The organism is Spirilliplanes yamanashiensis, from assembly GCF_016863475.1.
GTDB classification, from domain to species: domain Bacteria; phylum Actinomycetota; class Actinomycetes; order Mycobacteriales; family Micromonosporaceae; genus Spirilliplanes; species Spirilliplanes yamanashiensis.
Genome location: NZ_BOOY01000030.1, coordinates 115173 through 211662, shown reverse-complemented (window position 1 = coordinate 211662; position 96490 = coordinate 115173). Strand labels below are relative to the sequence as shown.

Below are 96490 nucleotides of genomic sequence, written 5' to 3'. Positions count from 1 at the left end.
CCCCAGCCGAACAGCTTGTCGAGGAACGCCCAGAGGAAGATCCAGCCGAGCGCGAGGCGCAGCCCGGCGAGGGTGTAGTCGACGGCCTTCTGCCGGGTGCTCTCGCTCGCGGGCGGCAGGATGGTCTCGGCGATGGTGTGGTGGGTGGTCCGGGGGCTCATCGTCGCGGTCATGACGTTCACGTCCTTCCGATGTCTCAGTGACACCTCGATTCCACCCTGCGCCGGGCGGCGGGGTCAGGGCCGCCGGTCCCGCTCCGGCAGGGACCTTGGACACCAGCGCGGCGGGACGTCGGGCCGTCGGGCAGCATCGGGCCACGACCGGACGGCCCTCCGGCGGGTGCCACAGGGCCGTCCGTCGTCGCGCACTCAACCGACCGCCGCGGGCGGGCGGGCCTCCGCCGCCGTGGGCGGTCCCGGGGCGGGGGGCGGCGGGGCCGGCGTGTGCCGGCGGCCCAGTCCGGTCGCTCCCAGGTAGATCAGCACGAACGCGAGGACGGCCAGGGCGGTCGCCCCGCCGGCCAGCCCCCAGCCGAGCGGCGCGAGGTCCGGCACACGCATGGCGACGCGCGTGGTCGCGGTGACGCCGGGCGAACCGTCGACGTTGGCCAGGACGACGGCGTAGGTGCCCGCGGTGCCGGCCCAGTCGAGCTCGACGGTGCCCGCTCCGGACGCCTGGGCGATCCAGAACCGCTGGTCCGCCGGTGCGCTCACCGGCCGCAGCGCCCCGTCCGCCCGGTCGTACCGGGCGCCGTCCTCGGAGTAGACCTGCACGAGCTGGTCGTGCGCTGTGCCGTTCAGCCACGTGTCCACGTCGCGTTGCCGGGCCACGCCGAGGAACAGCCCGGCGCCGGCGTCGCCGGTCGCGGTGACGCGTACGGCGCCGATGGTCCGCAGGTCACCGGTCCACAGGTCGCCGGGCTGCACGCCCTCGACCGTGACGGCCGCGGTCGGCGACGCGACGTTCAGGGTGGGGCTGGTCAGCGTGCCGGTCGCGTCCCGTTCGCCGTTCAGCGTCAGGACGGCCGCACCGGCGGCGCCCAGGCCGACGGAGGTGAAGACCAGCAGGACCCCCGTCACCACGGCGACGACCGCGGCGGCGCGGTTCGGCGAGCCGGCCGTCGCCGGGGCCGTGCCGCCCGGCGGGGCGGTGCGTGGCACCGGATCCGGGTCGTCGGGTTCGGCCGGGCCCTGATCCAGCCGGAACGGCGGGTACCGGTCGGTGAGCAGCGCGACGTAGGCGACCGTCCGCAGGGTCCAGCGGCCCACGCCGACGAGCAGGTCGTGCAGGCCGGTCAGCCGCCGGCCGGTGAACAGCAGGCCGAGCCCCACCACGAGCACCGCGGCGCCGATGACGCTCAGCGAGGCGACGGTCCGCACCGCGCCGTCCCCGTCGTCGATCTCCCAGCCGGCGGCGCCGTTGAGCGCGCCCAGGATCACCAGGTGGGGGATGGCCAGCAGCCACGCCACGAGAGGCAGCCAGCGGCGCGGGCGGGGCGGCCCGTCGATCGTCAGCCCGGCCGGGTAGTCCGGCACCTCGGCCAGCGTGAAGGGCGGGTACCGGTCCGTGCCGAGCACCTGGTAGCCGTAGTAGCCGACCCGCCAGCTCCACCGCAGAACCCCCACGTTGAACTGGAAGACCGGCTCGGGGTACCGGCCGGTGAACAGCACGGCGACGTAGGCGACGAGGGTGAGGACGACGAACGCCACCCCCAGGAACGCCAGCACGACGTAGTGCGGGATGAGCAGCAGCCATTTGACGAGCCAGAGCCACCTGCTCGGGGTTTCGTCCGGTCGCGCGCGGACCCGGATCGTGAGAGTGCTCATGACACCTCCTCGAGTCATCTGCACCGAGCACACGCCTGCCGGTCAGGCGGCGGCAGAGGCGAATTGCCCGACCCGCGGGGACCTCCGCCGCCGCGGGCGGTTCTCCTCGGCGGCGAACGTGCGTAGGCTTCGCATATGGCCGACGAGTCTGGCTGGGCCGTCCCGTCGATGCCGTTCTCGCCGTTGTCCCGGGTGCGGCTGGACGAGCTGCTGCACGAGCTGCTCGACCGCGTCGGTGAGGTCTCGGCGAGCCGGGAGCGGCTGCGCGCCCTGCTGGACGCCGTGGTGGGCATCGGCACCGACCTCGACCTGCACAGCACCCTGGAGCGGATCGTCGCCGCCGCGTGCCGGCTCACCGACGCCCGCTACGGCGCGCTGGGCATCGTCGGCGCCGACCGGACGCTGACGGACTTCATCACGCACGGGCTGAGCGCCGAGAACCACGACCTCATCGGCGCCCTGCCGCACGGCCACGGCGTGCTGGGCCTGCTCATCGAGGACCCGCGGCCGATCCGGCTGCCGGACATCACGGCCCACCCCCGGGCGTACGGCTTCCCGCCGCACCACCCGCCGATGCACAGCTTCCTCGGCGTCCCGGTGCGCATCCGCGACCAGGTGTTCGGCAACCTATACCTGGCCGAGAAGGAGGGCGGCGGGCAGTTCACCGACGACGACGAGGAGCTGATGCGGGCGCTGTCGGTGGCGGCGGGCGCCGCCATCGAGAACGCCCGGTTGTACGAGCAGATGCGCCGCCGGCAGCGGTGGCTGGAGGCGGCCGGCGAGATCACCGGCGTGCTGCTGGGCGAGATCAACCGGGCCACCGCCCTGCGGCTGGTCGCCGAGCGGGCGCGCGAGGTCGCCGGCGCCGACATGACGCTGGTGCTCATCGGCGCCGCGGAGACCGGGCTCGTCGTCGAGGTCGCCGCCGGCAACGCGCCGGCCGGGCTGGTGGGGACGACGGTCGACGCCACGTCGGGGGACATCGCGGACGTGTTGCGTTCGCGCCACCTGACGGTCGTGGAGGACCTCGGCAAGGACGCCGAGTGGGCGGTGTCCATGCACACCGGCGGCGCCCTGCTCGTGCCGCTGGCCTCCGACGGCGAGTCGCTCGGCGTCCTGGCCGTGGTGTACCGGCCGGGCGACGCCGTCGCGGCCGACGCGCCGGACGTCGCCATGGTCGAGACGTTCGCCGGGCAGGCCGCACTCGCCCTCGAGCGGGCCCGGGCGCAGGAGGAGCGGGAGCTGTTCGCGGTGCTCGGCGACCGGGAGCGCATCGCTCGCGACCTGCACGATCTCGTGATCCAGCGGCTGTTCGCCGCCGGCATGCAGCTGCAGGGCCTCAACTCGCACGGCATCCGGCAACAGGCCCGGGAGCGCATCGACTCGGTGGTGGACCACCTCGACGCCACGATCCGCGACATCCGTGGCACCATCTTCGAGCTGCGCACGCCGGTCGGCGGGGGGCTCCGCGCGGAGCTGCGGGCGCTGGTCGACGAGGCCCGCGGCCCGCTCGGCCTCCGGCCGCAGCTCACCATCGTCGGCCCGATCGACAGCGCGGTCCCCGATCCCGTCCGGCCGGCGATCGTCGCGGTGCTGCGGGAGGCCCTGTCCAACGTCGCCCGGCATGCCCGGGCGAGCGCCGTCTCGGTGGACGTGCGCGCCGACGCCGGCCGGGTGATCCTCCGGGTGGCCGACGACGGGGTCGGCGTCGACAGCCGGATGCGGAGCATCGGCGGCATCCGCAATCTGCAGCGGCGGGCCGAGCAGGCGGGCGGCGAGTGCCGCCTCACCCCGGCCGAGCCGCACGGCACGATCGTGACCTGGTCGGTCCCGCTCTGACGGCCAGCGGCCACCGAGGTCACGGCCAGGTCGGGCCGATCGGCCCTACGCCGGGGCGGCGGCCGCGCGCGACAGTCGGATGATGTCCACGATCGTTTTCCCCGACCGGGCGGCCAGTGCCCGGCACGCCCGCGCCGAGCAGTGCCTGGCGCGCGCGGCCGCCGCCGCGGCCAAGGCGCCCGTGGTGGGCGGCGCGCGCCCGTGGTGCTGGCAGCTGGCCGGTGACACGGCGGTCCTGTCCCTCGTCACCCGCGGCCGGGCGGCCGGCACGTCCCGCTTCGCCCAGGACGTCGTCGACTGCGGCTCCGGCCTGCAGCATGCCCTGACGGTGCTCGCCGGCACGGGCGCCGAGGTCGCGCTCGACCTCTTCCCGGACGCCACCCGGCCCGACCTGATCGCCTCCCTGCGCATCACCGGATTCGGCGTGGCCACCCCCGCCGCCGTCCGTGCCCACCGCGCGGTCTCGCTGCACACGCACCCGGCGGCGCTACCCGGGCGGGCGACGGTCCCCGGTCCGGTGTGGGCATCGTTGCAGCGGATCGCCACGACCATCGGCGCCCGCCTGAGCGTCCCCGGCACCCGCACCGGCGACGCGCTGGTCGAGCCGATCGATGACACCCCGGCGGGCTGGCTGAACGCCGGCCGCGCGCTGTCGGCCATGGCCCTCGCGCCCTCGATGGATCGCCTCATCCTGGCGCCGGTGCGGCGTGCCCCGTCCGACACGGGCGCGGCCTTCACCATCCGCCTGGCCGTGCCGGCGGACGGGACCGCCCCGGCCGCCCCGTGACCGGGCCCGCCGTGGAGGCCGACGACCTCGCGGTGTCCTCCGGCACGGTGACCGCCCTCGACGGCCTGCACCTGCGGGTGGCCGCCGGGAGCCTGTTCGGGCTGCTCGGGCCGAACGGCGCCGGCAAGACCACCCTGGTGCGGGTGCTGGCGACGCTGTTGCGGCCGGACCGCGGCGCCGCCCGGGTGATGGGGCACGACGTCGTGCGCGACCCGCTCGCCGTGCGCCTGTCGATCGGCCTCGCCGGGCAGTTCGCCGCGGTCGACGAGGAGCTGACCGGGCAGGAGAACCTGGAGATGGTCGGCCGGCTGTACCGGCTGCCGGTCGCCGAGGCGCGCCGCCGGGCGCGCGACGTCCTCGAGCGTTTCGAGCTGACGGACGCGGCGCGCCGGCGCGTCGGCACCTACTCCGGTGGCATGCGGCGGCGGCTCGACCTCGCGGCCAGCCTCACCGGGCGGCCGGCCGTCCTGCTGCTCGACGAGCCGACCACCGGGCTGGACCCGCGGTCGCGGCAGGAGCTGTGGGCGATCCTCGACGAGCTCCGCGACGCCGGCACCACCGTCCTGCTCACCACGCAGTACCTGGAGGAGGCCGACCGGCTCGCCCAGCGCATCGCCGTCATCGACGCCGGCCGGGTCATCGCCGAGGGCACCCCGGCCGAGCTGAAGGCGGGCATCGGCACCGACGTGCTGCGCATCCGGCTGCACGAGCCGGCCGCGCTGGACGCCGCCGGGCCGCTGCTGTCCGACCTCGCCGCCGCCGGCACCGGCGTCGCCGCGGACCGCCCCGCCGGGGAGCTGACCGTGCGGGTGTCCCGCCCCGACGCCGCGCCCGAGGCCCTGCGCCGGCTCGACGCCCGCGGCCTGCGGGTGGCCGCCATCCAGCTCACCCAGCCCAGCCTCGACGACGTGTTCCTGTCCCTGACCGGCCACACCGCCACCGACACCACGGCCGCCACCGACGACGCTGGCGCCGCGGTTCCCGCCGAGGAGTCGCGGTGACCGCCCGCGTCGGCATCCGCACCCGCGCCGGGCGCCGGCGGCTCTCCCGCGGCGCGGTGCTGCTCGACAGCCAGGTGATGGCGGCCCGCTGCTGTTCCGCTACGTCTTCGGCGGCGCCATCGACACCGGTCCGGTCTCCTACGTCAACTTCCTCATGCCCGGCATCATCGTGCAGACCGCCATCTTCGGCGCCCTCGTCACCGGCCTGGGCCTGACGGAGGACCTGCGCGCCGGGGTGGTGGACCGGCTGCGCTCCCTGCCGATGGCGCGCTCGGCGGTCCTCGTCGGCCGCACCGCCGCCGACCTGGTCATGAACGTCTTCACGCTGATCATCATGACGGCCGTCGGCCTGCTGGTGGGCTTCCGCCCGTCCCAGCCCGCCTGGCAGCTCGCCGCCGCGTTCCTGCTCGTGCTGGGCTTCTCGTACGTGTTCTCCTGGATCAGCGCGTGGGTCGGCCTGTCGGTGCGCAACCCCGAGACGGCGCAGTCGGCCGGGTTCATCTGGGTGTTCCCGCTGACGTTCGCCTCCTCGGCGTTCGTCCCGACCGCCACGATGCCGGGCCCGGTCCGCGCCTTCGCCGAGGTCAACCCGGTCACCCTGGTCGTCGACGCGGTCCGCGGCCTCACCGTGGGCGGACCGTCGCCGGCCGCACCGGCCCTGCAGTCGCTCGCCTGGCTCGCCGCCCTCATGGTGGTGTTCGTGCCGCTGGCCGTCCGGGCGTTCCGCCGCGCCTGATCACCGGCCGGGGGCCGCTCCGGGCCGCGCCCAGCCGGGCGGTTCGTCCGGCGGGAACACCACGGCGACGGTGTCCGCCGAATATCTCAGGGTCGTCCCCGCCGGATCCGCGTCGCCGAGCACGACGTGGATCGGGTCGCCCGCGCCGTAGTCGACGGCGTCGAAGGCGTCGTGGCGCCAGGGCGGCCGCGTCCACTCGGCCTCGCCGACGATGCGACGGGGCCCCCGATGGCCGGGCGCCCGCTCGTGTCGTTCGTAGTCGATGGTGGCGTAGCCGACCCGGGCGATGACGAGACCGGCCAGGTCCTGGGCGCGCCGCTGGAACGCGTCGCGGTCCTCGGCCGTCCGGGCGAACGACAGCATGCCGGCCGGGCGCGCTTTATGCGGATAGTCGCACGGTGACAGTGCTCTGCCTGTTGTGCCGGATTTCATGATCCCTGGGGTTTCGCGACGAGATATCCGGCGCTCCGTCCGATCCGGCGACGCTTGCCCGGGGACAAACTTGTCTGTGTGTCACCGCACGGTGACGCGTAGAGGGGGCCGGGCATGGCTGGGAACTCCGCGGATTCGGGTCGGTCGGTGACGAGCAAGGTCATCGCGATTCTCTCGGCATTCGGACACGGTGGCGCGTTCTCGCTGACCGAGCTCGCCCGCCTGACCGGAATGCCGGTCTCCACGGCGCACCGGCTGACCAATGAACTGGTGTCGTGCGGCATGCTCGAACGGCCGACCGACGGATTCTTCCGGGTGGGTGGGGAGCTGCGCAGCATCGCCGGGTACGCCCGGCAGGTGCCGCCCAGTTTCCACGACCGGGCCCGGCGGGTCATGGACGACCTGGCCGCGGCGACCGGGCGGTGCGCCGTGCGGCTGGGGATGCTGGAGAACCTGCGGCTCAACTACCTGGAGAAGCTGCCGGGGGACGGGCCGGTCGCGATCGGGCTGGAGTCCGGCAGGCTGCCCCTGCACGCGACCGCCATGGGGCGGGTGCTGCTGGCGTTCGCGCCGGCGGCCGTGGTCTCCGCGCTGGTGGGCCAGGGGTTGCCCGCGTACACGCCGTACACGTGCACGTCGCCCGCCGATCTCCGGCACGCCCTGGCGGTGACCCGGCTGACCCGGGTGGCGGTGTGCCGGCACGAGTACGACCTGTACACGTCCCTGGTGGCGGTGCCGGTCTTCGACATCGGCGGGCGCATCGTGGCCGCGCTCGAGGTGTGCGTCAGCGGCGGGACCGACCTGCGGATGGTGCAGCCGCCGCTCGTCGTGGCCGGGCGCACCCTCACCCGCGACCTGCAGATCGGCGCCGGGCACAACCAGCTGACGATCGACGGGCGCCGGCGGCTGAACCTGGCGCCGCCGAAGGAGCGGCCGCAGGGCTGACGGCGCGGGCTCAGGCGTCCGCGAGCGCGGCGGCCAGCGCCTTGACGACGTCTTCCTGCTGACCGGCGGTGAGGTGCGGGTGCATCGGCAGCGACAGGATCTCCGCGGCCGCCGCCTCGGCGTGCGGGAAGGCGCCCCGCCGGTGGCCCAGGCCGGCGAACGCCGGCGTCAGGTGCACCGGCACCGGGTAGTGGATGCCGGTGGCGATGCCCGCCGACAGCAGCCGGCGGCGGACGTGGTCGCGGCGCCCGCCCGGGACGCGCACCACGTACAGGTGCCAGACGTGGGTGTTGCCCGGCGCGACGGTGGGGCGGCGCACGCCGAGCCCGTCCAGCAGCGCGTCGTAGCGGGCGGCGGCGGCCTGCCGGGCCAGGTTCCAGCTGCGCAGCCGGGTGAGCTTGGTCCGCAGCACCACCGCCTGGAGGGCGTCGAGCCGGCTGTTGCACCCGGCGACCTCGTGCACGTACGGGGTGCGGCTGCCGTGGCTGGCCATGACGCGGACGCGGTCGGCCACCTCCGGGTCGGCGGTCACGACCGCGCCGGCGTCGCCGTAGGCGCCCAGGTTCTTGCCGGGGTAGAAGCTGGTCGTGGCGACGCCGGACGCGCCGGCCTGGCGCCCGAACCGGGTGGCCCCGTGCGACTGGGCGGCGTCCTCGACGATCGGCACGCCGGCCGGGACGAGCCGCTCCACCGCGGCCGGCTGGCCGTACAGGTGCACCGGCACGACGGCCGCGGTGGCGGGCGTGACGGCGGCGAGGGCGGCGTCGGTGTCGATCAGGTGGGTGGCCGGGTCGCAGTCCACCAGCACCGGCCGGGCGCCGCTGCGGGCGACGGCCTCGGCGGTGGCGATGAAGGTGTTCGCCGGCAGGATCACCTCACGCCCGGGCCCCACGCCGAGCGCCCGGAGCGCCAGTTCCAGGGCGTCGGTGCCGTTGCCGACGCCGACGCAGTGCGGCGCGCCGCAGAACCGCGCGTACTCCCGCTCGAAGGCGCGGACCTCCGCCCCGCCCACGTACACCGCGTCGGACATGACGCGGTCGAAGCCGGCCGCCACCTCGGCGGCGATCTCGGCGTGCGCCGACCGGAGATCCACCAGCGGAATGTCCAACGCCATCGCCCCCGCACGTCGCGCCATCGTGTCGTCCGGGTTCCGATGATCGATGACGGCCCGGCCCCGGCGGAAGCGGTGCTTCCGCTGGGCGGAACGTGCCTGGCAACGGCCGCACGCGCGCCCGACGCTGCCAGCGACGGCGTCGAGCACCGGCGCGCGACATCGTGGCCCGAGGGGGAACGCATGAGCGTCCAGGCAGCCGCCCGCTCCCTGCAGGACCCGCGGTGGTCGTCCTTCGTGGCCGGTCACCCCGCCGCGCTGCCGTTCCACCACCCGTCCTGGGCCGCTGCGATCGCCGCCTGCTACGGCTTCCGCGCGTTCGCCCTCACCGTCGACCGGCCCGACGGCGCCATCGTGGCCGGCCTGCCCGTGATCGAGGTGCGGCGCCGCCGCGAACCGCCCAGGTGGGTGTCGCTGCCGTTCACCGACACCTGCCCGCCGCTGGTCACCGGCGCACCCGGCGCGGCGCTGGCGCAGCAGCTCGACGCCGCCCGCCGGGCGGCCGGCATCAGCCGGCTCGAGGTGCGCGGCGAGCTGTCCGGACCGGCCGTGCATCCGAACGGCACGTACCTCACGCACGAGCTGCCGCTGACCGGCAGCGAGCGGGAGATCTTCGCCCGCCTGCACGCCAACCAGGTGCGCCGCAACATCCGCCGCGCCGAGCGGGCCGGGGTGACGGTCCGCATCGGCACCGCGGAGCAGGACCTCACCGGCGTGTTCTACCGGCTGCACACCCGCACCCGGCGCCGGCTGGGCGTCGCCGTGCAGCCGCTGCGCTACTTCCGCGCGCTCTGGCGGCACGTGCTGCAACCGGGGCACGGCGCCGTGCTGATCGCCGAGCACGACGGTGCGCCGGTGGCGGCCGCCGTGTTCCTCACCTCCGCCGGCACCTGCGTCTACAAGTACGGTGCGTCCGACGAGCGGCACTGGGAGGTCCGCCCGAACCACATGCTGTTCTGGCAGGCCATCCGCTGGGCGCGCGAGCGCGGCTGCCGGACCCTCGACTTCGGCCGGACCGACGTCGAGGACCGGGGGCTGTGGGAGTTCAAGGCGCGGTGGGGCACCGACGTGCGCGAACTGACGTACCACCTGATCGCCGAGGACCCGCCCGCCGCCGGCCGCGGCGGCATGCACCCCGGCGTCCGCTCGATCATCCGGCACGGGCCGCAGGTCGTGCCCCGCGTGCTGGGCGAGCTCCTCTACCGCCGCTACGCCTGACGACGGGACACGGCCATGCGGTACGGGATCATCGCCGACGTCCACGCCAACGCCTACGCGCTGCGCACCGCCCTCGACCGGCTCACCGCGGCCGGCGTGGACGCGCTGCTCTGCGCCGGCGACGTCGTCGGCTACGGCGCCCAGCCGGACGAGTGCGTCGCGCTGATCGCCGAGCGCGACGCGCACTGCGTGGCGGGCAACCATGAACTGCTCGTGCTGGGCCGGCTCGACCCGGGGCGCGCCGGCCGGCTGGCCCGCGAGACGACACCGTGGACCCGCGCGGCGCTGAGCCCGGACGCCCGCGCCTACCTCGCCGCGCTGCCGCGCGTCGTCCAGCTGCCCGGCCTGACCCTCGCGCACGGCGCCCCGGCGGACCCCACCACGTACGTCCGGGAGCCCGCGCAGGCGCGCCGCGAACTCGCGGAGCTGCGCCGCACCGGCACGCCCACCGGGACGCTGGTGCTCGGGCACACCCACCGGCCGTGGCTGTTCGGCGCCGCCACCGGCACCGTGCCCGCCCCGCCGGGCGACCCGGTCGCGCTGCCGCCGGACGACCTGACGCTGGTCAACCCGGGCAGCGTCGGGCAGTCCCGGCAGGCCGAGCGGGACCCACTGGCCCGGTTCGCCCTGCTCGACGTCGGCCGGCGCCGGGTGCGGTTCTTCGCCGAGCCGTACGACGTGCCGGCCGCCGTCGCCGCCCTGCGCCGGCACGGGCTCCCGCGCGCCTGCCTGCACGTGCCGCCCGGGCCCTGGCGGGCCGTTCCCCGGCGCGCCGCCACCCTGCTCCGCGGCGCCGGCCGCGCCGTCCGGGCGGCCCGGGCCGCCCGGGCCGTCCGCGGGTGACCGGCGATGGGTGACCGGGCCCCGGCGGCCGTCGTTCTCGGCGGCGGCGTGAACCTCATCGAGGTGGTGCGCTCGCTGGCCCTCGCCGGTGTGCCCACCGCCACCGTCGCCCCCGCGCACGACGCGGCCCGCCTGTCGCGGCACGCCACCGCCGTGCTCACCGTCGAGTGGAGCGACCCGGCGGCGGTGGCCGGCGAGGGCGAGCTGGTCGACCGGCTGCTGCGGTGGGCGCGCACCCAGCCGGCGCCGCCGCCGATGCTGTTCACGTCCGACGAGGCGCTGCTGTTCGTCAGCCGGCACCGCGACGCGCTGGCCGCCGGGTTCCGCCTCGCCCTCGCCGATGCCGCCTGCGTGCGGGCGACGGTCGACAAGACCCTGTTCGCCCCGCTGGCGGAGCGGCTCGGGCTGCCCGTGCCGGCCACCCGGATCGCCGCCGCGCCCAGCGGCGACCTGCCGGCCGACATGACCACGCTGGGCTACCCGCTGATCGTCAAGCCGCACCGGCGGGACCGCGCCTGGCACCGGGCGGCGCAGACCCGGCAGAAGGCCACCCTCGTCGGGGACGAGGACGAGCTGGCGCGGCTGTGGCACCGGCTGGCCACGTTCGGGGCCCCGGTGATCCTCCAGGCGTCCGTGACGGGGCCGGAGGACCGGCTGGAGAGCTACCACGTGTACGTCGACGACCGGGGCGAGATCGCCGCGGAGTTCACCGGGCGCAAGATCCGCACCCTGCCCGCGGCGTACGGCCACACCACCGCGCTGGTCGTCACGGACACGCCGGACGTGCTGGTGTGCGGCCGGCGGGTGGTGCGCGCCCTCGGCCTGCGCGGGGTGGCCAAGGTGGACTTCAAGCGGGCCCCCGACGGCAAGCTGTTCATGCTGGAGGTCAACCCGCGCTTCCACCTGTGGCACCACCCGGGCGCGCGGGCCGGGGTCAACATCCCCGCCGTCGTGTACGCGGACCTGACCGGCCGCCCGCGCCCGCCGTCGCCGGACGTGCGGGCCGGCGTGCGGTGGGTGCACCCCCTCGACGTGGTCGCGGCGCGCGCGCAGGGCATCGCGCCGTGGCGGTGGGCGCGGTGGGCCCGCGGGTGCGAGGCCAAGGCGTTCTGGGCGTGGAGCGACCCGCTGCCGCTGGTCAGTGCGGTGGCGGCGCGGCTGCCCGGGCGTCGCTGACGTCGCTGACCCGGCGGCGCTGCCGGGGGACTCGCCGGGGGACCGACCGGGCGGGCGGGGCGGTCAGCAGCCGGTCGACGGTGCCGGTGTAGACCTCGCGCTGCCGGGACCACTGGAACCCGGCGGCGACCTCGCGGGCCCGCCGCGCCATGGCCGCCCCCCGCTCCGGGTCGCCGTGCAGCAGCCGCAGGGCGCGGGCCAGGTCGGCCGCGTCGCCCGACTCGAACAGCGCCACGCAGTCCGGGCCCAGCGTCTGCTCCACCGACCGGGTGCGCGAGGACAGCACCGGCTTGCCCATGGCGATGAAGTCGAACATCTTGCCCGCGAGCGAGACGTCGCGGAACGCGTCGCGGCGCATCGCCACGATGCCGGCGTCGGCCGCGGCGATGCCCGCCACGAGCTCCCCGATCGGCACGAAACCGCCGCTGAACCACACCCGGCCGGCCACGCCCAGGCGGGCGGCCAGCTCCCGCAGCCGGGGCAGGTCCGAGCCGTCGCCGTAGATCCGCAGCCGCAGGCCCGGCAGCTCGTCGCGCAGCAGCGCCACCGCCTCGATGACGGTGTCCAGCCCGTAGTGCGCCTCCACCGTGCCGTGCGACACCAGCGTGAACGACCCGTCGGCCGGCCGGGCCGCATCCGACGCCGGCGCCGGGCGGAACGTGTCCTCGTCCGCGCCGTCCATCACCACGGCCACCTTGCCGGGGTCGGCGCCGCGGCCGACGAAGACCTCGCGCATCTGCGCGGTGGGCGTGATCACGGCGTCGGCGAAGCGGATGCTGCGCTGCTCCAGCCGCCCGATCAGCCGCACCAGCGGGTGGCCGGCGTCCACGCCGAACTTGGTGGCGAAGAACTCCGGCATGCACTCCTGTAGGTCGAGCAGCACCCGGGCGCCGAACAGCCGCGGCACGGCGGCGGCGAAGACGAGCACGTCGGGCAGGGAGTGCACCTGGATCAGCCGGTACCGGCGGCGCACGTGCAGCGCCGTCACCAGCGCCGACGCCATCGCGAAGAAGGCGGCGTACTCGCCGGCGTAGCGCAGGCCGCGCCGGCCCCGGCTGTGCCGCAGCGGCAGCCGCCACACCGTCACGCCGGGGCGCCGCTCGACGCGCGGCTGCCCGGCGTCGCGCAGGCAGATGACGTCGACCCGGTGGCCCGCCGCGACGAGCGCGGCGATGTCGCGGGCCACGCGGCTGTCCTGCGGGACGTAGTGCTCACGAACGACGCAGGTCTCCGGCATGCCGGGATGCTAGCGACGCGGGCGGGCGGGCTCCGCCGCGTTCTTCCACTGGGTGAAAGACGGCATGGGCGGCGGCAGCGGGGCTCGTAGCTTCACCCCGGATGCCTCAGGCCCGCCGCGGGCCGCAAGGATCGGTGGTTGCAGTGCTACGAGCAGGATTCGCCGGATGGCGGCGCAGAGTGTGGCTCTCCGCGTGGATCACCGCCGTGGTGGGGACCGGCGCCGTGCTGAGCGTGGCCGGCGCCGGCCGGGTGGACCTCCCGGGCCTGCCGGGCGCGGTGCCGGGCAACGGCGCGGCGCTGCGGCCGCCGCTGCCACCGGGCTCGGCCACCCCGACCGCGGACCCCACCGCGGACCCCACCACGGACCCCACCACGGACCCCACCACGGACCCCAGCACGGACCCCAGCGGTGAGCCCACCCCGGAACCGACCCCCGAGCCCACCCTCGTCCCGCCCTTCACCACCCTGCCGCCCGGCAGCGCCCTGCCCGACGACGCGGCGTGTGCCCGCGCGGTGACCGCGGCCGCGGAGACCGTGCCCGGCAACGCCCCGTACAACGCCGCGCCGGGGACCATCCGGCTGCCCGCGACGTTCTTCGACGACGGCAGCCACGACCCGCGCGCCAACACGCAGATCGCCGGCCGGGTGACCGGGTCGTTCACCGGCACCACCCGGCAGATCCTGCAGTGGGCCGCCTGCAAGTGGGGCCTGGACGAGGAGATCGTCCGGGCGCAGGCGCGGACCGAGTCGTCGTGGCGGCAGACGATGCAGGGGGACTGGACCGCGAACCCGGCCCACTGCGCGCCGGGGCACGGGATCGGGGTGGACGGCGTGCCCGGCCGCTGCCCGGAGAGCTGGGGCATCCTGCAGGTACGCTACCGCTTCTTCAGCGGCGCGTTCCCGGACGCGATCCGGTCGACGGCGTTCAACGCCGACACGGCGTACGCGGTCTGGCGGGCCTGCTACGAGGGGTACGAGTGGTGGCTGGCCGACTACGAGGCGCCCGGCCACACCTACGCGCCCGGCGACGCCTGGGGCTGCCTCGGCCGCTGGTACTCCGGCCGGTGGCACGACGCGCTGGCGGAGCGGTACATCGCCACCGTGCGGGCCGTCGTCGCCGATCCGCCCGCGCGGCGGTGACCGGGCGACCCGGCGGCGGGCCGGTCTTCCGCGCGACGGTCCGGCCGCTGCTCGTCCTCGGCCGGTGGCTGCTGGTCGAGATCCAGGAGCGGCGGTACGGCATCCGGACGTCGGGGGAGGTGGAGCTGGCGGACCTGGGGCTGGCCGCCGCCGACCGCCGGTCGTACAAGCCGTCGCCGTGGCTCGGGCTGCGCCGGGCGCTGCCGCGGCGGTCGGTGTCGCCGGACGACGTGTTCATCGACATCGGCTCCGGGCGGGGCCGGGTCGTCTTCCAGGCCGCCCGGTTCTATGCGTTCCGCCGGGTGATCGGGGTGGAGCTGTCGCCGCAGCTGCACGCCGAGGCGGTCGCCAACATCGAGCGGAACCGGGCGTCGCTGCGGTGCGCCGAGGTCCGGCTGTACTGCGGCGACGTCCTCGACGTGCCGATCCCGGACGACGTGACCGTCGCCTACCTGTACAACCCGTTCGCCGGGGCGGTCTTCGCGACGGTCGCCGGCCGGCTGCTCGCGTCGGTGGACCGCCGGCCGCGCCGGCTGCGCATCGTCTACGCCAACCCGGTGGAACACGACCTGCTGATGGCCACCGGGCGCGTCCGTCTCACCGGGCGGGTGCGGGCCCTGCGCCCCGGCCGGGAGTGGGCCGCGTCGGCGTCCGTCCACGTCTACGACGTGACGCCGGCCGGGTCGGCCGCCGTCACGGGGCCGGCCTGACGCCGTCCGGGCCGGGCCGCACCCGCGGGCGCGGGGCGCGGCCCACCGCCCGCAGCCACGGCACCCGGCCCACGGCCGGCGCCGGCCGGGGGACCCGGCCGGCGGGGGCTCCGGTCGGGACGGCGACCGCCAGCGCCAGCAGCGCGAACATCAGGTCCGCCGCGCCGCGCATCGTGATGTGCGGGTCGAACGTCATCAGCACGAACACCGCCACCAGGCTGGCCAGCGAGGCCGTCGCCGCCACGCCCACCGCGTCGCCGCGGCCGCGCGCGATCGACGCCGTCGCCTGCACCGCCACCCACATGAACCACAGGAACGCGGCGAACAGCGGGACGCCGCCGGTCCACAACAGCCAGGTGTGGCCGCTCTCGATGTAGACCTCGTGGCCCCACGGGGTGTCGACCTGGATCCGGGCGCCGGGCCGGACCCCGAACGTCCAGGTGCGGTCGGCGAGCAGGTCGGGCCAGACGTAGCGGCGCAGGTGCTCGTACCGCACGTACCAGCTCTGCGGCACGCCGGTCGACACCTGGCGCTGCGCGAGCCGCTGCTGGATGACCGGCCACAGCAGGACGGCGCCCACCAGGACCGCCGGGCCGAGGACGACGAGCAGGCGCCGCACCTGACCGGTGCGCACCGCGACGACGGTGACGCAGACCGCCAGCCCGATCACGGCGGAGACCTGGCCCGAGCCCAGGGTGCCGAGGGCGAACAGCGCGGTCAGGGCCAGCAGCCGCCCGCGATGCCGGCGGGCGTGCACGAGCAGCCCGAGGCAGATGGCGACGTGGAACGCCATGACGTCACCGACCGAGATGGACGACCCGAGCGTGGCGGACCCGCGGCCCGCGGCCAGCCCCGTGGCGTCCTCCGGCGGGAACAGCCGGACCAGCAGGTCGGGTACGCCCGCCAGGTTCAGCGACTGGAGGATGGCCACCACCGCCAGCACGGCGGCGCCCGCGATGGACACGCGCAGCGCCCGGCCCACCTCGCGCTCGGTGCGCACGCTGATCCGTACCAGCACGTACAGGGCGTAGAACTTCCACAGCGCCGAGGCGTAGAGCAGGTCCTCCTGGGTGGGCGCCACACCGCGGGCCACCATCCACAGCAGCGGCAGGACGGAGCCGGCGCACGCCATGAGCAGCAGCGCCGCATCGATCCGGCCGGGGCGGAACGGCAGGGCGCGGGTGGTGCGCAGCTGGACCAGGGTGCGCAGGGCGACGCCCGTGCCGACGACCAGCGTGAGCGCCTCGTGCGGCCGCAGCAGCGGCACGACCATGCCGCGGGGGAAGCCGGCGGTCAGCGGGGTGGCGAGCAGGACGAGGTAGGCGGCGGCGGGCGGGTGGAGGTACGCGACGCCGGCCAGCGCGGCGGCGGCGAGCGCCGCCGCCAGCAGCGGCGGCGGGACGACGGCCGCGACCGGCGCCACCGCGACCGCCAGGGCGCCGACGAGCGCGGCCCCGGCCAGGACCTGCCGGTCGGACCACCGGGCCGCCGGCTCGACCGCGGGGTTCACGGCCGCCCGCCGGCCGGCACGCCCGCCGCCCGGCGCGCCGCCGGTCGCAGGCTCTGGCCGAGCAGCGCCAGCTCCGGCGAGCGCCACCACCGCTGCAGCAGCAGGTACACCGCGGCGCCGGTGCCGGCGGCGGCGACCATGGCCAGCTGACCGGTCAGCGGCCCGGGCAGGACCGCGTACAGGCCCTCGCCGACCGCGTACGCGGGTACCGCCATGAGCGCCGCGGCCCCGGCGGTGCGCAGCAGCGGCCGGCCGAGGGGCGCGTCGCCGCCGGGCAGCGCCCTGCTCAGCCGCGCGGCCAGCCAGGCGCCGCCGGCGATGTCCGCCGCCGAGATGGTCAGGCCGAGCGCCAGCAGCGCCACCGTGCCGGCGTCGAGGTGGAAGGCCAGCAGCATGCCGCCCGCGACGACGGTGGCCCGCAGGATCGCCGCCAGCAGCGGCGACCGGGCGTCGTGCCGGGCGTAGCAGCCCTGGATGCCGAGCAGCAGCGCCCCCAGTCCCACCACGCCGGGCGCGAGCGCGGCGATCGAGACGGCGACCAGGCCCTGGGCGGACGGGGCGGCCATCTGCCCGAACGTCACGGCGCGGGCGAGCGGGTCGTGCAGGACGGCGTACGCGGCCGCGGCCGGGACGATCAGCAGCGCCACCAGCGCCGCCCCCCGGACCAGCTCGTCGCGGAACCGGCGCAGGTCGCCGAGCCCGGCCAGCCGGGACAGCCGGGGCAGCAGCGCGACGGTCACCGGGCGCGAGCCGAGGGCGTACGGCAGCGCGTAGAGGTTCAGGGCGAGCTGGAACGCGATCACGCCGCCCGGGACCCGGTTCGCGACCACCATGGCGGCGATCGGCTGGACCGTGTCGAGCGTCGAGTTGCCCAGCGCCGGCACGGCCCGGCGCAGGATCGCCCGGACCTCCGGCACCCGCCACGCGCGCCGCGGCCGCAGGGTGACCCCGACCGACCGGGCGCCCCACCACTGCAGTCCGGCGTGGACGGCCACGGACGCGGTGGTGCCGATCCCGAGCAGCAGCAGCAGACCGGTCGTCGGCGCGGCCAGGGCGTCGCCGGTGCCGAACAGCACGGCGGTCGCCGCCATCGTGACGATGATCCCGGCGTTCTCGACGATCGGCGCGGCGGCCGCCAGCGCGAACCGGCCGTGCGCGCTCATCACCGCCTCCGCGGTGCCCACCACCGCGTACATCAGCATCTGCGGGACGAACAGCACGAGCAGCACCAGCCCGGCGCGCCGCTGCGCGGCCGCGGCCGCCGGATCGGCCACGCCGGCGGACAGCAGGCGCAGCACCAGGGGGCCGGCCAGGACGATGAGCAGGCAGACGACGCCGAACGCGGCCAGGGCGGCGGTCAGGAACGCGCCGGCCAGCCGGGCCGCGCCCCGCCGGTCGCCGCTGTCGACGTGGCGCACCAGCGGGGGCACCAGCAGGCTGGAGAAGAGGTTCCCGGTGAGGGCGGCGTACGCGATCATCGGCAGGTTGTTCGTCGCCTGGAAGATGTTGCCGAGATAGGTGGGTCCGAGGACGGCCGCGACGGCGGCGATCCGCAGGAACCCGCTCAGCCGGCTGGCGACCGTCCACACCAGCACCGAGGCGGAGTCGCGGACGAACGTGCCGGCGTCGCCCCCGGTCGCCGGACGTCCCGCCGTCTCCGCCGCCACGCGTCACCGCCAGGACGCGAACGGGCGGGTCAGCCACCGCGGCCGTTCGAGCACCGCCACCGTGACGGCCGCCGCGAGCAGCCCCAGCAGCAGCCCGCCCGCGAGGGCGCGCCGGGGTTGCGGCTGCAACGGGTCCTCCAGCAGCGCGGCGGGGGACAGCACCGTGGACCGGGTGGGCGGCGGATCCGCGACCGGCGCCTCGGCCGGCGTCTCGGCCGGCGTCTCGGCCGGCGCATCGGTTGCTCCGGCGCTGGGCGCCGGTGTCGCCGGCGTGGTGGCGACGGCCGTGGCGATCGCGGGGCCGACCGCGGGCGGGGCGGACCGCAACAGGTACTGCTCGGTGACGAGCCGGGCGAGCTCGACCGCCCGGGCCTGGTCCGGGTCGCTCACCGTGAGGCGGAGCAGGTTGCTGCGCCCGACGATCTCGGCGTCGACGTTCCGGCGCACGCGGGACAGGGGCAGGCCGGACCGGTCGGCCACCGGCTGCAGCACCGGGTCGCTGGTGACGATCATGACCTGGGTGACCATCGCCCGGTCCACCGCCGCGTCCGAGATGTCGGCGCGCGGGGTGATGAGGAAGTCCGCCTGCGCCCCGTACACCCGGGGTTGCAGCAGGATGCTGTAGCCGACGGCGGCGCCGGCGAACACGGCGATGACGGCGAGCGCCACCGCCGCCAGGGACAGCAGGCTGTAGTGCCGGCGGCCGTACAGGTGGGTCGCGGTCGACGTGACGTGCAGCTCGCCGGAGCGGGGCATGGTCCCGGTCACCGGGTCAGGCCCCAGTGCAGGACGACCGGCACCGTCCTGGCGAGGATCCGCAGGTCCAGGGCGAGGCTGCGCCGGCGCACGTACGCGACGTCCAGGTCGAGGGCCTCGCGCATGCTGAGCCGGTTGCGGCCGGACACCTGCCACAGCCCGGTGATCCCCGGCTTCACCAGGAACCGGTCGTGGTGGTGCGGGGCGTACTGCGCCACCTCCCAGTCGAGCGCCGGCCGCGGCCCGACCAGCGACATCTCGCCCCGGAACACGTTGACGAGCTGGGGCAGCTCGTCGAGGCTGGTGACCCGCAGCAGCCGGCCGATCCGGGTGACCCGCGGGTCGGCGGCCGGCTTGAACACCCCGGACCCGTCCGCGCGGGGATCCTCCCCGGCCAGCTCCCGCAGGTTGTACTCGCGGTGCACGGCGTCGTCGCAGCCGTCGGTCATCGACCGGAACTTGAGCATGACGAACGGCTGCCCCCGGTACCCCATCCGGACCTGCCGGAACAGCGCGGGCCCCCGGCTCGTGGCGCGGACGGCGCCGGCCAGCACCAGCAGCAGCGGGCTCAGCGCCACCAGCGCCGCCCCGCTGACCACGACGTCGATCGCCCGGGTCAGCCGCGGTGAGCCCGGCGCGACGCGGGGCGCCGGGCCGGCGTCCCGGGCCGCCGGGAGGCTGCGGGTCATCTCACGCCCCCCGCGCCAGCAGGTCCAGCAGGGCCGTGGACTGGGCGCCGTTGGTGGCCGCCCGGAACGGGGCCGGCTCGCCGTCGGCGACCCGGACCCGGGTGCCGTGCCGCAGCGCCTCGTCCGCCGCCTCCAGCACCTGCACCACGGCCAGGCCGCTCTGCCCGTCCGACCGGGGGCGGCGACCCGACAGGCAGCACTCGACGAAGTGCTGGTCCTGCACCCCCAGCGGCTCGGTCATCTCGATGAACGGGGCCGTGATGGCGCCGTAGCGGTACGACAGGCGGGCGCGGGACGGCCCGTGCGGCTCGTACACCACGCCCTTGTCGTAGATCCGCAGGCGTTCCTGATCGGCCAGGTCGTCGAAGACGGCCATCCGGCGGCTGCCCACGACGGTCACCCGGCGTACCTTGCACGGGTCCAGCCAGCTCACGTGCACCTGGGCCTGCACGCCCCGGTCGCCGTAGCCCAGCCGGAGGTGGGCGACGTCCTCCCGGTGCGACCGCACGTGGTCGGCGCCCCACGCCTCCACCGACTCCGGCGCCCCGCCGAGCAGGTAGTTGATGATCGAGATGTCGTGCGGCGCGAGGTCCCAGACGACGTTGACGTCGCTCTGGTACGCGCCCAGGTTGAGCCGGGCCGTGTCGATGTAGTAGATCTCGCCGAGTTCCCCCGACTCGATGACCTCCCGCAGCTTCCACACCACCGCGTTGTGCTCGAAGGTGTGCCCGACCATCAGGGTGAGGTGGCGCTCGGCCGCCTCCTGGATGAGCCGGCGCGCTCCGGCGCTCGTCATCGTCATGGGCTTCTCCACCATGACGTGCTTGCCGGCGCAGAGGGCCTGGTGCGCGAGCCCCACGTGGTGCCGCGGCGGCGTCGCGATGACCACGGCGTCCACGTGGCCGAGGGCGTCCCGCAGGCGGGCGTAGGCGCTGACGCCGTTGGCCGCCGTGGCGAGTTCGGCCCGCCGCTCGGGTCTCGGGTCGATCGCGACGACCTCGCCGACACCCGCCGTCTGCTGGAGTACCCGCAGATGCTTGGACCCCCAGTAGCCGCACCCGACCACACCTACCCGCACCGTGACCTCCTCGATCCGCGTCGCGTGCCCGCCCCCGCCGCTTCCGGCACGCGCGGGCCGGCACCCTGAGCGCGCCTCATGCTGTGCGGTCGGTCCGGCCGCCCCACAACGACGTTCCGTTCAGCGGAAGCCCTTGTCACCGGCCGTCCCCGGCCTCCATCCAGCGGAAGGATCCGCCGCCGGCGACCGGCCCGCGGCGCTACCATCCGCGGACGCCGGCGGCCGGACGAGCCGGCCCGTCCCACGTCGAGGAGTGGTCAGTGGGGGTGCCACCGTGACCATGACCGAGTCCGACCGCCGGCTGATCCGGGCGTCCCAGACCGACGACGTCTCGCGGTGCACCCTGACCCGGCTCACCGAGGCCGAGTACGCGAACCTCTCCGCCCGCAAGGGCGTCGCCGTCTACGAGCACCGGAACCGGTACTGGCGCAACTCGGAGCGGTTCGGCTCGCTGCTGGCGGTGCCGATCCACTGGATGATGGAACTGACGCCGGACCAGGTCACGTTTCCGCGCGGGCACACGCTGGCGATCAAGGCCAGGGTCACCGAGCCCGGCGAGAACAACGGCTCGTTCCACCTCTACGTCATCGACCCCGCCGCGTACGGCTTCGACAGCATCCACAAGGGCGCCCGCAAGAACATCAGGCGCGCGTGCCGGGCCGGCGTCACGGTCGAGCTGGCCACCCCCGAGCTGCTCGAACGCGAGGGCTACGAGGTGACCGCCGCCGCCCTGAAGATGAGCGGCTACCGCAAGCCGCCGACGCGCAGGGACTACGTCCGCAGACTGCACGACGACACGTTCTTCGGCGGCCGGGGGCTCGTCCTGGCGGGCATGGTGCACACCCCGCGGGGCCGGCGGCTGGGCGGGATCATGACCGGCTCCGCCATCGGCACCGTCGCGAACGCCGACGACATCTACACCGCCCCCTGGGCCCGGGACACGAACGTCGGGCCACGGCTGGTGTACAGCTTCATCGAGGCCTGCCAGCGCACCGCCGGCATCGACACCATCCTGTACGGGCGGGTGTCGAACGACGAGGACCTGGAGGCGTTCAAGAGCAGGATGGGTTTCCCGGCGGCCGTCGTGCCGGCCAAGGTGGTGCTGCGGCCGGGCGTCCGCCAGGTGGTGAACCTGTTCCGGTCGACCGGCGCGTTCACCACCTTCCACCAGCGGCTGTACGGACCCCGGTGACGGGCGCGGCGGTCAGGCATTGCGGTAGAGCTCCGCGAGCTTCACGCGCTGCTCCAGCTCCGCCAGCTCCGCGGCCCGCTCGTGCGTCGCGGACAGCTGCGCGGCGCCGGCCGCGTCGACGAGCGTGCCGACGGACGTGGCGATCGCGCCGGCCATGGACGACGACGTGACGGCCCAGGTCTTGATCGACTGGTCCGGGTACATGGTCAGCTGGACCTTGCGGTCGTGCCACCACCGGCCGTCCAGCGAGATGACGTCGTAGTAGCTGTAGTCGTCGACGACGTCGAGCGTGACGGCGTCGGCCCGCAGCTCCCACACCTCGGCGCCGTCCTCGCCCTCGGACCGCTGGTAGACGCCCACCCGCACCGGCCGCGGCCGCCGCATGACGATGCCGTCCGTGGTCTCCAGCGCGGGCGTCTGCGGCTTGTCCCAGTTGCGCACGGGGTCGGCGACGGCGACGAACGCCCCGTACCGGTCGGCCACGTCGGCCCAGGCGGCGGGGACGTTGACGGCGTCCGGCCCCATCCGCCGCGGCAGCTCGCCGGCCTTCTTCTTCAGCGTGACGAGGTCCTCGACGGCCAGCTCCACGCCGGCCGGGTCGCCGACCCCGGCGTGCTGCGCGATCCATTCGCGCCGGAGCCGGTCCACGGCGGCGGCCTCCCGCCGCAGCGCCCGCAGCGCCTCCCCGGAGGCGACCACGTCCGCGGCGGACGAGCCGGGCGCCGCCATGGCGGCCAGGTGGTGCTCGATGCGCCCGTCCAGGGCGGCGAGGGTGTCCGCGAGGCCCTTGTGCCGGTCGGCCCACAGCTCCTCGAGCGACCGCGGCTCCGGCTGCCGCCGGAACGCCAGGAACTGCGGTCCCGGTTCGTCTCCGCGCCGAGCGACTCGTCAGTGGTGCGGGGTGGGGCGGTAGACCAGTTCCTGGATGTGGCCGTCGAGGGTGCGGGACTCCAGCAGGTCGAGGTCGAAGTCGGCCGCCCCCGCGAAGATCGGCTCCAGCCCGGTCGCGCCGGTGATCACCGGGAACAGCGTCACCTGGAGCCGGTCGACGAGCCCCGCGGCCAGCAGCGCCCGGTTCAGCGACAGGCTGCCGTGCGAGCGCAGCGGCACGTCCGAGTCCTGTTTGAGGCGGGCGACGACGTCGGCGGCGTCGCCGTGGGCGATCGTCGCGTCGGGCCAGTCGAGGGGTTCGGTGAGGGTGCTGGACACGATCGTGGCGGGCATGGCGCGCATGCGGGTGACCCACGGGTCGCGCACCTCGGACTCCTCGGTGCTCTCGGCGAGCATCCGGGCGAACAGGCGGTAGGTGGCGGCGCCGAAGACCATCCGCTGGGGTTCGCTGTACAGGGCGAGGCGGTGGTCGAGCAGTTCGGGGCCCTGCCTGCCCCAGTAGCCGGTCCAGTCGCCGCCGGCGGCGCCGTAGCCGTCGAGGCTGGTGAAGATGTCGAACGTGTAGGTGGCGGGCACGGCGTCACCGGGCCCGGACCGCGCGCCGCACCGGGGCCGGCAGGGCCGATCCGGTGAGGACCGCTGCCGCCGCGGTGGTGGCTTGGCGGCGGGCCGTGGCCTCCAGCGGGCCGAACGGGGAGCCCGCGGGGCGGCACACCGTGCCCCGGGCGGGCAGGCGGGTGGTGACCAGGTACGTGGTGACGTGCTGGTCGACGCAGAAGTTGCCCGCGCTGAAGAAGGCGGTGTGGCCCCAGCCCGCGTAGGTCAGCAGCCGGGAGTTGGGCAGCAGCCGGGACGCGACGACCGCGCCCTGGTAGCGGGTGGCGGGGTCGTAGTGGTTGCCGACGATCAGGACCGGCGACGAGGTCCGCGCCGTCCACGGCCCGAGGTGGCGGTCCTGGCCGGCGCCGCGCGGCCACGGCCGGCAGATGCCGGAGGCCCAGGTCCACAGGCGGCCGAAGTAGCCGTACCGGCGTTCGGCGGTGTCGGCGGCGCGCTGGTAGGCGTGGAAGGAGCGCGGGTTGACGCTGTCGGAGCAGGCGACGCCGGGGAAGCCCTCGACGACGTTCGGGTACGGCTCCGGCGGCGCGGCGGCGAGCCCGAGGCCGGCCCGGACCGTGGCGAGGCGGCGGCCCACGACCGTGGCCGAGGCCTGCCGTTCGAGGTCGCGCAGGAACATCGCGAAGTCCGGCCAGGAGCCCGGGCCGTACAGCGCGCCCAGCGAGATGCCGATGAGGTCCTGGTAGGTGAACCGGAACGTCTCGCCGGTCTCCGGGTCGGTGACGGTGACGGGCTGCCGGCGCAGGCGCTGGGCGAGGGCGGCGTAGCGCCGGTCGGCGCGGCCGGCGAACGCGCAGTCGGCGCGGGCCGCGTCGCACAGCCGGAAGAACTCGCCCAGGGTGGCCTGGGCGCCCTGGTCGCTGCGCAGCCGGGTGCTGAACGGCACGGTGCGGGCCTCGGCGCCGCGCCCGGTCGTCCACGCGATCGGGTCGAGGACGCCGTCGACGACGAGGGCGCGGACCCGGCCGGGGAACAGGTTGGCGTAGGTCTGGCCCAGCATCGAGCCGTAGGAGAAGCCGAGGTACGTCAGCTTCGGGTCGCCGAGCGCGCGGCGCAGCAGGTCCATGTCGCGGGCGGCGTCGGCGGTGGACATGTGCGCGAGGATCGGGCTGCCGCGCCGGGCGCAGGCGGCGGCGAGCCGGTCGTCCGCCGCCCGCTGCACGTTCTCCTCCGCGGTCGTGACGGGGAACGGGAACGGCGGCAGCACGTCCAGCGCCTGGTCGAAGGTGTCGAAGCAGCGCAGCGGGGTGCTGCGCAGGATGCCGCGCGGGTCGAAGCCGACGATGTCGAACCGGGCGCGCAGCTCCAGCGGGAGCAGCCGGGCGACGTCGCGGACCACGTCGACCCCGGAGCCGCCCGGGCCGCCGGGGTTGATCATCAGGGAGCCGATGCGCTGGGCGGGGACGCCGGCGGGCAGCCGGATCACGGAGATCCCGATGGCCGGGCCGTGCGGGCGGTCGTGGTCCAGGGGGGCGGACAGCGTGCCGCACTGGAAGCCGTCCCGGCACGCCGACCAGGACACCCGCGGCGCCGTGCCGGCTGCGGCCGGTGCCGCCGGTTGCGCCGCTGCCGCCGGTGTCGCCACCCAGGCCGCGGGCACCACCCCCACCGCGAGGACGACGGTCGTGACGAGGGCGCGGCGGAGGACGCGACGCGCCGGGATCCGAGTGTGCATGGCCACCTCGCAGGATGCGGTGCCGGTGCCGAAGGGGCGCTGGGCAACCCCGGAACGTACTCGCCGCCATCGATGAACACCAGGCATGTGTCACCGATCCGCCGCGGACGGTACGGTCCACCGATGAACCGCACCGCGTTGGTCACCGGGGCGTCGTCCGGCATCGGCCGGGCCACGGCCGTCGCGCTCGCCGGCCGTGGATACCGCGTCATCGGCACCAGCCGGCACCCGGAGGTGATCGCGCCGGAGCAGCGGGTCGCCGGCGTCGAGTACGTCGCGCTGGACCTGTGCTCGGACGACTCGATCGAGGGCCTGGCGGACCTGCTCGCCGGCGTGGACGTGCTGGTCAACAACGCCGGCGAGAGCCAGTGCGGCCCGCTGGAGGACCTGCCGCTGGACGCGGTGCGTCGGCTGTTCCAGATCAACGTGGTCGGGCCGGTCCGGCTGGCGCAGCTGGTCCTGCCGGGCATGCGCGAGCGCGGCCACGGCCGGGTGGTGATGATCGGCTCGATGCTGGCGTCGTTCCCGCTGGCCTACCGGTCGTCGTACGTGGCGGCGAAGGCGGCCCTGAAGGGCTTCAGCACCGGCGCCCGGCACGAGTTCTCGCCGTTCGGGGTGTGGCTGACCACGGTGGAGCCGGGCTCGATCCGCACCGGCATCAGCGAGCGCCGCACCGCCTACGTCGCCCCCGACTCGCCGCACCGCCGCGACTTCGAGACGATGCTGGCCGCCCTGGACCGCAACGAGCGCGCCGGGACGCCGCCGGAGCGGGTGGCCGCCACCGTCGTCGCGGCGGTCGAGGCGCGGCGGCCGAAGCCGCGGTACGCCGTCGGCAGCAACGCCCCGGTGGTCTTCGCGGCGCGCCGGTTCGCGCCCGCCGCCCTCGTCGAGAAGCTCACCCACCGCCGGCACGACCTGCGCCGCTGAGCGCGCGGATCGGCGCGCGCGGGTCAGCGGGCGGCGTCGGCCGCCCAGGCGCGGACCGGGCCCTCGATGCGCAGCGTCACGGCGGTGCCCGGCTCGTCGCGCGCGCCGTCGTTGAGGCGCCGGGACAGCACCCGGGTGCCGTCGTCCAGGCCGACCACCGTCACCGAGTCGTGGCCGTGGAAGTCGTGGCGCAGCACCCGGCCGGTGATCCCGCCGGGGGCGGTGTCGCCCGCCGGGGTCAGGCGCAGCTGTTCCGGCCGGACCAGCACCGTCACCGCGCCCGGGTCGCCCGCCGCGCCGGCGCCGACCACGGGGGCCTCCCCGGCGGCCGTGCGGGCGCGGCCGCCCGTCACGGTGCCGGCGAGCAGCATCGCGTCGCCGACGAAGCGGGCCACCCACGGGTCGGCGGGGGCGGCGTACACGTCGGCGGGGGCGCCGTCCTGGACGACCGTGCCGCCGCGCATGACCACGACGTGGTCGGCGAGCGACAGCGCCTCGCCCTGGTCGTGGGTGACCAGCACGGCGGTGGCGCCGTCGGCGCGCAGCGCGGCCCGGACGTCCTGCCGCAGCTCGGCGCGCAGGCCGGCGTCGAGGGCGCTGAACGGCTCGTCGAGCAGGATCAGCGGGGGCCGCGGGGCGAGCGCCCGGGCGAGCGCGACGCGCTGCTGCTGGCCGCCGGAGAGCTGGTGCGGCATCCGGCGGTGGTGGTCGGCCAGCCCGACGAGGGCGAGCACCTCGTCGACGCGGCCGGACCGGCGGGCCGCCCGGTCGAGGCCGTAGCCGACGTTGTCGGCGACCGACAGGTGCGGGAACAGCGCGCCCTCCTGCGGCACCAGCGCGACCCGGCGGCGGTGGGCGGGCAGGTGGACGCGGGGCCCGGCGACGAGGGCGCCCGCCACCCGGATCTCGCCGGCGTCGAGGCGTTCCAGGCCGGCGACGCAGCGCAGCAGGGTGGTCTTGCCGCAGCCGGACGGGCCCAGCACGGCGACCAGGGCGCCCTCCGGCACGGACAGGTGCGCGCCGGCGAGCGCGGCGACCGGGCCGTACGCCTTGCCGGCCGCGGTGACGTCGAGGGCGGTCATCGGGTGCCTTCCTGCGAAGCGAGCGCGCCGGTGCGGGCGGCGAGGAACCAGGTGGGGATCGCGGAGAGGGCGACGAGCAGGGCGGCGTACGGCGCGGCGGCGGCGTACGCGGCGACGCCGGTGTGCGTCCACAGCTCGGTGGCCAGGGTGTCCATCCCGGTGGGGCGCAGCAGCAGCGTGGCCGGCAGCTCCTTCATGCAGGTGAGGAACACCAGGGCGGCGCCGGCGGCGATGCCGGGCACGGTCAGCGGGACGGTGACGGTGGCGAGGACCCGGGCGGGGGAGCGGCCGAGGCTGCGCGCGACGTCCTCGAGCACCGGCGGGGCCTGGGCGACGGCGGCGCTGACCGCGGCGACGGCCAGCGGCAGGAACAGCACCGCGTAGGCGAGGGTGAGCAGCCAGCGCGTCTGGTACAGCGGGTAGGCGACGTTGACGCCGAAGAACACCAGCGACAGGCCGATGACGACGCCGGGCAGCGCGTGCGACAGGTAGCTGAGCCCCTCGGCGCCCGCGGCGAGCGGCCCGGGAGCCCGGGCCACGAGCAGGCCGATCGGCAGCGCGAGCAGCAGCGTCAGCGCGGCGCCCGCGGCGGAGACGGTCAGCGAGTTGCCCGCGGCGGCGGCGATCTCCGGCAGGGAGCCGGGCCGCGACACCCCGGCGGCCAGCCGCCGGGCCAGGTTGAGCGCGGGGACGCCCAGCGCGAGCGCGGCGACGACGGCCAGCAGCAGCGCCGCCGGCAGGCGCGCCGGGCCCAGGCGCAGCCGGGTGTGCGGGCGGCGCGCCCCCGCCCCGACAGCGGCGTACCGGGCGTCGCGGCGGCGGGTGGCCCCCTCGCCGACCAGCAGCACCGTGGTGAGCGCGACGAGGACGGTGGCGAGCACCAGCGCGCCGGTGCGGTCGAAGCCCAGGTCGAACGCGGTGAAGATGGCGGCGGTGAACGTGTCGGTGCGCAGCAGGGCCACGGCGCCGAAGTCGGACAGCACGTACAGCGCGACCAGCAGCGCGCCGCCGGCGACGGCCGGTCGCAGCTGGGGCAGCGTGACGCTGCGGAAGGTGCGCCACGGGTTGTGCCCCAGCGACCGGGCGACGTCCTCCTGCGCGGCGTCGGCGCGGTCCAGCGCCGCGACGACCGGCAGGTACACGTACGGGTAGCTGCACAGCGACAGCACGACGGCGGACGCCCAGAAGCCGGTGAAGCCGTCCAGGGTGGACACCCAGGTGAACGCGGCGATGTAGGTGGGCACGGCCAGCGGCAGCGCGCCGAGCACCGCGAACAGCCGGCGGCCCGGCAGGTCGGTGCGGCCCACGAGGAAGGCGGTGCCGACCCCGAGCACGACGCAGGCGGCGGTGACGACGGCCGCCAGCGCGACGGTCCGCGCGGTCAGCACGGCGACCCGGCCGGTGAACAGCTCCTCGGCGATCCGGCCGGCGCCCGCCTCGGCGGTGCGCACCAGCAGGTAGACCAGCGGCAGCAGGGCCACCGCGAGGGCGATCGCGGCGAGGCCGAGCAGGACCGGCCGGGGCGCCCAGCGGCGCGCCGTGCGTCGCCACGCCGGTGCGGCGGGCGCCGCGGTGGGCGCCCGCCGGACCGGGGTGGCCGAGCTGGTCAGGGGGTGAGCCCCGATTCCTTGATGAGCGCGATGCTGGCCTCGAGGGTCTCGAGGTCGTTGAGGTCGATCGCGGGCGCCTTGAGGTCCGCCAGCGCCGGCACGTACGCCGGCGCCGGGGCCCCGGCGACCACCGGGTACTCGAAGGTCTCCTCGGCGAAGTAGGTCTGCGCCTCGGCGCCGAGCAGGTAGTCGACGAGGGCGCGCGCGTCCGGGTCGGTGGCCGAGCGCTTGAGCACGCCGACGCCGGAGACGTTCACCATCGCGCCGCTGTCGCCCGGGGTGAAGAAGTGCAGCTTGGCGTTCAGCTGCTCGGGGGTGACGCCGCGCTCCTTGGCGATCTCGCCCAGGTAGTAGTGGTTCACCAGGCCGGCCGGGACCTTGCCGGCGTCCACGTCGGTCACGATCTCGATGTTGTTGGCGCGGATCTGGGCGTCGTTGGCCTTGAGCGCGGTGAAGAACTCCTTCGCCTTCTGCTCGCCGTGCTGCACCCGGACGGCCGTGACGAACGCCTGGAACGACCCGTTCGTCGGGGCGACCGCCACCTTGCCCTTCCACGCCGGGCCGGTCAGGTCGAAGACCGACGCGGGCAGGTCGGCGGCCTTGACCAGCGCCGGGTTGTAGACGAGCACGCGGGACCGGGCGGTGACGCCGACCCAGTTGCCGTCCTCGGCCCGGTAGATCGCCGGCACCTTCGCGGTGGCCTCGGCGGGCAGTGCCGCGAACATGCCCTTCTTGTTGACGGCGCCGAGCGCGCCGGCGTCCTGGGCCAGGAAGACCTCGGCCGGCGAGCGGTCGCCCTCCTCCGCCAGCTGGGCGGCCATCTGGGCGGTGGTGCCGTAGCGCGCCTGCACGGCGATGCCGGTCTGCTGGCTGAACTTGTCGAGCAGCGGCTTGACCAGGGTCTCGTTGCGCCCGCTGTACAGGACGATCGTCTTGTCGTCGGGCTCGCTGGCGGGCTCGCCGCCGCCGCAGGCCGCGAGCGCGAACAGCAGGGCACCGCCGAGCGCCGCCGCGACGGCGGGCCTCAACCGGGAGGGGGACACCGGCATTACCTCCTACGTGGCCGGGGCGGGATTGAGCTGAAGTTAGCAGAGGCTAACCTCAGGTCAAAGCCGCAGGTGACGGGGGTGAACACGGTCACCACGGCACGGCCGCGGGCGGGGCCGGGCGGCCGCGGCGCCGCCGGGCGCGCACGACGTCCGGCGGGCGCGGCCGGCGCGGCGCGGGGACGGCCCCGACGGGGGCGGCGACCCCGGCGGCGACCCCGGCGGCGGCGCCGGCGGCGGCCTGCGGGGTCCGCGCGCGGCGCCGGGCCAGTCGCGCGGTGACCCGGTCGACGGCGGCGCCGAACAGCACGCCGGCGGCGAGGGCGGCCACCAGCGCCAGCGGGCGCGAGTGATTCTCCAGCAGCGGGTACACCTGCCAGTGGGTCAGGTAGATGTAGAGCGAGCTGCCGGCCAGCGCCCCGGCCAGCCGGTTGACCGCGGCCGTGCTGGGCACCTGGGCCACCCACACCAGCAGGACGAGCCCGGCCGCGATGATCGACTCCCGCAGCGGCTGGCCGAAGTAGCCGATCAGGGCGATCGAGCCGGCCGCGGTGACCAGCGCCCGCTGGGCCGTGGTGGCCGCCTTGCCGGCCGCCCAGCCCAGCGCGAACAGCCAGAACAGGCTCGCCGGGGTGGTCATGTTGTCCATCGGCGACAGCGGGACGACGTCGTAGCGCACGAGCAGCCCGGCCCCCAGCAGCACCGCCGGCAGCAGGAACGGCCGGCGGCGTTCCCACCGGTCGGCCAGCGGGGCGGCCAGCGCGAGCAGCAGCGCCACCAGGATGTAGACGAGCGTCTCGATGAACCAGAAGTACCGCTCGCGGCCGGTGCGCGGCCCGATCGCCTCGTTGAGCAGCAGCGCGTTGCGCCAGTCGTAGTCGCCGAGGACGAACACGACGAACGCCAGGTAGGCGACGGTGGGCACGGCGATGCGGCCGATGGACGTGGCGAGGTGGCGCAGCCGCCGCCGGCGGTCCACGCCGGTGAGGTGGAACCGGGCGAAGTTGAAGCCCGCCACGGCCAGCAGCAGGTGCGCGCCGCCGCGGACGGTGAAGACGCCGATGTGGGTGCCGGCGATGAGCACGATCGCCGCGGCGCGCAGCGCCACCGACGTGTCGAGCCGCCGCCGCCGGGACCGGGCCGCGCCGGGCGGGGCCGGGGTCAGCTCGCGGATCGGCATGGTGTGCCAGCCGGCGGGCAGCCGGCCCAGGGCGGCCTCCAGGCGCACCGACACCTCGACGTAGGACAGCGAGTCGCCGCCGAGGGTGACGAACGAGTCGTCCGGCGTGACGCCGGGGCGGTCCAGCACCTCGGCGTACAGCGCGCAGAGGTCGGTGGCGGGCGCGGCCGGCGCGGGGGAGCCGGCGGGCGCGGCGGCGATGGCGGCCACGGCGGCCTGGTCGACCTTGCCGGACGCGGTGCGGGGCAGCCGCGGCGTCTCGACGATCCGCACGGCCCGCGCGGGCAGGGCGCACCGCTGCGCGACGATCCGGCCGAGGTGGGCCCGGTGGGCGTGCGCCTCGACGACGACGACCAGCTCGTCGTCGCGCGCCGCGCAGGCGGCCGGGACGCCGTCCAGCTCCAGCCCCGCCTCCACCCGCTGCAGGTCGATGCGCAGGCCGAACACCTTGGCGAACCGGCTGCTGCGGCCGACGATCTCGAACAGGCCGCCGGGGCCGCGCCGGGCCAGGTCGCCGGTGCGCAGCTCGCCGGTCACCCGGCCGAGGGCCAGGTCGGCGGGGCCGTGGGCGTAGCCCAGCATCACGTTGGGTCCGGTGTAGACGAGCTCGCCGACGTCCGGGTCGGGGTGGCCGTCGACCGGCTCCAGCCGCAGCGACCCGCCCGGGACGGCCACGCCGATCGCGCCCGGGTGGTCGGCGGCCAGCCCTGGCGGCAGGTATGCCATCCGCGCGGTCGCCTCGGTCTGGCCGTACATGACGACCAGGTCCCAGCCGGCGCGGCGGCCCAGCTCGGCGTAGTGGCGCACCCGCTCGGGCGCCAGCCGGCCGCCGGCCTGGGTGACGTAGCGCAGGCCGGGCAGCCGCATCGTGTCGAACCCGGCCCGGTCCAGCAGCGCGAACGTGTACGGCACCCCGGCGAAGCTGGTGCCGCCGGCCGCGCGGAACTGCTCCCAGAAGCAGGTGTCCGCGACGGACCTCTCGGTCAGGATCAGCCCGGCGCCGCGGACGAGGTGGCTGTTGAGCACGGACAGCCCGTAGCAGTAGTGCATGGGCAGGGTCGTCGCGGCGCGGTCGGTGTCGCGGATGCCGAGGTACTCGGCGATCGACTCCGCGTTGGCGCGCAGGTTGTCGTGCGACAGCCGCACCAGCTTCGGCGACCCCGTGGACCCGGACGTGCTCAGCAGCAGCGCCAGCTCCGGGTGCAGCTCGTGCGCCGAGCCGCGGCGGCGCTGGTCGTAGGTCCACCGCCCGCCGGCCGGCCGCACCACGACGTCCGGGTCGTACGCGGCGACCATCGCGGCGATCACGGCGTCGTCGGCGGGGACGAGCAGGACGGGGTGCCCGGCGGCGAGTGCGCCGAGGTACGCCACCACGGCGTCGACCGTGTTGCCGCCGGCCAGCAGGACGAGCCGCCGGCCGGGGCCGAGCCGGCGGGCCGCCCGGGCCACCCGGGCAGCCAGGTCGCGGTAGGTCAGCTCGCCCCGATCCGTCACGATCGCCACCCGGTCGCCGAATCCGGCCAGGTCACGGCCCAGCGGGGTGAGCGTTTCACGATCATGAGGCGGCGCCATGGTGCGACCATAAGGGGAGGCTGCCCTTACCTCCAAGTAGCCGGTCGCGGGGTGGATCACCGCGCCAAGATCCACCCATTTGGCACGAAGTGGATCGTGCGCGACCGCCGGGTCCGATTTAGCGTCGGCACGAGCATCGAACGATCTCGATCAAGGAGGAGCCGATGAGATCGAAGCTGGCCGCCGTCGCCGTTGCCGCCGCGCTGGCCGGGGGAGTCGTCGTCGCGTCGCCGGTCGCCGCCACGGCGGGGACCGCCCCGTCGCCGGTGGCGACCGCGGCGCTGACCTCCGCGATCCCCGCGAACCTGGTCCCCGCCCGGCCCAGCCCCCAGGAGGTCCGCCGCGCGCTGGCGCGCATCGCGCGGGACAGCGACGGACGGGTCCGGCTCGGCACCATCGGCCGCACCAACGAGGGCCGCCCGATCCGGCTCGCCACGGTCGGGTACGGCCCGACCCGGCTGCTCTACGTCACCCAGCAGCACGGCGACGAGCCGCTCGGCACGCCCGCCGCGATCCGCGCACTGTGGACCCTCGGCGTGCCGCGCACCGCGTGGCACCGCTGGCTGCTCAGCCGGGTCACGATCGACGTCGTCGTGCAGGCCAATCCGGACGGCGCCGTGCGCAACCAGCGCTACAACCACGACCCGGACGCGAGCGGCCCCTACACCGAGCCGGGCGTCGGCTACGACATGAACCGGTTCCACAACCCGCTGACGCCCGTCGCGGACAACCCGGTGCCGGAGTCCCGCGCGATCCTGCGGCTGTGGCGCGCCACCGAGCCGCGGATCGTCGTCGACTACCACATGCAGGGCCGCTACCGGCAGCCCGACGGGCGGGAGACCACCGCGTCCATCCTGTGGCCGACCAGCCCGCTGGCGAGCAGCGCGGCCGTCACGGCGGGCCGCCGGCTGGCGGTGCGCAACTACGACGCGATGACGTACGTCGCCCGCGCCAACGTCACCCGCTACCCCGGCGGGGACTACGAGGGCATCGCCCGGAACGCCTACGGCATCCTCGGCAGCGCCAGCCTGCTGGTCGAGCTGTCGGACCTGCCCGAGGACCGGACCGAGTTCCAGATCCGCACGGCGTACGTGTCGATGCTCGCCACCGCCCAGGGCGCCGCCGACCGCTCGATCTGGCGGATCGACCCCGCCCGGGCCGACGCGATCCCGGAACGCGGCCCCGCCATCCCGGACGCGCCCGCCGAACTCGCCCGGGCCGACGCCGCCTGACGCCCGACGCCCGTGCCGCCGCCCGCCCCCGGGACACCGGGCCGGGCGGCGGCGCCGGCCACCGACATCCCGGACACCGCCCCGCTGGAGGCGATCGCCGTGCCGCCTGCCCCGCCCACCGACGCCGACCTCGACACCCTCATCCGCGCCCGGCTCGCCCTGGCCGGCATCGACCTCGACCAGCTTCCGCCCGGCACCCGGCCGGACCCGGTGACCGGGTCGCCCGGCCGCGACACCGTGCTGGCCTCGCTGCGCGCGTTCCTGCGCGGCACCGTCACCACGCTCAGCGCCTACCAGCTGCCCGTGCCCGCCGGCACCGACCCGGCCCACGTCGTCCCGCTGTCGCAGCAGCGGGCGCCCCTGCTCTACCCGTCGATCAGCACCGCCTGGCGGGCGTCGTGACCGCCGCGGCCGGCCCCGGGCCGGTGGACCGCCTGGTCGACCGGCGCTCGTTCCTGGTGCGGGCCGCCGCCGTCGCGGGAACCACCGCGGCCGGCGCGGCCGCCCTGCCGTCGATCGCGTACGCGGGCGCCCCGGCGCAGCCGCCCGGCGGGTTCCGGGGCACCCGCGGCACGCCGTACCGGCCGCCGCGGCCCGAGGCGCTGCGCGACATCACCGAGCTGACCATCGCCGAGGCGGCGTGGCTGATCCGCGCCGGCCGGCTCGACCCGGAGCGGCTCGTCGAGGCGTACCTGGACCGGATCGGCGTCGTCGAGCCCGTCTACCAGGCGTTCAACCTGGTCGCCGGCGACCGGGCCCTCGCCGAGGCGCGGCGGCTGGGCCGCCGCGGCCCGCGCACGCCGCTGCGCGGCATTCCGCTGGCTGTCAAGGACAACTACTGGACGGCCGGGCTGCGCACGACGGCGAACTCGTACCTGTTCCAGGACTTCGTGCCGCCGTCCGACGCGACCGCGGTGGCCCGGCTGCGGGCCGCCGGCGGCATCGTGCTCGGCAAGACGCAGATGGGCCCGCTGGCCACCACCCGCGCCACCGCGCCCAACGGGGTCATCACCACCGTCAGCGCGTGGGCGCCCACCGACCCGTCGGTCGACCCCGGCGGCTCGTCCACCGGCTCCGCCACCGCGGTGGCCGGCCGGCTGGCCACCTCCGGCACCGGCACCCAGACCGGCGGGTCCATCACCGGCCCGTCGAACGCGCAGAACCTGACCGGCCTCAAGCCCACCATGGGCCGCGTGTCGCTGTACGGCATCATCCCGCTCAGCTACACCCGCGACCATCCCGGCCCGCTCGCCCGCGACGCCATGGACGCCGCCATCATGCTCACCGCGATGGCCGGCCCCGACCGCCGCGACCCCCGCACCCAGGGCCTGCCGCCCGTCGGTGACCTGGTGGCCGCCGCGACGCCGGTGCGCGCCAACCGCCGGCCGCGGCTGCGCTGGCGCACCCGCGTCGGCGTCATCCCCGGGTACACCGCCGGCGCCACGCCGACCGCCGCGGCGCGCCGGGCGTTCCTCGCCGCGCTCGACGCCATCCCCGGCGCGAGCCTGGTCGACGTGCCGCTGCCCGCCGAGTGGGAGCTGCTGACCGGCCCCGAGTTCAACAACGTCCGGCTGCCCGAACGCAGCGAGCCGTTCAAGCCGTACCTGCGCACCGACCTGCGCGCGTTCGGGGTGTCGGTCACCGGCTGGCTGCAGGGCGCGCTGCTCGGCGCCGACGAGTACCTGACCGGCCAGCGCGCCAAGCTGGTGCTGCTGGAACGGGTGCTGGACCTGTTCGACCGGTGCGACGTCGTCGTGCAGACCGGCCCGCTGCCGTTCGACATCATCGGCCTGCCCGAACTGGCCCTGCCGATCGGCTTCACCGCGGCCGGCCTGCCGATCGGCACGATCCTCGGCGCACCGCCGTACGCGGAGGACCGGCTGCTGGCCGTCGCCGCCGCCTACCAGGACGTCACCGACTGGCACCTGCGCCGCCCGGCCGACCCGCCGGCCACCGCGGACGGCCGCGCGCCGCGCACCGCCCGCCGCGACTGGCGCACCGCGACCGCCGCCGCGCCCGACCCCCGCCGGGGCCGGCTGACCGCCGAGGAGGTCGTCCGCCGGATGCAGTGACCGCCGGCCGCGGCCGGGCTCACAGCCCGGTCGTGGTCGCGGTGGTGTCCCGCGCGAGCTGCCGCGCCGAGTTGACCAGCGGCTCGTGGCTGAACGCCTGCGGGAAGTTGCCCACCTGCCGCCGGGCCCGGGGGTCCCACTCCTCGGCCAGCAGCCCGACGTCGTTGCGCAGCCCCAGCAGGCGTTCGAACAGCGCCACCGCCTCGCCGGTGCGCCCCAGGCCGTGCAGAGCGTCGACCAGCCAGAAGCTGCACGCCAGGAAGGCGCCCTCGTCGCCGGGCAGGCCGTCGACGCCGCTGTCGGTCCGGTAGCGCAGGACGAAGCCGTCCTCGCACAGCTCCCGCTGCACGGCGCGGACGGTCCCGGCCACCCGCTCGTCGCGCCACGGCAGGAACCCGACGCGGGGGATCAGCAGCAGCGAGGCGTCCAGTTCGGAGCCGCCGTAGTACTGGGTGAACGTGCCGCGGCCGGGGTCGAAGCCGTTCGCGCACACGTCGGCGTGGATCTGGTCGCGCAGGGCGTGCCACCGCTCGGCCGGCCCGTCCAGGCCGAACTCGGCGACCGAGCGGGCCATCCGGTCCACCCCGGCCCAGGCCATCACCTTCGAGTGCACGAAGTGCCGCCGCGGGCCGCGCACCTCCCACAGCCCGTTGTCGGGGTCGTCCCAGTGGCCCTCCAGGTAGTCCATCAGGGCCTTCTGCAGGTCCCACGCGTCCGCCGACGCCGCCAGGCCCGACGCGCGCCCGAGGTACAGGCCCTCCAGCACCTCGCCCCAGACGTCGAGCTGGAACTGCCCGGCGGCGCCGTTGCCGATGCGCACCGGCGCCGAGTTCTCGTACCCGCGCAGCCACGGCAGCTCGTACTCCGGCAGCCGGCGGGTGCCGTCGAGCCCGTACATGATCTGCAGGTCACCCGGGGAGCCGGCCACCGCGCGCAACAGCCAGTTGCGCCACGCCGTCGCCTCGGTGACGAAGCCGCTGCCGAGCAGCGCCTGCAGGGTGAACGTGGCGTCGCGCAGCCAGCAGTACCGGTAGTCCCAGTTGCGCACGCCACCGATGTGCTCCGGCAGCGAGGTGGTGGCCGCCGCGGCGATGCCGCCGGTCGGGGCGTACGTCAGTCCCTTCAGGGTGACGAGGGACCGGCGCACGGCCTCCTCCCACCCGCCGCGGTACGTGCACGACCCCATCCAGCCCGACCAGAACGACTCCGTTTCGGCCAGGGCGTCCGCCGCGTCGACCGGTGTCGGGGCGGGCAGGTGCGACGGCGCCCACATCAGCACGAACGGCACCCGGTCGCCCGCCTCGACCTCGAACTCCGCCCACGTCGCCTCGTCCTGCCCGTGCAGCGCGACGGGGGTGCGCAGCCACACGGCGTCGGGCCCGGCCACCGCCGTCAGCATGCCGTCGACGTGCCGCACCCAGGGCACGACCGACCCGTAGTCGAAGCGCAGCCGCAGTTCGCTGCGCATCCGGACCCGCCCGCTGACGCCCTCGACGATGCGCACGACGTCCGCCGCGTCGCCGCGCGGCGGCATGAGGTCCACCACCCGCACGGTGCCGTCGGGCCCCTCCCACTCCGTCTCCAGCACGAGGGAGTCGCCGCGGTACCGGCGGCGGGTGCACGTGCCGCCCGCCGCCGGGCCGATCCGCCAGTGGCCGGCGTTCTCGTCGTGCAGCAGCGCCGCGAAGCACGCCGGGGAGTCGAACCGGGGCAGGCACAGCCAGTCGATGGAGCCGTCCCGGCCGACGAGCGCCGCGGTGTGCAGGTCGCCCAGCAGGGCGTAGTCCTCGATCAGGCCGGCCATCAGGCGTCCGCCCGCAGCAGCGAGTCGGCGGGCCCGGTGCTGCCGGCCGGGTACTCCAGCAGCGGCACCGCGCCCGAGCGCCACGCCGCCAGCACCGGGTCGACGATCCGCCAGCACTCCTCGGCGGTGTCGCCGCGCACCGACAGCGTCGGGTCGCCCTCCAGGACGCCGCGCAGCACCTCGCCGTACGGCGGCAGGTCGCCCGGCCCGAACTCCGCATCCAGCGTCACCGGGTCGAGGACGAACGGGTCGCCGGGACCGTTGATGCTGAAGTCGAGGTGCAGCCGGTCGGGGCCGAAGCCGATGCGCAGCCGGTCGTGCCGGTTCCAGCCGGTCAGGCCGTCCGGCACCCGCTGCGGCGGCTTGAACGTGATCACCGCCTCCTTGCGGGTGGCGCTCAGCGCCTTGCCGGACCGCAGCCGGAACGGCACCCCGGCCCAGCGCCAGGTGTCCACGGCGACGACCAGCTCGGCGAGGGTCTCGGTGCCGCGCGCGGGGTCCACGCCGGCCTCGTCGGCGTACGCGGGCAGCTGCCGCCCGTCCACCGCGCCGGCCGCGTACCGGGCCCGCCGGCTGCACGCCGCGGGGTCGTCGTCCCACAGCCGGGTGGCGCGCAGCACCTGCGCCTTGCGGTCGCGGAACTCCCGGGCGTCCAGGGTGGGCGGCGCCTCCATGACGAGCAGCGCCAGCACCTGCAGCAGGTGGCTCTGGATCATGTCGGCGAGGGCGCCGGCCCTGTCGTAGTAGCCGGCCCGGCCCTCCAGTGCGAGGCTCTCGTCGAAGACGATGTCGACCGACTCGACGTGCGCGGAGGACAGCAGCGGTTCGAAGATGCGATTGGCGAAGCGCAGGCCGAGGATGTTCAGCACCGTGGACTTGCCGAGGAAGTGGTCCACCCGGTGGACCTGGTCCTCCGGGACCAGCCGGCTCAGCAGCTCGTTGAGCTGCCGTGCGCTCTGCGCGTCCGTGCCGAAGGGCTTCTCCAGGACCAGCCGGGTGCCGGCCGGCACGCCGATGTCCGCCAGCACCGCGCACGCGGCGGCGGTGACCGCGGGCGGCAGCGCGAAGAAGATCGCGACGCGGCCCTCGCACGCCGCGAGCAGCCGCCGCAGGTCGTCGGGGCGGGTCACGTCGGCCCGCAGGTAGCGGGCGGTCCCGGCCACCCGCGCCACGGCCGGGTCGCCGCCCGCCGCGGCGAACGACTCGGTGACCCGGCTGCGCCACCGCTCGTCGTCCCAGTCGTCGGTGCCGCTGCCGACCAGGGCCAGGCCGGGCGCGGCCCCGCCGGCCAGCAGCCCGGCCAGGCCCGGCAGCAGCAGCCGCGCCGTCAGATCGCCGCTCGCGCCCAGGACGAGCAGCGTCTGCACCGAGTCAGTGGTCATGCGGGTTCCCCGATCCGTCGGTTGTGGGTCGGTCCTCTTGTTCACCTGATCGCCCGCGTTTCATGCCTCCGGGCGGCGTCCGGCGCGATCCGCCGATCGACTGACGGGCCTCCGGCAGGCACCTACAGTGAGCCGCATGGCGCCCAGGTCAGCACCCCGGCCGGTGGTCCTGCTGGTGCTGGGCGGCCTGCTCGCGGGCGCCCTGATCCACCTCACCCGCCCGGCGGCGCCCGGATCGCCCGCGCCGGTGGCGGGCACCCCGGTCGCGGTCGCCCCGGCGGAGAGCCGGCCGTCGCCGGCGTCGCCGCCGGCCTCGTCGACGCGGCCCTCGGTGCGGGTGACCGATGGGCCGTCCGAACCTGCGGCGACCCGCGCCGCCACGCGGCCCCCGAAGGCTCCGGCGGTGCCGGGCTGGCGGCTGGTGTGGGCCGACGAGTTCGACGACACCGTCATCGACCGGGCCCGGTGGAACGTGCGCGACGGCGAGGGCCGCGACGTCGACCTCGGCTGCAACGTGGCGAGCCCGCGCAACGCCTTCGAGCGGGACGGCGTGCTCGTCATCCGGGCCCTGCGGGAACGCGTCCGGTGCGGGTCGCAGACCCGGTCCTACACCGAGGCGTACCTGGACACCATCGGCAAGGCGTCGTTCACGTACGGGCGCTTCGAGGTGCGGGCGAAGTCGCCGACCGTGCCCGACGGCTCGCAGGGGCTGTGGCCCGCGTTCTGGCTGCGCCCGGACGACGGGGGCAAGGGCGAGATCGACGTGGTCGAGCTGCCCGGCGGCGCCGCCTACCACCGCGCCGCCACCCAGGCGATCTTCTACGACTACACGCCGGTCAAGCAGGACAACCGGCACACCCTCACCACCGGGCACCCCGCCGACGGGTTCCACACCTACACCACCGAGTGGGAGCCCGGCGAGCTGCGCTGGTACATCGACGGCGTGCCGGTCTACCGGCGGGACCGCACGACGACCCCGTGGTTCGCCGAGGCGTTCAGCCGGCCGTTCAACCTACGGCTCAACGTCCAGGTCGGCGGCTGGCTCGGCGACCCGGACGCCGCCACGCGGTTCCCGGCCGACTTCGTCGTCGACCACGTCCGGGTCTGGCAGCGGTGAATCCCGCCGCTTGAGGTTTTCGCCCTGCGACATCGGTCGCTCTCGGTAATCGGACATCGGTGCCGTACCCGGTCGACTGGACCCGCAATTGCACCTGTATGCAGCTGAAACGGTGTCATTCCCTCCCCCTTCCGGCCCATGCTTCGCCCCGCCACGCTCACTTAGCGTTGATGTCAGCTGTGTCGACCGGCGCGGCGGGACGCACTCGCGGGGGAGGGGGTCGTGGCGATGGCGGACGACATCACCGACACCACCGACGTCACCGACCCGCGCGACCGCCGGGACGGCATCGGCTGGGTGACCCGGGCGATCTTCCCCGACGCGCGGCTTCGCCTGCGGGTGCACCGCGGTCCCGCCGCCACGCCCGCCGGGCAGCGGGCGATGGCGCGGTACGCCGTCGTGCCGTCGCTGGAGCACGCCCGGTTCCTGCTGCCGCTCGCCTCCCGCCGGGTCGCCGCGGCGTCGACCATCGCCTACAACGCGCTGCGTCCCGCCCGCGTGCGGCTCAACCGGCTGGCGGTGGGCGTCCTCGCCGCGCTCGGCGGCACCGGCCTGGCCGGCATGCCCGTCCTGACGGTGTCCGCCCCCGACGGCGCGGACCTGCGCGAGCTGCTGCTCACCGAGGAGCTGGGCGCGCTGCTCGGCGTCCCGCTGCACGCCGCGATCGGGGTGCGCCCGCCGGACCCGCACCACAAGCCCACCCTGCAGCTGTTCGACGACCACGGCCGGCCGCGCGGATACGCGAAGATCGGCTGGAACGACGCGACCCGCGCGCTCGCCCGCGCCGAGGCCGCCGCCCTGAGCGGGCTGCCCCGCGGCGGCGCCGGCCTGCCCGCGATCCCGCGGCTGCTGCGCGCCCTGGAGTGGGGCGACCGCGCCGTCACCGTCGTGGAGCCCATGCCCCGCAGCGTGCGCCGGATCAGCCGGCCGGACACCCCGCGCGTCGGCGCCATGCTGGCCGTCGCCCGCCGCGGCGGCCCGGCGGCCGCACCCGAGGCGCTCGGCGGCTCGGCGTACCTGGCCGGGCTGGCCGTTAGGGCCGAGCGGGCCGGCGGCCCGATCTGCGACCTGGTCGCCGCGCTCGACCGGCGCGACGGCGCCACCCTGCTGGAGTTCGGCGACTGGCACGGCGACTGGGTGCCGTGGAACCTCGGCGAGCACCGCGGCCGGCTCGTCGCGTGGGACTGGGAGAACCGGGGCGCCGGGGTGCCCGTCGGCTTCGACCTCGCCCACCAGGCCTTCCAGACGGCCCTGTCGCTGCGCGGCCTCGACGCCGCCGGCGCGGCCGCCCACATGGCCGGGCAGGTGCGCCGGCACGGGCCGCGCGCCGGCCTCGGGCCGGACCAGTGCCGCGCCGTCGCCGACGCGTACCTCGCCGAACTGTGGCTGCGCACCGCGGAGCTCGCGGCCGGGGGCGCCGGCTGGAACCCCCGCCTGCACCCGGCCCTGCTGCCGGTCCTGGCCGCCCGCCTGGACATCCGGCCGGCGACCCGGCCGGCCGTTCGGGGGGCCGGCCGATGACCATGCTGGACACGCCGCCCCCGGCGCGGGTCGCGCCGCCGGCAGCGGCCGCGCCGGCCGCGTCGGTCGCCCGCCGGGTCGTGCCGCACCGGCCGTGGGAGGGCCGGTACCTGCGCACCCTCGTGCTGGCCGACCTGGCGGCCGCGCTGCTGGCGACGGCGACCGGGTACCTCGTGCGGTTCGGGCCCGTCAGCGGCGGCCACACCCACCGCTACCTCGCGCTGTCGCTGCTGCTGCCGTTCTGCTGGCTCGCGGCGCTGTCGGTCGCCCGCGCCTACGAGACCCGGCTGCTGTTCGTCGGCGTCGGCGAGTACCAGCACACCCTGCGCGCGGGCGTCCGGCTGACCGTCGGCACCGCGCTGGTGTCGTACGCGTTCGACGCCCACGTGGCCCGCGGCTACCTCGTGGTCGTGCTGCCGCTGATGACCGCGCTGTCGATGACCGGCCGGTTCGTGCTGCGCCGCCGGCTGCACCGCGACCGGGCCCGCGGCGTGGCCGTGCGCCGGGTGCTCGCCGTCGGGCGGCCCGGCGCGGTCGCCGACCTGGCCCGCCAGCTGCGCCGCCGCCCGCACCACGGCCTGCAGGTGGTCGCGGCGTGCGTGCCCGACCCGGACGCAGCCGGCGACCTCGGCGACCTCGGGTACCTCGCCGATCTCGGCGTGCCGGTTGCCGGCGACATCGCCTCGACGGCCCGGTCCGCCACCCGGGCCGACGCCGACACCGTGATCGTGCTGTCGGTGCCCGAGCTCGACGGCCCCGGGCTGCGCCGGCTGGCGTGGGCCCTGGAACGCGACGACGTCGAGCTGATCATGGCCTCGTCGCTGCTCGACGTCACGGGCGACCGGATCGCGATCCGGCCGGTGGACGGCCTGCCGCTGATGCACATCGAGCACCCCCGGCTGTCCGGCGGGCGGCGCATGGTCAAGGGCGTCTTCGAGTTCGTCGCCGCGCTGAGCGTCCTGGCCGTCGTCGCGCCCGTCATGCTCGCGGTGGCGGTGCTGGTCAAACTGGACTCGCCGGGCCCCGCCCTGTTCCGGCAGGACCGGGTCGGCCGGCACGGCCGGGCGTTCCCGATGGTCAAGTTCCGCACCATGCACGTCGACGCCGAGCAGCGCCTCGCGCAGCTGCGCGCGGAGCAGGCGTCCGACGGGGTGCTGTTCAAGCTGCGCGCCGACCCCCGGGTCACCCGGACCGGCCGGTTCCTGCGCCGGTACTCCCTCGACGAGCTGCCGCAGATCCTCAACGTGCTGCGCGGGCACATGTCGCTCGTCGGGCCGCGGCCGCCGCTGGCCGCCGAGGTGGCGAACTACCCCGACGACATGCGGCGCCGGCTGGTGGTCAAGCCCGGCATGACCGGGCTGTGGCAGGTCAGCGGCCGGTCCGACCTGTCGTGGGAGGAGGCGGTCCGGCTCGACCTGCAGTACGTCGAGAACTGGTCGCTGTCGCTCGACCTCATGATCCTGCTCCGCACGGTCGTCGCCGTCGTGCGCGGCTCCGGCGCCTACTGATGACCACGACCCGGGAGGCCGCCCGATGACCACCATGCTGCTGGCCTCCACCGGCGGGCACCTGGCCGAGCTGCACGAGCTGCGGCCCCGGCTGGGCATCGGCGACGACTACTGCTGGGTCACCTTCGACACCCCGCAGAGCCGGTCGCTGCTGGCCGGCGAGCCGGTGATTCACGTGCCGCCCGCGACCAGCCGCGACGTGGTCGGCACGCTGCGGGACTACGTGGCGGCGCGCCGGCTGCTGGCCGGTGGCCGGTTCACCCGGGTGATCAGCACCGGGGCGAGCGTGGCGGTGTCGTTCTTCGTGCCGGCGGTCCGCGCGGGCGTCGAGTGCCACTACATCGAGAGCGCGACCCGCACGCACGCGCCGTCGCTCAGCGGCCGCCTCGTCGCGCGGCTGCCCGGCGTGCACCTGCACACGCAGTACGCGGCGTGGGCGGGGCAGCGGTGGCGGTTCGGTGGGTCGGTCTTCGACGGCCACATCGCCCGGCAGCGCCCGGCGCCGCGGCCCGTCGGCAAGGTCGTCGTCGCGCTGGGCACGCACGAGAAGTTCCGGTTCCCGCGGCTGCTGAGCTCGCTGGTGCGGATCCTGCCCGACTCGGCGGACGTGCTGTGGCAGGTCGGCTCGACCGAGATCCCGGGCATGCCGGCCGGCGCCCGCCGGCACGTCCCGCACGCGGAGATGCAGCAGGCCATGCGCGAGGCGGACGTCGTCGTCACGCACGCCGGGGTCGGCTCGGCGCTGGCGGCGATGCGCACCGGCAAGCGGGCGATCTACGTCCCGCGCCGGCGCCGGCACAGCGAGCACGTCGACGACCACCAGGTGGCCGTCGCGCGGGAGCTGGACACGCGCGGGCTGGTGCTGGCCCGGGAGGCGGACGAGATCACGGCCGGCGACCTCGCCGCGGCGGCGTCGTGGGAGGTGCGCTCGCGCAGCGCGGTCACGCCGTTCCGGCTCGGCGCGGCGTCCGGACGGGAGGAACGGGCAGCGGGGCTCGACCGGATCGCTTTGTAACACACCAAATGCGGGTCGGTCGGACCGATCGGCTGATGGCTCCTAAATGGGGCACCTCACACACTGAACATTCGCGCAACCGTTCTGGGGGCTATGTGGTTCAAGGGCTTACTCGTCGAGTCTCCCGCCGGCCGATCGGCGTGCTCGCCGCCATTGCCGTCGCCATCCCGACGTCCGTGTTCGGACTCACCGCGACCGCGGCGCACGCCGCACCGTCCACCCCGGTCACGAGCACCCTCGTCTCCGCCAACCCCGCCGACAACGTGCCGCACGCCCTGAACGGCGCCGCGTACGCGTTCGCGGAGATCGGCAACACGGTCTACGTGGGCGGCAGCTTCACCTCCGTCCGCGCCGCGGCCGGCACCGCGACGGCCCGCAACTACCTGTTCGCGTACGACCGCACCAGCGGCGCGCTGCAGACGTCGTTCGCGCCCGTCCTCGACGGGGCCGTGCAGGCGCTCGCGGTCACCCCGGACGGCCGGCTCGTCGCCGGCGGCGCCTTCCGCACCGTCAACGGCGTCGCCCGCCGCAACCTGGTCGCGCTCGACCCGGCCACCGGCTCGACGGTCACCTCCTGGGTGGGCCGCGGCGACGGCGGCCTCGTGCGCCGCCTGGTCGTGCGCGGCAACAGCCTCTACGTCGCCGGCGCGTTCCACTGGGTCAACGGCACCCAGCACTCGCTGCTGGCCCGGCTGAACGCCACCACCGGCGCGATCGACCCGACGTTCCAGATCGACGCGAGCGTCGCCCGCCGCGGCGCCGAGCTGGTCTGGGGCCTCGACGTCGCCCCCGACGGCCGGACGCTGGTCGCCGTCGGCAACTTCACCCGGGTCAACGGCCAGGCGCGCAACCAGGTCGTCCTCGTCGACATGTCGGGCACGCCGACGGTGGCGAACTGGGACACCCAGCGCTACGTCCCCCCGTGCGCCAGCACCACCTTCCCGTTCTACGCCCGCGACGTGGACTTCGCCGACGACGGCAGCTACTTCGTCATCGCCGCCGACGGCGGCCGGGGCACCGGGGCGTACTGCGACACCCTCACCCGCTGGGAGACCGGCGCGCGCGGCACCGCGCTCGACGCCACCTGGGTGCAGGACACGGGCCGCGACTCGATCACCTCGGTCGAGGCGGCGGACAACGTCGTCTACCTCGCCGGGCACTTCCGCTGGCTGAACAACGCCAACGGCACCGACAACCCCGGCGCCGGGGCGGTCGACCGGTACGGCTACGGCGCGCTGAACCCGATCAACGGCATGCCGATGGCGTGGAACCCGACCCGCAGCGGCGCCCCCGCCGGCACGGTCAGCTGGGGACCCGTGGTGTTCGAGCTGTTCCGCGGCGCGACCGGCCTGTTCGCCGGCTTCGACTCCGACGGGCTCGGCCGGGAGTACCACGGCCGGCTGGGCATGTTCCCGCTCGCCGGGGGCCGCACGGTCGCCGCGGTCAACGCGCCGTCGGCCACCCCCGGGTTCCTGTACCTGGGCGGCGGCGCCGCCGGCACGCTGACCAGGGTGCCGTTCGACGGCACCGCGCTGGGCGCCCCGGTGGCCGGCGGCCAGCCGAACATCGTCGCGCCCGGGGCGGCCTTCGCCCTCGGCAACCGGGTGTACTTCGCCCGCACCGACCGGACCGCGGGCACCAACGGCCAGCTGTGGGTGACGACGTTCAACCGGGGCGCGGCCGGCGCGCCGTGGCTGGGCAGCGGCTACAACGCCTGGTTCGGCGCGTCGAGCCTGACCGGCGCGTTCTACCTCGACGGGCGCATGTACTACACCGTCGCGGGCGACGACCGGCTGTTCGCCCGCTACCTGGAGCCGGACGGCTCCGTGGTCGGCTGCACCGCGTTCGTCGTGCCCACGCAGGGTGTGGCGTGGGGCTCCGTCCGGGGCATGACGTACGCCGCCGGCCGGATCGTCCACGGCACGACCGGCGGGGCCCTGCGGGCGGTGCCGTTCGCGGGCGCCTCCGTCGACGGCGCCGCCGCGGTCACCCTGGCCACCGGCTCGCCGGCCGCGGCCTGGTCGAGCCCGACGCTGTTCTACGCCACGTCCTGACGCGGTGAGCCCGCGGGCCGCCGCCGCCCCTTCCGGCGGCGGCGGCCCGTCGGTGCCTGTGCCGGTCGTCACGTCCCGTAACAGCACGTCCGTGCCTGGTTCGGCTCGTTCGGGCGTTCCGCACTGGAAATGCGGTCAAATCAGCACACGTTCGGCCGATGTAGCCACTTCGTCGATTACCGATAGTTACATTGCGGGTTTGACGCACTGCGTCCGGACGCCTGCGCCGACCGGCTGAGAGGGAACCGCCTGATGGACGTGACGGACGCCGCCGCCGGAGCGCACGGCCGCCCGGTCGGGATCGGCGAGCTCGCGCGGATCCCGCTGCGCCGCTGGCGCGAGGTGGTCGCCACGACGCTGCTGGTGAACCTCGGCGCGGCCGCCTACCTCCTCCTCGCGCCGGCCACCTGGACCGCCACCACCGTCGTGGTCGTCCGCCCCGTCGTGACCGACCCGTTCTCCCTGCCCAACAGCGGCGCGGACCGGGCGGTCAACATGACCGCCGAGAACGGCATCGCCACCGGCAACGACGTCATCGACCGGGTGGCCACCGCCACCGGCCTGGACGCGGCCGACGTGTCCGCCGCGCTGCTCGTCGAGAACCCGGTCGGCGGGCAGGTGCTGCGCTTCAGCTTCGACGGCGGCAGCCAGGCCGAGGCGGTGACCGGCGCGAACACCGCCGCCCAGACGTACCTGCGGGTGCGCCAGGCCATGTACGACGGCCAGCGCACCGCCGTGCTCAAGTCCTACGACGCCACGATCGCGGCGGTCACCACCCAGCGCCGGCGCGCCCAGGCCGACCTGCCGGGCACCATCAGCTCCGACCAGACGTCGCCGCGCGCCAACGCCCTGCTCGACCAGATGCGCTCGCTCAACGACCAGCTGGCCACCCTCGCCGAGCAGCGCTCGAAGGTGGCCTCCGCCGACCTCAGCCCCGGCGTGGTCACCAACGCCGCCCGCGAGCCGCTGCCGTCCAGCCGCGACGGCGCCCCGCTGTACGTGCTCGCCACCCTGCTCGGCGGCCTGGTGCTCGGCGTCGTCGTCGCGTTCGTGCGCGAGTCGCTCGACCGGCGGCTGCGCTCGGCCGCCGAGGCCGCCGACGCCACCGGCGCCCCGCTGCTCGGCAGCGTCCAGCGGCCCGGCCGGCGCGGCCGGGACGGCACCGGCACCGACATGCGCTACCTGGCCCTGTCCGTCGCCACCTGGACCGAGGGCCAGCCCGGCCGGCCGCTGGTCGTGCTGTCAGACCGGCCCGGCGAGGGCCGCCCCGAAATCAGCGCCGGGCTGGCCGCCGCGCTCGCCGAGGCCGGCCACGAGGTCTACCTCGGCGGCACCGACGACGTGGCCGACGAGCTGCACGCCCTGCTGCTCGCCGCCCAGCGCCGGGTGCCGCCGGTCATCACCCGGCACCGGGTGCCGCGCTCGGTGCCCGCCGCGCCGATCGCCGAGCGCAACCTGCAGGCGCCGGACGGCGACCGCAACGGCCGGCTCGGCAAGATGAGCGCGCCGGTGGGCCTGAGCGCCGTGAACGGCGGCGGCGCCACGACCACCACGCTGCTCGCCCCCGACGTCTCCGCCGCGCCCGCCGCACCGGACGTGCCGGCCGGGCCCCGGCCCGCCGCGCCGGCCGGCCGCGCCGCCGTCCCGGTCCGCGACGAGGCCGACCTGCTGTACATCGGCTCCGGCAGCGTCCGGCTGGGCCCGCTGGAGACCGACAACCCCGAACAGCTGATCGTCCTGGACGGCCCGCCCGCCGACGAGGACGACCGCGGGGTCTGGGCGGCCCGCAGCGGCGCCGCGGTCCTCGTCGCCGCGTGCGACCGCACCCGGGCGACCGCGCTCACCCGCCTCGCCGACCGGGTCCGCGCCGCCGGCGTGCCGCTGCTCGGCGTGGTGCTGACCGGGGTGCGGCCGTGACCGGCCACCCGCGCGTCTCCGTCGTGGTGGCGACGTGCGACCGCCCCGGCCTGCTGGACCGGGCCGTCGCCGCGGTGCTCGCCCAGGACTACCCCGGCGAGATCGAGTGCGTCGTCGTGTACGACCACGTCGACGTCCGGACCCTCGACCTCACCCCAGGGCCCGGGCGGAGCCTGGCGTACGCCACCAACACCCACCGGCAGGGCCTGCCCGGCGGCCGGAACACCGGGGCCGAGCGCTCCACCGGCGAGCTCATCGCCTTCTGCGACGACGACGACGTGTGGCTGCCGGACAAGCTGCGGCACCAGGTCGAGCTGCTGCGCGCGCACCCCGGCGCGGCCGCCGCCGGCTGCGGCATCCGCCTGCAGGGGCCCGGCTTCACCCGTGACCGGGTCCTCGGCCGCGACCGGGTCGTGCTCGCCGACCTGCTCGCCGACCGGGTCATGGAGGTGCACTCCAGCACGGTCGTGGTGCGCCGGGAGACCTGGGCCGCCGTCGGCGACGTCGACGAGAACATCCCCGGCGGGTACGGCGAGGACTACGAGTGGCTGCTGCGCGTCGCGGCGCACGGGCCGATCGTCATGGCCCCGCAGGTCCTGGTGATCGTCGACTGGCACGGCGGCTCGTTCTTCTTCGGCCGCTGGGCGATGATCGTCGAGGCGCAGCGCTACCTGCTGCGGCGCCACCCCGAGCTGGCCCGCAGCCGCAGCGGGCTGGCCCGCATCCACGGCCAGATCGCGTTCGCCCTCGCCTCCGGCCACCGGCGGCGCGAGGCGCTGCGCGAGCTGCTGCGGGTGCTGCGGCTCAACCCGGTGGAGAAGCGCATCCTGGCCACCGTGCCGGTGCTGCTCGGCGTGCTGTCGGGCGAACGGGTCCTGGCCATGGCGCAGCGTCAGGGCCGCGGTGTCTGACCCGGCCCGCCGGGTGGCGCCACCGGTGGCGCCGGTGCCGCCGGTGCCGCTGCCCACCTGGCCGCTCGTGCTGATGTTCGGGCTCGTGCCGCTCTGGTGGGCGCTGGGCGCGTTCTACCTCGGCTGGTCGGTGCTCGGCGCGGTGCTGCTCGCCGTCCTGCTGACCCGCGGGCGGATCGCCCTGCCGCCGGGCGCCGCGCTGTGGGGGCTGTTCCTCGCCCTGGTGCTGCTCAGCGTCGTGCGCATCGACCGGCCGACGGCGTACCTGTCCTACGCCCTGCGGGTCGGCTTCCTGGTGACCGCGCTGGTCGTCGCCGTCTACGTCTACAACGTGGCGCGCGAGGGCACGCCCTGGCACCGCCTGCTGCGCCCGCTCGCCCTGTGCTGGCTGTCGCTCGTCGCGCTCGGCTGGCTCGGCGTGCTGGTGCCGACGTTCGCCCTGACCACCCCGGTGGAGCTGCTGCTGCCGCGGGAGCTGGCCGAGACCCGGTACCTGCAGTCGCTGGTGCACGTGCGCAGCAACGAGTTCAACCTGCTCTCCCGGGCGCCGATCTACCGCACCTCCGCGCCGTACCCGCACACCAACAACTGGGGGACGGCGTACGCGCTGCTGCTGCCCTGCGTGCTGGCGTACCTGACCTCGGTGCGCGCCGGGGCGCTGCGCGTCGTGCTGCTGGTGTCGCTGCCGCTGTCGGTGGTGCCGGCGTTCATGACCCTCAACCGCGGCATGTTCCTGGGCCTGGGCATCGGCATGGTGTACCTCGCCGGGCGCGCCCTGCTGCGCGGCAGCGCCCGCCCGATCGCCTCGATCGGCGTCGTGGTCCTGCTGTTCTACCTGTTCAGCCTCGTCGTGCCCGTCCAGGAGCGGATCGCCGAGCGGGTCAGCACCACCGACACCAACGTCGACCGCCTCGACCTGTACGTGCACACGTGGCAGGCGGTGCTCCGGTCGCCCCTGCTCGGCTACGGCGGGCCCACCGCCGTCGACACCACGCTGTCCGCCGAGCCGCTGGGCACCCAGGGCATGCTGTGGAACGTCATGTTCAGCCACGGCCTGCCGGCGCTGGCCGTCTTCCTGCTGTGGCTGCTGTTCGTCGCCCGCCGCCTCGCCGCCGCCGTGTCGCTGTCCGGGCAGTGGCTGAGCACGGTGCCGGTGATCGCCCTGTCGATCATCCCGGTGTACGGCTACGTCGACCCGAACCTGTCGATCATCTTCTTCGCCGTGGGCGCGGGCCTCGCCGCGGTGGACGGCCCGGTCAACCGGGAGTCCCGCCCGCTCGGCCCGCGACCGGTCGCCGTGAACGGCGCGGCCCGGTGACGGCGGCCGGCGCGGCCGCACCCGCCCGCCCCGGCGTGCGCGGCGGAGCGGCCGGGCTGGCCGGCGCCGCCGTCAGCGGGGCGGCCGGCTTCGTGCTCACCATGGTGATCGTCCGGGGGCTCGGCGCCGCCGGCTCCGGCGAGCTGTTCACCGCGATCGCCGTCGTCACCATCGCCGCCGCGGTCTGCTGCGCCGGCGCGGACACGGCGCTGGTGTGGGCGCTGCCCCGGCGCCGGACCGGCGCGGACGGCGACGCGGCCCGCCTGCTGCCCGTCGCCCTGCTGCCTGCCCTGCTGGCGGCCGCCGCCGTCGCCGCGGTGGGCGCCGCGGCCGGGCCCGCGCCGCTGCGCCCCGCGTTCGCGGCCGTCCCGGTCGTCGTGGCGGCGACCGTGCTGCTGGCCGCCGTGCGGGCGGTGCGGCCCGTCGGCGCGTACGTGGCGGTGCAGTCGGTGTTCGTGCCGGTGGCCCGGCCGGCGCTGGTCGGCGGGGTGCTCGCCGCCGGGGCCGGGGTGGGCGCCGCCTTCGCGGGCTGGCTGCTGCCGGCCGCGGTCGCGGCGGTCGCCGCGGCGGCGCTGCTGGCCGGCCCGCTCGCCCTCGGCCGCGGCGCGGCCCTGCGCCCCGCCCCGGCCGACTGGCGCACGTTCTGGTCGTTCGCCGGGCCGCGCGGGGTGTCCGCGGCCATCGACGCGGGCGGCATGTGGGTCGGCGTGCTGCTCACCGCCGCCCTCGCCGGCGACGCGCAGGCCGGGCTGTTCGGCGCGGTCGGCCGGTACGTGCTCGCCGGCCTGCTCGTCATGCACGGCCTGCGGGTGGCGGTCGCGCCGCGGCTGTCCCGCCTGCTTGGCGACGACCGGCGGGCCGCGGCCGCCGCGGTGTACCGCCGGACGACCACGGCGATCGTCGCGCTGTCCTGGCCCGGGTTCGCGGTTCTCGGCGTGTTCGCGCCGGGCTTCCTGCAGCTGTTCGGCGCGGAGTTCACCGCCGGCGCCCCGGCCATGGCGCTGCTCTGCGCCGCCATGGCCGTCAACGCCGGCGTCGGGATCGTGCAGACCGTGCTGCTGATGGGCGGGCGCAGCGGGCGGCACCTGCTGGCGACCGCGGCCGGGCTGGCGCTCACCGTCGCGCTCAGCCTGGTGCTCGTGCCGCGCCACGGCGCGCTCGGCGCGGCCGTCGCGTGGACCGCCGGCATCGTCGCCGAGAACGCGCTCGCCGCCGTCGCCGCCCGCGCCGTGCTGGGGCAGGGCCTGTGGGACCGCACGATCGCCCGGACCGCGCTGCTGGCCGGCGGCGGCACCCTGCTGCTCGCCGGCGCCGTCGCGGCCGTCGCCGGGCGCGGCGTCACCGGCCTGGCCGTCACCACCGGGCTGCTGCTGCTCACCGTCGCCGCGTCGGCGCTGCACCCGGCGGTGCGCGCCCTCGCCCGAACGATCAGGAGACCGGCATGAGCCTGCGCGACCGCGTCAAGACGATGGCGCCGCCCGGCGTGCGCGCCCGGGTGCAGCGCGCGCTGGTCCGCTACGGCGAGCGCACCAGCGCCGCGCGCCCGCTGCCCGACTTCCTCATCATCGGCACCAAGCGCGGCGGCACCACGTCACTGTGGAACTACCTGCTGGAGCACCCGCTGGTGCCGCGGCTGTTCCCGGCCTGGAACACCAAGTCCGCGCACTACTTCGAGGAGAACTTCACCCGCGGCGAGGCGTGGTACCGCTCGCACTTCCCGACCGAGCGGCGGCGCGCCGCCCTGCAGCGCCGGCACGGCGGGCCGGTCCGGGCCGGTGAGGCGGCGCCGCTGTACATGTTCCACCCCCTCGCCGCGCAGCGGGTCGCCGCGCTGATGCCGGACGTGCGGCTCATCGTGCTGCTGCGCGACCCGGTGGAGCGGGCGTACTCGCACTGGAAGGAGCGCCGCACCGAGGGCCGGGAGCCGCTCGACTTCGCCGCCGCGCTCGCCGCCGAGCCGGAGCGCACGGCGGGGGAGCGGGAACGGCTGATCGCCGACCCGGGGTACGTCAGCGAACCGTACGACTGGTGGACCTACCGGGCCCGCGGCCGCTACCTGGAGCACCTGACGCCGTGGCTGGACCGGTTCGACGCCGGGCAGCTGCTGGTGCTGGCCAGCGAGACGTTGTACCGCGAGCCCGCCGCCACCTACGCCGAGGTGCTGCGCTTCCTCGACCTGCCGCCGCACGCGCCCGCCGCGTTCGAGGTGCACAACGGGCGGCGCAGCTCCGCCATGGACCCGGCGATCCGGGCCGAGCTGAGCGCCTACTTCGCGCCCCACAACGCGGCCCTCCAGGACCGCCTCGGCATGACGTTCGACTGGTCCTGACCGTCCACCCGCGACCGGCGGGCCCGGCGCGCCAGGGCCGGTAGCCACGGCGCGAGCCCGGCCGCGGCGAGCAGGCCCAGCAGCGGCGCCCACCACCACGCCGGCAGCGTGGCGGGCGGCGGCGCCGGGGTCGGCGCCACCCACGGCCGGGCGGTCTTCGACCAGGCCAGGAACGCGTCGCCGATCGGCACCAGGCCGAGGGCGTACCGCTTGGTGCGGGGCGTGTCCACCGGCAGGCCCGCCACCTCGCCGTAGCGGGCCAGCGCCCCGGCCAGCCGGGCGTCGCCGTGCACCCGGGCCGCGCCCACCGTCACCACGGTCGCCGACAGGCTGACGCCCAGCAGCAGCGGCCCCGAGTCGACGTCGCCGGGGCCGTCCACGCCGTGCGGGTACTCCCGCACCGCCGGCCCCAGCCCGAGCGGGACGGCGACGTACCGGTCCCGGAAGGTGCGGTACTGCCCGGCGGCGAACCCCGGGTCGATGTCGGCGAGGAACCGCTGGATCATCGCCTGCGAGCTGCCCCGCGCCCCGTCGAGCACCGCGCCGGTCGCCACGTCCACCCGGTGCGGCAGCAGCCCGGTGGCCGGGTCGAGCCGCTGCCGCACGCCCGCCAGCCACCGCGCGACGGTGCCGGCGAACCGCGGCGGCAGCAGCGCGTCGTGCAGCCGCAGCGACGCCACCGCGACGGTCGAGTCCACCGGCCACGCCTGACCCGGGTATGCGGCCAGGAACGGCGACGGCGCCGCCCCGAACGCGGCGGCCAGGGCCGCGGAGTCGTCGGCGAACCGGCGCACCTCCGCAAGGTCGCGCGAGCCGGCCGGCTGCAGGCTCAGCACGCCGCCGCGCAGCCAGTTCGTCCAGCCGCGGTAGAACACGCCGTGGGCCGGCGTCAGGCCCGGGTCGAACGGGGCCCGCCCGGCCGGCGCGTCCAGCCGCCCCAGCGCCCACCGGGCCTCCCGCAGCGCTTCGGCGCGCTGGTCGGCGGGCTCCCGCAGGCCCAGCTCCACCCGGCTCAGGCCGTACAGGGCGTGCAGGAAGAAGTAGCCCTCCGGGAACTGCCGCTGGGCCCGCTCGCCGGCGCCGTCGTCGAGAGCCGCCCGCAGGAACGCCAGCTGGCGGTCCACCCCCGCCGGCGGCCCGTCGGCGGGCAGCGCCAGGCGGACGACGCCCAGCACGGCGGCCAGCGTGACCAGGCACGCGGCGGCCCGGCCCACCCGGCGGCGGGCGGACGTCCGGGGCGCGGGCACGGGCCGATCGTAGGGACGGCGCACAACAGCCCGCGGCGGTCCGCCTCGTTGTACCGGGTGAGCGGCATGAGGGAATCCGCGGGCGGAACCGGCTTGCACCCCAACACCGCCCGCGGGACACCCGAGGATCGCCGGCCGGGGCCGAACAGATGGGCGGAGCCGGGCGAGACCATCGCCGGGACGCGACCGAAAGGGCCAGCCTGTTGCTGACGACGACGACCCGCCGCCTCGCCTTCCTCGCCCTGGTCCCCGCCGCGCTGTTCGGTGTGCTGATGCTCGCCTCGCCCGCCAGCGCCGCCCTGACCTCGACGCAGACCCTCGAGCAGCAGGTCGTCGGCTACACCAACTACCAGCGCAAGGCGGCCGGCTGCGGCACGCCGCTGCGCGTCGACGCCCGCCTGGTGCGTGCCGCCCGCGGCCACAGCGCCCACATGGCCCGCACCGCCCGCTTCTCCCACACCGGCCTCAACGGTTCCACCTTCGGCGCCCGGGCCAAGTACCACGGCTACGCCGCGCCGCTGTCGGAGAACATCGCCTGGGGCCAGCCCACCGCCGCCAAGGCCATCCACGCCTGGCTGGCCAGCCCCGGCCACCGCCGCAACCTGCTCAACTGCAACGCCAAGGCCGTCGGCGTCGGCGTCGTGTACAACGCCCGCGGCCAGGCGTACTACACCCAGGTCTTCGGCTGGCGCTGACGCCCGCCGCGGGCGGGCGCCGGGCCGCCGGCCAGGGGTTCGAGCGTGCCGGTCAGGCACAGCACCCGGCGGACCTGACCCCGGGCGCCGGCGACGTGGAACCGGCGCCCCGTGCCCAGGGCGGCGCGCCGGGCGGTCAGCAGCGCCGAGATCCCCGCGCAGTCCAGGAACGTGACCTCGTCGAGCCGGACCACCAGGCCCGAGACCCGGTCGTCGGTCAGGCACCGGCGCATCGCGGCCACCAGCTCGTCCACGGTGGCCAGGTCGACCTCGCCGGCGACCCCGAGCACCGCCAGCCGCCCCTCGAACCGCAAGCTCACGGCCGCCGCCCGCCCGCCGCCGCGCAGCCGGTGCAGTCGCGCACGCCGGGCCGGGCCCGCAGCCGCCACAGCGGGATCGGCGACCCGCACCGCACACACCGGCCGAACGTGCCGTCCGCGAGACGCTGCAGCGCCGCGGCCGCGTCGGCGGCCCGCCCGGCCGCGGCGAGCGACGCCGCGGCGTCGTGCCGGTCCCGTTCGCAGGTGGCGACGCGCAGCTCGTCGAGCAGCATCTGACCCAGCAGGGTGGCGGCGGGATGCCGGCGGTCCTCGTGGTGGGCGCCCACGACGGCTCAGCGGGTCCCGGCCCGGCGCCGCCCGGTGGACCGGGTGACGGCGAACACGGCCAGGGCGGCGAGGCCCACCTGGATGAGCAGCGTCAGCAGGCTGAAGCCGGACGGCTCGATGCCCGCCAGGCGCGCCACGACGGTCCCGGTGAGCGCGGCGACGACGCCGATGAGGATCGTCAGCCAGACCGGCAGGTTCTGCCGGCCGGGGACGGCGAGGCGTCCGAGGGCGCCGACGATCAGGCCGACGACGAGTGCGGTGATGATGCCGGTGACGGTCACGGGAGTTGTCCTTCCGGTTGGCGTCACTCGACGGTCCGTCGCGCGCATGGAGGCGGTCCCGCGATGCCATGACAGTCCGGTGACAAGCCGGCGCGCCGCGCGCCCGACGGATGCGCCCGCGTACCGTTCGGCCCATGGACCGCATCGACCGCGCCGGCCGGACCATCGCCGCCCCGCCGGCGGCCGTCTACGGCGCCCTGCTCGACCCCCGCGCGCTCGAGGCGTGGCTCCCCCCGGAGGGCATGCGCGGCCGGATCGAGCGGTGGGACCCCCGCCCCGGCGGCGGCTTCCGGATGATCCTCACCTACCCCGACGCCGCCGGCGGCCCCGGCAAGACCACGGCCGACACCGACGTCGTCGACGTCGGCTTCGCCGAACTGGTGCCCGGCGAACGGGTGGTGCAGGAGGCCGTCTTCGAGGCCGACGACCCGGCGTACGCGGGCACCATGACGATGACCTGGCACCTGACCGCCGCCGGCCCGGGCACCGACGTGACCGTCACCGCCACGGGCGTGCCCGCCGGCATCGACCAGGCGGTCCACGAGGAGGCGATCGCGTCGTCGCTGGCCAACCTGGCGGCGCACGTCGAAGCGACCGGCTGACCCCTGGGCCGCGGGGGTCTGGCCTGATAGTCAGATGACCTTTATATTGGCCCGATGGCACACCCCTCAGGCGAACCCCGGCGCGGCGACCCCCGGCTGGTCCGCGCGTACCGCCGGCTCCTGCGGGCCGCCTATCCGCCCGGGCCGCGGCGGGACGAGCTGCTGGACACGCTCGTCGAGACCGCGCCGCCCGGCCGGCGGCGGCCCGCGGTGCGGGAGGTTGTGAACCTGCTGCGGCACGGCGGCCGGGCCCGGCTCGGCCGGCCGTGGAGCCGGGGGGTCGTCGTGCTGGCGGTGTTCGTGGCGCTGGCCGGCGGGCTGCTCGGCGCCGCGGGCGTCAGCCGGCTGGGGTGGCAGGCGGTCGGGCCGCTGCCCGCCGGGGCCGAGGCGGCCGGCATCAGCGGGACGGTGTTCCCGGGGCTCGCGGTGTGGGGCGGCGGCGACGCCGAGAAGATCGTCAGCCAGAGCGACGGCGAGGGGCTGGAGTACGGGTACGCCGTGTCGTGGGTGCGGCACACCGCGGCCACCCGGGACGTCGCCGGGTACGCGGCGGGGGTGCGGGCCCGGCTGGAGGCGGCCGGGTGGACCGTGACGGGTGTCGACCCGCCGCTCGACCGGACCGGCGTCGTGGGCGCGCAGCCGGGCGACGCGGCGGCGGGGTTCACGGCGCGGCGCGGCGAGCTGGGGCTGCGGTTCTCCGGCACGTACTGGCCGGGGCGCCCGGCGTACGACGGTGACGGCCGGGCCATGTACTACCTGTGGCAGGAGCCGCCGTCGTGGCTGGCGGCGGTGACCTGGCTGGGTTTCCTGCCCGGCGCGCTGCTCGCCTGGCTGCTGACCGGGTGGGTGAGCCGGAGCCTGCAGGCCCGTCCGGGCCTGAGCCTGCTCGCCGCCGGGGGCGCGGTGCTCGGCGTGCTGTTCGTGGTTCCCGCCGGGCTGCCGGCGGCGACGCCGGGCGGGCCGGCCGACGAGACCGCCGCGCCGGGCGCCGACGGGCTCGGCTACGCGCTGGCGACGCCGGCGGCGACGGCGGGTGTCGTGGCGGCGCTGCTGGTCCTGGCCGCGGCGGCGCGCCGGCCGCCCCGGGCGCCGGCGTGGGCCGGGCGGTGGCGGCGGGCGGTGGCGGGGCGGCCGCGGGCGGCCGTCGCCCTGGGCGGGGTCGCGGTGGCGGTGCTGGGGGCCGGGGTCGTCGGCGTCATGGGGCTGCACGTCGTCCCCGGGTCGTGCACGCCGTCGGCGCCGGCCGGGGTGGCCGACCCGCCGAGCGCGCGGCTGAGCTACCGGGCCCGGGTCTTCCTCGACCCGCAGGCCACCGACGACCAGCGCAATTTGGCCGAGGCGGCGATCTGGCGCGGGATGGGCGGCAGCCAGAGCTTCGCCGGGGACTCCCGGTCGGCCGATTTCCTGGCCGCGTACTGCCGCCGCGGCCGGCCCGACGCGCGGGTCGCCGACGCACTGCCCCGGCACTGGACCGTCGATCTGGCCAGCCCGGGCCTGTTCGCCGGGCTGGCCGCCGAGCTGATGGCGACGCCCGGCGTGGTGGCCGTGCAGCACGTGCCGCGCTGAGCGCCCGGTCAGGGCCGGAAGCTCGCCCGGTACGCCGTCGGGGTGCGGCCGGTCAGCTCCCGGAACGCCGCGTTGAACGCCGACAGCGACGTGTAGCCGACCCCGAACGCGATCGCGGTGACCGGGGTGTCGCCGGCGGCGAGCTCCTCGACGGCGCGCAGGATCCGCATGCGGCGCAGCACCGCCCGCCACGTCATGCCGGTCTCGTCCTCGAAGCGCCGGGCGAGCGAGCGCGGCGCCAGGCCGACGGCGGCCGCCACGTCCTCGAAGCGGACCTGCTCGCCGAGGCGCTCCCCGGTCAGCCGCAGCGCCCGGCGCAGCTCCGGTGACCGCCCGGCCGGCACCACGACGGGGCTGGGCCGCTCGGCGAGGCGCCAGGTCACCGCGGCCAGCGCCCGGAACAGGGCCTCGGCGTACGCCGTGAGCGGCTCGTCGGCCGCCCGCCACCCGGCGCACCCGGCCACCAGGGCCTGCGCCAGCGGGCTGAGGTCGAACACGGTCAGCGGCGCGGGCGGCGGCGGGGCGAACGCGGTGTCGAACAGCACCGACGCGGTCGTGGCGGGCCGCGGGATGCTCACCTGGACCGGGTGGCCCGCCGCGATCAGGGCGGCCCGGGCCGGCGGCAGCAGCCACGCCTGGCCCTGCGCCTCCAGCCGCAGCGTGCCGGCGGAGGCGCAGAGCAGGTAGTGCCGGTCGACGCGCAGCTCGCGCACCGGCTCGGGGTCGAAGGTGCGGACGAAGCTGTACGCCGCGGCGCCGGTCAGCGGACCGTCTCCAGCAGCTCGGCGTGGAAGCGCCGGCTCACCGGCGGCCCGGTGAGCAGGGGCCGCAGGACGGCGCCGGAGCGGGCGAACGCGTCGGAGGCCAGGTAGCCGGCGAACGACGCCTCGTCGGCCCACTCGTGCACGACGGTGATGCGGGTGTCGTCGTCGCGGGCGGCGTAGACGCGGAACGCCGCGTTGCCGGGCATGGCCCGGACCGGGCCGGACTCGCGGTCGAGCTGGGCGAGCGCGGCGGGGCGGTCGGCGCCGGTGGTGGCGAGGTCGACGATGGCGATGAGCACGGGGTCCTCCTGGGTCGGGCGTGCGGGACGCCTCGATCGTCGCGCCGCGGGGCCGGGTGCGGCTGCCGCCGGCCGGACGCGTTCACGCTGCGATCGGTCACGTGCCCCTCACGGGTGGTCGTAGACGATCCCGGCGTCGCCGTCGAGCCGGGCGCCCGCCGCTACGACGTGGCCGGTGAGCCGCCCGGCGTGGCTCAGGTGCCGCACCGGGATCCCGAGCACGAGGGTGACGTGGTCGGCGATGAGCCGGCGGTGACACCGCCACCACACGCTCTCGCTGCACAGCACCGCGGTCGGCGGGCCGGCCGCCAGCAGCTCGCCGGCGGCGGCGCGGAACTCCGGGGTGCGCATGTGGCCGGCGTACGCGCGGAACGCGTCGACCGTCCACCAGTGGTCGGGGGAGTCCGGCGCGAGCCGGCGGCGGCCGCCCAGCCGCTCCTCCCACACGTAGCCGATGCCGGCGTCGGGCAGCCACCGTTCGAGGGCCTCCCGGCGCACGTGCGGGTGGGCCCGGCTGCCGGGGAAGCGGCGCACGTCGGCCACGCGCGCGACCCCGGCGTCGCGCAGCAGGGCGGTCAGCGTGTCCTGGTCCGCGGTGCCGTGGCCCACGGTGATCAGCGCGGCGGCGTCAGTCATCGTGGCGTTCCCGGTCGCCGACGTAGCGCCGCAGGGCCGGGTCGGCCGAGCGCAGCCGGTCCACCTCCTCGCCGGCGTCGCAGCTCAGCAGCGCGATCACCAGCTCGCCCGGGGTGCGGGCGAGCACGCGCCACGCCGCCCCGGACTCCTCCCAGCGGCGCAGCCGGTCGACCGGCCCGGTCATCCCTGCTCCGGCAGGGGCTGCCGCGGCCAGTCCAGCGCCCGCGCGCCCAGCACCGCGGCGTGCAGGGTGAAGCGGTGCGCCGGCACCGCCGGGTCGTACCCGGTCAGGGTCCGGATCCGGTGCAGCCGGTACGTGACGGTCCGGACCGACACGTGCAGCCGCCTGGCCGACTCGGTGGCGACCGCGCCGGAGTCCACGTACGCGTGCAGGGTCGCCAGCAGCGGCTCGGCGCCGCCCCGGGCGGCCACCAGGGGGCCGAGCACCGCCTGCACCAGCTCGGTGATCGCCGGCTGGTCGCGCAGCAGCACGCGGTAGATCAGCAGGTCGTGGGCGTTGAGGACGGGGTCGTCGACGCGCAGCCGCGCCGCCAGCGTCAGCGCCTCCCGGGCCTCCTCGTACGACCGGGCGATGCCGTACAGGCCCGGGTGCGCGCGGCCCACGGACACCTGCCAGGGCGGTCCGTGCGGCAGCCGGCTCAGCTCGCCGTGCATCAGCCGGCCCAGCTCGTCGGCGCGGCCGGGGGTGGGCGCCACCACGACGAGCAGCCCGTCCTTGGTGGCGACCAGGACGTCGCGGTCGCCGAGGCGGTCGAAGACGACGGCCTCCAGCGCGGTGATGGCGGGGTCCGCGTCGGGCAGGCGGTGGCTGGGGCGGGCCAGCGCCACCTGGTGCACCCGCGCCAGGTCCAGCCCGAACGGCTCGGCCCGGTCGACCAGCGCGCCCGGGTCGGAGTCGCCGCGCAGCAGGTCGTCGATCAGCTCGCGGCGCAGCGTCTCCTCGCGGCGGACCAGGTCGCGCCGGGCGGCGGCGTACCCGTCGGCCAGCGTGGCGACGGCGGCGTCCACCACGTGCAGGACCGCCGTGGCGGCGGCGCGCACCGCCGCGCGGTCGCGGTCGCGGACGACCGCGGGCAGGTCCTCCCACAGCCGCCGCGCCGCGGACAGGTAGAGCTGCACCACCCGGCCGGCCGACACGCCCTGCTCGGCGGCGCGGCGCCCGAGCTGCCCGACCGCGTCCAGCTCGGCGCGGCGCGGCCGCCGGCCGGAGATCGCCGCCTCGGCGACCAGCGGCAGGTAGTCGCCGAGCAGTTCGACCGGGACGCCGCCGGCGTCCCGGCTCGCGGCCCGGGCCACGTCGACGAGCCACTGCTCGTCCGCGGGCGCCACGCCCGGCGCGGGCGGAACCGGCGGCCGCCGGGTCAGGCGGCCCACCACGGCCGGGGGTCGCCGGTGTTCAGCGCCTCCGCGTGCCGGTGCGGGTGCTGGCGCGGCGGCGCGGTGCGCGGCGTGGCCGCCGGGTCCGGCCGCTCGCGCAGGCACGGCACGCAGTGGCTGGCCTCCGGCCGGTTGCGCAGGTGCCCGACCGGGATGTCCGAACCGCACCCCTCGCACACGCCGTAGCTGCCCAGCGACATGCGCTGCAGCGCGAGCGCCGCGTCGCTGACGCCCTGCCGGGCCCACGCGATCAGCGCGTCCAGTGCGGCCGGGTCGTAGCCCCCGCGGTCCGGCTGCCGGCTGCACGCGGTGAGCTGGGCGAGCCGCAGCACGAACAGGCGGTGCCGCTCCTCGAGGGTGTCCTGGAACAGTCGTTGCGGCGGCTGAACGGAGGTCGTCATGGCGCGTGTCCTTCCGGCTCAGCGGGACCTGGGAACGTCCTGACCAGCATGCGCCCCGCCGGCGGCCGGCGACCATGCGCCGGAACGGAGAACAACTCGTGCTTACCTTGCCGGTCGCCGGAAAACAAGACGGTGTCCCCCGCCCGGTTCGCTGCCGGTGATCGCCACCGGCGCGGGTACCCCGGCACCGGCTGGGCCGGGGCGGTCGTTGCCGGTGCCCGGCAACGTGGCGGCGCGCGGATCGCCGCCGGCGGCTCTGACCCGGCCCGGGCCGCGCCCGGCACGATGAGGGCGGTGGCCCGCCGGGCGCCGGGAACGAGGTGGCCGCGCCATGATGAGCGATGCCGAGAGGCGCCGACTGAGCGACATCGAGCTGCGCCTGCGCGAGGACGATCCGGCGTTCGCGCGGCGGCTGACCGGCCCCGCGCCGTCGCGCCGCCGGTGGCAGGACGTGGTCGCGCTGCTCTGGCTGCTCGCCGGGGCGGCGGCGGCCTGCATCGCCGGGCTGTCCGGCAACGCCGGCATCGTGGTCGCCGCCCTCGGCGCGTTCGCTGTCAGCGCGGTGCTCTGGCTGACGGGGTGACGGCCGGTCAGCTCGCGGGGTCGCCGAACGCGGCGCCCAGGCCGGTCAGGTCCACCGACCGGCGGGCGTCCTCGGGGACGAGGTCGACCAGCGGGCGCATCGCCTCCAGCGCGGTGAGGATCTGCCGGGCGACGCGCTCCACCGGCCGCATCGCGTCCACCGACACCAGGATGCCGCGGGAGCTGTACCAGTCGACGATCGGGTGCGTGACCTCGTGGTACAGCTCCAGGCGCCGCCGGATGACCTCCTCGTTGTCGTCGGCCCGGTGCTCCAGCGCCGCCCGGGCCAGCAGCCGCCGGACCAGCTCCGTGTCGTCCGCCTTGAGGTGCAGCGCCACGTTGGCGGTCATGCCCAGCTCCAGGCCGACCTGGTAGAGCGCCCGCGCCTGGGTCATGTTGCGCGGCATGCCGTCGAGCACGTAGCCGCCGCCGCGCTGCCGGGCGTCCTCGAACGCCGAGCGCACCATGTCGAGCACCACCTCGTCCGGCACGAGCCGGCCGTTGTCGAGGTGCTCCTGCACGGCGCGGCCCAGCTCGGTGCGCCGGGCGACGTGCTCGCGCAGCAGGTCGCCGGTGGCGATGTGCGGCACGTCGAAGTGGGCGGCGATCAGGGCGCCCTGGGTTCCCTTACCGGCGCCGGGGGGCGCGACCAGCAGCACACGCATGGGGGCAGCCTCCTCCGTCGTCCGGGTGATCGTAACGGCCGCCCCGGACGGGCTCAGAAGCGCTGCACCCGGAACGCGTCGTGGACCCCGTTGGTGTCGTCCGGCACCAGGTCGGCGGCACCCGAGCGCAGCACGGCGACCCGGCCGTCCGCGGACAGCACCCCGGACTCCGAGCCCTCGCCGACCCGGACGGTGCGGCCGGCCGCGCGGTCGTGGACGAACGCGTCGCCCGCGTAGTCGGTGTCGCCCGGGACGGGACGACGTTCCAGGCGTTCGACCAGAACAGGGCGGCGGTGCCGTCGCGGGTGTCGCCGGGCACCAGGTTCGCCGCCTCGGACAGGAACGCGACGTGCCGGCCGGCCACGCCGCCGGCAGCGGACGGCGCCGTCCACTGTCCTCGTGGCGCCCGGAGGGACGGCTCAGGCGTCGGTGAAGGCGTCGTACTTGATCCGGGTCGACGGCACCCGCAGGGCGGACAGCTGCTTCAGCGTGGCGTTCACCATCGGGGCGGAGCCCGAGACGTAGAAGTCGTGGTGGTTCCACGGGCCGTGCCGGGCGACGACCTCCGCGACGGGACCCGACTCCACCGGGGTGTCCGGGTCGTCGCTGACGGCGCGGACGATGGTGAGCCACGGGTACGTCTCGGCCAGGGCGTCCAGGTGGTCCTTGTCGTAGAAGTCGCCGGCGCGCCGCTCGCCGCGGAACAGGTGCACCCAGCGGGTGCGGTTGTAGCGGCTGAGCTCGTCCAGCAGGGCCTTGGCCGGCGCCAGGCCGGTGCCGCCGGTGACGAACACGATGTCGCGGCGCGACTGCGGCTCCAGGGTCATCGACCCCATCGGGGCGGCCAGCCGCAGCATGTCGCCCGGCCGCAGGCGGCGCACCAGGGCGCTGGACACCCAGCCGCCGCCGACCGCGCGGACGTGGAACTCCAGCGTGCCGTCCGCGCGGGGGGCGTTGGCCATCGAGTAGGTGCGCCACAGCCGGGGCTGGTAGGCGCACTCCAGGCTGACGTACTGCCCGGCGCGGAACGTCAGCGGCTGCAGCGGCCGGCAGGTGAACACGGCGACGTCGGCGCCGCGCCGCTCGTGGGTGAGCACCTCGGCGTGCCAGTACGGCGGGCCGGTCTCGGCGGCGGCGCCCGCGATCATGGTGCGGGAGATCACGTCGTAGACGTCGTTCCAGGCCTGCTCGTAAACGCTGCTCCAGTCCTCGCCGGCGCAGGTGCGCAGGGCGTCCAGCAGGGCGAGCTTGACCTGGGCGTAGTGCTGCGGGGTGACGTGGAACTTGCGGTGGTCGCGGCCGAGCTCGCGCAGGTAGCCGTCGAGGGTCTCGGCGTCGTCGACGTGCTGGACGGCGGACACGATCGCGCCCAGCAGGCGGTTGCGCTGCACGTCCATCTGGACGGGGAACAGATCCCGCAGCTGGGGGTCCGTCAGGAACAGCCGGGCGTAGAAGTGCCGCGCGAGGCGGTCCTGCCGATCCTCGACCAGCGCCCAGCTCTCCTTGAGGGTGGTCGACAGGTCGGTCATGGGCCCTCCTTGCGGGGTGCCGGCCGGGAGTCGTCGCTTGTTTCGACCAGCCTCGACCCCTCGGGGCGCGGGCGTCGCACACCGAGTGCGACGCTTCGCGGCCGGCGGCCGGAAACCGATGTCACAGTGATCGGTGTCCGTGCGTGCGGGCAGGCGGTGGGGAGGAGTCGTCAATGGGTGAACCGGTGTCCGCGGGGCGGGCCCTGCAGGAGCGGCTCGGCACCCGGGCCCGGGCGCAGCGCTTCGAGGACGAGCAGGTGCTCGACCACCTCAACCCGCGGATGCGGTCGTTCATCGCCCGGCGCGAGATGATGTTCGTCGCCACCAGCGACGCCCGGGGCGCCTGCGACAACACCCTGCGCGCCGGCCCGCCCGGCTTCGTCGTCACCCTGGACGCCCGCCGGCTCGCCTGGCCGGAGTACCGCGGCAACGGCGTGCTGGCCAGCCGCGGCAACATCGCCGCCAACCCGCACGTCGGCCTGCTGTTCGTCGACCTGGTCGACGACCTGATCGGCCTGCACGTGAACGGGCGCGCGGCGCTGGTCGGCGACGACGAGCTGCGCGCCGCCCACCCGGGCCTGCCCGCCGACCCGGCGCCGGGGCGGCGCGCGGAGCAGTGGGTGCTCGCCGAGGTGACGGAGGCGTACGTGCACTGCTCGAAGCACATCCCGCGGCTGTACCGGGCGGCCGGGGAGGGACGGCCGGGCGGGTCCGACTACTTCGGCGTGGCCGCGGACCGGGCCGCGCCGACGGCGGCGCCGGCCGCGCCGCCGTGGCGCTCCCGCCTGCGGCGGATCGTGCGGTGGCGGGACGGCGCCCGCTCGGGTGGCCGTCCCGCCTCCTAGCGGCCGGGCGTCAGCGGACCGTGACGGTCCCGGTCAGGCGCAGGTCCGCCGAGGACGATCCGACGTGGACGCGGACCGTCCCGCGCGGGGTCACCCACCGGTCGCCCGCGCTGTCCCAGTACGACAGCTCCCGCCGGTCGACCGCGATGCGCACCTGCCGGCTCTGGCCGGGCCGCAGGTCCACCTTGGCGAAGCCGGCGAGCTTCAGCGCGGGCGAGCCCACCCCCGGCAGCCGGCCAAGGTAGACCTGGACCACCTCGGTGCCCGCGCGCCGGCCGGTGTTGCGCACCCGCACCCGCAGGTACGCGGTGTCGTCGCGGCCGGTCGCCCGGACGGTGTCGGCGGGCCGCCCGCTGTAGCGGAACGAGGTGTACGACAGCCCGTGGCCGAACGGGAACAGCGGGCGCACCCCGGCGGCGCGGTAGCCGCGGTAGCCGATGTTCACGCCCTCGCTGAACTCGACGTCGAGGTCGCCGATGGTGTCCCACGGGTTCTGCACGCCGGGCGGCAGGGCGCGTTCGGTGCGGGGGAACGTGACCGGCAGGCGGCCCGACGGGTTCTCCCGGCCGAACAGGACCCGGGTGAGGCTGTTGCCCTCCTCCTGGCCGCCGAACCAGTTCTGCAGCACCGACGGGACGTCGCGCAGCCACGGCATCGTCGTCGGCCCGCCGGTGGCCAGCACCACCACGGTGCGCGGGTTGGCGGCGCGGACGGCGCGCACGAGCTGGTCGGCGTTCTGCGGCAGCTTCAGCGACACCCGGTCGCGCTCCTCGGTCTCGTAGGTGCGCAGGTAGACGACGGCGACGTCGGCGCGGCGGGCGGCCGCGGCGGCCCGCTGGACCGACGGGGCGTACGCGCCGGCCGGGGTGGACCACTGCAGCAGCAGGGTGCCGGGCTGCAGGCCGACGAGCGGCCGGGTGGACGCGTACTCGACGCGGAGCCGGTGCCGCTCGCCGCCGGTCAGGGTGAGCGGGGCGGAGCGCACGTCGCGGCGGCCGTCGGCGCCGGTCATGTCGATGATGAGCCGGTCGTCGAGGTACGCGCGCGCCTCGCCCCAGCCGGTCAGGCCGAGCCGGTAGACGCCGGTGCGCGGCGCGGTGAAGAACCCCGTGTACCGGGCGGCCTGGTTGCCGCCGGTCGGGGCGCCGAGCGTCGGGGTGGCCGGCACCTGCGAGGCGTACAGGCCGGCGAAGGCGGGGGAGCCGCCGACGAAGCCGACGTCGTAGAACACCTGCTGCTCGGTGCGGGTCAGGCCGGGGTCGCCGGTGGGCGCGGGGGTGGCCCAGTAGCGGGCGGTGACGCCCGTGCCGGTGCCGCTGTCGGGGGTGAGCACGGACGACGGCACGGCGGTCATGTCGGCCGTCTCGATCATGCTGGCGCCGTGCACCGGGTCGTTGCCGGGCTCGTGGACGACCCGCATGCCGGTGCGCCGGCCGCGCTCGCGCAGGGCGTCGAGCACCGAGACCTGGTAGGTGGGCTGCACGCGGGCCGAGCCGCCGATCGTGGAGGCGATGTTCGCGTCGCCGCCGATGACCGCGACCGACCGGGTGCGGGCGCTGAGCGGCAGCACGCGCTGGTTCTTCAGCAGCGTGATGGCCTCGTCCTGGACCTGTCCGGCGACGGCGCCGTGCCGGCGGGCGGGGATGGCGGTGGCGGGGTAGCGGGTGTCGAAGACGCCGACGGCGAACATGGTGCGCAGGATCCGCAGCACCGACCGGTCGACGAGCGACTCGGGGACCTGGCCGGCGCGCACCGCGGCGAGCAGCGGGCCGTCGTAGAAGGCGCGGGTGCCGGTCTCCATGTCGGTGCCGGCCCGGACGGACGGCGCGGTGGAGTGGATGGCGCCGAAGTCGGTGATGACGAAGCCGGTGAAGCCGAGCTGCCGGCGCAGGATCGTGTCGAGGGCCTGGTCGCTCTCGCAGGCGTAGACACCGTTGATCTTGTTGAACGCGCACATCACCGAGCCGAGCCGGGCGTCGTCGACGGCGGCCTCGTAGGGCAGGGTGTGCACCTCGCGCAGGGCCCGCTCGCCGACGATCGAGTTCTGGCCCAGGCCGCGGTTCACCTCCTGCGTGTAGGCGGTGTAGTGCTTGAGGTTGGCGATGACGCGGCGGCGCTGCACCTCGCGCACGTACGAGGTGACGAGTGCGCTGGTGAGCACCGGGTCCTCGCCGCCGCTCTCCGCGATGCGCCCCCAGAACGGCTGCCGGGACGGGTCGGCGTTGGGGCCGAGCAGCATCGCGTGCCGGGTCGCCTTGGCCTCGTCGGCGACGACGCCGGCGTAGACGCGCGCCAGCGCGGGGTCGAAGGTGGCGCCGAGCGCGATGGACGACGGCATGGCGGTCGCGGACCCGCCGGTGCCGGGCAAGGTCCAGCCGCGCGGGGCGATGCCGGCGCCGGCGTCGGCCATCCGCAGCTCGGGGATGCCGAGCCGGGCTATGCCGGCGTTGTAGAACGCGGACGGCGCGGCGCCCTGGTCGCCGGTCATCAGCTCGACCTTCTCCTCGAGCGTCATCCGGGCCAGGACCAGCGCGGCCCGCCGGTCGGGCGACAGCGCGGCGTTCGTCCACGGCCGGTCGGCGGGCGCGGCCACCGCCGGTGCGGCGCCGGTGGCCGGTACCGCGACCGGCACCGCGACCGCGACCGCGACCGCGACGACGGCGGCGAGCGCGGCGCGGCGGGGTCTGCGAAGGACGACTCCTGATCGGACCATCACGGCCTCCTCGGCCTCCACCCTCCTGGCGGGCACGGCGCGGGACAGGCGAGAGTGGAGTAAGCCCTATCTGGCTAACAGAGCGGCGATGCCGAGGCATGGACGGGGACCGATATGAAGCGTGACATCCGTACGCGCGGATGGAGCAAGTCGATCAGGGCAGCCCGTCGAGCCGGGCGAGGACCTGGAGCATGACCTCGTCGGCGCCCGCCCCGATCGAGGTGATGCGGGTGTCGCGCAGGAAGCGGGCCGTCCAGGTCTCCTCGAGGTAGCCGGTGCCGCCGTGGAACTGCAGGCACCAGTCGGCGACCTCGCGCACCAGCCGGCCCGCCGTGAGCTTGGCGACCGTCGCCATCCGCGTGACGTCCTCGCCGGCCATCAGGGCCTCGCACGTCGCGAGGTTGTGGCTGCGCAGCAGGTCCACGGCGGCCTGCAGCTCGGCGAGCCGGAAGGCGACGTACTGGCGCTCGGCCAGCGGGCGGCCGAAGACGGTGCGGTCGCGCACGAAGGCGCGGGTGCGCTCCAGCGCGTACGCGCACTGGCCGGCCGTGGTGTAGGCGGCGAACATCCGCTCGACGACGAACTGCTCCATCTGCTGCTGGAACCCGCGGCCCTCGGCGCCGATGGTGTTCGCGACCGGCACCCGCACCCCGTCGAGGATCAGCTCGGCGGTGTCGGAGCAGCGGTTGCCGAGCTTGCCGAAGGTGCGCCCGACGCTGAAGCCGGGCGTGCCGGTGGGCACGACGATCTGGGACATGCCGCGGTGGCCGCCCTCGTCGGAGGTGCGGGCGAGCAGGCAGACCCAGTCGGCCTGGGCGCCGTTGGTGATGTACACCTTGCGGCCGGTGATGACCCAGTCGTCGCCGTCGCGGACGGCCCGGGTGCGCAGCCGGGCGACGTCGGAACCGGTGTCGGGCTCGGTGACGGCGATCGCGGTGACGGCGGCGCCGGCGACGGCCGGTGCCAGGTAGCGGCGCTTGAGCTCGTCGCTGCCGTACCGGTGCAGCGACGGGGTGGCCATCATGGCCTGCACGCCGAGGGCCATGCCGACGCCGGCGGCGTGGATGCGGCCGTACTCCTCGGCGGCGACGAGCTGGAAGCTGTGGTCGGCGCCCTCGCCGCCGTACGCCGGGTCGTACTCCAGGCCGAGCAGGCCCACCGCCGCGGCCTTGCCGAAGATCGTGTGCAGCGGGGCGCGGCCGGCGGCCTCCCAGGCGTCGACGTGCGGGTTGATCTCGGTGTCGACGAACCGGCGGACGGTGTCCCGGAAGGCGCGGTGGTCCTCGCTGAGCCGCATGCGCCGACGCTAGGGCCGGCGGCGAAAACAAGCAAGCGCGCTTGCTTGTTTTCGCGCGGTGTGCGAGTGTCCCGGCATGGGCGACGTGCTGCGGGTGGGCAACTGCTCCGGCTTCTACGGCGACCGGTTCGCCGCGATGCGCGAGATGCTCGAAGGCGGCGAGCTCGACGTGCTCACCGGCGACTACCTCGCCGAGCTGACCATGCTCATCCTCGGCCGCGACCGGCGCCGGGACCCGAACACCGGCTACGCCAGGACGTTCCTCGCCCAGCTGCGCGACAACCTGCGCCTGGCGCTCGACCGGGGCGTGCGCGTCGTCGCCGACGCCGGCGGCGTCAACCCGGCCGCGCTCGTCGCCGCGATCCGCGAGCTGGCCGCCGGCCAGGGCCTGCGCCCCCGGGTCGCGCTCGTGCGCGGCGACGACCTCACCGGGCGGGCGGCCGCCCTCGGCCTCGGCTCGCCGCTCGGCGCGCACGCCTACCTGGGCGCGTTCGGCATCGCCGACGCGCTCACCGGCGGCGCCGACGTCGTCGTCACGGGGCGGGTCACCGACGCCTCGCTCGTCGTCGGCCCGGGCATCGCCCGGTTCGGCTGGGGCCGCGGGGACCTCGACGCGCTCGCCGGGGCGACGGTCGCCGGGCACGTGCTCGAGTGCGGCACCCAGGCCACCGGCGGCAACCACCCCTTCTTCGCCGAGCTGGGCGACCTGACCCGGCCCGGGTTCCCGGTGGCGGAGCTGCGCCCCGACGGCTCGTGCGTCGTCACCAAGCACCCCGGCACCGGGGGAGCGGTCACCGTCGGCACGGTCACCGCCCAGCTGGTGTACGAGGTCGGCGACGCCCGCTACCCCGGCCCCGACGTCACCACCCGCCTCGACACGGTGCGGCTGCGCCAGGACGGGCCCGACCGCGTCGCGATCACCGGCGTGCGCGGCGAGCCCCCGCCACCCGACGTCAAGGTGTCGCTGACCGCCCTCGACGGCTGGCGCAACGCCGTGACCGTGGTGCTCACCGGCCTCGACATCGACGCCAAGGCCGAGCTGTTCCGCCGCCAGTTCCGCGCCGGCCTGAGCGCCGAGCCCGCCGAGCTGACCTTCACGCTGGCCCGCGTCGACGCCCCGGACGCGCCCACCCAGCAGCAGGCGTCCGCCCTGCTCACCGTCGCCGGGCGCGACGCCGACGAGCGGCAGGTCGGCCGGGCGTTCAGCGACGCCGCCGTCGAGCTCGCGCTCGGCTCGTACCCGGGCCTATTCGCCACCGCGCCGCCCGGCGGGGCGTCCCCGGCCGGCGTCGTCACCGCCGGCTGGGTGCCGCAGTCCGTGCCGGAGCACGAGGTCGTGCACGACGACGGCACCGTGCGCCGGATCGCGCCGCCGCCGGTCACCTCCCCGCTCGCGCCGCTGACCGGGGAGCCCGCCCCCGGACCGGGCGACCCCGGGCCGTGCCGGCGGCTGCCGCTCGGCACGCTCGCCGGGGCGCGCTCCGGCGACAAGGGCCGCGACGCCACCATCGGGCTCTGGGTGCGCGACGACGCGGCGTACCCGTGGCTCGCGTCGCTGATCACCCCGGACACCGTGCGCCGGCTGCTGCCGGAGGCGGCCGGCCTGCCGGTGACCGTCACCCGGCTGCCCCACCTGCGCGCCGTCACCGTGGTCGTCGCGGGACTGCTCGGCCCCGGCCGGTTCGACCCGCAGGGCAAGGGCGTCGGCGAGTGGCTCCGGTCCCGGCACGTCGACGTCCCCGAGGCGCTGCTGTGACCGTCCTGCGGTCCGCCCTCGACCCGGCCGGCGCCGGCGCCCGCGCCGCCCGCGACGCCATGCTCGCCGCCCTCGGCGAGGTCGCCGCCGAGACCGCGACGGCGGTGGCCGGTGGCGGGGCCACGGCCGTCGCCCGGCACCACGACCGCGGCAAGCTCACCGCCCGCGAGCGCATCGAGCTGCTGCTCGACGAGGACGCGCCGTTCCTGGAGCTGGCCGCGCTGGCCGGCTACGGGTCGGACTTCGCCGTCGGCGGCAGCGTCGTCGCCGGCATCGGCGTGGTCAGCGGCGTCGAGTGCCTGCTGATCGCCAACGACCCGACGGTCAAGGGCGGCGCCAGCAACCCCTGGTCGCTGCGCAAGACGCTGCGGATGCACGACATCGCGCTGCAGAACCGGCTGCCCGTCGTCTCGCTGGTCGAGTCCGGCGGCGCGGACCTGCCCACCCAGCGGGAGGTGTTCATCCCCGGCGGGGCCGTGTTCCGCAACCTCACCCGGCTGTCCGCCGCGGGCGTGCCCACGATCGCGCTGGTCTTCGGCGCCGCCACGGCCGGCGGCGCCTACCTGCCCGGGATGAGCGACCACGTCGTGCTCATCGAGCAGCGGTCCCGGGTGTACCTGGCCGGGCCGCCGCTGGTCAAGGCGGCCACCGGCGAGGACGCCGACGACGAGTCGCTCGGCGGCGCCGAGATGCACGCCCGGGTCTCCGGCCTGGCCGACCACTACGCCCGCGACGAGGCCGACGCCATCCGCATCGGCCGGCGCATCGTCGCCCGGCTGAACTGGCGCAAGGCCGCCGCGCCCGCCACCGCGCGGCCCCGGCCGCCCCGCTACCCCGCCGAGGAGCTGCTGGACATCGTGCCGCCCGGGCTGAAGGCGCCGTTCGACCCGCGCGAGATCATCGCCCGGATCGTCGACGACAGCGACTTCGACGAGGTCAAGCCGCTGTACGGCACGTCGCTGGTGACCGGCTGGGCCCAGCTGCACGGCTACCCCGTCGGCATCCTGGCCAACGCCCGCGGCGTGCTGTTCAGCGCGGAGGCGCAGAAGGCGGCGCAGTTCATCCAGCTCGCCAACCGCAGCGACACCCCGCTGCTGTTCCTGCACAACACCACCGGCTACATGGTCGGCGCCGCCTACGAGCAGGGCGGCATCATCAAGCACGGCGCCATGATGATCAACGCGGTGGCCAACTCCACCGTGCCGCACCTGTCGCTGCTCGTCGGCAACTCCTACGGCGCCGGGCACTACGGCATGTGCGGGCGGGCGTACGACCCCCGGTTCCTGTTCGCCTGGCCCAGCGCCCGCTCGGCGGTGATGGGCGCGAAGCAGCTCGCCGACGTCACCTACGCCGTGTCGCGGGCGTCCGCGCTGGCGCAGGGCCGGGCGTTCGACGACGAGGGCGCCCGGGTGGTGCGCGACGCCGTCGAGCGGCAGATCAGCGCCGAGGCGATGCCGCTGGTGCTGTCCGGGCTCGTCTACGACGACGGCATCATCGACCCGCGCGACACCCGGGACGTGCTCGGCATCGCCCTGTCCGCGGTCCACACCGCGCCGGTGCGGGGCACCGGCGCCTACGGCGTCTTCCGGATGTGATCGCGTGACGATGACCAGCGTGCTCGTCGCCGGCCGGGGCGAGATCGCCCGGCGGGTCTTCGCCACCTGCCGGCGCCGCGGCCTGGCCACCGTCGCCGTGTTCGCCGACCCCGACGCGGACGCCCCGCACGTGCGGGAGGCCGACGCCGCCGTGCGGCTGCCCGGCGCCGCCCCCGCCGACACCTACCTGCGCGGCGACCTGATCGTCGAGGCGGCCCGGCGCGCGGGCGCCGACGCCGTCCACCCCGGCTACGGCTTCCTCAGCGAGAACGCGGACTTCGCCCGGGCGGTGGGCGCCGCGGGCCTGGTGTGGATCGGCCCGGACCCCGGGGCCATCGCGGCGATGGGCTCGAAGGTGGCCGCGAAGGAGCGGATGGCCGCGGCCGGTGTGCCCGTCCTGCCCCGGCTCGACCCGGCGGCGATCACCGGGGCCGACCTGCCCGTGCTGGTCAAGGCCTCGGCCGGCGGCGGCGGGCGCGGCATGCGCGTCGTGCGCACCCTCGCCGAGCTGCCCGGCGCCGTGGCGTCCGCCGAGCGCGAGGCCGCCGCCGCGTTCGGCGACCCCGCGGTGTTCTGCGAGCCGTACCTCGCCGCCGCGCACCACGTCGAGGTGCAGATCGTCGCGGACGCGCACGGCACCGTGTGGGCGCTGGGGGAGCGGGAGTGCTCGCTGCAGCGCCGCCACCAGAAGGTGATCGAGGAGGCGCCGTCGCCGCTGGTCGAGCGCGTCGGCGGCGACATGCGGGCCCGGCTGCTCGCCGCGGGCCGCGCCGCCGCGGCCGCCGTCGGCTACCGCGGGGCCGGGACGGTCGAGTTCCTCGCCGACGCCACCGGCGCCTTCTGGTTCCTGGAGATGAACACCCGCATCCAGGTCGAGCACCCCGTCACCGAGGCCGTCACCGGCGCCGACATCGTGGCGTGGCAGCTCGACGTCGCCGGCGGCGCCGCGCTGACCGGCCCCGAGCCGGCGATGACCGGCCACGCGATCGAGGCCCGCCTGTACGCCGAGGACCCGGACCGCGACTGGCGGCCGCAGACCGGCACCGTCGAGCGGTTCGACGTGCCGGGCGTGACCTCCCGGTTCGCGCCGGGCGCGCTGCGCCTGGACTCCGGCGTCGAGGCGGGCACCGTGGTCGGCACCCACTACGACGCGATGCTCGCCAAGCTGACCGCCTGCGCCCCCACCCGCGACGCGGCGGCCCGGCAGCTCGCCGCGGCGCTGCGCCGGTCCCGCATCCACGGCGTGCGCACCAACCGCGACCTGCTCGCCGCCAGCCTGCTGCACCCGGAGTTCCTCGCCGGCACGGCGCACACCGGCTTCTACGCCGCCCACCCGCCGGCCACGCTCACCGCGGGCGCCGGGCTGGCCCCGGAGCTGGGCGCCCTGGTCGCGGCGCTCGCCGACGCGGCGCACGGGCGCGGGCCGGTCCTGCCCGGCGTCGCGAGCGGGTTCCGCAACGTCCCGGCCGGGTTCCGCAGCCGCACCTACGCCGCCGGCGAGCGGCGCGTCGAGGTGCGCTACCGGTTCGGCCGCGACGGCCTGGAGGTGGCGGACCCGCCGCCCGGCACGACGGCCGTCGCGCTCGTCGAGGCCACCGCGGACCGGGTGGTGCTCGACCTCGACGGCGTGCGCCGGGCCTGGACCGTCGGCCGGTACGGTGACGCGGTCGTGGTCGACGGGGCGCTCGGCTCGGCCGAGCTGCGCCGGATGCCCCGGTTCGCCGACCCGGCGGAGCACGTGCCCGCGGGCGCGCTGGTCGCGCCGATGCCGGGCACGGTGGTGCGGGTGGCCGTCGAGGCGGGCGCAGCCGTGGCGGCCGGTCAGCCGTTGGTCTGGCTGGAGGCGATGAAGATGGAGCACGTGGTGGCCGCGCCCGTGGGCGGCACGGTGACGGAGGTGGGAGTGCGCGTCGGCCAGCAGGTCGCGCACGGCGCCACCCTGGCGGTCGTCGATGGCTGACCGGCCGGCCGGGGCGGCGCCGGCCGCGCCGGCTGGGCCGCAGCAGGACCGCAGCCGGCAGACCCGGCGCCGCCTGCTGGAGACCACCGTGCGCTGCCTGGCCACGCACGGCTTCCAGGCGTCGACCGTCGGCTTCATCGCGGCCGAGGCCGGGATCAGCCGGGGCGCCGCCCAGCACCACTTCCGCACCCGGGAGGCGCTGATCGTCGCGGCGCTGGAGCACATGTTCGACGAGCGCGTCGCCCTGCTCGACCGGCTCGCCGAGCCGGCCGGCGCCGGCGCCGAGCGGGTGCACGCCGTCGTGGCCGGGCTGGTCGAGACCGTCGGCGGCGACCTGTTCCGGGCGGCGCTGCAGGTGTGGACGGTCGCCGCCGCCGACCCGGAGCTGCGCGCCGCCGTGCTGCCGCTGGAGCGGCGCTTCGCCCGCGGCGCGCACGAGCGGGCGGTGCGGCTGCTGGGCGTGGACGACACCGACCCGCGGCTGCGCGCCCTGGTCCAGGCCACCCTCGACCTGGCGCGCGGGCTCGCCCTCGCCGGCGTGCTGACCGACGACGCGCGCCGCCGGGCCCGGGTGGTGCGGGCCTGGTCGGATCAGCTCGCGGCGGCGCTCGGCGCGGACTGACCGGCGATGAGGTCGCGGTACCAGCCGTACGACGTCTTCGGCGTGCGGGTGCCGGTGGCGAAGTCGACGTGCACCAGCCCGAAGCGCTGGGTGTAGCCCTCGGCCCACTCGAAGTTGTCCAGCAGCGACCAGACGAAGTAGCCGCGCACGTCGACGCCCGCGGCGATCGCCGCGCCGACGGCCCGCACGTGGGCGTCCAGGTAGGCCACCCGCTCCGGGTCGTCGCAGCGCCCGTCCGGGCCCACCTCGTCCGGGTACGCGCAGCCGTTCTCGGTCACGTACAGCGGCGGCAGCGCGTCGCGGTACCGGTCGCGCAGGCCCACGAGCAGGTCGCGCAGCCCGTCCGGGACGACGGGCCAGTCGAAGCCGGTGCGCGGGTAGCCGGTGACCGGCACGATCTCGAACGGCAGCCCGCCCGGCGCGACCGGCGCCCGGACCGCCGTCGGGTTGTAGTAGTTGACGCCGAGCGCGTCGATGGGCGCGGCGATGGTCTCCAGGTCGCCGTCGCGCACCACCGACAGGTCCAGCGGCGCCTCCGCCGGGTAGCCCAGGCCCAGCACCGGGTCGGTGAACGTGCGGTTGTGCAGCGCGTCGTACGCGACCACGGTGGCGGCGTCGGCCGCGGAGCCGCCGCCCGGCCACACCGGCGTGTAGTTGTTGGTGATCGCGACCGGGCTCGCCGTGCGGGCGCGCAGCGCCGCCGTCGCCAGGCCGTGGCCGAGCAGCTGGTGGTGGGCGGCCGGGAAGCAGCCCAGCAGCAGCGTCTCGCCGGGGGCGTGCTGGCCCAGCCCGTAGCCGAGCATGGTGTGCACCACCGGCTCGTTCAGGGTGATCCACAGCCGCACCCGGTCGCCGAGGGCCCGGCCGACCAGGTCGGCGTACTCGGCGAACCGGTACGCGGTGTCCCGGTCGAGCCAGCCGCCCCGGTCCTGCAGGGCCTGCGGCAGGTCCCAGTGGAACAGCGTGGCGGCCGGGTCGATGCCGTGGCCGAGCAGCGTGTCCACCAGCCGGTCGTAGAACGCCAGCCCGGCCGGGTTGGCGGCGCCGCGGCCGGTGGGCTGGATCCGCGGCCACGCCACCGAGAACCGGTACGCGCCGGCGCCCAGCCCGGCGAGCAGGGCCGCGTCCTCGGCGTACCGGTGGTAGTGGTCGCAGGCCACCGCGCCGCTGCTGCCGTCGCGGATGCGCCCCGGCTGCGCGCAGAACGTGTCCCAGACGCTGGCGCCGCGCCCGTCCTCGGTCACCGCGCCCTCGATCTGGTACGCGGCGGTGGCGGCGCCCCAGCGGAACCCGGCCGGGAAGCTCGGTTCAGTGCTCACGTGCCCGCTCCCACATCGTCGTGTACGCCTCGGCCCCGCCCATCAGTTGCCGCCGCAGCTCGGGGCCGTCGGGGCCGGCGCGCCGGATCAGGTCCGCCGTCCAGTCCGCATAGAGACCGTACTGGGCGACGCCGTCGGTGTTCAGGTCGAAGGCGCGCGTGCCGAACACCTGCCGGTCCGCGGTGACGCCGCTGGGCGCGGTGAACGGGTACGGCAGCGGGCCGGTCGCCGGGTGCGGGCCCGGCGGCGCCTGCGGGCCGAGACCGTTGACATCGCTGCCGAACCCGTACCCGGTGATCGTGGCGCCGTGCGGCAGCGCCCGGTTCGCCCGCCACTCGGCGAGGAACTCGTCGGCGGCGTGGGCGTACGAGGCGACGAACCCGCCGAGGGCGAGCACCCGGTCGACCATCGCCGGGTCGGACCAGGTGTGCACCGACGCCACGCCGGGGTAGCCGGCGGCCTCGGCCATGTCGAGCACCGCCTGCGCGGTCCGCACGCCCATGTGGTCGATGTGGATGATCATCCCGCGGTCCATCGCCCGCTCGACGAGGTGGCGGCCCAGGGCGGTGAGCCCGCGGGTGTTGCAGATCGGGCCGCCCGGATACACGGGCAGCACCGCGCCGGCGGGCAGCTCCAGCGGGCCGAGTCGCAGCAGCCGGGCCAGGTCGTCGCTCACCAGCGGCTGGGTGTTGTCGGCCGGGCCGGTGCAGCTCTCCGCCGTCCACCAGTGGCCGGTCGACAGCAGGTTGCCCACGTTGACGGCCGCGCCGGGGCCGCCCGCGTCGAACCGGGTGCCGCCGAACGCGTTGTCGAACTTGTGCACCGGGTAGAGCCCGGACACGCCCATCGCGGCCAGCTCGGCGAGCCCGGCGTCGACGTCGGCGGCCGTGCACCGGGGCGCCCCGCCGACCTCGCGGCAGCCGAACAGCTCCGAGCTCTCCACCCCGATCGTGACGGCCAGCTTGCCGTCGGCCGCGATGCGGCGCACGTCCGCCGGGGTCCGGGCCAGGCGGAACCAGCCCTTGCCGCGGCCGCCGTGCTGGGCGTCGACGTGGTCCTGCATCGAGACCAGGTACGCCGCCTGCGCCCGCAGCTGCTCGCCCTCGTCGCAGGACGTGTCGCGCCACGGGTACAGCTCGCAGATGACCCGGTTGGCCACCAGCAGCGCGTTGAGGACGCGCTGGCCGCCCCGCCAGGCCCGTTCGATCCCGCGGTGGTACGCCTGCTCGTGCAGCAGCGAGTTGTGCTGCGGCCAGTCGCCGAACGTCGGCCAGCCGTCCTCCCGCGAGCGCACCGCGTCGGTGCCGCCGGCCACGGCCTCCAGCAGCGCGCCCACGTTCAGGCTCGCGTGCGAGGCGCAGCCGGCCAGCGCCACCCGCACGCCGCCGGGGCTGAACGCGTCGCCGCAGTGCAGCCGCCCGCCGAACGCCGCGGCGGCGGTGGGGTGGGCGTGCGCGTCGACGGTGCCGACGAGCCGGCCGGCGGCGTCGACGCCGGGCGCGGCCGGGCCGGTCATGCCGGTGCCGACGTCCGGCGCGGTCCAGCAGTTCGCCGCCTCGGTCAGCGCGACGGTGTGCGCGGGCCCGCCGGCGCCGAGCCGCCCCAGGTGGGCGCCGAGCACCTGCCCGGTGGCGGTGGACGTGACGCGGTACCGCGCGCCGCTCGCCGCGACCGTGAAGTCGGCCCGGTCGCCGTACGCCTGCCCGGCCAGCACGAAGCCCACGACGCTCTGGTACGCGGGCGCGCCGGCCGGGTCCACGAGCTGGTAGCGGCCGAGGGTCGTGGCCTCCAGCCGGAACGGTGTCGCCTCCGGCGCGGACGCGGTGAAGCCGTAGCCGCCGGCGCCGCGCACCGCGTAGCCGACCGGGCGGTCGCCGTCGTGCACCCGCAGGGTCGCGCACACCCCGTCGAGGGCGTCCGGGGCGGCGGTCACCGCGACGGCGGCGGCCGTGCCGGCGTGCGCGACGGCGGTCACCGGCGCCAGGGCGGCGAGCGCGACGGCGACGACCGGGCCCGGGCAGCGGGCGGGTCGGGGCAGGGGGAGCATGCGCGGCCCTCCCGTCGCTCGGCGTGTGCTCTGTGCGGTCAGTGTGCACCCCGCCCGGCCTGCGGTTACAGCCCGGGCGGCGGTGGTTGGCGGCCCGCCGGGAAATCGGCCCGGCGCCTTGTCCACCGGGCCGGGCGTCGCTACAGTGCGAGCACCATTCACGTTTGTCGAGGTGCGCATGACCGCACAGGCGCCCGCCGGTCAGGCCCCGCCCGCCCTGCGCGAGCCGGGCGTCCCGGTGCGCCGCGGCTGGGTGGCCCTGCTGAGCCTGGCCGGACTCGGGCTCTGGATGGCCTTCTTCACCCCGATCCAGGTGCTGCTGCCGCAGCAGATCGAGCAGATCGCCCCCGCCGACAAGGAGGTGATGCTCGGCTGGGTCACCGGCCTCGGCGCGCTCGCCGCCCTGGTCGCCAACCCGCTCGCCGGCGCCCTGTCCGACCGCACCACCCTGCGCCTCGGCGGCCGGGCCCTGGGCCGTCGGCACCCGTGGACGCTGGGCGGGGCCGTGCTCGGCGCGCTCGGCCTGGCCCTGCTCGCCGGGCAGCACACGATCGCCGGGGTGGCGCTGTGCTGGGCGGGCGCCCAGGTGTGCCTCAACGCCATGCTCGCGACGCTCACCGCCGCCGTCCCCGACCGCGTGCCGGTCGCCCAGCGCGGCGCCGTGTCCGGCTGGGTGGGCATCCCGCAGGTCGCCGGGCTCGTGCTCGGCGTCGTGCTGGTCACCGCCGTGGTGTCCGGCACGACCGCCGGCTACCTCACCGTCGCCGCGCTGACGGTGCTGCTGGCGCTGCCGTTCACGCTGTCCACCCCGGACGACCCGCTGCCGCCCGCGCACGTGCCGCCGTGGCGCGAGACGCTCACCGGGTTCTGGGTCAGCCCCCGCCGGCACCCCGACTTCGCCTGGGCGTTCGGCACCCGGTTCGCCATCCAGCTCGGCAACGCCATCGGCACCCTGTACCTGCTGTACTTCCTCACCGACGCCGTCCGGCTGCCCGACCCCGAGGGCGGCGTGCTCGTCCTCATCGGCGTGTACACGCTCGCGCTGGTCGCCACCACCGTGCTGGGCGGCGTCCTGTCCGACCGCTCCGGCCGGCGCAAGGTGTACGTGATCTGGTCCGGCGTGGTGATGGCCGCGGCCACCGCGCTGCTCGCCGTCCGGCCGACGTGGCCCGGCGCCGTCACCGCCGCCGCGATCCTCGGCGCCGGGTACGGGATCTACGTGTCCGTGGACGCCGCCCTCATCACCCAGGTGCTGCCCGGCGCCGCGGGGCGCGCCAAGGACCTCGGCATCATCAACGTCGCCAACTCAGCGCCGCAGGTGCTCGGCCCCGCGCTGTCCGCGCCGATCGTCGTCCACCTCGGCGGCTACCCGGTGCTCTACGCCGTCGGGGCCGCCGTGACGCTGCTCGGCGCGGTGCTCGTCGGGCGGATCCGCTCGGTGCCGTGACGGCAGGTGCCCTGACGGCCGGCGCTCAGCGGTGCGCGACGACGAGCCGGTGCGCGCGCAGCAGCCGCGCCCACCACGGCCGCCCGGCCTGCGGGCGCAGCGCCGGGGCGGCCGCGTTGCGCAGGCTCACCCAGCCGCCGGGGCCCATGGTGACGGCGCCGATGGCGGGGCGCCGCCGGGACGCGCCCAGCGCGACGGCGGCGGCGGTCACCGCGGCGGTGGCGAGCCCGATCACGGCGAGCAGGGTCACGTCCACCACCGGCACGAACGTGGTTTCGCCCGCGTCGACGACGAAGGCGCCGACCGGCCGGTCGCCGTGCCGGACCGGGACGAACACGGGCCGCTCCGTCGCGGGGGAGCGGGTCGTGGGCGGGCGGGTCGCGGTGGTCATGGCACCAGCCTGCGCCGCCGGCCGGACCCCCGGCAGGGCCGGACGTCCCCGGTGTCAGGGCAGGTGGTCGTGCAGGGCCGCGAACTGCGCCTTCGTCAGGTACGACGGGTTGGAGCCCTGCGGCAGCCGGAACACCTCCAGGCCGGCCAGCCGGCTGTCCGCCTGCAACCGGGCCCGGCCGACCCACCGCTCCGGTGGCCACACCGACAGCGCCAGGGGGACCCGCCACCGGCCGTCCGGGCTCAGCGTGGCCGGCCCGGCCAGGCGCCCGACGCCCCACACCCCGTAGGCCAGGCGGCGGTTGCGGCTGCCGCTGGCCCAGAACACCACCGGCTGGCCCGCCGCCATCAGCGCCAGGCGGTAGCTGCGCTGCACGCACCAGCTGTCCACCGCGGGGTCCCGGCCGAAGCGGCCCGCCAGGTCGGCGTGGTCCGCGTTGCCCTTCACCAGCCACGCCCCCAGGTCGTCCAGGGTCACCCGGCGGTCGCCGGCCGCGCGATCGTCGCCCATCCGCGGCGCATGCCCGGAATGCCGGGCACGAAACGGCGGCGTGCGGCGTCAGTGGACGACGGTCACCGGGCACGTCGCGTACGCGGCGACGTGCTGGCTGACCGAGCCGAGCACCAGCCCCGCGAACCCGCCGTGGCCCCGCTTGCCCACCACCAGCAGGTCGGCGCCCGCCGACTCGTCGATGAGCACCTTCGCCGGCCGGCCCTGCTTGACCTGCGGCTGGACGAGCACCGGCGGGTCGTCGCCGAGCTCGTCCTTGATGACCTGGAGCAGCTCGTCGGCCGTGCGCTGGCTCGGGTCGGGCACGTAGTGCTCCGACACGCTGACGCTGCCCGCCGGCGGCAGCAGGGTGTGCTCCCAGACGTTCACGACCACGAGATCGGCACCGTGCCCCGCGGCCTCGGCGGCGGCCCACGTCAGCGCCTTGCGGCTGCCGGGCGAGCCGTCGACCCCGACCACGATGGTCTTCCATGCGCTCACCGTCGGCTCCTTCCCGGTGCGCCCGGCCGGCGCCCTGTCGACTGGAAACGCTATTACACGGCGTGCGGCGCGTCGAGCGCAGACGAACTCCGGGCGTCGACGTGTGCCGATTGTTCTCATGGTGAACGGTGGCTTGCCAATTCGCCTCCGGCGGGGGCGGAAGAATGCCGCCGGGAAACGGGGAGAAAAGGATCTCCGGCGTCGGTTGCGGGCCGTCGGCGGCGGGTTTAGCGTCGCATCGAAGGTCTGGCGTGGATCACGTCCGAAGGGGTTGCCATGGCCACCACCACAACGGAATCCGTCCCGGCGCCCGCGGGGCAGGTCGAGCACAAACCCCTGATGACGGGGCCTGCTCTGCTGATGATGAACCTCGGCTTCTTCGGCGTTCAATTCAGCTTCGGCCTCACCCAGTCGGCCGTGAACCCGCTGTTCCTGCTCATCGGTGCGGAGCCCGATCAACTCCCCATCCTGAATCTGGCCGGACCCGTCACCGGATTGATCATCCAGCCGCTGATCGGGGCGATCAGCGACCGGACATGGCATCCACGGTGGGGCCGCCGCCGGCCGTTCATCACGGCCGGCGCGATCCTCTGCGCGATCATTCTTTTCCTGTTCCCGTTCGTCGGGATCCTGTGGCTCGCGGTCATCTGCTTCTGGCTGCTCGACGCCGGCAACAACACCTCGATGGAGCCGTACCGGGCGTTCATCTCCGACCGGTTGCCCAAATCGCAGCTGGCCCGCGGCTTCCTCACCCAGAGCATGTTCACCGGCGCCGGCGCGGTGCTGGCCAACCTGTCGCTGTTCATCCTGGAGAAGGTGTCGCCGCTGCAGCAGAACGCCGGCAACGGCGTGCCCTACTGGATGTACGTGTGCTTCATGATCGGCACGGTCTGCATCCTGCTGACGGTGCTGCCGGCGATGGCGCGCACCAAGGAACTGACCCCGTCGGACGAGGACATCGCCGAGGCGCGCAACGCCCCCAAGGGGCTGCACCACGCGGTCGCCGAGATCGCGTCCGCCGTGAAGGTCATGCCGGTCGCCATGCACAAGATCGGCGTCGTGTTCATGTTCCAGTGGTACGCCATGTTCATCTACTGGCAGTTCCTGGCGGTCAGCCTGGGCGAGACCGTCTTCGACGCGACGCCCGAGGAGGGCGGGCCGCGCTGGGACGAGGCCATCGGCTGGAGCGGCCTGCAGAACGCGGCCTACAACTTCGTCACCATGATCTCCGCGCTGTTCCTGGTCGGCCTCGCCGCCCGCATCGGCGCGAAGCGGGTGCACGCCGTCGCCCTCGGCCTGGCCGCGGTGGCGCTGATCTGGCTCGCGCAGATCGAGAACCAGTACGTCGCCCTGGTGCCGATGATCGGCCTGGGCATCTTCTGGGCCAGCGCGGTGGGCATCCCGTACCTGATGGTCGCCAGCATGGTCCCGGCCAAGCGCACCGGCGTCTACATGGGCATCCTGAACATGATGATCGTGGTGCCGATGCTCATCCAGACCGTCACCTTCGGCTGGATCTTCGAGAACCTCCTCGACAGCCGCGGCAGCAACGCGATCATGCTGGCCGGCGTCCTGCTCGCCATCGGCGCCGTGGCGATGCTCTGGGTCAACCCGCCGGACGAGGTCGACGAGTCGCCGATCGTGCCGCTGGGCGCCCGGCGCAGCATCACCGTGTACGACCGGGTCGTGGTCGGCTCCGACGGCACCCCGACGAGCCTGTACGCCGTGGACCGCGCGGCGGAGGTGGCCCAGGCCGCCCAGGCCCGGCTGGTCGTCGTCACCGCCTACCGCGAGGGCGGGTCCGGCGCGGCGGCCAGCACGGACACCCCGGTGCACCGCGACCTGTACGGCGTCGACGTGGCCCGCGCGGCGCTGGAGAAGTCGGTGTCCGGCCTGACCCGCGAGCGGGCGCGGTACATCGAGCAGCGGCTGGTGGCGGGCGACCCGGCGCAGGCGCTGCTGGACGCGGTCGGCACCAACCCGGCGAACCTCATCGTCGTCGGCAACCGCGGCCTGGGCGCCGCCCAGGGCCAGATGCTGGGCTCCGTCCCGGCGAACGTGGTGCGCAACGCCCTCTGCGACGTCCTCGTCGTGCAGACCACGGCCCTGGACGAGGAACGCATGTTCTCCGCCCGGCCGGCCGGCGACGGCGCCGGACCGGCCGAGGGGGATGGTCCGCGGCGCTGACGCCGCGCACGGGCGGCGGGTCCGGTGAGGACCCGCCGCCGGTGTGCGTGCGGCCGAGGGTGCACGTGGGCTGAACGGCTGAAAATGCGGGCGATGCCCGGCCCGGGCGTTGCCCTGCCGGTTGCCCGGTTTGTACGGTCGGTCGGCATGGGGAGCCACCACGACGACGACCTCGCGCGCGACGACCGCATCGCCCCGGCGGTGCTCGCCGCCGCGCAGCTGGCGCTCGGGCAGTGGCGCGCCCGGCTGGGCGCCACGGGCATGGCGGCGCTGAAGGCCGTGCCGGGCCTGCTGGCCGAGGTGGACCAGCACGCGGCTCACGTGCGCGACGCCCTCGCCGACGGCGCCGGCCGGGTGCGCCGGGTGCTGCTGGCCGCCTACGCCGACGGGGTCGCCGACCGCGCGGCCGCGGCGGGCTGGTCCGCGGACGAGGTGGTCGCCGGCGACTGGCGGCGGGCGTCGTGGCCGTCGGTGCGGCTGCTGGCGGTGTGCGTGCTCGCCGAGTCCGCCGTCTGACCGGCCCCGGACACGCCGCGGGGGCGGAACCCGCCGTGCGGGTCCCGCCCCCGGGGGAGCGTTGCGGTGCCGGTCAGTACGAGCGGTCCACCGGCAGGGTCTGCGTCGGCTCGGTCGTGCTCGCCGGCGCCACGACCTGCGTGTCGGCGGCGGCCTGGCCGGCCTGGTAGGCGCTGGCCTGCGTGGTGACGGCGCGGGTCTCGTCCTCGGCGCGGCTCAGCCACTGCTCGGCGCGGGCCTGCATCGGCTTGATCATGCCGCCGCCGACGCCGACGATCAGGATGCCCGCCACGGTGGCCAGCACGGCGATCAGGATCGGGGTGGTGACGGTGGTGGCGACGCCGATCTGGTTGAGCGCGGCGATGACGCCCAGGCCCAGGATGAAGATGCTGGCGACGTTGGCCAGGATCCGGCCGTAGGACAGGCCGCCGAGCGCGTTGCCGATCAGGTCCTTGACGCCCTTGGCGATGGCCGAGGCGACGACCACGATGATGATCGCGACGAAGGCGTTGGGCAGCCAGGCGATGACCGAGGTCAGCAGGGTCGAGATCGGGTTCGGGCCGAAGACGCCGAAGGCCAGCTGCAGGGTGAACAGGATGATCGCGTAGTAGGCGATCTTCGCGACGATGTCGCTGGCGTCATACTTGGACTTCGCGAGGGCGGTCTTGACGCCGCCGCGCTCGACGACGCGGTCGAAGCCGACGCGCTCGAGGATCTTGTCGACGAGCTTGCGCACGGCCTTGGCGATCAGCCAGCCGATGATGACGATGGCGACGAAGGCGAGCGCCTTCGGCAGGAACAGCAGAATGGCGCGAAGTGCGTCGCCGAGTCCACCGATGACCCTGTCACCCATGGTTGTACTCCTTCAGCAATCTTTCAGGTTGGTGACTCCTGGCTACCCTGACGTCCCTTCTCTACACCGATTTGGATCAATGCATTCTCGTGATCGCCGCCCGAAGAGGACGGTGCGGGCGGGTCACCGCCAGCCGAAGTCCTGGGTGTAGTAGGCCTGGCCGCGGGTGTTGTAGACGACGCCGACGCCGACGGCCTTGGCCTTGCAGTTGAGGATGTTGCGGCGGTGGCCGGGGGAGGCCATCCAGGCGCGGACGGTGGTGGCGGCGTCGCGGTAGCCCCAGGCGATGTTCTCGGACAGCGGGGCGGTGTAGCCCTTGTAGGTGATGCGGTAGCCGAAGGAGGAGCCGCCGAAGCCGGTGTGGCTGAATCGGCCGGTCCGGGCCATGTGGTAGCTGTGGCCGCGGGCGGCGAGGGCGAGGCGGTTGTCGAGGCGGACGGGGCCGCAGCCGTGGGCCTTGCGCTGCCAGTTGGTGTAGCCGACGATCTGCGACTCGAGGGTGGTCGTCGCGGTGGCGGCGGAGGCGGGCGTCGCGATCATGAGCGAGCCGAGCAGCATGGCCGGGACCAGGGCGAGCAGTGCGAGGCGGCGCGTCGTCGTCGACAGCACGGTGGCGGGGCCCTTTCGGTTCACGGACCCGGTGGGCGTCACCGGGTCACGTCAACCACATTCGGCGCCCCGCCGGAGCGCCTCGGTGTGCGGCCGTGAGCCTTGGGGTGTCGTGCGGTTGCCGGCCCCGGCCCCCGCTCACGCCATCCGGGCGCGCAGCTTGCCGAGGGCGCGGGTGAGCAGCCGCGACACGTGCATCTGGGAGATGCCGATCTGCTCGGCGATCTGGGTCTGCGTCTGGTTGCCGTAGAAGCGCAGGGTGAGGATGCGCCGCTCGCGCTCGTCCAGCGCGGCGAGGGCGGGCCCCAGATCGAGGCGCAGCTCGGCCAGCTCGTAGCCGCGGTCGTCCTCGCTCAGGGTGTCGCCGAGCTCCATGCTGCCGCTGCCGTCGCCGGCCGGCGTGGCCAGCGAGGTGGCCTGGTAGGCGCGGGCGCCCTCCAGGCCCTCCAGGACGTCCTCCTCGGTGACGCCGAGGTGCTCGGCGATGTCCGCGACGGTGGGTGCGTGGCCGAGGGTGTGGGTGAGGGTGTTGTTGGCGTCGTTGATGGCCAGGCGCAGTTCCTGGAGGCGGCGCGGCACCCGCACCGACCAGGTGCGGTCGCGGAAGTGGCGCTTGATCTCGCCGATGATGGTGGGGATGGCGTAGGCGGCGAAGTCGATGCCGCGGTCGGCGTCGTAGCGGTCGACGGCCTTGATGAGGCCGACCGTCGCGGTCTGCTGGAGATCGTCGGTGGGTTCGCCGCGGCCGCTGAAGCGGCGGGCGAGGCGGTTGGCCATCGGCACCCAGGACTCGATGGCGCGCTCGCGCAGGCGCTCGCGGCCCGGCGCGCCGGCGGGGAGGCCGGCCAGCTCCCGGATCAGGGCGTCGGCTTCCAGCTCGTCGGTGCCGAGGTGGGTGGCGACGTCCGTCGTGGCGAGGCTCATGGGGGCGCTCCAGGTCGGTGATCGTTGCAGGACGGCAAGCAATCTGACCCGGACGGCTCTGCTTGAAACCTGTCCCGCGTGCCGCTTTTCCGTCGGCCGGCCGGCAGGAATAGGAAAGATCGGAAGCGGGAAAGGGGCACCCATGACCAGACGGCTCCTCCTCGCCGTCGCCGCGTGCGGCCTGGCGGCGACCGCCGGCTGCGCCCACCCGGACGAACGCGGCGACGCCGCCGCGGCGGTGGCCCGGCAGCTCGCCGAGGCGGCGACGGCCGGCGACGGCGCCACCGCCTGCGCCCTGCTCGCGCCGGACACCCGGGCCGAGCTGGAGTCGTCCGCCGGCACGCCGTGCGCGGCGGCGATCGGCGCCGAGGACCTGCCCGCCCCGGCCGCCGTCACCGCCGTGGACGTGTACGGCGAGTCGGCCCGGGTGGTCACCGCGACCGACACCGTCTTCCTCGGCACGTTCCCCGGCGGCTGGCGGGTCGTGGCGGCGGGCTGCACCGGCCGCGGCGACGGCCGCCCCTACGACTGCGCCCTGCAGGGAGGCTGACCGTGCGTGCCCTGTTCGTGCTGTGCCTCGTCGTGATCGGCGCCGGCCTGGCGTACCTGCTGACGCTCGGGCTGCTGCACCGGTGAGGGGGGAGACCATGCGCCGGTTCCTGCGGCAGAACTCCCTGGGCCTGGTGTTCGGGGTGCTGTTCCTGCTCGCGCTCGTCGGCCAGGCGTTCGCGGGCCACGCCGACTACAACGACCAGCTGCGCTCCGACGGCCTGGCGGAGGTGTCCCTCGGGCGCTACCTGACCTCGGCGAGCTTCGCGGTCGACGTGGCCGAGAACTGGCAGTCGGAGTACCTGCAGTTCTTCCTGTTCGTGACGCTGACCGTCTGGCTGGTGCAGCGGGGCTCCCCGGAGTCCAAGCCGCTGGACGCGGTCGGCCGCGAGCCCGACGCCGACCAGCACGTGGGGGAGCACGCCCGGGCGGACTCCCCGGCGTGGGCCCGGGCGCGGGGCTGGCGGCTGGGGGTGTACTCCAACTCCCTCGGCCTGGTGATGGGCCTGATCTTCCTGCTGTCGTGGCTGGTCCAGTCCGTCGCCGGGGCGGCCGCCTACAACGAGGAGCAGCTGCGCCGGCTGCAGGACCCGGTGCCGTGGGGGGCGTACCTGCTGGAGGCGGACTTCTGGAACCGCACCCTGCAGAACTGGCAGTCGGAACTGCTCGCCGTCGCGTCCATGGCGATCCTGTCGATCTACCTGCGCCAGCGCGGGTCGCCCGAGTCCAAGCCGGTCGGCTCGGCTCACGACACCACGGGCGTCGAGGGCTGAGCGACGAAGGCGGCCGCCAGGGCCGCCACCCGCGTGCCCGCCGTCGTCACCGCGTTGTGCGCCGCGCCCGGCACCTCGCCCGCCGTGCCGGCCGGGGCCAGCGCGGCCGCCCGGGCCACCCAGCCGGCCGGGGCGATGGGGTCGTGCGCCGCGCAGCACCAGCACCGGCGCCTGGACCAGCGGGAGCCGCCGCTCGATGTGGTGCCGGACGGAGTGCCGCAGGGTCGCCACCACCCGGCGCACGCCGGCGTCGCGGACGTCCCCGGCGATCATCGGCGCCTGGCGCGGGTCCTCGCCGACGAGGTCACGCAACCACCGGGCCGCCTGGCCCAGCATCGTGGGCGCCGCCGGGTCGGCCGTCGGGCCGACCAGCACGAGCGCGCCCACCAGGTCCGGGCGCCGGACCGCCAGCTCGACGGCGACCTGGCAGCCGAACGAGTTGCCGAGCACCGCGGCGGCGCGCACCCCCGCCTGGTCCATCCAGGCGGCCACCACGCCGGCGTGCTGCTCGGTGCTCAGCGCCCGGCGCGGCGTGCCGGACAGCCCGAAGCCGGGCAGGTCGGGCACGTACACCGGGCCGGGCAGGGCGGCCGCCGTCGGCATCAGGTAGCGGTGCGACACGGCCAGGCCGTGCAGCAGCACCCACGGCGCCGCGCCGTCCGTCCCCGCCGCGCCGGGGCGGTGCCGGACGTGCAGGCGCAGGCCGTGCGCCGTCGCCGTGCCGCTGACGAACCCGCCGGCCGGGTCCGGGGCGGCGTGGATCAGCCGTCGCTGGGCGGGGCTCATCCGGGCGGTGCGCGGCAGTCGCATCCCGGTGGGGTACCCGGCGCCGCCCGCTCCCACGCCGGTCGCGCCGCATGACTAGAACGCCCGGGGCGGGGTAGCCGGGGATCGTCCAGCCCGGCGCCCGTTCGCGGAGGAAACCATGACCACCAGCCAGTCCCGCCAGGACGTCGTCGACGTCCTCACCGCCGACCACCGTGACGCCGTCGCCCTGATCGGCGAGGTCTGGACGATCAAGGACCCGATGATGCGCCGCGACCTCATCGACACCTGCATCAGCGAGCTGGTCCGGCACGCCGTCGCCGAGGAGATGTACGTCTACCCGGCCATGCGCAAGCACCTGCCCGACGGCGAGAAGGCCGTCGAGCACGACATCGAGGAGCACAAGGAACTCGAGAAGGCGATGAAGGAGCTCGAGTCGGCGGACGTGTCCACGCCCGAGTTCGAGGCGGCGCTGCGCCGGCTGGAGACGCAGCTCGCCGACCACGTGCAGGACGAGGAGACCGAGCAGTTCCCCGAGCTGCGCCGCCGCATCCCGGCCGACGAGCTGGTCGAGCTGGCCGGCATGGTCGAGGCCGCGAAGAAGCTGGCGCCCACCCGGCCGCACCCCGCAGCGCCCAACAGCGAGCTGTTCCACAAGCTCGTGGGCCCCGGCGTCGGCCTGGTCGACCGGCTGCGCGACAAGCTCACCGGCCGCGCCACCCGCTGAGCGGGCGCCGCGCGCCGGCGCGGGTCAGCAGAGCTGGGACCGGCCGCCGGCCAGCAGGGAGGCGAGCCGGTCGACCGGCTCGTCGTCCGCCTCGGTGTCCGGACCGGCCTCCAGCGCCAACATCATCGCGACGCCGGTGATCCACCCGGCGACGTCCTCGTCGGCGGTGTGGGCGTTCGCGGTCTGCCACGCCTCGACGAAGGCGGCGGCCGTGAACTCCCGCGCCCGGGCCGGGTCCGTCATGAGGGCGGTCAGGCCGGCGGTCACCGCGGGGGACAGGGCCTCGTAGAGCCGGGTGAAGGCGGCGCGGTCCAGGACCGCCATGCCGCGCACGAGGTGCCGCAGGCGGGCCGGGTCCGTCCGGTACGCGGCCAGGACGGTCACCGTGGCCGTCAGAGCTCGGCGTCCATGGTCGCGCGCAGGCGGCTCAGCGCCCGGCGCAGCAGCCGGGAGACGTGCATCTGCGACAGGTCCAGCTCGGCGGCGATCTGCGCCTGCGTCAGGTTGCCGTAGAACCGCAGCGCGATGATCCGCCGGTCGCGCTCGTCGAGCGTCGCCAGCGCCGGCTGCAGGCTCTCGTGCTGCTCGACCGCCTCGTACCCGGCGTCGGGCGCGCCGAGGGTGTCGCCGAGCTCGATGCCGCCGTCGGCGCCGGTCGGCGTCGACAGCGAGGTCGTGCGGTACGCCCGGGCGCCCTCCAGCCCCTCGATGACGGCCTCCTCGGTGATGCCGAGGTGGGCGGCGACGTCGGCGACCGTGGGGCTGCGGCCGAGGGTGTGCGACAGGACGGTGTCGGCGGTGGTGATGGCCAGCCGCAGTTCCTGCAGGCGGCGGGGAACGCGGATCGCCCACGTGCGGTCGCGGAAGTGCCGTTTGATCTCGCCCGCGATCGTCGGGATGGCGAACGCGGTGAACGGCGTGCCCCGCCCGGCGTCGAACCGGTCGACGGCGCGGATGAGGCCGATGGACGCGACCTGCACCAGGTCGTCGAGGCTCTCGCCGTTGCGGGCGTAGCGCTGGGCGAGCCGGCGGGCCATCGGCCGCCACGCCTCGATCGCGGCCGCGCGGGCGGCGTCGTGCCCGGCGGTGCCCGCCGGGTGCCCGGCGAGCGCGTCGATGAGGGCGTCGGCCCGGCTCTCGTGAATCGGTACGGCGGTCATGGTGCCTCTTCCTGGTGCCTGGTACGAGGCGGAGGTGCGGTCAGCTGGTGCGCACGTCGGCGAGCAGGGCCGGCGCGGACCGGCTGTCGCCCGCGTCGGCGGCGGCGGTCAGCGCGGCCGCGGCCGACTCGGGCGTCGCCGCGGGCGGCACGACGAGCAGGTCGAACCGGTCGGCGTGCACGTCGCAGACGGCGGTGAGCAGGCCGGCGGGCTGCGAGCTGAACCAGCCCAGCCGCACGACGCTCCCGCCGACGCTCATCCGGCGCGGGTGCGGCGTCTCCCAGTCGGCGGCGTGCAGCAGCAGGTGGGTGACGGTGCCGCGGCTGCCGCTCAGCGCCTCCACGAGGGCGGGCAGCTCGGCCGCGGGGTCGGTGGTGCGCGGCCACCAGGCGCCGTCGATGGCGGCGGACCGCCCGGCGGACCCGGCGAGCCGCAGCCGGTCGTTCCCGGCGGGGCCGTCCGGCTCAGCCGGAGCGACCGCCTTGGCCTGCTCGGCCGGCTTGGCCTGCTCGGTCGGCTTGGCCTGCTCGGTCTGCTCGGCCTGCTCGGTCTGCTCGGTCGGCTCGGCCTGCTCGGTCGGCTTGGTCAGCTTGGCCGGCTTGACCGGAGCGGCTGCCTTGGTCGGCTCGGTCGGAGCGGCTGCCTTGGTCGGCTCGGCCGCAGCGGCGGCGGCCGGGGTGGCCGGAGCCGGCGTCATCGGGGCCGGAGTAGCCGGTGCCGCAACCGCCGGGGTGGCAGGGGCCGCAGCGGCCGGAGCCGGGGCCGGAGTGGCCGGGGCTGCGGCGGCGGGTGTGGCAGGGGTGGGACGGGGCGCGGTGGCTGTCATGGGACTCGAGTCCTCTCGCGCGGCCGGAGGTCGTCCGCCGCGGGTGCCGGGAAATGCAAAGAATGCGCCAGACAAAAAGCGCCGTAGGGTCTCGGAGACCCTGCGGCGCCGGCACGTCCACGAAATCTTCAGTTCGGTACCCGCACGCTACCACGAAATCGGCCGCGAAAACGGCGGGAATGGATGCCGGAATGTGTGCCGGTGGTGGGACGTGCGGATTTCCGGGTCACCTGTACGGTGGCGGCGTGATGGTTCAGCGGCACTGGTGGAACGGCAGCACGACCACGCGCTCACGGCGCGACGTCTTCATCCGCAGCGACGGCCGGCGGTGGGACGTGCTGGTGCGCATCGGCGGCGCGCCCGGGCGGTCGCGGGTGCAGGACTGCCCGAGCGGGAGTGCGGCGGCGATCGTGGCGGGCGCGTGGCGGGGCTCGGAGCACACGTGGCGCGAGGTGCAGCCGCCGCTGCCCGTCTGAGCGCGGATCAGGCCTGCTGGTCGGCGGTCGGCTGGTCGGCAGGGAGGGCCGGCAGGTCGGCGGGGTCGATGCCGAGCGTGGCGAACAGGCCGGTGTGCCGGGTCGCGTCGACCCGGTCCGGCAGTTCGCGGTCGACCCAGTCGGCCCGCATGTGCAGCCCGCGGCCGCGCAGCGCGGCGACGACGGCCGGCTTGCCGACGACGATCCGGCGCGGGAAATCGGTCTGGTGCACTGTCATGTCTTCTCCAGAAAATGCGCGTGCCGGGACGGTGAACAAAAAAGGCGCCGGGCGGGGTTCGGATACCCACCGGGCGCCGGCGACGTCCACGGAAATCAAAACTGCGACACCGCCACGCTAACACGGAATGCGCACGGCCACCGGCGGGCGGAGGGCGGGGGCCGGGGGAGCGGGGCGCCCGGGCGTCCGGCAGAATCGCGGCGTGGTGCGAGCACAGGATGACGCCAGTCCCCCCGCGGCGTCGGTGTCCCAGGAGCATTTCGTCAACCTGTACCTGGCGAAGGACGACCCGTGGGATCTCGCGATCAAGTGGCACGACCAGCGCAAGTACGCGGTGACGATGGCGAGCCTGCCGCGGCCGCGGTACCGCCGCTGCTACGAGCCGGGCTGCTCGGTCGGCCTGCTGACCCGGATGCTGGCGGAGCGCTGCGACGAGGTACTGGCCGTCGACTGCGCCGCCGACGCGGTGCGGCAGACCGCCGAGCTGGTGCGCGACCTGCCGCACGTCGATGCGGCCCTGGCGATGCTGCCGGCGGAGCTGCCGGCGGGCACGTTCGACCTGATGGTCGTCGGTGACCTGCTGTACTACCTGTCCGCCGAGGACATGAGCGCGCTGCTGGACGGGCTGGTGGCCCGCCTGGAGCCGGGTGGCGACCTGGTGTCGGTGCACTTCCGCGACCGGGAGCACGGCGGCAACTACGACGGCTTCAACGCCCACCGCGAGCTGCTGGCGTGGCCCGGGCTGGAGCCGGTCGTGCACCACGAGGACGAGTGGTTCGTCCTGGACGTGCTGCGCCGGGCGATCTAGCGCCCCATTTCTCTCCGTGACAGGTGTGTTACGGAGATGTGCAGATGGCGTGAACGAGGCGCGTTGACCGGATGCAGAATGCATCCTATTTTGTGAGTCGGGTCACCTCGACCGTCATCACTCCGTCACCGACTACCGCGGCCACCCCCGGCGCGCGGCGATGGCGCACGCCCTCACCCATCTCCCCGTGGAGGAGGCACCATGACCACCCCCGCATCCCCCGCCCGCGCCGTACCCCCCGCCGTCGACGTGGTCGTCGTCGGCGCCGGCTTCTCCGGCATGTACCTGCTGCACCGGCTCCGCAAGCTCGGCATGTCCGCCGTCGTGTTCGAGGCGGGCACCGACGTCGGCGGCACCTGGTACTGGAACCGCTACCCGGGCGCCCGCGTCGACGTCGAGAGCCTCGCCTACTCGTACTCCTTCTCCGCCGAACTGGAGCAGGAGTACCCGTGGGAGGAGCGCTACCCGACGCAGCCGGAGATCCTCAAGTACGCCCAGCACGTCGCCGACCGCTTCGACCTGCGCCGCGACATCGTCTTCCGCACCCGGGTCAGCGGCGCCACCTGGGACGACGAGAGCCGCAGCTGGCTGGTCCGCACCGAGCACGCCGACGCCGTCACCGCCCGGTTCCTCGTCATGGCGACCGGCTGCCTGTCGGCGTCGAAGATGCCGGAGATCCCCGGGCTCGACACGTTCAAGGGCGCGACCTACCACACCGCGCACTGGCCGCACGAGGGCGTCGACTTCACCGGCCAGCGCGTCGGCATCATCGGCACCGGCTCGTCGGGCGTGCAGTCCATCCCGGTCATCGCCGAGCAGGCCGCCGAGCTGACCGTCTTCCAGCGCACCCCCGCGTACTCGCTGCCCGCCCGCAACCGGCGGCTGCGCCCGGACGAGGTCGCCGCCATGCGGGCCGACTACCGGTCGTACCGGCAGGCGCAGAAGGAGTCCGCGGCCGGCGTGCCCGTCGTGGTGCCGACGAAGTCGGCCCTGGAGGTGTCCGACTCCGAGCGCCACGCCATCTACGAGGCGGCGTGGGAGAGCGGCAGCCTGGTCAACCTGCTGTCCACGTTCACCGACCTGTCGACCAGCCAGGAGGCCAACGACACGGCCAAGAGCTGGATCCACGGCAAGATCCACGACATCGTGGACGACCCGCAGGTGGCCGCCGACCTGTGCCCCGACTACCCGGTCGGCACCAAGCGCCCCTGCCTGGACACCAACTACTACGAGACCTACAACCGCGACAACGTGCACCTGGTGAACCTGCGCCGCACCCCGCTGGTCGAGATCACCGAGCGCGGCGTGCGCACCGCCGAGAGGGAACACGAGTTCGACGTCATCGTGTACGCCACCGGCTTCGACGCCATGACCGGCTCGCTGACCAACGTGGACATCCGCGGCCGCGACGGGCTGTCGCTGAAGGAGACGTGGAGCGCCGGGCCGCGCACGTACCTCGGGATCGGCTCCGCCGGGTTCCCCAACCTGTTCATGATCACCGGTCCGGGCAGCCCGTCCGTGCTGTCCAACATGATCGTGTCGATCGAGCAGCACGTCGACTGGGTCGTCGACCTCGTCGAGCACCTGCGCGACCAGGGCCTGCGCACGGTCGAGGCGCTGCCCGAGGCGCAGGACGCCTGGGTCGACCACGTCAACGAGATCGCCGGCTACACCCTCTACCCCAAGGCCAACTCCTGGTACCTGGGCGCCAACGTGCCCGGCAAGCCGCGCGTGTTCATGCCCTACGCCGGCGGGGTGGGCGCGTACCGCAAGAAGTGCGACGAGGTGGCCGAGAAGGGCTACGAGGGCTTCGCCATCGCCGCCTGAACCCCTTCCCCCGCAACGAACTGGAGCGAACCGTGTCCCCACACCACCCGATCGACCCCGACGTCCGCCCCCCGCTCGAGGGCCTGCTCGAGGCGCTGCCCGGCGGCTTCAACGCGATCCCCGACATCGTGCAGCGCCGCGCCACCGTCGACGGCATCATGGGCGCCACCCCGGTGCCGCCGAACCCGAACGTCACCACCGAGGACCGCACCGTGCCCGGCCCGGACGGCGAGCCCGACATCTCGGTGCGCATCTACCGGCCGAACGGCGTGGGCGCCGAGGCCCCCGGGATCTACTTCATCCACGGCGGCGGCATGATCCTCGGCAACGTCGCCGGCGAGGACGCGGTGGCCAGCACGCTGTGCGAGCAGGTCGGCGCGGTCGTCGTGAGCGTCGAGTACCGGCTGTCGCCGGAGCACCCGCACCCGGCGCCCGCCGAGGACTGCTACGCCGGCCTCGTCTGGACCGCCAAGAACGCCGCCGAGCTGGGCATCGACCCGGACCGGCTGGCCATCTACGGCGCCAGCGCCGGCGGCGGCCTCACCATCGCCGTCGCCCTGATGGCCCGCGACCGCGGCGGCCCCGCCCTGCGGTTCATCATGCCGATCTACCCGATGATCGACGACCGCAACGAGACCGCGTCCAGCCACGAGGTCACCGACGTCGGCATCTGGGACCGCGCCGGCAACATCGAGGCCTGGTCCTGGTACCTCGGCGGCAACGAGCCCGACGGCTACGCCGCGCCGGCCCGCGCCGAGGACCTGTCCGGCCTGCCGCCCACGTTCATCGACGTCGGCACCGTCGACATGTTCCGCGACGAGGACATCGCCTTCGCCCAGCGCCTGCTCGCGGCCGGCGTGCCCACCGAGCTGCACGTGCACCCCGGCGCCTACCACGCCGCCGAGGTGTTCGCTGGCGAGGCGCCGCTGTCCCGGCGCATCTGGGCGCTGCGCGTCGACGCCCTGAAGCGCGCCCTCGCCTGACCCCCTCGCGGCCGCGGACCGGGACGACGCCGTCCCGGTCCGCCGCCGCGAGCGGTCAGCAGAACCGGGGCAGGTGGTGGGCCAGCTGCGCCCGCCACGACGGCCAGTCGTGCGGCACGTCGTGCCCCCACAGGTCCAGCTCGTGCCGGATGCCCTTCTCCGCCAGCAGCCCCGCCATCCGCCGCGTCGACGCCAGCGCGCCGGTGGTGTCCTCCCACTGCCCCTGCCCGCACACCAGCAGGACGCTGAGCCGCGACCGCAGCCAGTCCAGGTGCTCGCCGTGCAACCCCGGCACGTAGTCGACGGGATTGTGGAAGTAGACGGCGTCGCCGCGCTCGCCCCAGCCCCGCCACGTCGTCGGGTCGTAGTTGCCGCTCAGGCACAGGGCGAGCGGGAACAGGTCGGCGCGGCGCAGCGCCAGGTTCAGCGCGTGGTACGCCCCCAGCGACACCCCGGTGACCATGATCTCGGCGTCGCCGGTGTCCGCCCGCACATGAGCGACGACCTCCTCGACGATCCACCGCTCGTACACCTCGTGCCGCCGGGCCCGCTCCTCCAGCGGCAGGTGCGCGGCCGACCACGTCGCGGCGTCGAACGACTCGGCGCAGTACAGCTTCACCCGCCCGGCCCCGATGAGGTCCCCGACGGCGCCGACCATGCCGTTGTCGGCGAACTCCCAGGCCCGGCCGCCCTCGGACGGAAAGGCGAGCACGGGCCGCCCCCAGTGCCCGTAGACGGCGACGGTGCCCGCCGCGCCGGTCGCGGGGGAGCGCAGGTCGACCGCGTAGTGGCGCATGCCCTCAGTCTGCCGCAGCGCCGGCCGCCGCGAGACATCGATGGTTGACGAACCCGATACAGGTCTGAAACATTGTGGATTCCGGACCGAAAGAAGTGAGCAACTTCTCCGCAATAAGTCGCGCGGGAGTCGCAAGCCGACGGCGTCCGGTACCGCCCGACCGATGCCGCACGCGCGGCGGAGCGGCCCTCCCTGTCGTCTCGAGCGGAACAGAAGGAACCCACATGAGACGGAAGCATCGCGTCCGGCTGCTGGTCAGCTCCCTGCTCGCCACCGTCCTCGTCGTCACGTCGGCGCCCGCCCCGGCCGCGGCGGCGGGCGGGCCGAACCTCGCGGCGGGGCGGCCCGTCGCGACGAGCGGGGCGCACGGCGCGCATCCCGCGTCGAACGTCGCCGACGGCAACCCGTCGACCTACTGGGAGGGGCCGGCGAACGCGTTCCCGCAGTGGGTGCAGGCGGACCTCGGCAGTGCCGTCGCCGTCGACCAGGTGGTGCTCAAGCTGCCCCCGTCCAGCCTGTGGGGCACGCGGACGCAGACGCTG

At 75.7% G+C, this 96490-nt stretch carries 90 protein-coding genes and 1 pseudogene (1 of these 91 running past the window's edge); 45 read left to right on the top strand and 46 right to left on the bottom strand.

Annotation, left to right across the window (positions count from 1 at the left end; genetic code table 11):
* Positions 1-368: 368 nt before the first annotated feature.
* Positions 369-1826 (bottom strand): DUF4389 domain-containing protein, encoded by a 1458-nt coding sequence (locus Sya03_RS21860; RefSeq protein ID WP_203940224.1) that lies wholly within the window; start codon positions 1824-1826, stop codon positions 369-371.
* Between the two features lie 135 nt (positions 1827-1961).
* Here Sya03_RS21860 and Sya03_RS21855 point away from each other — a divergent pair, with 135 nt between their 5' ends.
* From Sya03_RS21855 to Sya03_RS21840, 4 genes are all read left to right on the top strand, one after another.
* On the top strand, positions 1962-3665 hold the full coding sequence (locus Sya03_RS21855; RefSeq protein ID WP_203940223.1) for a sensor histidine kinase: 1704 nt from the start codon (positions 1962-1964) through the stop codon (positions 3663-3665).
* Positions 3666-3747: 82 nt separating this feature from the next.
* On the top strand, positions 3748-4452 hold the full coding sequence (locus tag Sya03_RS21850; protein WP_203940222.1) for a hypothetical protein: 705 nt from the start codon (positions 3748-3750) through the stop codon (positions 4450-4452).
* Between the two features lie 11 nt (positions 4453-4463).
* A complete protein-coding gene (locus Sya03_RS21845) occupies positions 4464-5453 on the top strand; it encodes an ATP-binding cassette domain-containing protein (protein ID WP_239107749.1) in 990 nt (329 codons plus the stop codon).
* Positions 5419-6189: an ABC transporter permease gene (locus Sya03_RS21840; RefSeq protein ID WP_306892656.1), complete on the top strand. Its 771-nt coding sequence runs from the start codon at positions 5419-5421 to the stop codon at positions 6187-6189. The genes Sya03_RS21845 and Sya03_RS21840 overlap by 35 nt, the downstream gene beginning before the upstream one ends.
* Here Sya03_RS21840 and Sya03_RS21835 read toward each other — a convergent pair whose 3' ends face one another.
* Positions 6190-6552: a hypothetical protein gene (locus tag Sya03_RS21835; protein ID WP_203940219.1), complete on the bottom strand. Its 363-nt coding sequence runs from the start codon at positions 6550-6552 to the stop codon at positions 6190-6192.
* A gap of 216 nt (positions 6553-6768) precedes the next feature.
* On the opposite strand from Sya03_RS21835, the gene Sya03_RS21830 reads away from it, so the two are divergent.
* Positions 6769-7566 (top strand): IclR family transcriptional regulator, encoded by a 798-nt coding sequence (locus Sya03_RS21830; RefSeq protein ID WP_203940218.1) that lies wholly within the window; start codon positions 6769-6771, stop codon positions 7564-7566.
* 10 nt (positions 7567-7576) lie between these two features.
* Here the strand turns inward: Sya03_RS21830 and Sya03_RS21825 are convergent, their stop codons facing one another.
* A complete protein-coding gene (locus tag Sya03_RS21825) occupies positions 7577-8659 on the bottom strand; it encodes a DegT/DnrJ/EryC1/StrS family aminotransferase (RefSeq protein ID WP_239107748.1) in 1083 nt (360 codons plus the stop codon).
* A gap of 201 nt (positions 8660-8860) precedes the next feature.
* Here Sya03_RS21825 and Sya03_RS21820 point away from each other — a divergent pair, with 201 nt between their 5' ends.
* From Sya03_RS21820 to Sya03_RS21810, 3 genes are read left to right on the top strand one after another with little or no spacing between them, the layout of a single operon-like run.
* The gene (locus tag Sya03_RS21820) at positions 8861-9895 is read left to right on the top strand and encodes a lipid II:glycine glycyltransferase FemX (protein ID WP_203940216.1); all 1035 of its coding nucleotides are present in this window, start codon (positions 8861-8863) and stop codon (positions 9893-9895) included.
* 15 nt (positions 9896-9910) lie between these two features.
* Complete coding sequence (locus Sya03_RS21815) at positions 9911-10738, top strand: metallophosphoesterase family protein (protein WP_203940215.1); 828 nt, start codon at positions 9911-9913, stop codon at positions 10736-10738.
* Between the two features lie 6 nt (positions 10739-10744).
* A complete protein-coding gene (locus Sya03_RS21810) occupies positions 10745-11914 on the top strand; it encodes a carboxylate--amine ligase (RefSeq protein ID WP_203940214.1) in 1170 nt (389 codons plus the stop codon).
* Here Sya03_RS21810 and Sya03_RS21805 read toward each other — a convergent pair.
* Entirely contained in the window at positions 11877-13151 is a 1275-nt protein-coding gene (locus Sya03_RS21805; RefSeq protein ID WP_203940213.1) for a glycosyltransferase, read from the bottom strand. The two genes, Sya03_RS21810 and Sya03_RS21805, sit on opposite strands and share 38 nt — an antisense overlap.
* Before the next feature lie 179 nt (positions 13152-13330).
* On the opposite strand from Sya03_RS21805, the gene Sya03_RS21800 reads away from it, so the two are divergent.
* Entirely contained in the window at positions 13331-14293 is a 963-nt protein-coding gene (locus tag Sya03_RS21800; protein ID WP_203940212.1) for a hypothetical protein, read from the top strand.
* Positions 14290-15003, top strand: coding sequence for a methyltransferase domain-containing protein (locus Sya03_RS21795; RefSeq protein WP_203940211.1), 714 nt, complete (start codon positions 14290-14292; stop codon positions 15001-15003). Before Sya03_RS21800 ends, Sya03_RS21795 begins: the two co-directional genes overlap by 4 nt.
* Here Sya03_RS21795 and Sya03_RS21790 read toward each other — a convergent pair.
* Genes Sya03_RS21790 through Sya03_RS21770 form a run of 5 tightly spaced genes read right to left on the bottom strand, consistent with a single transcriptional unit; the run spans position 14987 to position 20703 of the window.
* The gene (locus tag Sya03_RS21790; RefSeq protein ID WP_203940210.1) at positions 14987-16513 is read right to left on the bottom strand and encodes an O-antigen ligase family protein; all 1527 of its coding nucleotides are present in this window, start codon (positions 16511-16513) and stop codon (positions 14987-14989) included. The two genes, Sya03_RS21795 and Sya03_RS21790, sit on opposite strands and share 17 nt — an antisense overlap.
* Complete coding sequence (gene murJ / locus Sya03_RS21785; protein ID WP_203940209.1) at positions 16510-18180, bottom strand: murein biosynthesis integral membrane protein MurJ; 1671 nt, start codon at positions 18178-18180, stop codon at positions 16510-16512. Before murJ ends, Sya03_RS21790 begins: the two co-directional genes overlap by 4 nt.
* A 3-nt stretch (positions 18181-18183) precedes the next feature.
* On the bottom strand, positions 18184-18948 hold the full coding sequence (locus tag Sya03_RS21780) for a YveK family protein (RefSeq protein ID WP_203940208.1): 765 nt from the start codon (positions 18946-18948) through the stop codon (positions 18184-18186).
* Positions 18945-19625 carry a sugar transferase gene (locus Sya03_RS21775; RefSeq protein WP_203940207.1) on the bottom strand — a complete coding sequence of 227 codons (681 nt, stop codon included), beginning with the start codon at positions 19623-19625 and terminating at the stop codon, positions 18945-18947. The genes Sya03_RS21780 and Sya03_RS21775 overlap by 4 nt, the downstream gene beginning before the upstream one ends.
* Before the next feature lies 1 nt (position 19626).
* Positions 19627-20703, bottom strand: a complete 1077-nt coding sequence (locus tag Sya03_RS21770) for a Gfo/Idh/MocA family protein (protein ID WP_203940206.1) — start codon at positions 20701-20703, stop codon at positions 19627-19629.
* 274 nt (positions 20704-20977) lie between these two features.
* On the opposite strand from Sya03_RS21770, the gene Sya03_RS21765 reads away from it, so the two are divergent.
* A complete protein-coding gene (locus Sya03_RS21765) occupies positions 20978-21895 on the top strand; it encodes a GNAT family N-acetyltransferase (RefSeq protein WP_203940205.1) in 918 nt (305 codons plus the stop codon).
* A gap of 12 nt (positions 21896-21907) precedes the next feature.
* Here the strand turns inward: Sya03_RS21765 and Sya03_RS21760 are convergent, their stop codons facing one another.
* The 3 genes from Sya03_RS21760 to Sya03_RS21750 all read right to left on the bottom strand — a co-directional run bounded on the left by Sya03_RS21760 (position 21908) and on the right by Sya03_RS21750 (position 25079).
* Positions 21908-22624, bottom strand: a complete 717-nt coding sequence (locus Sya03_RS21760) for a hypothetical protein (RefSeq protein ID WP_203940204.1) — start codon at positions 22622-22624, stop codon at positions 21908-21910.
* Between the two features lie 159 nt (positions 22625-22783).
* Complete coding sequence (locus tag Sya03_RS21755; protein WP_203940203.1) at positions 22784-23362, bottom strand: dihydrofolate reductase family protein; 579 nt, start codon at positions 23360-23362, stop codon at positions 22784-22786.
* Between the two features lie 4 nt (positions 23363-23366).
* Positions 23367-25079, bottom strand: a complete 1713-nt coding sequence (locus Sya03_RS21750; protein WP_203940202.1) for an alpha/beta hydrolase — start codon at positions 25077-25079, stop codon at positions 23367-23369.
* A 123-nt stretch (positions 25080-25202) separates the two neighbouring features.
* On the opposite strand from Sya03_RS21750, the gene Sya03_RS21745 reads away from it, so the two are divergent.
* Complete coding sequence (locus Sya03_RS21745; RefSeq protein ID WP_203940201.1) at positions 25203-26006, top strand: SDR family oxidoreductase; 804 nt, start codon at positions 25203-25205, stop codon at positions 26004-26006.
* A gap of 23 nt (positions 26007-26029) precedes the next feature.
* On the opposite strand, the gene Sya03_RS31730 is transcribed toward Sya03_RS21745, so the two are convergent.
* The 4 genes from Sya03_RS31730 to Sya03_RS21725 form a co-directional block, all read right to left on the bottom strand.
* Positions 26030-27088, bottom strand: coding sequence for an ABC transporter ATP-binding protein (locus Sya03_RS31730; protein ID WP_203940200.1), 1059 nt, complete (start codon positions 27086-27088; stop codon positions 26030-26032).
* A complete protein-coding gene (locus tag Sya03_RS21735) occupies positions 27085-28599 on the bottom strand; it encodes an ABC transporter permease (protein WP_203940242.1) in 1515 nt (504 codons plus the stop codon). Before Sya03_RS21735 ends, Sya03_RS31730 begins: the two co-directional genes overlap by 4 nt.
* A 95-nt stretch (positions 28600-28694) precedes the next feature.
* On the bottom strand, positions 28695-29747 hold the full coding sequence (locus Sya03_RS21730; RefSeq protein ID WP_203940199.1) for an iron ABC transporter substrate-binding protein: 1053 nt from the start codon (positions 29745-29747) through the stop codon (positions 28695-28697).
* 88 nt (positions 29748-29835) lie between these two features.
* Positions 29836-32496 carry an AMP-binding protein gene (locus Sya03_RS21725; protein ID WP_203940198.1) on the bottom strand — a complete coding sequence of 887 codons (2661 nt, stop codon included), beginning with the start codon at positions 32494-32496 and terminating at the stop codon, positions 29836-29838.
* A gap of 164 nt (positions 32497-32660) precedes the next feature.
* Here Sya03_RS21725 and Sya03_RS21720 point away from each other — a divergent pair, with 164 nt between their 5' ends.
* From Sya03_RS21720 to Sya03_RS21710, 3 genes are read left to right on the top strand one after another with little or no spacing between them, the layout of a single operon-like run.
* A complete protein-coding gene (locus Sya03_RS21720; protein WP_203940197.1) occupies positions 32661-33728 on the top strand; it encodes a M14 family zinc carboxypeptidase in 1068 nt (355 codons plus the stop codon).
* Positions 33729-33740: 12 nt separating this feature from the next.
* A complete protein-coding gene (locus Sya03_RS21715) occupies positions 33741-34130 on the top strand; it encodes a hypothetical protein (protein ID WP_239107746.1) in 390 nt (129 codons plus the stop codon).
* A complete protein-coding gene (locus Sya03_RS21710) occupies positions 34127-35800 on the top strand; it encodes an amidase (RefSeq protein ID WP_239107745.1) in 1674 nt (557 codons plus the stop codon). The genes Sya03_RS21715 and Sya03_RS21710 overlap by 4 nt, the downstream gene beginning before the upstream one ends.
* Positions 35801-35819: 19 nt before the next feature.
* On the opposite strand, the gene Sya03_RS21705 is transcribed toward Sya03_RS21710, so the two are convergent.
* Both Sya03_RS21705 and Sya03_RS21700 read right to left on the bottom strand, forming a co-directional pair.
* A complete protein-coding gene (locus Sya03_RS21705) occupies positions 35820-37604 on the bottom strand; it encodes a glycoside hydrolase family 15 protein (protein ID WP_203940196.1) in 1785 nt (594 codons plus the stop codon).
* Positions 37604-38986 carry a glucose-6-phosphate dehydrogenase gene (locus Sya03_RS21700; protein WP_203940195.1) on the bottom strand — a complete coding sequence of 461 codons (1383 nt, stop codon included), beginning with the start codon at positions 38984-38986 and terminating at the stop codon, positions 37604-37606. Before Sya03_RS21700 ends, Sya03_RS21705 begins: the two co-directional genes overlap by 1 nt.
* A 136-nt stretch (positions 38987-39122) precedes the next feature.
* On the opposite strand from Sya03_RS21700, the gene Sya03_RS21695 reads away from it, so the two are divergent.
* From Sya03_RS21695 to Sya03_RS21650, 10 genes are all read left to right on the top strand, one after another.
* Positions 39123-40103 carry a glycoside hydrolase family 16 protein gene (locus Sya03_RS21695; protein ID WP_203940194.1) on the top strand — a complete coding sequence of 327 codons (981 nt, stop codon included), beginning with the start codon at positions 39123-39125 and terminating at the stop codon, positions 40101-40103.
* A 240-nt stretch (positions 40104-40343) separates the two neighbouring features.
* The gene (locus Sya03_RS21690; protein WP_203940239.1) at positions 40344-41624 is read left to right on the top strand and encodes a hypothetical protein; all 1281 of its coding nucleotides are present in this window, start codon (positions 40344-40346) and stop codon (positions 41622-41624) included.
* Complete coding sequence (locus Sya03_RS21685; protein ID WP_239107744.1) at positions 41621-43132, top strand: sugar transferase; 1512 nt, start codon at positions 41621-41623, stop codon at positions 43130-43132. The genes Sya03_RS21690 and Sya03_RS21685 overlap by 4 nt, the downstream gene beginning before the upstream one ends.
* A 25-nt stretch (positions 43133-43157) precedes the next feature.
* On the top strand, positions 43158-44147 hold the full coding sequence (locus Sya03_RS21680) for a glycosyltransferase (RefSeq protein ID WP_203940193.1): 990 nt from the start codon (positions 43158-43160) through the stop codon (positions 44145-44147).
* A gap of 140 nt (positions 44148-44287) precedes the next feature.
* Positions 44288-46201: a delta-60 repeat domain-containing protein gene (locus Sya03_RS21675; protein WP_370872044.1), complete on the top strand. Its 1914-nt coding sequence runs from the start codon at positions 44288-44290 to the stop codon at positions 46199-46201.
* Between the two features lie 252 nt (positions 46202-46453).
* The gene (locus tag Sya03_RS21670) at positions 46454-48118 is read left to right on the top strand and encodes a P-loop NTPase family protein (RefSeq protein ID WP_203940191.1); all 1665 of its coding nucleotides are present in this window, start codon (positions 46454-46456) and stop codon (positions 48116-48118) included.
* Positions 48115-49029 (top strand): glycosyltransferase family 2 protein, encoded by a 915-nt coding sequence (locus tag Sya03_RS21665; protein WP_203940190.1) that lies wholly within the window; start codon positions 48115-48117, stop codon positions 49027-49029. Before Sya03_RS21670 ends, Sya03_RS21665 begins: the two co-directional genes overlap by 4 nt.
* Positions 49022-50347, top strand: coding sequence for an O-antigen ligase family protein (locus tag Sya03_RS21660; RefSeq protein ID WP_239107742.1), 1326 nt, complete (start codon positions 49022-49024; stop codon positions 50345-50347). Before Sya03_RS21665 ends, Sya03_RS21660 begins: the two co-directional genes overlap by 8 nt.
* A complete protein-coding gene (locus tag Sya03_RS21655; RefSeq protein ID WP_203940189.1) occupies positions 50344-51792 on the top strand; it encodes a lipopolysaccharide biosynthesis protein in 1449 nt (482 codons plus the stop codon). Before Sya03_RS21660 ends, Sya03_RS21655 begins: the two co-directional genes overlap by 4 nt.
* Complete coding sequence (locus Sya03_RS21650) at positions 51789-52676, top strand: sulfotransferase domain-containing protein (protein ID WP_203940188.1); 888 nt, start codon at positions 51789-51791, stop codon at positions 52674-52676. Before Sya03_RS21655 ends, Sya03_RS21650 begins: the two co-directional genes overlap by 4 nt.
* Here Sya03_RS21650 and Sya03_RS21645 read toward each other — a convergent pair.
* Complete coding sequence (locus Sya03_RS21645) at positions 52613-53923, bottom strand: hypothetical protein (protein ID WP_203940187.1); 1311 nt, start codon at positions 53921-53923, stop codon at positions 52613-52615. The genes Sya03_RS21650 and Sya03_RS21645 overlap by 64 nt on opposite strands.
* Before the next feature lie 203 nt (positions 53924-54126).
* Here Sya03_RS21645 and Sya03_RS21640 point away from each other — a divergent pair, with 203 nt between their 5' ends.
* The gene (locus tag Sya03_RS21640; protein WP_306891876.1) at positions 54127-54618 is read left to right on the top strand and encodes a CAP domain-containing protein; all 492 of its coding nucleotides are present in this window, start codon (positions 54127-54129) and stop codon (positions 54616-54618) included.
* Here the strand turns inward: Sya03_RS21640 and Sya03_RS21635 are convergent.
* The 3 genes from Sya03_RS21635 to Sya03_RS21625 are packed head-to-tail and all read right to left on the bottom strand — an operon-like array spanning position 54591 to position 55507.
* Positions 54591-54938 carry an STAS domain-containing protein gene (locus tag Sya03_RS21635; RefSeq protein WP_203940186.1) on the bottom strand — a complete coding sequence of 116 codons (348 nt, stop codon included), beginning with the start codon at positions 54936-54938 and terminating at the stop codon, positions 54591-54593. The genes Sya03_RS21640 and Sya03_RS21635 overlap by 28 nt on opposite strands.
* Positions 54935-55225, bottom strand: a complete 291-nt coding sequence (locus Sya03_RS21630; RefSeq protein ID WP_203940185.1) for a TraR/DksA C4-type zinc finger protein — start codon at positions 55223-55225, stop codon at positions 54935-54937. Before Sya03_RS21630 ends, Sya03_RS21635 begins: the two co-directional genes overlap by 4 nt.
* 6 nt (positions 55226-55231) lie before the next feature.
* Positions 55232-55507: a GlsB/YeaQ/YmgE family stress response membrane protein gene (locus Sya03_RS21625; protein WP_203940184.1), complete on the bottom strand. Its 276-nt coding sequence runs from the start codon at positions 55505-55507 to the stop codon at positions 55232-55234.
* A 134-nt stretch (positions 55508-55641) separates the two neighbouring features.
* Here Sya03_RS21625 and Sya03_RS21620 point away from each other — a divergent pair, with 134 nt between their 5' ends.
* A complete protein-coding gene (locus Sya03_RS21620) occupies positions 55642-56109 on the top strand; it encodes an SRPBCC family protein (RefSeq protein ID WP_203940183.1) in 468 nt (155 codons plus the stop codon).
* Positions 56110-56163: 54 nt separating this feature from the next.
* Positions 56164-57675, top strand: a complete 1512-nt coding sequence (locus Sya03_RS21615; RefSeq protein WP_203940182.1) for a hypothetical protein — start codon at positions 56164-56166, stop codon at positions 57673-57675.
* An 8-nt stretch (positions 57676-57683) separates the two neighbouring features.
* On the opposite strand, the gene Sya03_RS21610 is transcribed toward Sya03_RS21615, so the two are convergent.
* From Sya03_RS21610 to Sya03_RS21585, 6 genes are all read right to left on the bottom strand, one after another.
* Positions 57684-58388 carry an AraC family transcriptional regulator gene (locus tag Sya03_RS21610; protein WP_239107741.1) on the bottom strand — a complete coding sequence of 235 codons (705 nt, stop codon included), beginning with the start codon at positions 58386-58388 and terminating at the stop codon, positions 57684-57686.
* Positions 58389-58435: 47 nt separating this feature from the next.
* Positions 58436-58738, bottom strand: a complete 303-nt coding sequence (locus Sya03_RS21605) for a putative quinol monooxygenase (protein WP_203940181.1) — start codon at positions 58736-58738, stop codon at positions 58436-58438.
* A 108-nt stretch (positions 58739-58846) separates the two neighbouring features.
* Entirely contained in the window at positions 58847-59374 is a 528-nt protein-coding gene (locus Sya03_RS21600; protein ID WP_203940180.1) for a DUF488 domain-containing protein, read from the bottom strand.
* Complete coding sequence (locus tag Sya03_RS21595; protein WP_203940179.1) at positions 59367-59558, bottom strand: hypothetical protein; 192 nt, start codon at positions 59556-59558, stop codon at positions 59367-59369. The genes Sya03_RS21600 and Sya03_RS21595 overlap by 8 nt, the downstream gene beginning before the upstream one ends.
* Complete coding sequence (locus Sya03_RS21590; RefSeq protein ID WP_239107740.1) at positions 59555-60772, bottom strand: PucR family transcriptional regulator; 1218 nt, start codon at positions 60770-60772, stop codon at positions 59555-59557. The genes Sya03_RS21595 and Sya03_RS21590 overlap by 4 nt, the downstream gene beginning before the upstream one ends.
* Positions 60757-61173 (bottom strand): TraR/DksA family transcriptional regulator, encoded by a 417-nt coding sequence (locus Sya03_RS21585; RefSeq protein ID WP_203940178.1) that lies wholly within the window; start codon positions 61171-61173, stop codon positions 60757-60759. Before Sya03_RS21585 ends, Sya03_RS21590 begins: the two co-directional genes overlap by 16 nt.
* Positions 61174-61504: 331 nt before the next feature.
* On the opposite strand from Sya03_RS21585, the gene Sya03_RS21580 reads away from it, so the two are divergent.
* Positions 61505-61756: a DUF3040 domain-containing protein gene (locus Sya03_RS21580; protein WP_203940177.1), complete on the top strand. Its 252-nt coding sequence runs from the start codon at positions 61505-61507 to the stop codon at positions 61754-61756.
* A 7-nt stretch (positions 61757-61763) separates the two neighbouring features.
* On the opposite strand, the gene Sya03_RS21575 is transcribed toward Sya03_RS21580, so the two are convergent.
* Both Sya03_RS21575 and Sya03_RS21570 read right to left on the bottom strand, forming a co-directional pair.
* Positions 61764-62420: an adenylate kinase gene (locus Sya03_RS21575; RefSeq protein WP_203940176.1), complete on the bottom strand. Its 657-nt coding sequence runs from the start codon at positions 62418-62420 to the stop codon at positions 61764-61766.
* A gap of 419 nt (positions 62421-62839) precedes the next feature.
* Positions 62840-63949, bottom strand: a complete 1110-nt coding sequence (locus Sya03_RS21570; RefSeq protein ID WP_203940175.1) for a globin domain-containing protein — start codon at positions 63947-63949, stop codon at positions 62840-62842.
* Positions 63950-64122: 173 nt separating this feature from the next.
* Between Sya03_RS21570 and Sya03_RS21565 the strand changes: the two genes are divergently transcribed.
* Positions 64123-64794, top strand: a complete 672-nt coding sequence (locus Sya03_RS21565; protein WP_239107739.1) for a pyridoxamine 5'-phosphate oxidase family protein — start codon at positions 64123-64125, stop codon at positions 64792-64794.
* Positions 64795-64804: 10 nt separating this feature from the next.
* Here the strand turns inward: Sya03_RS21565 and Sya03_RS21560 are convergent, their stop codons facing one another.
* Together Sya03_RS21560 and Sya03_RS21555 are read right to left on the bottom strand one after the other, a co-directional pair.
* Positions 64805-67507 (bottom strand): glycoside hydrolase family 3 protein, encoded by a 2703-nt coding sequence (locus Sya03_RS21560; protein WP_203940174.1) that lies wholly within the window; start codon positions 67505-67507, stop codon positions 64805-64807.
* 154 nt (positions 67508-67661) lie between these two features.
* Positions 67662-68804, bottom strand: coding sequence for an acyl-CoA dehydrogenase family protein (locus Sya03_RS21555; protein WP_203940173.1), 1143 nt, complete (start codon positions 68802-68804; stop codon positions 67662-67664).
* A 76-nt stretch (positions 68805-68880) separates the two neighbouring features.
* Between Sya03_RS21555 and Sya03_RS21550 the strand changes: the two genes are divergently transcribed.
* From Sya03_RS21550 to Sya03_RS21535, 4 genes are read left to right on the top strand one after another with little or no spacing between them, the layout of a single operon-like run.
* Positions 68881-70560, top strand: coding sequence for an acyclic terpene utilization AtuA family protein (locus Sya03_RS21550; protein WP_203940172.1), 1680 nt, complete (start codon positions 68881-68883; stop codon positions 70558-70560).
* Positions 70557-72155: an acyl-CoA carboxylase subunit beta gene (locus Sya03_RS21545; protein ID WP_203940171.1), complete on the top strand. Its 1599-nt coding sequence runs from the start codon at positions 70557-70559 to the stop codon at positions 72153-72155. Before Sya03_RS21550 ends, Sya03_RS21545 begins: the two co-directional genes overlap by 4 nt.
* Positions 72156-72165: 10 nt before the next feature.
* Positions 72166-74115, top strand: coding sequence for an ATP-binding protein (locus tag Sya03_RS21540; RefSeq protein ID WP_203940232.1), 1950 nt, complete (start codon positions 72166-72168; stop codon positions 74113-74115).
* Positions 74108-74737 carry a TetR/AcrR family transcriptional regulator gene (locus tag Sya03_RS21535; RefSeq protein WP_203940170.1) on the top strand — a complete coding sequence of 210 codons (630 nt, stop codon included), beginning with the start codon at positions 74108-74110 and terminating at the stop codon, positions 74735-74737. The genes Sya03_RS21540 and Sya03_RS21535 overlap by 8 nt, the downstream gene beginning before the upstream one ends.
* Here Sya03_RS21535 and Sya03_RS21530 read toward each other — a convergent pair.
* The gene (locus tag Sya03_RS21530; RefSeq protein WP_203940169.1) at positions 74707-76056 is read right to left on the bottom strand and encodes a GH1 family beta-glucosidase; all 1350 of its coding nucleotides are present in this window, start codon (positions 76054-76056) and stop codon (positions 74707-74709) included. The genes Sya03_RS21535 and Sya03_RS21530 overlap by 31 nt on opposite strands.
* Positions 76046-78103 (bottom strand): hypothetical protein, encoded by a 2058-nt coding sequence (locus tag Sya03_RS21525; RefSeq protein WP_203940168.1) that lies wholly within the window; start codon positions 78101-78103, stop codon positions 76046-76048. The genes Sya03_RS21530 and Sya03_RS21525 overlap by 11 nt, the downstream gene beginning before the upstream one ends.
* A gap of 178 nt (positions 78104-78281) precedes the next feature.
* On the opposite strand from Sya03_RS21525, the gene Sya03_RS21520 reads away from it, so the two are divergent.
* A complete protein-coding gene (locus Sya03_RS21520) occupies positions 78282-79550 on the top strand; it encodes an MFS transporter (RefSeq protein ID WP_203940167.1) in 1269 nt (422 codons plus the stop codon).
* A gap of 25 nt (positions 79551-79575) precedes the next feature.
* On the opposite strand, the gene Sya03_RS21515 is transcribed toward Sya03_RS21520, so the two are convergent.
* Genes Sya03_RS21515 through Sya03_RS21505 form a run of 3 tightly spaced genes read right to left on the bottom strand, consistent with a single transcriptional unit; the run spans position 79576 to position 80931 of the window.
* Positions 79576-79941: a hypothetical protein gene (locus Sya03_RS21515; RefSeq protein ID WP_203940243.1), complete on the bottom strand. Its 366-nt coding sequence runs from the start codon at positions 79939-79941 to the stop codon at positions 79576-79578.
* A 54-nt stretch (positions 79942-79995) separates the two neighbouring features.
* Positions 79996-80451 carry a hypothetical protein gene (locus Sya03_RS21510; RefSeq protein WP_203940166.1) on the bottom strand — a complete coding sequence of 152 codons (456 nt, stop codon included), beginning with the start codon at positions 80449-80451 and terminating at the stop codon, positions 79996-79998.
* A 48-nt stretch (positions 80452-80499) separates the two neighbouring features.
* Positions 80500-80931, bottom strand: coding sequence for a universal stress protein (locus Sya03_RS21505; protein ID WP_239107738.1), 432 nt, complete (start codon positions 80929-80931; stop codon positions 80500-80502).
* Between the two features lie 339 nt (positions 80932-81270).
* Between Sya03_RS21505 and Sya03_RS21500 the strand changes: the two genes are divergently transcribed.
* Together Sya03_RS21500 and Sya03_RS21495 are read left to right on the top strand one after the other, a co-directional pair.
* The gene (locus tag Sya03_RS21500; RefSeq protein WP_203940164.1) at positions 81271-83118 is read left to right on the top strand and encodes an MFS transporter; all 1848 of its coding nucleotides are present in this window, start codon (positions 81271-81273) and stop codon (positions 83116-83118) included.
* Between the two features lie 147 nt (positions 83119-83265).
* Positions 83266-83634, top strand: a complete 369-nt coding sequence (locus Sya03_RS21495; RefSeq protein WP_239107737.1) for a DUF6401 family natural product biosynthesis protein — start codon at positions 83266-83268, stop codon at positions 83632-83634.
* Positions 83635-83707: 73 nt separating this feature from the next.
* Here Sya03_RS21495 and Sya03_RS21490 read toward each other — a convergent pair whose 3' ends face one another.
* The 3 genes from Sya03_RS21490 to Sya03_RS21480 all read right to left on the bottom strand — a co-directional run bounded on the left by Sya03_RS21490 (position 83708) and on the right by Sya03_RS21480 (position 86020).
* Positions 83708-84487, bottom strand: coding sequence for a mechanosensitive ion channel family protein (locus Sya03_RS21490; RefSeq protein WP_203940163.1), 780 nt, complete (start codon positions 84485-84487; stop codon positions 83708-83710).
* A gap of 123 nt (positions 84488-84610) precedes the next feature.
* The gene (locus Sya03_RS21485; protein WP_239107736.1) at positions 84611-85120 is read right to left on the bottom strand and encodes a CAP domain-containing protein; all 510 of its coding nucleotides are present in this window, start codon (positions 85118-85120) and stop codon (positions 84611-84613) included.
* Between the two features lie 114 nt (positions 85121-85234).
* Positions 85235-86020, bottom strand: a complete 786-nt coding sequence (locus Sya03_RS21480; protein ID WP_203940162.1) for a SigB/SigF/SigG family RNA polymerase sigma factor — start codon at positions 86018-86020, stop codon at positions 85235-85237.
* A 142-nt stretch (positions 86021-86162) separates the two neighbouring features.
* Here Sya03_RS21480 and Sya03_RS21475 point away from each other — a divergent pair, with 142 nt between their 5' ends.
* Positions 86163-86570 carry a hypothetical protein gene (locus Sya03_RS21475; RefSeq protein ID WP_203940161.1) on the top strand — a complete coding sequence of 136 codons (408 nt, stop codon included), beginning with the start codon at positions 86163-86165 and terminating at the stop codon, positions 86568-86570.
* Positions 86571-86667: 97 nt separating this feature from the next.
* Positions 86668-87342: a DUF6766 family protein gene (locus Sya03_RS21470; RefSeq protein WP_203940160.1), complete on the top strand. Its 675-nt coding sequence runs from the start codon at positions 86668-86670 to the stop codon at positions 87340-87342.
* Between the two features lie 348 nt (positions 87343-87690).
* On the opposite strand, the pseudogene Sya03_RS31890 reads toward Sya03_RS21470, so the two are convergent.
* Positions 87691-87945, bottom strand: a pseudogene (locus tag Sya03_RS31890) (alpha/beta fold hydrolase); the annotation flags it as partial.
* A 322-nt stretch (positions 87946-88267) separates the two neighbouring features.
* Between Sya03_RS31890 and Sya03_RS21460 the strand changes: the two are divergent.
* The gene (locus tag Sya03_RS21460; protein ID WP_203940159.1) at positions 88268-88834 is read left to right on the top strand and encodes a hemerythrin domain-containing protein; all 567 of its coding nucleotides are present in this window, start codon (positions 88268-88270) and stop codon (positions 88832-88834) included.
* Between the two features lie 24 nt (positions 88835-88858).
* Here the strand turns inward: Sya03_RS21460 and Sya03_RS21455 are convergent, their stop codons facing one another.
* The 3 genes from Sya03_RS21455 to Sya03_RS21445 are packed head-to-tail and all read right to left on the bottom strand — an operon-like array spanning position 88859 to position 90691.
* Entirely contained in the window at positions 88859-89218 is a 360-nt protein-coding gene (locus Sya03_RS21455) for a hypothetical protein (protein ID WP_203940158.1), read from the bottom strand.
* Between the two features lie 8 nt (positions 89219-89226).
* Positions 89227-89994, bottom strand: coding sequence for a SigB/SigF/SigG family RNA polymerase sigma factor (locus Sya03_RS21450; RefSeq protein ID WP_203940157.1), 768 nt, complete (start codon positions 89992-89994; stop codon positions 89227-89229).
* A gap of 40 nt (positions 89995-90034) precedes the next feature.
* Positions 90035-90691 (bottom strand): DUF5994 family protein, encoded by a 657-nt coding sequence (locus Sya03_RS21445; protein WP_203940156.1) that lies wholly within the window; start codon positions 90689-90691, stop codon positions 90035-90037.
* A 377-nt stretch (positions 90692-91068) separates the two neighbouring features.
* Between Sya03_RS21445 and Sya03_RS21440 the strand changes: the two genes are divergently transcribed.
* A complete protein-coding gene (locus Sya03_RS21440; protein ID WP_239107751.1) occupies positions 91069-91296 on the top strand; it encodes a hypothetical protein in 228 nt (75 codons plus the stop codon).
* Between the two features lie 7 nt (positions 91297-91303).
* On the opposite strand, the gene Sya03_RS21435 is transcribed toward Sya03_RS21440, so the two are convergent.
* Entirely contained in the window at positions 91304-91534 is a 231-nt protein-coding gene (locus Sya03_RS21435) for a hypothetical protein (protein WP_203940154.1), read from the bottom strand.
* Between the two features lie 202 nt (positions 91535-91736).
* Between Sya03_RS21435 and Sya03_RS21430 the strand changes: the two genes are divergently transcribed.
* The 3 genes from Sya03_RS21430 to Sya03_RS21420 all read left to right on the top strand — a co-directional run bounded on the left by Sya03_RS21430 (position 91737) and on the right by Sya03_RS21420 (position 95152).
* Positions 91737-92342, top strand: a complete 606-nt coding sequence (locus tag Sya03_RS21430) for an SAM-dependent methyltransferase (RefSeq protein WP_239107734.1) — start codon at positions 91737-91739, stop codon at positions 92340-92342.
* A gap of 201 nt (positions 92343-92543) precedes the next feature.
* A complete protein-coding gene (locus Sya03_RS21425) occupies positions 92544-94169 on the top strand; it encodes a flavin-containing monooxygenase (protein ID WP_203940152.1) in 1626 nt (541 codons plus the stop codon).
* A 32-nt stretch (positions 94170-94201) separates the two neighbouring features.
* Positions 94202-95152, top strand: a complete 951-nt coding sequence (locus Sya03_RS21420; RefSeq protein WP_203940151.1) for an alpha/beta hydrolase — start codon at positions 94202-94204, stop codon at positions 95150-95152.
* 55 nt (positions 95153-95207) lie between these two features.
* Here Sya03_RS21420 and Sya03_RS21415 read toward each other — a convergent pair whose 3' ends face one another.
* Entirely contained in the window at positions 95208-95948 is a 741-nt protein-coding gene (locus tag Sya03_RS21415; RefSeq protein WP_203940150.1) for an esterase family protein, read from the bottom strand.
* A 224-nt stretch (positions 95949-96172) separates the two neighbouring features.
* On the opposite strand from Sya03_RS21415, the gene Sya03_RS21410 reads away from it, so the two are divergent.
* Positions 96173-96490, top strand: partial view of a CARDB domain-containing protein gene (locus Sya03_RS21410; protein WP_203940149.1) — the start only. Its footprint extends 3063 nt past the window's final position; the window shows 318 of its 3381 coding nt (coding positions 1-318); its start codon is at positions 96173-96175; its stop codon lies beyond the right edge, outside the window.

Bases quoted from the DNA above. Each gene is read 5' to 3' on its own strand.
- Sya03_RS21435 (WP_203940154.1), bottom strand. From the start codon at position 91,534: ATGACAGTGCACCAGACCGATTTCCCGCGCCGGATCGTCGTCGGCAAG.
- Sya03_RS21805 (WP_203940213.1), bottom strand. From the start codon at position 13,151: ATGCCGGAGACCTGCGTCGTTCGTGAGCACTACGTCCCGCAGGACAGC.
- Sya03_RS21535 (WP_203940170.1), top strand. From the start codon at position 74,108: ATGGCTGACCGGCCGGCCGGGGCGGCGCCGGCCGCGCCGGCTGGGCCG.
- Sya03_RS21730 (WP_203940199.1), bottom strand. From the start codon at position 29,747: ATGCCGGTGTCCCCCTCCCGGTTGAGGCCCGCCGTCGCGGCGGCGCTC.
- Sya03_RS21775 (WP_203940207.1), bottom strand. From the start codon at position 19,625: ATGACCCGCAGCCTCCCGGCGGCCCGGGACGCCGGCCCGGCGCCCCGC.
- Sya03_RS21490 (WP_203940163.1), bottom strand. From the start codon at position 84,487: ATGGGTGACAGGGTCATCGGTGGACTCGGCGACGCACTTCGCGCCATT.
- Sya03_RS21585 (WP_203940178.1), bottom strand. From the start codon at position 61,173: ATGACGACCTCCGTTCAGCCGCCGCAACGACTGTTCCAGGACACCCTC.
- Sya03_RS21520 (WP_203940167.1), top strand. From the start codon at position 78,282: ATGACCGCACAGGCGCCCGCCGGTCAGGCCCCGCCCGCCCTGCGCGAG.
- Sya03_RS21850 (WP_203940222.1), top strand. From the start codon at position 3,748: ATGTCCACGATCGTTTTCCCCGACCGGGCGGCCAGTGCCCGGCACGCC.
- Sya03_RS21820 (WP_203940216.1), top strand. From the start codon at position 8,861: ATGAGCGTCCAGGCAGCCGCCCGCTCCCTGCAGGACCCGCGGTGGTCG.
- Sya03_RS21620 (WP_203940183.1), top strand. From the start codon at position 55,642: ATGGACCGCATCGACCGCGCCGGCCGGACCATCGCCGCCCCGCCGGCG.
- Sya03_RS21475 (WP_203940161.1), top strand. From the start codon at position 86,163: ATGACCAGACGGCTCCTCCTCGCCGTCGCCGCGTGCGGCCTGGCGGCG.
- Sya03_RS21580 (WP_203940177.1), top strand. From the start codon at position 61,505: ATGATGAGCGATGCCGAGAGGCGCCGACTGAGCGACATCGAGCTGCGC.
- Sya03_RS21860 (WP_203940224.1), bottom strand. From the start codon at position 1,826: ATGAGCACTCTCACGATCCGGGTCCGCGCGCGACCGGACGAAACCCCG.
- Sya03_RS21670 (WP_203940191.1), top strand. From the start codon at position 46,454: ATGGACGTGACGGACGCCGCCGCCGGAGCGCACGGCCGCCCGGTCGGG.
- Sya03_RS21565 (WP_239107739.1), top strand. From the start codon at position 64,123: ATGGGTGAACCGGTGTCCGCGGGGCGGGCCCTGCAGGAGCGGCTCGGC.
- Sya03_RS21750 (WP_203940202.1), bottom strand. From the start codon at position 25,079: ATGCACACTCGGATCCCGGCGCGTCGCGTCCTCCGCCGCGCCCTCGTC.
- Sya03_RS21595 (WP_203940179.1), bottom strand. From the start codon at position 59,558: ATGACCGGGCCGGTCGACCGGCTGCGCCGCTGGGAGGAGTCCGGGGCG.
- Sya03_RS21810 (WP_203940214.1), top strand. From the start codon at position 10,745: ATGGGTGACCGGGCCCCGGCGGCCGTCGTTCTCGGCGGCGGCGTGAAC.
- Sya03_RS21745 (WP_203940201.1), top strand. From the start codon at position 25,203: ATGAACCGCACCGCGTTGGTCACCGGGGCGTCGTCCGGCATCGGCCGG.
- Sya03_RS21615 (WP_203940182.1), top strand. From the start codon at position 56,164: ATGGCACACCCCTCAGGCGAACCCCGGCGCGGCGACCCCCGGCTGGTC.
- Sya03_RS21450 (WP_203940157.1), bottom strand. From the start codon at position 89,994: ATGACCGCCGTACCGATTCACGAGAGCCGGGCCGACGCCCTCATCGAC.
- Sya03_RS21470 (WP_203940160.1), top strand. From the start codon at position 86,668: ATGCGCCGGTTCCTGCGGCAGAACTCCCTGGGCCTGGTGTTCGGGGTG.
- Sya03_RS31730 (WP_203940200.1), bottom strand. From the start codon at position 27,088: ATGACCGCCCTCGACGTCACCGCGGCCGGCAAGGCGTACGGCCCGGTC.
- Sya03_RS21600 (WP_203940180.1), bottom strand. From the start codon at position 59,374: ATGACTGACGCCGCCGCGCTGATCACCGTGGGCCACGGCACCGCGGAC.
- Sya03_RS21725 (WP_203940198.1), bottom strand. From the start codon at position 32,496: ATGGCGCCGCCTCATGATCGTGAAACGCTCACCCCGCTGGGCCGTGAC.
- Sya03_RS21705 (WP_203940196.1), bottom strand. From the start codon at position 37,604: ATGGCCGGCCTGATCGAGGACTACGCCCTGCTGGGCGACCTGCACACC.
- Sya03_RS21555 (WP_203940173.1), bottom strand. From the start codon at position 68,804: ATGCGGCTCAGCGAGGACCACCGCGCCTTCCGGGACACCGTCCGCCGG.
- Sya03_RS21425 (WP_203940152.1), top strand. From the start codon at position 92,544: ATGACCACCCCCGCATCCCCCGCCCGCGCCGTACCCCCCGCCGTCGAC.
- Sya03_RS21415 (WP_203940150.1), bottom strand. From the start codon at position 95,948: ATGCGCCACTACGCGGTCGACCTGCGCTCCCCCGCGACCGGCGCGGCG.
- Sya03_RS21575 (WP_203940176.1), bottom strand. From the start codon at position 62,420: ATGCGTGTGCTGCTGGTCGCGCCCCCCGGCGCCGGTAAGGGAACCCAG.
- Sya03_RS21700 (WP_203940195.1), bottom strand. From the start codon at position 38,986: ATGACCACTGACTCGGTGCAGACGCTGCTCGTCCTGGGCGCGAGCGGC.
- Sya03_RS21495 (WP_239107737.1), top strand. From the start codon at position 83,266: ATGGGGAGCCACCACGACGACGACCTCGCGCGCGACGACCGCATCGCC.
- Sya03_RS21760 (WP_203940204.1), bottom strand. From the start codon at position 22,624: ATGGCGGCGCCCGGCTCGTCCGCCGCGGACGTGGTCGCCTCCGGGGAG.
- Sya03_RS21550 (WP_203940172.1), top strand. From the start codon at position 68,881: ATGGGCGACGTGCTGCGGGTGGGCAACTGCTCCGGCTTCTACGGCGAC.
- Sya03_RS21680 (WP_203940193.1), top strand. From the start codon at position 43,158: ATGACCACCATGCTGCTGGCCTCCACCGGCGGGCACCTGGCCGAGCTG.
- Sya03_RS21815 (WP_203940215.1), top strand. From the start codon at position 9,911: ATGCGGTACGGGATCATCGCCGACGTCCACGCCAACGCCTACGCGCTG.
- Sya03_RS21685 (WP_239107744.1), top strand. From the start codon at position 41,621: ATGACCATGCTGGACACGCCGCCCCCGGCGCGGGTCGCGCCGCCGGCA.
- Sya03_RS21650 (WP_203940188.1), top strand. From the start codon at position 51,789: ATGAGCCTGCGCGACCGCGTCAAGACGATGGCGCCGCCCGGCGTGCGC.
- Sya03_RS21460 (WP_203940159.1), top strand. From the start codon at position 88,268: ATGACCACCAGCCAGTCCCGCCAGGACGTCGTCGACGTCCTCACCGCC.
- Sya03_RS21525 (WP_203940168.1), bottom strand. From the start codon at position 78,103: ATGCTCCCCCTGCCCCGACCCGCCCGCTGCCCGGGCCCGGTCGTCGCC.
- Sya03_RS21440 (WP_239107751.1), top strand. From the start codon at position 91,069: ATGGTTCAGCGGCACTGGTGGAACGGCAGCACGACCACGCGCTCACGG.
- Sya03_RS21510 (WP_203940166.1), bottom strand. From the start codon at position 80,451: ATGGGCGACGATCGCGCGGCCGGCGACCGCCGGGTGACCCTGGACGAC.
- Sya03_RS21855 (WP_203940223.1), top strand. From the start codon at position 1,962: ATGGCCGACGAGTCTGGCTGGGCCGTCCCGTCGATGCCGTTCTCGCCG.
- Sya03_RS21540 (WP_203940232.1), top strand. From the start codon at position 72,166: ATGACCAGCGTGCTCGTCGCCGGCCGGGGCGAGATCGCCCGGCGGGTC.
- Sya03_RS21445 (WP_203940156.1), bottom strand. From the start codon at position 90,691: ATGACGCCGGCTCCGGCCACCCCGGCCGCCGCCGCTGCGGCCGAGCCG.
- Sya03_RS21695 (WP_203940194.1), top strand. From the start codon at position 39,123: ATGGCGCCCAGGTCAGCACCCCGGCCGGTGGTCCTGCTGGTGCTGGGC.
- Sya03_RS21720 (WP_203940197.1), top strand. From the start codon at position 32,661: ATGAGATCGAAGCTGGCCGCCGTCGCCGTTGCCGCCGCGCTGGCCGGG.
- Sya03_RS21570 (WP_203940175.1), bottom strand. From the start codon at position 63,949: ATGACCGACCTGTCGACCACCCTCAAGGAGAGCTGGGCGCTGGTCGAG.
- Sya03_RS21480 (WP_203940162.1), bottom strand. From the start codon at position 86,020: ATGAGCCTCGCCACGACGGACGTCGCCACCCACCTCGGCACCGACGAG.
- Sya03_RS21835 (WP_203940219.1), bottom strand. From the start codon at position 6,552: ATGCTGTCGTTCGCCCGGACGGCCGAGGACCGCGACGCGTTCCAGCGG.
- Sya03_RS21560 (WP_203940174.1), bottom strand. From the start codon at position 67,507: ATGGTCCGATCAGGAGTCGTCCTTCGCAGACCCCGCCGCGCCGCGCTC.
- Sya03_RS21515 (WP_203940243.1), bottom strand. From the start codon at position 79,941: ATGACCACCGCGACCCGCCCGCCCACGACCCGCTCCCCCGCGACGGAG.
- Sya03_RS21500 (WP_203940164.1), top strand. From the start codon at position 81,271: ATGACGGGGCCTGCTCTGCTGATGATGAACCTCGGCTTCTTCGGCGTT.